At 42.7% G+C, this 89772-nt stretch carries 83 protein-coding genes; 26 read left to right on the top strand and 57 right to left on the bottom strand.

What is annotated here, in order from left to right:
• Positions 1 to 856: 856 nt before the first annotated feature.
• The 3 genes from DK846_RS00405 to DK846_RS00395 all read left to right on the top strand — a co-directional run bounded on the left by DK846_RS00405 (position 857) and on the right by DK846_RS00395 (position 8051).
• Positions 857 to 3298 (top strand): PKD domain-containing protein, encoded by a 2442-nt coding sequence (locus DK846_RS00405; protein WP_109966945.1) that lies wholly within the window; start codon positions 857 to 859, stop codon positions 3296 to 3298.
• Positions 3299 to 3747: 449 nt separating this feature from the next.
• Complete coding sequence (locus tag DK846_RS00400; protein ID WP_109966944.1) at positions 3748 to 6186, top strand: PKD domain-containing protein; 2439 nt, start codon at positions 3748 to 3750, stop codon at positions 6184 to 6186.
• Positions 6187 to 6809: 623 nt separating this feature from the next.
• The gene (locus DK846_RS00395) at positions 6810 to 8051 is read left to right on the top strand and encodes an ABC transporter substrate-binding protein (protein WP_181391551.1); all 1242 of its coding nucleotides are present in this window, start codon (positions 6810 to 6812) and stop codon (positions 8049 to 8051) included.
• 748 nt (positions 8052 to 8799) lie between these two features.
• Here DK846_RS00395 and DK846_RS00385 read toward each other — a convergent pair.
• From DK846_RS00385 to DK846_RS00360, 6 genes are all read right to left on the bottom strand, one after another.
• Positions 8800 to 9303: an archaellin/type IV pilin N-terminal domain-containing protein gene (locus DK846_RS00385; protein ID WP_109966941.1), complete on the bottom strand. Its 504-nt coding sequence runs from the start codon at positions 9301 to 9303 to the stop codon at positions 8800 to 8802.
• 485 nt (positions 9304 to 9788) lie between these two features.
• Entirely contained in the window at positions 9789 to 10067 is a 279-nt protein-coding gene (locus DK846_RS00380) for a hypothetical protein (protein WP_109966940.1), read from the bottom strand.
• Positions 10068 to 10417: 350 nt separating this feature from the next.
• The gene (locus tag DK846_RS00375) at positions 10418 to 10636 is read right to left on the bottom strand and encodes a helix-turn-helix transcriptional regulator (protein WP_109966939.1); all 219 of its coding nucleotides are present in this window, start codon (positions 10634 to 10636) and stop codon (positions 10418 to 10420) included.
• Positions 10637 to 10647: 11 nt separating this feature from the next.
• Positions 10648 to 11226 (bottom strand): DUF2178 domain-containing protein, encoded by a 579-nt coding sequence (locus tag DK846_RS00370; RefSeq protein WP_109966938.1) that lies wholly within the window; start codon positions 11224 to 11226, stop codon positions 10648 to 10650.
• The gene (locus tag DK846_RS00365) at positions 11223 to 11780 is read right to left on the bottom strand and encodes a hypothetical protein (RefSeq protein WP_109966937.1); all 558 of its coding nucleotides are present in this window, start codon (positions 11778 to 11780) and stop codon (positions 11223 to 11225) included. The genes DK846_RS00370 and DK846_RS00365 overlap by 4 nt, the downstream gene beginning before the upstream one ends.
• Positions 11781 to 11923: 143 nt before the next feature.
• Positions 11924 to 12730 carry a hypothetical protein gene (locus DK846_RS00360; protein ID WP_109966936.1) on the bottom strand — a complete coding sequence of 269 codons (807 nt, stop codon included), beginning with the start codon at positions 12728 to 12730 and terminating at the stop codon, positions 11924 to 11926.
• A 472-nt stretch (positions 12731 to 13202) separates the two neighbouring features.
• On the opposite strand from DK846_RS00360, the gene DK846_RS00355 reads away from it, so the two are divergent.
• The gene (locus DK846_RS00355) at positions 13203 to 13901 is read left to right on the top strand and encodes a class I SAM-dependent methyltransferase (protein ID WP_109966935.1); all 699 of its coding nucleotides are present in this window, start codon (positions 13203 to 13205) and stop codon (positions 13899 to 13901) included.
• Positions 13902 to 13944: 43 nt separating this feature from the next.
• Here DK846_RS00355 and DK846_RS00350 read toward each other — a convergent pair whose 3' ends face one another.
• From DK846_RS00350 to DK846_RS00335, 4 genes are all read right to left on the bottom strand, one after another.
• Positions 13945 to 14607, bottom strand: a complete 663-nt coding sequence (locus DK846_RS00350) for a 4Fe-4S binding protein (RefSeq protein WP_109966934.1) — start codon at positions 14605 to 14607, stop codon at positions 13945 to 13947.
• Between the two features lie 283 nt (positions 14608 to 14890).
• Complete coding sequence (locus tag DK846_RS00345) at positions 14891 to 15526, bottom strand: flavin reductase family protein (protein WP_219970590.1); 636 nt, start codon at positions 15524 to 15526, stop codon at positions 14891 to 14893.
• Between the two features lie 17 nt (positions 15527 to 15543).
• Positions 15544 to 16068, bottom strand: a complete 525-nt coding sequence (gene idi, locus DK846_RS00340) for an isopentenyl-diphosphate Delta-isomerase (protein ID WP_109966933.1) — start codon at positions 16066 to 16068, stop codon at positions 15544 to 15546.
• 529 nt (positions 16069 to 16597) lie between these two features.
• Positions 16598 to 17434: a nitroreductase family protein gene (locus DK846_RS00335; RefSeq protein ID WP_109966932.1), complete on the bottom strand. Its 837-nt coding sequence runs from the start codon at positions 17432 to 17434 to the stop codon at positions 16598 to 16600.
• A gap of 101 nt (positions 17435 to 17535) precedes the next feature.
• On the opposite strand from DK846_RS00335, the gene DK846_RS00330 reads away from it, so the two are divergent.
• The gene (locus DK846_RS00330; protein ID WP_109966931.1) at positions 17536 to 17877 is read left to right on the top strand and encodes a winged helix-turn-helix transcriptional regulator; all 342 of its coding nucleotides are present in this window, start codon (positions 17536 to 17538) and stop codon (positions 17875 to 17877) included.
• A 398-nt stretch (positions 17878 to 18275) separates the two neighbouring features.
• Positions 18276 to 19325: an ABC transporter substrate-binding protein gene (locus tag DK846_RS00325; protein ID WP_109966930.1), complete on the top strand. Its 1050-nt coding sequence runs from the start codon at positions 18276 to 18278 to the stop codon at positions 19323 to 19325.
• Positions 19326 to 19484: 159 nt separating this feature from the next.
• Here the strand turns inward: DK846_RS00325 and DK846_RS17930 are convergent, their stop codons facing one another.
• From DK846_RS17930 to DK846_RS18235, 3 genes are all read right to left on the bottom strand, one after another.
• Positions 19485 to 20027 carry a 4Fe-4S dicluster domain-containing protein gene (locus DK846_RS17930; protein ID WP_245926414.1) on the bottom strand — a complete coding sequence of 181 codons (543 nt, stop codon included), beginning with the start codon at positions 20025 to 20027 and terminating at the stop codon, positions 19485 to 19487.
• A gap of 29 nt (positions 20028 to 20056) precedes the next feature.
• Entirely contained in the window at positions 20057 to 20476 is a 420-nt protein-coding gene (locus DK846_RS17925) for an aldo/keto reductase (protein ID WP_245926413.1), read from the bottom strand.
• A 241-nt stretch (positions 20477 to 20717) separates the two neighbouring features.
• Positions 20718 to 20831, bottom strand: coding sequence for a hypothetical protein (locus tag DK846_RS18235; protein ID WP_394339590.1), 114 nt, complete (start codon positions 20829 to 20831; stop codon positions 20718 to 20720).
• A 285-nt stretch (positions 20832 to 21116) separates the two neighbouring features.
• Here DK846_RS18235 and DK846_RS00310 point away from each other — a divergent pair, with 285 nt between their 5' ends.
• Both DK846_RS00310 and DK846_RS00305 read left to right on the top strand, forming a co-directional pair.
• On the top strand, positions 21117 to 21551 hold the full coding sequence (locus DK846_RS00310; RefSeq protein ID WP_109966929.1) for a MarR family winged helix-turn-helix transcriptional regulator: 435 nt from the start codon (positions 21117 to 21119) through the stop codon (positions 21549 to 21551).
• A gap of 136 nt (positions 21552 to 21687) precedes the next feature.
• Entirely contained in the window at positions 21688 to 22242 is a 555-nt protein-coding gene (locus DK846_RS00305) for a flavodoxin family protein (protein ID WP_109966928.1), read from the top strand.
• 384 nt (positions 22243 to 22626) lie between these two features.
• On the opposite strand, the gene DK846_RS17490 is transcribed toward DK846_RS00305, so the two are convergent.
• Both DK846_RS17490 and DK846_RS00300 read right to left on the bottom strand, forming a co-directional pair.
• Positions 22627 to 22764: a hypothetical protein gene (locus DK846_RS17490; protein WP_181391550.1), complete on the bottom strand. Its 138-nt coding sequence runs from the start codon at positions 22762 to 22764 to the stop codon at positions 22627 to 22629.
• 48 nt (positions 22765 to 22812) lie between these two features.
• The gene (locus DK846_RS00300; protein ID WP_109966927.1) at positions 22813 to 24420 is read right to left on the bottom strand and encodes an amidohydrolase; all 1608 of its coding nucleotides are present in this window, start codon (positions 24418 to 24420) and stop codon (positions 22813 to 22815) included.
• A 158-nt stretch (positions 24421 to 24578) separates the two neighbouring features.
• Here DK846_RS00300 and DK846_RS00295 point away from each other — a divergent pair, with 158 nt between their 5' ends.
• A complete protein-coding gene (locus DK846_RS00295) occupies positions 24579 to 25244 on the top strand; it encodes a TetR/AcrR family transcriptional regulator (RefSeq protein ID WP_109966926.1) in 666 nt (221 codons plus the stop codon).
• A 373-nt stretch (positions 25245 to 25617) separates the two neighbouring features.
• On the opposite strand, the gene DK846_RS00290 is transcribed toward DK846_RS00295, so the two are convergent.
• On the bottom strand, positions 25618 to 27339 hold the full coding sequence (locus DK846_RS00290; protein WP_109966925.1) for a histidine kinase N-terminal 7TM domain-containing protein: 1722 nt from the start codon (positions 27337 to 27339) through the stop codon (positions 25618 to 25620).
• Positions 27340 to 27593: 254 nt separating this feature from the next.
• Positions 27594 to 28118, bottom strand: a complete 525-nt coding sequence (locus tag DK846_RS00285; protein ID WP_181391549.1) for a GrpB family protein — start codon at positions 28116 to 28118, stop codon at positions 27594 to 27596.
• A 244-nt stretch (positions 28119 to 28362) separates the two neighbouring features.
• On the opposite strand from DK846_RS00285, the gene DK846_RS00280 reads away from it, so the two are divergent.
• Positions 28363 to 28788 (top strand): hypothetical protein, encoded by a 426-nt coding sequence (locus tag DK846_RS00280; protein WP_109966923.1) that lies wholly within the window; start codon positions 28363 to 28365, stop codon positions 28786 to 28788.
• A gap of 305 nt (positions 28789 to 29093) precedes the next feature.
• The gene (locus DK846_RS00275; protein WP_146201081.1) at positions 29094 to 29438 is read left to right on the top strand and encodes a hypothetical protein; all 345 of its coding nucleotides are present in this window, start codon (positions 29094 to 29096) and stop codon (positions 29436 to 29438) included.
• A gap of 529 nt (positions 29439 to 29967) precedes the next feature.
• Here the strand turns inward: DK846_RS00275 and DK846_RS00270 are convergent.
• The 14 genes from DK846_RS00270 to DK846_RS00210 all read right to left on the bottom strand — a co-directional run bounded on the left by DK846_RS00270 (position 29968) and on the right by DK846_RS00210 (position 47056).
• Positions 29968 to 30501 (bottom strand): Hsp20/alpha crystallin family protein, encoded by a 534-nt coding sequence (locus tag DK846_RS00270; protein ID WP_109966921.1) that lies wholly within the window; start codon positions 30499 to 30501, stop codon positions 29968 to 29970.
• Between the two features lie 157 nt (positions 30502 to 30658).
• Complete coding sequence (locus DK846_RS18230; protein WP_181391548.1) at positions 30659 to 30910, bottom strand: winged helix-turn-helix transcriptional regulator; 252 nt, start codon at positions 30908 to 30910, stop codon at positions 30659 to 30661.
• Positions 30911 to 30921: 11 nt separating this feature from the next.
• Positions 30922 to 31113 (bottom strand): winged helix-turn-helix transcriptional regulator, encoded by a 192-nt coding sequence (locus DK846_RS18225; RefSeq protein ID WP_394339591.1) that lies wholly within the window; start codon positions 31111 to 31113, stop codon positions 30922 to 30924.
• A 480-nt stretch (positions 31114 to 31593) separates the two neighbouring features.
• Positions 31594 to 34359, bottom strand: a complete 2766-nt coding sequence (locus DK846_RS00255; RefSeq protein ID WP_109966919.1) for a methyl-accepting chemotaxis protein — start codon at positions 34357 to 34359, stop codon at positions 31594 to 31596.
• A gap of 468 nt (positions 34360 to 34827) precedes the next feature.
• On the bottom strand, positions 34828 to 35508 hold the full coding sequence (locus DK846_RS00250; RefSeq protein WP_181391547.1) for a HAMP domain-containing protein: 681 nt from the start codon (positions 35506 to 35508) through the stop codon (positions 34828 to 34830).
• Between the two features lie 68 nt (positions 35509 to 35576).
• Positions 35577 to 35747, bottom strand: a complete 171-nt coding sequence (locus DK846_RS17485) for a hypothetical protein (RefSeq protein WP_181391546.1) — start codon at positions 35745 to 35747, stop codon at positions 35577 to 35579.
• A 196-nt stretch (positions 35748 to 35943) separates the two neighbouring features.
• On the bottom strand, positions 35944 to 36744 hold the full coding sequence (locus DK846_RS00245; RefSeq protein WP_109966917.1) for a 4Fe-4S binding protein: 801 nt from the start codon (positions 36742 to 36744) through the stop codon (positions 35944 to 35946).
• Complete coding sequence (locus DK846_RS00240) at positions 36741 to 37241, bottom strand: FHA domain-containing protein (RefSeq protein ID WP_146201080.1); 501 nt, start codon at positions 37239 to 37241, stop codon at positions 36741 to 36743. Before DK846_RS00240 ends, DK846_RS00245 begins: the two co-directional genes overlap by 4 nt.
• 160 nt (positions 37242 to 37401) lie before the next feature.
• Complete coding sequence (locus tag DK846_RS00235; protein WP_109966915.1) at positions 37402 to 40821, bottom strand: serine/threonine-protein kinase; 3420 nt, start codon at positions 40819 to 40821, stop codon at positions 37402 to 37404.
• Positions 40818 to 41627 (bottom strand): PP2C family protein-serine/threonine phosphatase, encoded by an 810-nt coding sequence (locus DK846_RS00230; RefSeq protein ID WP_109966914.1) that lies wholly within the window; start codon positions 41625 to 41627, stop codon positions 40818 to 40820. The genes DK846_RS00235 and DK846_RS00230 overlap by 4 nt, the downstream gene beginning before the upstream one ends.
• A 153-nt stretch (positions 41628 to 41780) precedes the next feature.
• The gene (locus tag DK846_RS00225) at positions 41781 to 43595 is read right to left on the bottom strand and encodes a glycosyltransferase family 39 protein (RefSeq protein WP_109966913.1); all 1815 of its coding nucleotides are present in this window, start codon (positions 43593 to 43595) and stop codon (positions 41781 to 41783) included.
• Positions 43592 to 44476, bottom strand: a complete 885-nt coding sequence (locus DK846_RS00220) for a DUF1616 domain-containing protein (protein WP_109966912.1) — start codon at positions 44474 to 44476, stop codon at positions 43592 to 43594. The genes DK846_RS00225 and DK846_RS00220 overlap by 4 nt, the downstream gene beginning before the upstream one ends.
• A 101-nt stretch (positions 44477 to 44577) precedes the next feature.
• Positions 44578 to 46092: a phosphoenolpyruvate carboxylase gene (gene ppcA, locus DK846_RS00215; protein WP_342769636.1), complete on the bottom strand. Its 1515-nt coding sequence runs from the start codon at positions 46090 to 46092 to the stop codon at positions 44578 to 44580.
• Between the two features lie 118 nt (positions 46093 to 46210).
• The gene (locus DK846_RS00210) at positions 46211 to 47056 is read right to left on the bottom strand and encodes a V4R domain-containing protein (RefSeq protein ID WP_181391545.1); all 846 of its coding nucleotides are present in this window, start codon (positions 47054 to 47056) and stop codon (positions 46211 to 46213) included.
• A 40-nt stretch (positions 47057 to 47096) separates the two neighbouring features.
• Here DK846_RS00210 and DK846_RS00205 point away from each other — a divergent pair, with 40 nt between their 5' ends.
• The gene (locus DK846_RS00205; protein ID WP_109966910.1) at positions 47097 to 48314 is read left to right on the top strand and encodes an FprA family A-type flavoprotein; all 1218 of its coding nucleotides are present in this window, start codon (positions 47097 to 47099) and stop codon (positions 48312 to 48314) included.
• Between the two features lie 456 nt (positions 48315 to 48770).
• On the opposite strand, the gene DK846_RS00200 is transcribed toward DK846_RS00205, so the two are convergent.
• Together DK846_RS00200 and DK846_RS00195 are read right to left on the bottom strand one after the other, a co-directional pair.
• Complete coding sequence (locus DK846_RS00200; protein ID WP_109966909.1) at positions 48771 to 49292, bottom strand: zinc ribbon domain-containing protein; 522 nt, start codon at positions 49290 to 49292, stop codon at positions 48771 to 48773.
• Positions 49293 to 49345: 53 nt separating this feature from the next.
• On the bottom strand, positions 49346 to 49804 hold the full coding sequence (locus DK846_RS00195; RefSeq protein WP_281269798.1) for a VOC family protein: 459 nt from the start codon (positions 49802 to 49804) through the stop codon (positions 49346 to 49348).
• Positions 49805 to 50100: 296 nt separating this feature from the next.
• On the opposite strand from DK846_RS00195, the gene DK846_RS00190 reads away from it, so the two are divergent.
• A complete protein-coding gene (locus DK846_RS00190; RefSeq protein ID WP_109966907.1) occupies positions 50101 to 50664 on the top strand; it encodes a YqhA family protein in 564 nt (187 codons plus the stop codon).
• 55 nt (positions 50665 to 50719) lie between these two features.
• On the opposite strand, the gene uvsE is transcribed toward DK846_RS00190, so the two are convergent.
• On the bottom strand, positions 50720 to 51670 hold the full coding sequence (gene uvsE, locus DK846_RS00185; RefSeq protein WP_245926412.1) for a UV DNA damage repair endonuclease UvsE: 951 nt from the start codon (positions 51668 to 51670) through the stop codon (positions 50720 to 50722).
• 68 nt (positions 51671 to 51738) lie between these two features.
• Between uvsE and ftsA the strand changes: the two genes are divergently transcribed.
• Complete coding sequence (gene ftsA, locus DK846_RS00180) at positions 51739 to 53094, top strand: coenzyme F390 synthetase (RefSeq protein WP_109966905.1); 1356 nt, start codon at positions 51739 to 51741, stop codon at positions 53092 to 53094.
• A 42-nt stretch (positions 53095 to 53136) separates the two neighbouring features.
• Here the strand turns inward: ftsA and DK846_RS00175 are convergent, their stop codons facing one another.
• The 3 genes from DK846_RS00175 to DK846_RS00165 form a co-directional block, all read right to left on the bottom strand.
• On the bottom strand, positions 53137 to 54828 hold the full coding sequence (locus DK846_RS00175; protein WP_109966904.1) for a cache domain-containing protein: 1692 nt from the start codon (positions 54826 to 54828) through the stop codon (positions 53137 to 53139).
• A gap of 85 nt (positions 54829 to 54913) precedes the next feature.
• Positions 54914 to 55441: a chemotaxis protein CheW gene (locus DK846_RS00170; protein ID WP_109966903.1), complete on the bottom strand. Its 528-nt coding sequence runs from the start codon at positions 55439 to 55441 to the stop codon at positions 54914 to 54916.
• Positions 55442 to 55454: 13 nt separating this feature from the next.
• Positions 55455 to 57653 carry a methyl-accepting chemotaxis protein gene (locus DK846_RS00165; RefSeq protein WP_109966902.1) on the bottom strand — a complete coding sequence of 733 codons (2199 nt, stop codon included), beginning with the start codon at positions 57651 to 57653 and terminating at the stop codon, positions 55455 to 55457.
• A 197-nt stretch (positions 57654 to 57850) separates the two neighbouring features.
• Between DK846_RS00165 and DK846_RS00160 the strand changes: the two genes are divergently transcribed.
• On the top strand, positions 57851 to 61096 hold the full coding sequence (locus DK846_RS00160) for a tetratricopeptide repeat protein (RefSeq protein ID WP_109966901.1): 3246 nt from the start codon (positions 57851 to 57853) through the stop codon (positions 61094 to 61096).
• Positions 61097 to 61139: 43 nt separating this feature from the next.
• Here the strand turns inward: DK846_RS00160 and DK846_RS00155 are convergent, their stop codons facing one another.
• The 6 genes from DK846_RS00155 to DK846_RS00130 all read right to left on the bottom strand — a co-directional run bounded on the left by DK846_RS00155 (position 61140) and on the right by DK846_RS00130 (position 66963).
• Positions 61140 to 61517, bottom strand: a complete 378-nt coding sequence (locus DK846_RS00155) for a response regulator (RefSeq protein WP_109966900.1) — start codon at positions 61515 to 61517, stop codon at positions 61140 to 61142.
• 127 nt (positions 61518 to 61644) lie between these two features.
• Positions 61645 to 62148, bottom strand: a complete 504-nt coding sequence (gene ilvN / locus DK846_RS00150; protein ID WP_109966899.1) for an acetolactate synthase small subunit — start codon at positions 62146 to 62148, stop codon at positions 61645 to 61647.
• Positions 62149 to 63840 carry a biosynthetic-type acetolactate synthase large subunit gene (ilvB, locus tag DK846_RS00145; RefSeq protein WP_109966898.1) on the bottom strand — a complete coding sequence of 564 codons (1692 nt, stop codon included), beginning with the start codon at positions 63838 to 63840 and terminating at the stop codon, positions 62149 to 62151. It abuts the gene before it with no gap.
• Positions 63812 to 65326 (bottom strand): 2-isopropylmalate synthase, encoded by a 1515-nt coding sequence (locus DK846_RS00140; RefSeq protein ID WP_109966897.1) that lies wholly within the window; start codon positions 65324 to 65326, stop codon positions 63812 to 63814. Before DK846_RS00140 ends, ilvB begins: the two co-directional genes overlap by 29 nt.
• Positions 65327 to 65488: 162 nt before the next feature.
• Entirely contained in the window at positions 65489 to 66184 is a 696-nt protein-coding gene (locus tag DK846_RS00135) for a TIGR00266 family protein (RefSeq protein ID WP_109966896.1), read from the bottom strand.
• Between the two features lie 131 nt (positions 66185 to 66315).
• A complete protein-coding gene (locus tag DK846_RS00130; protein WP_109966895.1) occupies positions 66316 to 66963 on the bottom strand; it encodes a hypothetical protein in 648 nt (215 codons plus the stop codon).
• A 159-nt stretch (positions 66964 to 67122) separates the two neighbouring features.
• Between DK846_RS00130 and ilvC the strand changes: the two genes are divergently transcribed.
• Complete coding sequence (gene ilvC / locus DK846_RS00125) at positions 67123 to 68118, top strand: ketol-acid reductoisomerase (RefSeq protein WP_109966948.1); 996 nt, start codon at positions 67123 to 67125, stop codon at positions 68116 to 68118.
• Between the two features lie 40 nt (positions 68119 to 68158).
• On the opposite strand, the gene DK846_RS00120 is transcribed toward ilvC, so the two are convergent.
• Complete coding sequence (locus tag DK846_RS00120; RefSeq protein ID WP_181391544.1) at positions 68159 to 69379, bottom strand: TM1812 family CRISPR-associated protein; 1221 nt, start codon at positions 69377 to 69379, stop codon at positions 68159 to 68161.
• Positions 69380 to 69467: 88 nt separating this feature from the next.
• On the opposite strand from DK846_RS00120, the gene DK846_RS00115 reads away from it, so the two are divergent.
• Both DK846_RS00115 and DK846_RS00110 read left to right on the top strand, forming a co-directional pair.
• The gene (locus tag DK846_RS00115; RefSeq protein ID WP_109966893.1) at positions 69468 to 70661 is read left to right on the top strand and encodes a glycosyltransferase family 4 protein; all 1194 of its coding nucleotides are present in this window, start codon (positions 69468 to 69470) and stop codon (positions 70659 to 70661) included.
• A 2-nt stretch (positions 70662 to 70663) separates the two neighbouring features.
• Positions 70664 to 70966, top strand: a complete 303-nt coding sequence (locus tag DK846_RS00110; protein ID WP_109966892.1) for a YunC family protein — start codon at positions 70664 to 70666, stop codon at positions 70964 to 70966.
• 266 nt (positions 70967 to 71232) lie between these two features.
• On the opposite strand, the gene DK846_RS00105 is transcribed toward DK846_RS00110, so the two are convergent.
• Complete coding sequence (locus DK846_RS00105) at positions 71233 to 72042, bottom strand: hypothetical protein (RefSeq protein WP_109966891.1); 810 nt, start codon at positions 72040 to 72042, stop codon at positions 71233 to 71235.
• Between the two features lie 94 nt (positions 72043 to 72136).
• On the opposite strand from DK846_RS00105, the gene DK846_RS00100 reads away from it, so the two are divergent.
• Positions 72137 to 72589, top strand: coding sequence for a universal stress protein (locus DK846_RS00100; RefSeq protein WP_109966890.1), 453 nt, complete (start codon positions 72137 to 72139; stop codon positions 72587 to 72589).
• Positions 72590 to 72624: 35 nt separating this feature from the next.
• Here the strand turns inward: DK846_RS00100 and DK846_RS00095 are convergent, their stop codons facing one another.
• From DK846_RS00095 to cofG, 4 genes are all read right to left on the bottom strand, one after another.
• The gene (locus DK846_RS00095; protein WP_109966889.1) at positions 72625 to 73392 is read right to left on the bottom strand and encodes a DUF4013 domain-containing protein; all 768 of its coding nucleotides are present in this window, start codon (positions 73390 to 73392) and stop codon (positions 72625 to 72627) included.
• A gap of 43 nt (positions 73393 to 73435) precedes the next feature.
• Entirely contained in the window at positions 73436 to 73714 is a 279-nt protein-coding gene (locus DK846_RS00090) for a ferredoxin-thioredoxin reductase catalytic domain-containing protein (protein ID WP_109966888.1), read from the bottom strand.
• A gap of 151 nt (positions 73715 to 73865) precedes the next feature.
• Complete coding sequence (gene purC, locus DK846_RS00085) at positions 73866 to 74582, bottom strand: phosphoribosylaminoimidazolesuccinocarboxamide synthase (RefSeq protein ID WP_109966887.1); 717 nt, start codon at positions 74580 to 74582, stop codon at positions 73866 to 73868.
• Positions 74579 to 75616 (bottom strand): 7,8-didemethyl-8-hydroxy-5-deazariboflavin synthase CofG, encoded by a 1038-nt coding sequence (cofG, locus tag DK846_RS00080; RefSeq protein WP_109966886.1) that lies wholly within the window; start codon positions 75614 to 75616, stop codon positions 74579 to 74581. The genes purC and cofG overlap by 4 nt, the downstream gene beginning before the upstream one ends.
• Positions 75617 to 75730: 114 nt before the next feature.
• Between cofG and cofC the strand changes: the two genes are divergently transcribed.
• Complete coding sequence (gene cofC, locus DK846_RS00075; RefSeq protein WP_245926411.1) at positions 75731 to 76378, top strand: 2-phospho-L-lactate guanylyltransferase; 648 nt, start codon at positions 75731 to 75733, stop codon at positions 76376 to 76378.
• A 14-nt stretch (positions 76379 to 76392) separates the two neighbouring features.
• Here the strand turns inward: cofC and DK846_RS00070 are convergent, their stop codons facing one another.
• Both DK846_RS00070 and DK846_RS00065 read right to left on the bottom strand, forming a co-directional pair.
• A complete protein-coding gene (locus DK846_RS00070; protein WP_109966885.1) occupies positions 76393 to 76842 on the bottom strand; it encodes a PPC domain-containing DNA-binding protein in 450 nt (149 codons plus the stop codon).
• Positions 76843 to 76895: 53 nt separating this feature from the next.
• A complete protein-coding gene (locus DK846_RS00065; protein WP_109966884.1) occupies positions 76896 to 77714 on the bottom strand; it encodes a pyrroline-5-carboxylate reductase dimerization domain-containing protein in 819 nt (272 codons plus the stop codon).
• Between the two features lie 213 nt (positions 77715 to 77927).
• On the opposite strand from DK846_RS00065, the gene htpX reads away from it, so the two are divergent.
• Entirely contained in the window at positions 77928 to 78809 is an 882-nt protein-coding gene (gene htpX, locus DK846_RS00060; protein WP_109966946.1) for a zinc metalloprotease HtpX, read from the top strand.
• 41 nt (positions 78810 to 78850) lie between these two features.
• On the opposite strand, the gene DK846_RS00055 is transcribed toward htpX, so the two are convergent.
• Entirely contained in the window at positions 78851 to 79243 is a 393-nt protein-coding gene (locus DK846_RS00055; RefSeq protein WP_109966883.1) for a PaaI family thioesterase, read from the bottom strand.
• Positions 79244 to 79297: 54 nt separating this feature from the next.
• The gene (locus DK846_RS00050) at positions 79298 to 80710 is read right to left on the bottom strand and encodes a SpoIIE family protein phosphatase (RefSeq protein WP_109966882.1); all 1413 of its coding nucleotides are present in this window, start codon (positions 80708 to 80710) and stop codon (positions 79298 to 79300) included.
• A gap of 210 nt (positions 80711 to 80920) precedes the next feature.
• Between DK846_RS00050 and DK846_RS00045 the strand changes: the two genes are divergently transcribed.
• Positions 80921 to 81496 (top strand): YbhB/YbcL family Raf kinase inhibitor-like protein, encoded by a 576-nt coding sequence (locus DK846_RS00045; protein WP_109966881.1) that lies wholly within the window; start codon positions 80921 to 80923, stop codon positions 81494 to 81496.
• A gap of 60 nt (positions 81497 to 81556) precedes the next feature.
• Here the strand turns inward: DK846_RS00045 and DK846_RS00040 are convergent, their stop codons facing one another.
• From DK846_RS00040 to DK846_RS00030, 3 genes are read right to left on the bottom strand one after another with little or no spacing between them, the layout of a single operon-like run.
• Positions 81557 to 82669: a putative sulfate/molybdate transporter gene (locus DK846_RS00040; RefSeq protein ID WP_109966880.1), complete on the bottom strand. Its 1113-nt coding sequence runs from the start codon at positions 82667 to 82669 to the stop codon at positions 81557 to 81559.
• Positions 82650 to 82931, bottom strand: a complete 282-nt coding sequence (locus DK846_RS00035; protein ID WP_109966879.1) for a hypothetical protein — start codon at positions 82929 to 82931, stop codon at positions 82650 to 82652. The genes DK846_RS00040 and DK846_RS00035 overlap by 20 nt, the downstream gene beginning before the upstream one ends.
• Positions 82897 to 83280, bottom strand: coding sequence for a response regulator (locus tag DK846_RS00030; RefSeq protein WP_109966878.1), 384 nt, complete (start codon positions 83278 to 83280; stop codon positions 82897 to 82899). The genes DK846_RS00035 and DK846_RS00030 overlap by 35 nt, the downstream gene beginning before the upstream one ends.
• 123 nt (positions 83281 to 83403) lie before the next feature.
• Between DK846_RS00030 and DK846_RS00025 the strand changes: the two genes are divergently transcribed.
• Positions 83404 to 84522, top strand: a complete 1119-nt coding sequence (locus DK846_RS00025) for a TIGR04084 family radical SAM/SPASM domain-containing protein (RefSeq protein ID WP_109966877.1) — start codon at positions 83404 to 83406, stop codon at positions 84520 to 84522.
• An 80-nt stretch (positions 84523 to 84602) separates the two neighbouring features.
• Here the strand turns inward: DK846_RS00025 and DK846_RS00020 are convergent, their stop codons facing one another.
• Positions 84603 to 85103, bottom strand: coding sequence for a hypothetical protein (locus DK846_RS00020; RefSeq protein ID WP_109966876.1), 501 nt, complete (start codon positions 85101 to 85103; stop codon positions 84603 to 84605).
• Positions 85104 to 85306: 203 nt separating this feature from the next.
• Here DK846_RS00020 and DK846_RS00015 point away from each other — a divergent pair, with 203 nt between their 5' ends.
• The 3 genes from DK846_RS00015 to DK846_RS00005 form a co-directional block, all read left to right on the top strand.
• Entirely contained in the window at positions 85307 to 86164 is an 858-nt protein-coding gene (locus DK846_RS00015) for an MBL fold metallo-hydrolase (RefSeq protein WP_109966875.1), read from the top strand.
• Positions 86165 to 86175: 11 nt separating this feature from the next.
• Positions 86176 to 87816 (top strand): ATP-dependent DNA ligase, encoded by a 1641-nt coding sequence (locus DK846_RS00010; RefSeq protein WP_109966874.1) that lies wholly within the window; start codon positions 86176 to 86178, stop codon positions 87814 to 87816.
• Between the two features lie 222 nt (positions 87817 to 88038).
• On the top strand, positions 88039 to 89772 hold a 1734-nt coding region (locus DK846_RS00005; protein WP_181391543.1), incomplete at its 3' end, for a PKD domain-containing protein.

Raw genomic sequence — 89772 nt, 5'->3', positions numbered from 1 at the left:
CAAATTTGATCGTGTTAGTGGATGAGCTCATTGAGACTTGAAAGTCAAAGTGGCAAAGTCAGGTTTCATCTCTGGGATTAACACGTATCAGTGCAATCCCAATACCACGTATCAATAGACATAATCCCTATCAACCTGATGAATTCGATCATGAGTAATCTATCTGAATAGATTTTATTCGTCAGATAATCGAGATAACGATCCCCCAGAACCGGTATCCATCTAAGTCTGGAAAAGCATACATTTCCATGTTTTTTTGGGCAAAAAAACTGAAGAGTTAGAAAAACGGAAAAAATGAATTAATGTACATTTGGGATATCAGTTATTTGAATCTCCCATCCTTCCTCCCTTATTGATTATCAGGTTCATCGATACGAATGGTCATGGATATCACCCCATATCTGCATTTTTCCGCCTGATTCCAGATGATACGGTTTCTGGTGCGGTTACCAGAGCTGGAAAAGCAGACAAGCTGCTTTCTAATTAACCCTCCTACTCCTTTCTCACACGATAAATTACAAATCCGAAACTTTTGAGAGTTAAGTAAGATTCAAAAAATAGTGAAGCAAAAGGAATATAAAATCAAATTTTTGGTTGGTGTATTATGTCCTCCGAACATTATTTGGGCAACGTAAATTTTGTATTCTAATACACACTTTTAAATTATCATTTGAATGATGTACAACTAACATATCTCTCTTCGATTTTTCTGATGAGAGATGGGGGATACGATGGGTGCAATAAACAGTAAAAGAAGGTCGGAAATCAATAAGATTTCGCTGATGGAGAAAAATGGGAAGTTTTTCTTGCATAATTATTATATCCGGAATATCAGTCCATTGACCAAAGGTGTATAATGTCCGAAAATTCTGGATTAATTCCAAAATTTCTCGTTTGCCTGCTTATTCTTCTGACAGCCGTGACTATTGTGTGTACTGCTGAGACAAACATCAAATATTCTGTATTTAATGATAGTAAACTGAATACTTCTCTGACACATCTCCCTGATACTAAAAATTTTACACTTCCTGCACCACCGGTAAACATCAGCGAGATCAAGAAGACACATACTGTAGTAAAGGACACTAGTGGATTTGTTTCAAGTTTGGCATTTGTTGATACCGATATGAAAACGATGGGAAATGTTGTCCTGGTCCCCATCACACCGACACCTGAAGGAAGTGGATATTATTACTTCAATACAACCGGACATGATCAGAGTTATTACATCTATTCTTCCGGGACCTACACATTACAGGATGGGTTCTCAACAGGAAACAACTCGGCAATTTATATCGGTGCTTCTGATGTAGTGCTTGAGGGCAATGCCCAGACGATCACCGGTGACACTACAAATGTGGGTATCGCCATCAGTTCTGATGAGAGTAATGCAACAGTCAGGAACTTTGCCGGAATTGAAAAATTCTCTAACGGAATTGCTTCTAATGCTGATAATGTATCAATTGTAAATAATTCAATATATGATAATTATTTCAGCGGTGTTTATTCATTAGGTTCTCATTTCTCCATGCAACAAACTGTTTTAAAGAATTGTAGTTCTGTGGGAGTTTATGTATATGGCACTGATATAACACTGACAGACAATTTTTTGAATAACAATCAGGGTTATGGTGTCTATGGGTATGCAGATAACGTAACTCTTGAGAGAAATTCAATCAATAATAATGCCTATGGTGTAACCTGTATCAGAGATAATCTTGTATGTAAGGAAAATACTATTACAAATAATCGATTCTATGGTATCGGAATAGAAAGTGAAGGAGCTTTAATAATTGGCAATATCATAAGCCAGAACGGTGACAACCTTTTCACAGCCAGAGATAATGTCACAGTAAAAAGCAATACAATCTCCTCATCATCTGATGATTATGGTTATGGTATCCATGGATATGGTAGAAATACAACATATTCAGAAAATACTGTAAATAATAATGGATATGGTATTATATCATCTAATAGTGACTGTAAGGCAATTAACAACAGAGTTTATTCAAATAATATCTATGGTATCGCTCTAGAAGGAAATAACGAAACTATATCAGATAATATCATCAGGGATACTGTTCTCTATGGACTGGCATGTTATGGCGAAAATTCTACAGTCTATAATAATATAATCACGAATGCCACATTTGGAGTTGGAATCGTTGATCATTATAATTCATCCGTAATTGGAAATCAGATTAATAGTACAAGCCGGTTTGGTCTTTTAATCCTGGATTATTATGGTACCACTGAAGGATTAGGAGAAATTTACAATAACTACTTTGGAAGCGATATCAACATCGGAGGATACGGAAATTTCAGTAATTATTCATATACCTGGACAAATCCTGCTGGTCCACAACGTGGAACAAATGTTGTTGGAGGGCCGTTTATTGCAGGTAATTACTGGAGTAACCCATCTGGAACAGGGTGGTCAGACCAGAAGACGCCCAATGTATCTGGATATACAACAACCCCTTACGAAGTAGTCACTGGAATGAACGATACTGCACCCCTTGTGCCTCAAAAATCTGTAATCATCAATGCAACAGCAAATAACTGGGGTGTCATTGTCCCTGGAGGGAACAGTTCATACCGGTCCTACACGAATCAGACCTTTATTGCTCAGCCAAAACCTGGTGCAGAAATTACTGATGTGGTTGTTGATTCCACATCACAAGGAAATGTCACGAACTGGACCTTTACTCAGCTGACTGAAGATCATGAGATCCTGGCAATAGGGAATGCAACACCAGGACAGGTTCATGCAATCTTTAATGCTTCAAAACGGTATGGAAAGAGTCCGCTGACTGTCTTGTTCTCATCTGAGCAGTCACTCGGTTCACCAACCTCATGGTACTGGCAGTTTGGAGATGGAATAACGAATACAACACAGAATCCGGTCCATACATACGTAACTCCCGGAGTATACTCTGTAACTCTGCAGGCTCTGAATGGCCAGACCGGAGGCTATGCAGTCTGGAATAACTACATCACTGTTACTGACGGACCAGTTCCGGAGCCTACTCCAACTCCTGTTCCGGGAAAGATTATTGCACAGTTCTCAGCATATCCGACAACCGGAAATGCACCACTCACTGTAGATTTCAAGGATATGAGTTCAGGAAACCCGACTTCCTGGTTCTGGGACTTCGGAGATGGAGCACAGGTAACACTGCAGAACCCATCACATACGTACACAACAAAAGGTACCTATCCGGTCACATTGTCTCTAAAAAATGCGAATTATGGAGGTAGTTTGAGAATCTCTAATGCAATAACCGTAACATAAATATTATATTACTTTTTTTCTCTTTTTCCTAATGCGGAATGCCCTCATACCAGTACCTTTCAATTAATCTTCCTGATCCGTATGGTGTCCTTCATTTCTGCCATTATTATATGAGCACATATAAAAAAATTATCAATAAAAAGTGTAACCATCGCAATATGGAAGAACACCACAAATTAAATTTAAGAGGTTCGTAATTTTTATTACCTTATGTGAATATATTTCGCGATGTGAGGTTATAATGGCATACTTTTATATTATCATTTGAATGATATACAAATAACATATCTCTCGTCGATTTTTCTGATGAGGGATGAGGGATACGATGGGTTTAATAAACTGTGATAGACGGCAGGAAATCAGTCTGATTTCAATGATTGATCTTTGTGGTGAGTTCCTCTTGCATATTAGTAATCTTATGAAGATAAGACCATTGACCAAGGTGGATAATGTTTAACAATTCTGGCTTAATTCCGAAAACGTTCATATGTTTGCTTGTTCTTCTAGGAACTGTAACTATTTCGTGTTTAGCAGATTCAGGTAATAATTCACCATTAATCGATAATAAACTGAATAATTCTCTCCCAAATTTTCCTGAATTTGAGAATATTACGCTTCCTGCACCCCCGGAAAATATCAGTGATGTCAATAAGGCACACATTGCAGGAGATGAAACTCAAGGGCTTGTTTCAGGTTTGGTGTCCTCAGAAGGTGGAATTCAAACGATGGGAAATGTTGTCCTGGTCCCTATCACACCGACACCTGAAGGTAGTGGATATTATTACTTCAATGCAACCGGAAACGACCAGAGTTATTACATCTATTCTTCCGGGACCTACACATTACAGGATGGGTTCTCAACTGGAAACAGCACGGCAATTTATATTGGGGCCTCTGATGTAGTGCTTGAAGGCAATGCCCAGAAGATTACCGGAAACGCTACAAATACAGGTATCACAATAAGGTCTGAAGAGAACAATACGACAGTCAGGAATTTTGCCGGAGTTGAGAAATTCTATACCGGTATTAACTCCACAGGAAATCAGGTATCACTCATAAATAACTCAATGTGTGACAACTATTTCACTGGTGCCATCTTATCAGGCTCAAATATCTCAATTGAAAAGAACATCCTGAAGAATAATAGTCAGAGTGGTATATACCTCTCTGGTACGGATGCAATTCTTACTGATAATGTATTAAATAACAATCAGGAGTATGGTTGCTATGCTGTTGTTGATAACATAAGCATCAAGAAAAATTCATTTAACAATAATTATAATGGAGGTATATTTGAGGGAAATAATATCACCATAAATGAAAATACTGCAATAAATAATTTAGATTATGGTATTGGGATAGGGGGTTCTGGAATAGAGTGTATTGGCAATATAATAAGCCAGAATAACTATAACATTTTTTTAGTTGCAGATAATGCTACAATAAAAAGCAATACTCTCTCATCTTCAAATAACAATGGATTTGGAATCCTTGCGATGGGAGAAAATGGAACTTTTTCAGAAAATACCATAAATAATCATGCATATGGCATTTTAGCATATGAAGACAACTGTAATGTGAGAAACAATAGAGTATATTCTAATACCTTTTTTGGTATAGTCATACAAGGAGAGAATACAACTGTATCAGATAATATCATCCGTGATACTACTCTCAATGGATTAGTATGCCACGGGAATAACTCCAGTATTGATAATAACATAATAACGAATGCAACAGTTGGAGTTGGAATCCTGGATAATTATGTTACATCAATATGTGGAAACCAGATCAACAGTACAAGTCAATCCGGTGTTCAAATTGGTTCTTCTTATGGGAGGAGTAATGAGGGAATAAGAAAAATTTATAACAATTACTTTGGAAGTGACACCAATATCGGTGGGGGTGGAAACCTCAGTAAATACTCATTCTTATGGACGAATCCGGATGGTCCACAACTTGGAACAAATGTTATTGGAGGGCCGTTTATTGCAGGTAATTACTGGAGTAACCCTTCCGGAACCGGATGGTCAGATCAGCAGACTCCTAATGTATCAGGATATACAACAATCCCTTACAATTTACTCACTGGAATAAACGATACTGCACCCCTCGTACCTCAAAAAACTGTAACAATCAATGCAACTGCAAATAACTGGGGTATCATTGTCCCAGGAGGGAACAGTTCATACCGGTCCTATACGAACCAGACCTTTATTACTCAGGCAAAACCTGGCGCAGAAATCAGCGATGTGGTTGTTGATTCACAATCAAAAGGAAATGTTACCAACTGGACCTTTACTCAACTGACTGAAGATCACGAGATCCAGGCAATAGGGAATGCAACGCCCGGGCAGGTTCATGCAATCTTTAATGCTTCAACACGGTATGGACAGAGTCCTCTGACTGTCTCGTTCTCATCGGAACAGTCACTCGGTTCACCAACCTCGTGGTACTGGCAGTTTGGAGATGGAATTTCCAATACAACACAGAATCCAATCCATACGTACACAACTCCCGGAGTGTATTCTGTAACTCTCCGTGCCTTGAATAACCAGACCGGAGGCTATGCGGTATGGAATAACTATATTACTGTCACTGACGGACCAGTTCCGGAGCCTACCCCGACTCCTGTTCCGGGAAAGATTATTGCACAGTTTTCAGCCTATCCGACAACCGGAAATGCACCACTCACTGTTGATTTCAGGGATATGAGTTCAGGAAATCCGACATCATGGACCTGGGACTTTGGAGATGGGGCACAGTCATCAATACAGAACCCGTCACATGTGTATACTGTAGTAGGTACCTACTCGGTTACATTATCTCTTAAAAATGCAAACTATGGTGGTAGCCTGAGAATCTCGAATGCAATAACAGTAACATAAAAAATGTTTCCCTTTTTTTAGCATTTCTATTCACTCCTCTCTGGATATGAAGTAGTGGTACATCGATAAATTCACCAGAGGCTAGCTCACTATCAATGTCAGGCAGATATCCTGTTGAACACTATGTTACATTGTCTATCTCCCTAAACCCCCGTTGTAATAATGGAGAATCCCATCAAATCCGGAATTTATGACCCCTGATTTGAGGACTAATAACTATTGTTGATCTTTTTAGATCATCCGGGCCCACAATGGAGTGACTAACCCCGGGGATCTAAACCTTCAGGAAACAGCTCATCACCATCTACATTGTCAATGGATTCGTTTAAAGCCTGAAACCATAGAAATCCCGGATTATTAGAGATCTGATAAATCCATATACACACATGAATTATCTCACCTGATCTTAAAAATCAACTGGGCTTCTGGAATCACATATCATGTAGATTGCCTTTGATATGGTCTGAATCACTTGAAAATAACAAAATATCCCTGATAACTGGCGTTACTCCCGGCTCTATCTCGATATTTATTTCACCAACAATAAATAATACCAGGTCATACTCTCTCTTATCCCTGAGTCAATCCATAAACAGGGTAATTATAAGAAAATGGTGTTGATTATGAATCGATTAGTAGTACTCCTTCTTGCCGGGATAATGCTGGTCTCTGCAGTATCTGCAGAGAAACAGATAGTTATTGGGGCGATTATTGATGAAAGTGGTGATACTACTTCATACGCCCCAGGAATAGAAACGGCGATAAATCTTGCTGCATCAGACCTCAACGATTATTACAAAAAAGTAAACAAGACCACAACTGTTGTAATCAAGAAAGAATCTTCTGATGGTACCTCAGAAAGTGCAGCGAAAGCTGCTGAAAACCTTGTATCTGAAGGAGCTCAGATAATTGTTGGTCCTACCACCTCTGAAGAACTTTCAGGTTGCTTACCTATCCTTTCACGAGAGAAAATACTCTCAATTAATCCATCGTCTTCAATAAAACTGGCAATTCCCGGGGATCAGGTTATCAGATTATGTCCTGGAGACCTGTCACTCGTTAATGCGATTGCGAGTTATAATACTGTAATTACCGGGACAATTCCGCAAAAAACAGTTGTTGTATCACGGGGTGATTTATACGGACTTGATCTCTCTGAAAAAGTGAAAAGTATAACTCAAGTTTCTGATACGGTCATATATTCACCAAGAACACGGGATTTTACCAGTACACTTGAAAAATTGAACAGTTCAGTATCATCTCTTATTGACACATATGGTGAAAAGAATGTGTGTGTCTTTGCGATCTCTATAGATGAGATCAGTGATCTCCTGGCACAGGCATCCGCTTATCCGAATTTACGAAAAATCCAGTGGTCTGGAATGGATGGAGTTGCTCTCAACCCGACGATCCTAAAGAATGACACTGCAGCACAATTTGCATATGACACTCATTTAGCAACAATTTCCTTTAATGTGGCACAACCTGAGGATTCCAATTACTGGAAGGTATATGATAAAATACAGGCAACAACTGACGGTCATCAACCTTGTATTTACGAGATCCTTCCATATGATGAGGTTGTTATGGCAGCCCGCATTCTTGAGAATAACGCATCAACACTTGAAGACACTCTCAAAATTGTTGATATCCTTGGAAATAATATGTATGGAGCAACCGGCTGGTTGAAACTTGATAAAAATGGAGACCGGGAGCATGGAGATTATTATTTCTATCTGCCTCAAAAAGGAGCGGATGGAACAATAAAGTGGGTACCGTGCTTTGCATATCTGGATGGGTTGAACACCACCATACCTCTCATTAGAGTCAATAATACATTACTGGAAAAAACATTAGCGGCATGAACTATTGATATCCGGAAGCTCAAAGACAAGTTATCTCTGTAGTGAGAACCCGAATATATATCTGAAAGCATACCTCCTGTGTGAATTAAATGAATGTAGGGGGATGGATAATTATTCCCTTCCCTTCTTAAACGAACCGGGAATCAACCAGGTATTAACTGAATGTCTGCTCTTTGCATCCTGGAGATGTTCGAAACACTGCCACCTTGAAGACCTTTTCTTCCTCAACAATTCAAACACCAGGGAGGAGTTTGGTAATTATCTTTGGGTAAAGATATCCTTGGGGTTTATCCATCGGAAAAACTAAAGAAAATCACCTTTCAGGAAGTTCCATATTCGCTGATATCCAAAAAATGAACAGATACAAAGATTCAGAAATGTTATGGCAGTGTTTGGTTCCTTGTTATATCTTTTTCACACCCCTTACCCTGTCATTCCACATTTCTCAAGACTGATAAATATTGAATTAGGTCTTATTAGAGGGTCATTATATGGATTAATAGTAGGAGGTTCTTCTAATGATTAAAGATCGGTATGAATTACACCCTTTAAGAATCCGAACACCAGGATGCTAAGTACATCATTGTTATTAATGTCACAATCCTTTGATATTTTACATAAAAATTGTAACACTAACGAGGAGATCCATTAAATGCATAAAGATATATTCAACCTTGGGATGAGAGCACTGAGTTCCAAGATTACTAATATAAATTCAAAAAAAGAGAAAAAAATTAAAAAATTACTCTTAAATAATTACTCCACCAGCATATCCACTACCAAGGGTTTTGGATATAAGTGAGGAAGCTCCAACTTTTGGTTTTATTTCAAGAGTAAAACTCGATCCCGGACCCGGGCGGTTGGCTGCAGCGAGTGAAATAGTAATTTTTGCTCTGTCTCCTGCCTGAAGAAGCCCAACATTGTCGGCGTCAGTTCCGGTTACTACTGTTACTGCTCCACCATCAATTGTCCAGAGATAGTCAACGTCACTCAGTTTTTGTGGTTGTCCACCTTCTGGAATGGCAAGATAAATAGTAAGCACAGAAATATCACTAGAATCACCGTATAACTGCCCATCTAAGACAATGTTCGATGTGGACTGCTTAATTCCTGAATACGTTACTTCCTGTGATTTCTGGGTTGCAAAAAACCCTGCTCCTAACATTACGTAGGAAAACACTGCGGCCACGACAACAAATGCAATTAATACAATTGCTGCTTCAAGGCCTGAAAAAGCTAAATCTTTCCTCATTTTACACCTGTTCGGTCCCCCCGAACAAACTATTGTTAGCTAAAAATGATAATAACCGTTTCGGTTTTTTATATTTATGTGTTTAAATAAATAGATCATAATTTGCTATGAATTATCAAAAATAATCATTTGGTTTCGCAAAAAACCGAATATCATTTGAATATGATATATATGTCCTTATTTTTATATTCCGAAATATATATGCCATGCAATAGCTTTTTATTCACTTTAGCGCGTAATCCAAACCAAGACTGAAGATGAAGATCTTAAGTTAAAGTTAACCAAATTAAGTTAGTAACAATCTATCTAATTTATTCACTTTTATTCACAGGTTAAAGACAAAAAAATTTAGTTTTTCGGAAATTCCTAATCTTGTTATATATACTAAACAAAATAAAACTTACACAAAGAATCAAAAAAAGTTTAAGGTGCATAATTTCCTCGGTAAAAATCCCTTGATAAAATCCTGTATCCTCGTTATTCTTCTAACAAAGACTAATAACCGTTTGAATTCGTTGATCTGCCTGGTCTTCCGTTCCATCAGTCAGAATATTCATGAGGGTACCGTCTTTCACCATTGCAAATACAATATATAGTCTGTTGATCTTATTCCTGGGGATAGTGTCCTGAATATTCATGGTATTATTGTACCCATAATCAAAAATATAGAAGTATGAACCAATAATGGGATCCTTATCAGCAGTTACATGTGTCAGAGGAAGAAGAACCACTAGCAATACGATAATATGGATACGAGGAGTCATTATTCACGTTGTTATCCCGAGTAAATTATAATCTGAATGTATAATCATTGGTAAATTCCCTTATATTCTCGGAAAACGGTTTTACCCAATATAAGAATCCAATTTTTTTGGTAATGTATGAACGTTGTATTTTTTAATATAATCAAAACATTCTGGATCTATCCAGAATGTTTGTTTCATCCAATGAAGTGCTTTAGGAAAGAATGTTTAGAAATAATCTTTGTTTCACTTCGATGATTACAAAAAATATGCTTTACATAATAATACTGTAAGAATTTTTTTCCATTATTCCTGATGAACATGCGATTTATGGTTTATCCAGAAAACCAAGACAATTAATGAGCCATTGATTACTCTGACTGAAGATCGTCAATACCTTCTTCATAGGTAAAAATATCATTAATATCCACATCAAAAACTCGTGCCATTCGATATCCAATGAGTAAAGAGGGATAATATTTCCCTTTTTCTATAGAGATTATTGTATTGCGGGTAACACCGACTAACTGTGCAAGAGTCTCCTGGGTCATATCATACTCAGCCCGGAGGACTTTTATTCTGTTTTTCATATTGAATGTGACTAGTATTTTCGACGGTAGTATAAATAAAAAGAACCATAGACTAAAAGAAGAAATATTAAAAGAAATCCTCCGATTCTAGCCATCAGATCATAATCATAATGCGGTCGCAATCCTTCCTGCCAGAATGTTGCATAAGATCCAGCTTCCTGGTATGTCATAGCTTCGATATTCTTGATTAAAAATGATCTCAAAGATGAATGTGAGATATCCAACGGGTTCAGATATTGAATGGTCACTGACATTGATCGGGTACTATCATCATTGGTAACAATGTGTCCATTGATTTTTGGGGTATATGCTGAACTTACTGAGAGAGAAAACAGGATGGAAATAATAATAATGCCTGTAACAAATAGAACCTCAAGGGTCCTCATCGCAGCATCTCCCTGAATACGCTGGTTTAGTTCATCATCCAGGATTGGAGTCACTATCTTACGACCTGTATAACACACAATTACTGCCAGAGGAATAATAATTAACGGAATCCAGATAAGGCCTGATATAATTGACCATCCTACCATCATCGTTACCAGAATTGCAGTTCCAATAATCCACACCAAATAATGAATGTATTTCATACTGATCGTTGTGTCAGGGTAAACCTGGATGTTCCTGAAAAAACTACCCCTGGAATTTTATTTGAATTAGAAAAAGGACATATGAATGAAGCGGTAACCTCGTATAAGTTCGGAGAAAGATCTGAACTGTTGGCAACCCATAACCAATGGTGGACTTGTTCATTATCAGGAGAAACCCGGATTGATCCCATAAGACCTAAAAAGGATTTAAAGGTAGTTTTCGAATTAGAATCATCTGTTCTTTCTGCAAAAGCTGGTGTAATTTTAAGACTGATAATACTGCCCGGCTGTAAATTTGTAACTCCTGAAACCACGATCTGATCTCCAGTATGAATATTTTTCACTGGATCAAGACTGATGTATAGAGATGAAATGGAATCCGGGGTATTTGGGAGAGTATCTGATGATGTTTCATTATATGATAAAGAAATGTCACCTGTTCTGTCAGGAAGAGTTGTGGAAAAAAGGGTGGATAATACTATTATTGCACCAATTAAAACCAGAATAACGGTTGCTCCGATCGCAACAGATTTGTATACTCTTTTTACTGACATTCCTGGTGTTCTGTAAGGGATCCGGAAATTTCAGACAATGAATTCCTTAAGTTACATGAAATTCCTTTTGTCTATTTTCATCTATGAATACATAAAAGTAGTTAATATAGTATTTTAGGATTCATATCTGGTATATCAATTCATTATTCCAGGATAAATTGAGTGTTACCTTGAATATCTCCTTTTTTCCATTCACCTGTCAAAAGATTACCTATGTCTATGGAGCAGGTAACATTATACATACCTGGTTTAAATGAGATAGTATCTATGGCATGTGATACCCTGTTTAATGTGTCATCACCTTTTACAACCATGGAATTAGATGAAAGGTATGTATATTCGTTAGAATACTGAGGGGATACCTGAGTCTGATCGGGACCAATTTCCCAAAGAACATTAGTACCAACAGGCAGATTGGTTGAACCGCGAATAAGGAATTTATCTCCTGTTTTCTTTGGATCGATCGTATTCAGGGAGATATATCCATCGGTGATGTTTTGGTTTGGTTTATTTGTGGTGTTGTCAATAAGGACTTGTCCTTTCATGAAAATTGTTTGCGTTGCTGATGCATTACCAAATATAATACCTTGTGGTGTATAATTTAGAATTTGGGTTATATTTATTTGGTAATTACCATATCCAAAACTAGAGGTATCCATTGCTGCAGACCAGAAATTATATCCATTCTGTCCGGCAAAAACCATTGTATTTATTCCTGAACCTGTACAAAAATTTGAGCAATTATTATCAGGATTGAGACTGACTAAAAGGTGAGAATCCTTTGGCAACGTAGTATTTCCTGATAAATCAAGAAGATCTCCGATATTAATTGACTGAACAGCGTTAATGGTAATACTCGGATTATCTGCCTGTTCCGCACTCACAGATATGATAAATAGTGACATTATCAGTATTACCTGTCCCAGGATAATTCCAGTTTGTAGTTTCATGTAGGGCACCTATACTATGTTCTCATAGGCACTGTATGTATAAAAAATTTGGCATAATGCACAATTCTGTGTGCATGAGCATGTCTCACAGAAAAAAGGTCATTCTATTATTTTTTATACTCGATACATGAAGGATAGCCCAAATGGGAAAAAGATTCCTGGTTAGTCTTGATTGTATCTCAATGAGATCGTTATTATTAGACCATCGAACAGAAAAATTCCATACAACGTCTACTAATTATACTATAATCTAATAACAGATCATTTCATACAACCGGATGAATTGGTGTTCGTTTAAAACCTAATGCTCGGCATAGTAATACTGTTCGCATATGTTTGGTTCAAACGAAACCGGCAACCTCTTAAGATATATTCCAATTCAGTTTGTGGTTATTGTAAGATAGATCTGGCATTACTATAGGTCCTTTTTAAGAAAACACATCTTTCGGTTCTGAAACGGGTCAAGGAATTTATGCCTGTCTGTCTCATTATTACCCCTCATATGGCAACATGGAATGAACTATTTTCTGATGAGAGGTTCATTGAATCCTTACCCCAACCCGAAGTCTACAAATTCGTTAGAAAACTCGAAGGAATTTTTCCGGATAGACCCCTCATTCTATGGGACCTGTGCTGTGGTGCTGGAAGACATACCGTTCTACTCTCACAAATGCATCATTTGGTTTACGGAAGTGATATTGCACAAAACGGGATCAACCATACTCAAAAATGGCTTGACGGGAATGGCCTAAAGGCAGAGTTGAAAGTCGCTGATATGACTGTAAATCCGTATTATGGTATACACTTTCATGGGGTCCTCTGTTGGGATGCCTTACATCACAATACCAGGGAAAAAATAACAAAATCTGTTGCTCATGTTTACGATAATCTGGTACGTGGAGGTTTGTTCATGGTGACACTGCTCTCCATCAAAGGTGGAGCTTACGGCCAGGGATGCGAGATAGAACAGAATACATTCGTAAAAAACGACGGGTTTGAAGCAGGAGTTCCTCACCATTATTTTGATGAAAGGGATCTCCGGGATTTATTTAAAGCATGGAAATTCGTAATTCTGGCCGAACAGGTTTACTCGTACCTGGAGACAGAACCTGATTTTCACCTTACAAATCCGTTTCCGTATACGAAATGGAACGTGATTGTGCAAAAATGAATAATAGTGTTGATGATGTAAAATAATTAAAACCGTGATATGTTCAGATCATATCACATCGCGGATTCAATTCCATAGATGTCGCCTGTTCCGGGCATACCGAAACACAAAGACCACATCCTAGGCATAACGTGGGATCATACGTAAAATGACTATCCTGCATGGTCCGGGCTCTGAAAATACAACGTTCGACACAGATACCACATGATATACAACGATCTGTGTCGGTTTCTGCGATATAATCTGAACCTATTACTAGATCCGAACGATGGTACTGTAGCAGGAGCTGAAGATCGTGGCAACAACAGGGACAGCAACAGCATATTGCATTAATCCTTTTTCCTGGTAGATAATAGGTCATGAGAACGAGACCATGGACATTAGCCTGCCTTATAACCATCCTCGCCTCTTCCAGGGTAATTCGTAGGGCTTTTTTCTTTTCAAGCGCCCGGACTGCTGCATCATCGATGAGAAGACAGGTCTCCCTTGGTCGGTTACACCTGTCATACTGTACCCTGCAGTGACATTCGGCCAGAGCAAATTCCTGGGAGTCCTTGAAAACTTGTATTACCTGTTCCAAGGCAAGGATTCGCTGACTACCAAAAAAAGCCTCATTAACAGAGATAACCCGTGATGAGACGGAAAAATCCCTGTCATTTCGCCATTGTTCGTACTTTTTTACATATGATTGCAGAAATTCATCCATGGGCAATTATCAGCATCAGTATTCAATGTCCCTAACTTCCTGAATTCATATTGTCTGTTCGTGAAAGGTTTTTTTACTTCTACACTGTCAGTCAGGTCTCAAACTTAGTGCCATCCCCTGATTTTCAATTCCTTTCATCACATTTCAGTAATTTCAGACCGGTCCCAACCAGAGATTATGAGGAGTAATCTGTACAGTGATTACGCCTGCCTGGATATTTTAGAATGGAGATCCTATATTTACGGTATAATTACTGCAATGATTATTGAATGATAGTGGAGACTTATTTTTCTATCAATTCTTTACCGATATTCCATGCGGCACCTGCTGGTGTACCGGTAACCTCAATATACTGAGTACCTGTAATCATAAGAGGTTTAATCATATTCAGGTCGATGTTCCCGTCAATCATACATTCCTTTTTAATGTAAACCTCCTCAACCTCACCAATAAAGATCTCTGCATTCTCCTGAGTAGGCATGTAGACTGTCTGGATTACTTTACAGAGGATATTTACCGGGCATTCCTCGATCATCGGGGCATTTCCTGCAGAACTGAAAAACGGCGTAAACGCATCTGATTTATCTGTGTCGTAACCGGAAACAAGCCCAACGTAATCTGTTTTCCTGGCCTGGTCGGCAGAGGGAAGATTCACACTGAACCATCCAGATTCACGAATACCGACATTTGTATAATGTTGCTTCACGGATTTGATGTAAACGGTCGGGGGTGCCGGGGAAATAAGCCCATAACAGCCAAGTGTATTATAATTCGGTTTTCCATTTACCATACTGCCAACAACAATAATTGGAAATGCTCCTGCTGGCATTTTTCCTATCATTACTTTTTCCATGATTGTTTCCTCTTTCTCACAACGTTTTATTCTTGTACCACATGGAGATCCTGTACTTTTTTTCATTAGTTCTGATTTTGATTTCATAATTTTGTGGAGATTCTGTGATTTTTTAGTTTGTTCATCAAAATCACAAACCAGATCGTATAAACTTCAGGATTTAGAACGATCCCTTCGTAAATACGCGGTACAGAGATCCACTGGTAATCTTCTGCCTCATTAGGATCCGGATGAATACATCCATCATATCCTCCAATTAAGACATGATCGAATTCGTGTTCGATCATTTGATTATCCAGGTGGGCTACATAGAGAAAATTGAATAGCGGTTTCAATATGCATTCAAATCCCATCTCCTCATTCAACCTCCTGTGAGCCGAGGATAATAAATCCTCACCAGCCCTCGGATGACCACAGCATGCATTTGTCCATAATCCTCCTGAATGGTATTTCGATGACGCCCTTTTCTGAAGAAGCATCTCCCCTTGTGAATTGTAGATAATGATGGAAAATGCACGGTGAATTTTTCCTTCACGATGGATTTGCATCTTTTCCGCATACCCGATTTCTGTATCGTGTCTATCCACGAGAATAAGCATCTCTGTCATTAACTACCCTGGATTATCCTCCACGAATGTTCTGTTCTATTCTGACCAGTTATAATTTAATACAAAATGCTCTGGAACTATCCAGAGCATTTGCTCAATACTATGAAGTGATTTTAGATAACACGTTTAGAATTAATCTTTGTTTCACTTCCATTACATCAAATTATTATGTTTTGCATAACAGCATGTGCTCCATTTGGAATAATCTTCAGGGAACCAGAACCTACAGTTCTCCCTGGGTTCATTTGAAGGGGAACCTAGGTACCTTCCAGAGTCCTTGCTTATTGTTGATCTTTCGGGTACTTATTGAAAATACGAACTTCTATTACACTTAGGTACTTGGAGGTAACTGATGATATTATAGAAAATTAATAGAAAAATAAGAAATTACCATATTTGTGTAATTTCCTCAATGGAAATGAATTGATTAAAAAGACAATTGAATTAAGTAAAAATTGTATTATATTAATGTTTGCCATTCAATTTTTAAGACACTTCGGTTTTCACATGATAGAAGGAATTTAAAAAATTAAACGACTGATATCCTGGTCAGAGGTCTTTTTGGGATTTGATATATCTGATATCGTGGATTTCCGATAAGCAGAACATGATGTGGTGTGTGACCCTGGGGAAGCGGGATTAAACCCAGAACATCAGGCGAACCAGATAAAGCCATTTGCAATAGACCGGCCCAGCAGGTTCCAAGATCATAAACCTGGGCGATAAGATCCAGGTAACTGAGTGCAATGATGGCATCATATCCGGCACTGTGAATTGTCGTATCAGCATGGGCAATGATAAGGGCCGGAGCATGATAACAGACAGGATCTTCTCCAGACTCCCATACCGCAATAATTTTTGATATCACCGGTAGGAGTGGAGCGAATTCATCTGGTGTATTGACTTCCTGTAGAGACCTTAACCAATCGATCGTGGCTGATGACAACTTCTGGATCACAGCGGGGTCTTTCACGATCATCCACTCAACCGGATGCAGATTAAACCCGCTCGGTGCATATCTGATAATATCCAGGAGATTGATCAAGAGATCATGTGAGACAGGTTTATCCTGGAAATGTCGGATAGTTCTTCGGGATACAATCAAAGATTTTACTGTTTCAGGCGAAACCTTCCGGTCAATAGAGGAACCTTGGAACGGCTCGACTTCAGGGGTTTCAATTTTAATGGCTCCCTGTGGGCAAAAAGATTCACAATGTCCACATGTAGTACAGAACACCTTGTAATCTGATGCAACTGTTGGGATTTTGGTTATTGGATCTTGGATGAGAATTGAAGAGAGACATACATTGCTACATATACCACAACGGTTACATCGATCACTATCAATAGAAAAATTAACCTGCATGATTTCACCAATTCTGGATCACATTAAAATGGTCTGATAGGATGAAAAACATACCAGTACCCTCAATCCTATATAGTACTTTATTCAATACTAATTGCGAAATGGCAATAAAATCAAAAATAATTGATGATAACAACGTTGATTATCCAATACATACCTATCTCTCTATCATCGGGGGAAAATGGAAACCAGAGATCCTTTGGCATCTGCGCAAAAGTTCTCTTCGATTTCTTGAACTACAGAGGAGTATACCCCGTATTACCCAGTCAGTACTTACACAGAATTTGAGAGAGTTGGAAGCAGATGGATTGCTCACCAGAACTGCGTACCCTGAAATTCCCCCAAGGGTAGAGTATGAGTTAACCGATCTTGGAAAGACTGTTTTTCCTGTCCTTGATGCTATTAGTGCATGGGGACGGGGATATATGAAAATAAAAGAATAAAGCGATTTTCATGATGAAAACCCTCGGTTCTGAAAATCTATATTGGATGTAGATACAGAATCTCTGTCATGAGTCGCTTAATGGACGACTTTTGCTTATTCAAATATTCATCGATATAATCTGGACACAACTCATGGTCAAATGTATCAGTTTTAATGCTTCATTCACTTGGTGGAATATGGATTCCATCATATTTTATTAATAATTAATTAAATTTATATTTTTACATATACAATCTACTTGTGTAAATAGAATCCATATTTACATTATTGGTTGTAATCTTTTACATTTTGATTGAATTCAATTTGAAATTAAGTTGAATGTGTGAAGGACTATAATATCGAAAAAAGAGGTTTTAGAAATAAGAATTATTTCAAGCAACCTGAAGTGTTTGGCTTATGAAAGAAATAATAGTTCGTAGTAATCCCTACTATTTACTTGGAATTGTCATTTGTTTGTTTGCGGTGAGTATTTGCTCGGCAGAAAGCAGCAGTACCTCAATTCCCGGTAATGTGTCGTCAATAGGATGTCTCTTTAATCCATCATACGAAAAAGTTGTCATCCTTGGTGATGAGAATAAAATTACCATGACTGCTGACGTTGATAAGACCGCATGGCCATGGTCCAATGTTATTTATAAACATCTCAATGATGTTCTGATTATCATTTCCAATGCAAATAATCCGAATATAGAAGAATTGTTGAAAAACAAACCAGATCTGATCTTTTTCTGGAACAATTCTGCTGTTGTTCAGAAGATGACAGAAGCCGGAATTGCTGTTGTCTCTCTTCCCTCATCAAGTAAGTTCACCGATGACAAGACGCAACTGCAAATCTACGCAAAGGCACTTGGACCCGATGCGAAACTCAAAGCAGATGAATATGCTAAATATTTCGATGAAAAACTTGCAATGGTGAAGAGCAGAACTTCAGATATTGGAGAAGATAACAGACCATCGGTTTATTTTGCAATTCAAAAACCTCTTGAAACAGCAGGGATCAACTCAGACATCTCTGAAGAAATCCGGCTTGCCGGTGGAAAGAGTGTCACTGAAAACCTTTCAGCAGGGTTTGGATCAGATATTTCCATGGAACAGTTATCACAATGGAATCCTGATTACATTATTATTGATCACTGCAGGGCAAGTTCAACTTCAAAACCACCAGATGAAACGTTATCAAATATGATGAGTGATCCTGCGTTTTCAGAATTAACTGCAGTTAAAAAACAACAGGTTTTTATCAGTCCTACCGGCGTGATGTTTTGGGATGGAGGCCAACAACAGATATTACAATTGATCTGGCTCGCAAAGCTGCTTCATCCTGATAAATTTGAAGATATTAGTATGGAAACTGAATTAAAGGAGTTTTATAGTAAATTCTTTGGTTATGATTTAACAGATAACGAAACTGACCGGATTCTAAAATCCCTTCCGCCAACTTCGTAAAGATTATAGAGTAAAAAAGGAGAGACTCTCCTTTTACCTCCGAGAGCCGGATGAAACTACAATGGTGTTGATGATCTTCATTGAATCATCAACCCTCTAATTACTCATAATATTATATTTCATAAATTGAATTCTTAACAGATTGGAAAAACCGTACTATTATTTTCCGAAAAAATCCGAGACCTCCTCTAAATATTCTCGTATAGGAAGTCCCTGGGGACATTTATCCTCACACTCTCCACACTTGGCACAACATGAGGCATACCCGGGTATTCCCCCTGAAAAAGTACCATTTAGAGCCCAGAGGTATACGCCGGCTGCTTTTTCTTGTGCATCGAAGGCATATGCCTGATTATAATACTCGAAGCACTGGGGCATATCGACTCCTTTCTGACATGGCATGCAATAGCGGCAGCCAGTACATGGGATCTTCATCCGGGAGGCAAACGTATCACACAGTTTTTCAACAACAGCAAGTTCTCCGGGAGAGAGAGAACCCGGCAGGCCCTGTTCTGCACTGGCAAGGTTTTCCCTGACTTGTTCCATGTCTGACATACTTGAAAGTACAACCGTGACTTCCGGGTGATTCCAGACCCATTGGAGTCCCCATTCAGACGGGGTTCGGCTGACTAGGGCGTCACGGATATACTGGTGGATTATGGGAACGTCCCCAGAAAGGAGGCCACCCCGGAGCGGTTCCATGACGAGGATACCAAGACCCTGTTCAGATGCTACTTCAGACCCTGAGTGCCAGCCTGATTCTCCTCGTCCATGTAATTATACTGGATTTGGGCAAATGTCCACTCATAAGCATCGACTATCTCCTTATAGACCGGGAACAGGTCATGGAAAGAAAATGCAGGATATCGGATTCTCCCGTCTGCTCTGACACTGTCAAGCAATTCAAGAACGCCCAACTGGGAAAGTTTTTCCCATGTTTCGCCACTGAGCCCGTGGAGGAGATAGAAATCGATATGATCAGTAGCAAGCCGGGAAAGCTGTTCGTCCAGGAACCGGTCCATCTCCTCCCGTTTGGTGGCCAGAAAAACCCTGTCGACAACAAGTTCACTCTCACCGTTGTGGTAAGGGTAGGCTGTATCGATATAATTTACTCCGCCATCAATGGCGGTACGGATCATATCAGTTGCCATCTACTCATCGACTTTTCCTCCGGCCTGCTGATCCCCTTCGGTGGGTAATCTCATGCACCCGAAACCGAGGATCGAGATATCGTGCCTGCACCGTGGGAACTTCCTGTACAGCATCATTTCACCTTTCTCTATCTTGCGAGGACCTTGAGGAGGTAAATAGGGATCATGGACAAAAATGTCAGCAAGAGCGATTAACCGCCTTCATTGATCTGGTCTGCCAGTTCCTCGTTTGCCCAGTCTTTTAGTGACATGAGGTGCGGGATGATGGTCTGTCCTCGTGATGTGGCATCCCGGGAAACTCAGTACGAGAAACTAGGCGATCTTCTTCAAGAGCCCTGAGTTGACGGGTTAGCATTTTCTGGGAAATATTTGGCAGTTTTTCCTGAATTTCCCGAAACGGAGTGGTGCGTCTTTAATTTTCCCAGAGGATGAGTGGTTTCCATTTCCCACCGATTATGTCCATTTCCGCCTCAACTGAACAGACATACATCCGCTTTTTTATCATATCCTGGTATTCCTCCCTTTGATAGGTTAATAGTTACGTTTCTTCCAATCGGGATTTTTCAGGTTTTCGGGAGCCAGGAGGAAATGGCTGTGATCCGATACTTAAAAAAAGTTCAATGATTAACTAATTCTGACAATGAGTAAGGGCAATGCTATCGCGCTCATCAGCCGGGTACGGGAAAAAGCGAACCGGTTGATTGTCCATGAACTTGAAGAACACGGGATCACCGGTATAGTTCCCTCGCATGGCGATATTTTGCATTTTCTCTATCTAGAAAAATGCTGTACCATGAAGGATCTTGCTACAAAGATTCACAGATCCAAACCCAATGTAACGGTCCTTGTCAATAAACTGGTTGAGTTAGGATATGTGAAAAAAGAGAAAAGCACGGACGACAATCGGGTTACATATATTTCACTTACAGAAAAAGGAGAAAGCCTCAAGCCGGTATTTATTTATGTCTCCAAAAAACTCCAGAAAGCAGTTTATGGCGGTCTTTCTGATGAGGAATCTGAATTACTAGAGAGATTACTTCAGAAGGTTTACGATGAATTTCCGAAATTGGAGTGAACTCTCATGATCTACTTTGGTCATCGTCGGGACCTTATTCCGAATAATTAAATAATTAAATGTCTAACTATTTTACAATCAGGTAATTCCGGAAAATTCCCCAAAAGCCTGAATTATAATTATTATTGAGGTAACAATGAAGATCATTGGAATAGCATCCAGCCCCCGAAAGGGTGCAAACAGCCAGACACTGGTCGAACATATCCTCTCCGGTGCGGAAAAGGCCGGTGCAAAGACTGAGCTTGTACGGCTCTGCGATCTTAACATCGAGCCCTGCATTGGCTGTAACGATTGCAAGAAGAGTAATGGCTGTGTCCAGAAAGATGATTTTGCAGGACTCGTCAGCAAACTTGAAACTGCTGATGCCGTTGTTTTTGGTTCACCGGTGTACTGGGGACGTCTGAATGCCCAGGCATATCCAGTCATTGACCGGTTATATTCTCTCCTTAAATCAGACTTCTCCACAGATTTTCCAAAAGGGAAGAAATTCGTAGTGGCCCTGACGTGTGGTGGGATGGGTGCAGAGGCTGTCAACCCGGTTAATGAATATGCGAAACATATATTCTCATTCCTGGGATTTGCTGATGCCGGCTTTGTCTGGCAGAACCATTGCTTCGCACCTGATGATATCACGAAGTTCACTGAAACTATTCAGAAAGCTGAGTCGCTTGGTAAATCCCTGGCACAATAATCTTTCTTTTTGATTTGAGAGCCTGCCATAAGGAAGATAACTCTGAATGGGTCCAGCTGGAGGTCTGTTCTCTTTGTATTCTGCCCTGCAGGTCCTACCTGTGATCGGTATTCCCATAATCAGCCTCTCTTCGGGTCATCTCCCCGCATAACACTGGCCCGGATGATAAACCCCGGTGTATATCCACGTTTTTCTGTAACCTCTGTGGTTAATTTTTCTATGTTTTAAACAAATTGCATATTTTTTATAAAAATAGAGTTCTTCTTCAGTTCAGCTTCATACCATGGGTATGTTTTATTCAACATCTTCAGTACATGTAGTAAGTCGCATGTAATTTTGATATTTGGGAGATAGAGGCTGTGTGATATTACATGATGACCCTGATCATGCTAAATTCTTACAACCGCAGAGAAAAATCCTGGATATCTTCCAGCCTGGATCACCGGAAGATCCAACAAGCACAAGTGACATGATCAGTACCGGTATCAAACCGAGGAGCATTCCTCTCATCCTGATATTCATTTTTTCATCTCTGATACAATTCTTCCTGTCGTGTGGGATGTATTTCCATTACATCTCCAGGTTTTCGTTATCTCTAGAATAAACCCGGGTTCCTCTGATCCATGTTTCTGCAACTACCGGTGGAGATACAGGATCTAATGGTCCATCCAGAATAACAAAATCAGCAACCATCCCTTCAGCAAGCATTCCCCGCTCATGCTCCTGGTTTCCAACGTATGCACTACCGGCAGTATAAATCCAGAGCCATTCTTCAAATGGCATAATCTGGTCAGAAGAGACAACATTTCCCTTCCTGTCACTCATGGTTGCACCCATACTGATGCAGGCTATAACATCCCTTCCATCCATGAATCCTCCGGGATAATCACTACTGCCCCCAAGAGGTACTCCATTTTCCATCAGATCACGATATGCAAACCAGGTTCCCTGGGTTATTGGAAACTGGTTCAATTTTCCTGCCCGGGAGAGGAATTGTGGCTGAATCGAAACACAACAATTCATGGAAGCGAGACGGGAAATCTGCTCCTTATATAATAGATTGAGATGTTCAAACCTGGGACGCAGGATAAATCCGGGTTGGCTCTCTTTTTTCGCACATTCGAATGTATCAAGGACTGCATCTACTGTTCGGTTCCCTACACAGTGAACACATACCTGGAACCCGTGTCGTACAGCTTCAAGAAGAGTTGTCTGGAAATCATTCCGGTATTCTCCGCTTGAGATGGTATGGTCACCCATCTGAAATGAAAAGGCGGTTGTCTTCTGGGTTGCTCCGTCACCGAATACTTTCACAGGTCCTACCCGGAGTTGTTCATCTCCACAGCCAAATGGCTGGCCATCAAGGCGATCCCCGATACTGTTATCAAGCAGGGCTTTTCCGTGTGGCATCATCAGAACTGATACTGGAAGTCTCTGTTCTGCATGCAGGAGACGATATGCAGCTTCTGTATCAGGTGTCACTCCAGGATCATGTATTGCGGTAATCCCGAAGCGGTGAAGATCCCGGGCTGCACGTTCAATCAGGTCTGCATATCTCCGGGTAGAGATGGATAATGCCTGGGCGAGAACCGGGACACATGCTGCTTCAAGAAGTACTCCTGATACTTCACCATCTTCTCGTTTTTCAATTATCCCTGAATCAGGATCCTGAGATTCCTGATTGATTCCTACCTTGTTGCATGCTTTAGTATTTGCAAGCAGGGTATGAAACGAGGTATGAATCAGGATCGCAGGCTTTGAAGCGATTGCATCATCGAGTTCTTCTCTGGAAATATCGTATCCGCCATAATGGAGATCAAACCAGGGAAATCCCACTATCCATTCAGTTTGTGGGTGAGCATCAGCATACATCTTCATTTTTGAAAGGACTTCTTCCTTTGAAGAGCATCCATGAAGATCGACCCACTCTGGAAGGAATGCTCCAAATGAGAGGTGAATATGAGAATCGATGAATCCGGGAATGAGGGTTTTCCCTTTCAGATCGATGGTTGTTACATTCTCGTATGATTGAATAATCTCCCGTTGACCAGCAGCCAGAATTTTCCCATTTTGAAAAATGATAGCCTGAACTTCAGGTTCTGATCTGTTCATTGTCAGGATTCTGCCACCAGAAAAAGCCATACATGGGGTTTTTGATAAAAATTCTTGTGTCTTCATATGGAATCATATCCCTTAGCACGTTCTGTTCCTCATTACGGGAGAGGAATCAGTTGGGTACAGAATCTTGTTACTCGTACTAATAATAGTTACCTATTGGTAACTGAAGTGAATGATCGCAACATCTATTATCTTACCAACGAAACGCTTTGACTGGAATGGCTAAGATTATCACTCAATATCGGGATGAAGCAAAAAAAAGAATAATTCAGGCTGGTTTAGAGGTATTACTCGAAAAAGGATATTGTAATACCACCATGGAAGAGATTGCACGACGGCTTGAGGTCACGAAACCGGCGCTATATCGTTATTTTACAAGTAAAGATGAACTCATTATTGAAAGTGCGAAAGACGGGCAGACACAATATCGTAATAAAATTGCCGAGAACGGAGAGAATCACTGTCCGGTTAACTCCTGGATTGAACTGTTTGATCTTGTATTTGACCAGGATTTGGGATATCAATCGCTCTATCTTGACATCGTTTCCATGTCATTTCGAAGAAAAGATCTTCAGGTCTTCTCATGTGCCAGGATGAAAGAAGAGATTGAACATATTACCCGAAGGTATACTGCTCTTCGGGATGAGGGAGTAGTTCGTCCCGATATTGATCCCCATCATCTTGCACTTACCCTGATTGCCCTGTTCAACGGAATGAGACTTGAATCTCTCCTCGGTGTTGATAGGAAAGAACTCAGGGATACCTGGCTTAAAAATGTATACGAATTACTGTTTACAAAAGAACAGAAAGAAAAGATGAATTGTACAGAGTGCAGATGGAAAGAAGACTGTGAAAGGATTATACATACGATATCTCATGAATAGGTTACGCCATCAGAAGTAAACAAAGTCTGGAATAACTTTATGGAGATGTAATCCATCAAAGTGGGTGGAACCATAATTGGTACCAATGGTTCCAAGAAAAATCCTCTATGAAATGGATACGGTCTTCTTTTAGGAGATATTCTGTTTTATTCAGCAATTCAGTCTTCAGGCTAAGTTCAATACATTACAATCTATGTTTATGATGAGGATTTGTTCACATGTAATTATTTTTTTTTAGATATGAATTTATCGAGTTTTTACCCCCCGGAGATACTAATCTATTCGAAAACTCGAAGGATTTTTCCTGAACAGCTGCTTCATCTGTATGATCTGAACTGTCGCACAGGAAAATATACCGCTTTATTGTATCAGATTAACATTTTCTCCAGCGATTACTTGGAATGGTGATTTCAAATCGAACCCCAGACATGGGAATCCCGGTTTCAATAATTGAACAGTCATGCACCATTAAAATCTCCTTTGCAAGATATAATCCAAGGCCGGTATTTTTTCCAAATCCTGTTTTAAATATTTTTACTTTATCTTCATTTCTGATTCCAACCCCATTATCTTCATAATAAATAATCAGGTCATTCTCACGACGGCAATAAATCATAATCTCAGTCAACATCTGGCCGTGTCTCAAAGAATTTTCAATAAGAACATAGAATACTTTGGCAAATAATGGTTCAACAAGAATTTCGATATCAGCAGGAATGAAAGTAATCAGATTAATATTGTCATTATTAAAGAATCTAATTTGATCCTGAATTAATAATGCCAGATTCATCCAAGAAGGCTGAACTGCACCAATATCCTGATATTCCTGTGTAAATTTAATTAATCCCTGTATTTCCAGAGATGCATTATAAGACATGTGGACTGCATGAGCATATGATTCAACTGTCTTATCCTTCATTGCAATCTCCATATACCCTCGTTGAACAGAAATCATATTGAGAATATCATGCCTGGTAATACCTGTCATCAGTTGAAGTGACCGATTTGCATTAATCAGATCCTGTGTAAGGTTTTCAAGATGCAATGTCTGGGCATTTATTTTTTCGTTTGCCTCATACTGCTGAGTAATGTCCTTGATTATCAGGCACGAACCAATAGAACATTCTTCAATATCATTAATAGTAGAGATAGACCACAAAAGCCAAAATTTATTATTATTTTCTCCGGAAATAGAAAGTGTGCCTGATTCTCTCTTATCTACACTGTATCTGGCGTACCATTCCGGAAATATATCCTGGATGCTTGATCCAATTGCAGGCTTTGCTCTCTGAAGATATTTCCATGCAGATGGATTAGCATCAATAATTCTATTATCGTTATCAATTATCAGAACCCCTTCAGCCATACATTCGAGAACATGATCTCGTGCAATTGGAACTATATCTAAAAAAGAATATCTTATTATTCCAATCGCCATAAAGATTCCAGTTAATGAAAAGAGCAGGGGAGTAGGATCTATGCCCTCTAATTCAGAAAAGAATACTGCATATCCAAAACATCCAACAATTGGAATCAGTGAGGATAGTAGAATAATTCTGCTTTGCACTGTAAAAAAGTGAGAAGAACGAAAGGCAGTAAAAACGAGTACCACAATCCCTACCAGTAACAGACCGATGCTGTAGAGCCATTCGATCCAGTACCATGGACCATGCGTATAAATAACATATATCCCTGCAAATCCAGATTCGGTTAATGTAATTGATGACCACAAAAGGTGATGGAATCCATTTGTTGCAGCCATAAAAAATGAAATACACGGTATCACAAAAAGTAGATATCGAGATTTGATATTGAGATGCGAGTCAGTTTGAGTAAATTTTAAAACAAAAAGGAGATAGAGAACCGGAGAAAACTGACTTCCTAAATAACAGATTGTTGTAAAAAATAACTTGAGATATAGGGGCTGGACAAGTGTTTCCATCGCAGTAGTAGCGGACCACCAACTAACAGCTACAAGAAGGAGGACGAATTCACGACTAACCCGGCAGGTCCGATATTTCCATATAAAAACCGAAATAAGACTTGTCACTACAGCTGAAAAAACCAGCGATATTGTATAAACACTGATAGTCATTACTCACCAATATGTTAAAAAAACCTAGCAATTCATATTGTTATTATGTCAACGATTGGCATTAATATATATAATTAATTGATAATTTACGTTGTGAATATGAAAGGCTATGAAAAAGTAAATTTGTTTTCAATTCTTGGGATAGGTAAAAAATTAGATTTTATTGAGAAGAAACAAAGTAATCCAAACCTGTTGAATGACCTGCTTTTCGATTAATAAATAGTAAGAACTCATTTGTTTATCCAAAATACGATTTAAATGTCCTTCTCGTTTCCATACAACGCTTCCTTCAATATCTCCTTAATGAAATTATTCTTCCCACTCAGATACCTGTCGATATCATGCGGATATAACCTTGCCAACCCCTGTTTTATTCTTTCATATTCCCTGGAAGCATCAGGATGTGACCGGAGATAATCCCGAAAGGCGATATGCTCACGATATCCTTTGCTATCTGTTGGACAGACATACAAGTGATAGGGCATGAATCCATCGTCAAATCTTCGTTTGAATGCTTCCCGTCCTTCTATTCCAAGGTTTCCCTCATGATCAAATCCTGCATGATTAAGGCGTTCTATTATAGCCGGAAAACAGGTCATATCCTCAATAACCACATCAATATCGATAATGGGTTTTGCTCTCAAACCGGGAACTGAAGTACTCCCTACGTGCTCAATCCCGATGATAAGATCTCCGATATGCCCTGATATCATCGCTTTGATCTTTGAAAATTCCTCTTCCCACCTGGGATCTGCCTGGACTATTGTTATTGTTCTCATATCTGTGAAATGTACCAATAATTTCTCATTATGATATAATTAAGATATATATGAGGATTTAGCGGCCGAACATTCAACCGGGAAAGCCTGTTGATTGATTGGGATATCATGGTAAACCTGACATCGAGAGGGTATATCGATTGTTAAAGTCCTGATGAGGAAAAAGTTCACCGCTGTCTCTCGAGAAAACTCAATATTGTGTACCTGCATAAAGTTTTTCTGAACGAAGGTAAATCCCATTGATATGAAAGTGAACGTACTTCTTGTGCTGGGTGTATTTCTTGTACTGGGGATTGGGCCAGTCTGTGCTGATTCTCCCATGAATCTGACCGGAAAGTGGATTCAACAAACGATTGAAGGTTTCAGATATTCAGGAGAATCCTTGAACTCTTCAGCTACTGATGACTATTGGACTCTCACTCAGAATGGTAACCTTGTTTCAGGAACGAACTATTTTAATGACTCCACAAAACTGGTTCAGGAACCGGTGGCTGGTAGTATCAGTCCTGATGAAAAAATAGTATATATTGTTGATTCAAGTGGAGGAACCTATATCGCACATATCACAGATGAGGATACCCTTATGGTTAATTATATCAATACCGGGACTAAAAAAGCAGAATCAAACTATGCCTTTGCATTATACCAGGTTCTAAAACGGGAAAAGTAAGTACTTTCCTTTTAAATCACGATTTTTCCCGATAACAGTCTACAAAAAAAGAAATCCCTATTTTCTACGTGTGAGTATTCATATGTACGAATGGTATCCTTTGTTTATTTGGGGTAAACTTTGCGAATAAACGATTGGCAATATCATTACATAAAAGCTTCTCATCCCCGTCAGCTGCTGTCTATCATTTTCAAACCCGGTTTATTGTAGAGCGAGAATTCACATCAAATCAATACATTTCAGGTTTATGCCACTTAATGATCATGAACCAGCAAGTAGATAAAGTATTATCTGAATGTTCATGTATGAACCAGTATACATTTTTGATTCTGGGCATTCTTGCATTGATGATGACAGTATCAATTGTCTCTGCAAATCCTCCCAGTGATTTGAACCTGACATATGACAAATCTTCAGGAAATCTCTCTGCAACATTCACACACCCGGTTGCAGATTCTACGACACATTATGTAAAAAATGTAAAAGTTACTATGGATGGCAAAGAAGTACTCAATGAAAATTATACCTCACAGCCAACAGTGGACGTTTTCACGTACGTATATCCTATTAATGCATCAGCAGGTTCGGTCATTGATGTAATCGGACAGTGTAATATATTCGGATCTAAGGAAAGCTCCATAACAGTATAGATTTAGGTCATTATTCCAGGCCTTCTTTTTTCGGATGATCAGTCTTAATGTGTTTACTGTATTGTCAGATATAAAACGATGTATAACTGATTTTAAATAAAAATATTCGTATATCCTCCCGATTATACCCAAGAATGATTGGTTAAAGAATTGTCAGGAATGTAAATACATCATCTCCCATCATTTCATTGATACCTATGGATGACTTAATCCATCATATCATCCTATGGTTGCCAGGTTGATCACTAATGGCTGTCTATGAACCGATAACGAAGGTAAACCCTGAGCATATCACAAACGATGTATTTGGTATACTACTGATCTACCTTCAGTCTGGTATCCTACTTTTTTGATATCTGGGCAACAAATAACCCTAAAAAACCTTGAGAGATATGAGATACCGGTATAGATCACATCGATAACCGGAATAGGTGTAGAACTTATACTGTGAATATCAGAAATCAGTATTCTAAATAATAGATCCCGGAAATCCGGGATCAGGGTGAGGTAAAGGGGGAAAAATTGAGATTTAATTTATCTTAATGGAATATGATTGATCTTTGGTTTTTGGCTCCTTTTTTAGGATGTTTAACTCCAATACGCCATCTTTCATAGTTCCCTGACTTTTGTCCGGGCACACTTCCTCAGGGAAACTGACTTCTCGCCTCCACACAGAAGAATATCTTTCACGATGGAGGTAATTTGTATCTGAATTTTCTGTTGAAGATTCCTTTTGTGCTTGAATTTGAAGCCTGTTTGCAGTAATATTTACTTCAACATCTTCTTTAGACATTCCCGGAAGTTCAACCTGAACTCTATAATGGTCTCCTTCATCGACAAGATCTAATGGGGCAAATTTCACCGGATGGAAATCCATCATCTCACGGGGAAAGAACTCAACCGGGAAATATGGTTTCATTAAATTATCAAATGACTGACGAAAATCATTGAAGATAGAGTCAAAATCATCAACGAAGTCGATTCTTCGATCCCTCATGGATATCGCAGATCCAGGTCTTGAGGGAGTAATTTCTGTTCCTTTTTCTTTTTTGAATAGGCTCATAGGTAATCCCTCCTATGTATACTTTAAGTTAGTGTTTAATAATATATAAAATTTATTGGTGATGGGATAACGACTCCGTCTTATCGGGAGTCATTCGGAGTTCATCAATAATTGTCCCATAATTGAATGAAACATCTTCTTTTCAAAAAAAACTAGATTAATTGTCTTTAATTAAACAGGGATTATCTCTCCCCATGTTGCATTCACTATGTGAAAGGAAATGCGGTATACATTTTCTTTTCCTGACCAGAATGATAAAATTTTCTTTATATATATTTCGAACAGCCCGGGTTACAGTAGGACTTGTCACTCCGAGCTTGTCTGCAAGTTCTCTTCGTGTAATCCCGGGGCATTCACTGACCTGGTGAAAAATTCTCCCTGAAAGTCCTGACGAATAACGGGAGTACAATTCCTTATCTTCTATGGAATACGCATGGTGACTCTCAAAAAAATGATGTGATTTTCCCGATTCATATGCAGTAATGCATCGTTTTTTTCTATTCTGGCGATATGATATCGAAGAGTACTCTCATTGACTTTTAAATGTTGCCCAAGCTTTGAAAAACTTATCCCTGGATTATCACAGACAATCTGAAAAATTTTCTGCCTGATCTCATGCTCAAGAATATTATCTGAAGCAATTCTCCGGTAACCCCTGAACTGTTCTCTGATAACCCGATCTCACTGGTTTAGAGCATCAAAAAAAGAGATCCAGATCTCGTAATATGAGGTGATTTGATCATCAGGGAGTGTCGGTTCATCAGCATATGATTTTAATCAGTCTTGTGTTTCTCCCTCAACGCTTGTATTCAACACATGAGTATCTACCGGATGGCAGCAACCGTAGATGATATGACTATGATGAAAAATTAAAATGAATTAAGTACTTACCGGTGTCATCATCACACGACCGGCATATGGAAGAATTATCATGGCAATCCTCACAAAATAGTTTATAAATGGAACATGAGGCATTTCAAACATGTTTTTTAGATTACCTGATATCTTTGGTAACCATATTGTGAGAAATAATTACATGGATAATTATAGCATTTCAGGAAATGTATGTTGGGTCAGAGGATTATATCCTGTTTAACTCCTTATTGTAAATCTGCTCATATTATGAGTTATAGTAACTGAAACACGATTTATCTCTTCAATAACATGCTCAATCTGGGACACAATCGCAAGGGCCTCTTCACTCGTTGCTGACGAGTTTATCGCCTGCTTTGCAGTCTCGTTGACAAGTGTACTCATATCGCTTACACTGGCAGTAATCTCCTCAAATGATGCAGCCTGTTCCTCTGAAGCACTTGCCACGGTCTCCATATTCTCTTTGATCGTCTCCACAGATCCTGAAAGATTATGAAACGCCTGCAATGTCTCTTTCAGGGCTTTGTCTCCTGTATCAACAGCGGTTTGCGACTCAGCCATAGCCTTTGCCGCTTCTTCGCCCCTGCTCTGCAACTTTGCTATCATCTCGTTGATGTTTTCTGCAGATCTTCGTGAATCCTGGGCAAGTGACTTAACTTCTGAAGCAACCACAGCAAACCCTCTCCCTGCATCTCCGGCCCGTGCAGCCTCAATAGCGGCATTAAGAGCGAGCAGATTTGTCTGGCTGGCAATATTTGTGATCAGGTTCACAATCTTCCCGATTTCATGCATCTCTTTCTGAATCTCGGCAATCAGGGTGTTTGCAGTGTTACTGGTCCGTGTAATGTCTTTCATCCCTTTTTCTGCATTACTGGCGCTGAGAATACCACCCTGTGCCATTTCATCTGCTGATTTTGTCAGTTGTGCCACCCTTTCGGTGTTCACAGAGACCTCACTGATATTCCTGGTGAGATCCTCCATGGCCTGAAGCACCTGATCAATTCCCTGCTGGCTTCTCTCTGCATTTTCCTGCGTTCTTTCAGCAGTCTCTGCAATCAGGGACGCACCGCTACTGACATCAGCAACCCCTGATGATGCAGTCTTTGCATTTTCAGTCAGATCTTTCATCTGTAGCAGGACTACTTTCAGCAGATCTGAAATATCTGAACCAATTCTGTCAAGTGCATCCCGCAATGGTATGAGATCTCCTTTGATCCGGCATGAACTGTCGATCGTCGTACTGAAGTCACCTTTAGCATAGCTTCCTGCAATACGGTTTATCTCTGAAATGACATCCTGCATCTGGATTCCAATACCGTTTAGTGAATCCCTGAATGGTATAAATTCTCCAGATAGCCCTAGTTTTGAATTAACACGAGCAGAAAAGTCACACTCTGCGTAATGCTTGCATATGCGGGAAGTCTCCCTGATTGGCCAGGTAAAGTGATCAAGGGTGGTGTTAATCCCTGCCATTATCTCCCTAAAATCACCCTGGTGTTTATCCAGGTCACTCCTCGTATCGAGCATTCCATTCACCGCTGCGGCGGCCATAAGATTTGCATCTGATATTAACCGTTTAATCGATTCGATACATGTGTTCAGATTGTTTTTAATCTCGTTGAAGTCACCTTCATATGTATCGGTGATAAGTGGGGGCATATCACCTTTCGAGATACGATGTACATATTCTGCAGCAACCTCCAGGGGATTTATCACTGAATCAAGAGTATTGTTGATCCCTTCTACGATTGCCCTGAAATCTCCCTTATGTTGCGAGGCATCAGCACGAACAGAAAATTTTCCTTTCACCGCAGCCTCACTAAGTACAACAGTATCCCAGACCATAGCATTCACAGCTTCGATACATGTGTTCAGGTTATTTTTTATCTCATTGAAATCTCCCTCGTATGTCTCCTCTATCGTCGTTGGGATGTCACCAACTGCAATCCGGGCAAGATAGTCTGCAGTGATCTTAAATGGTCCAATGATAGAATCAAGGGTATTGTTTATTCCCTCTACAATAAGCCCAAAGTCTCCCCGGTGCTCTGTCGGATCCACACGAACTGATAAATTACCTTTCACTGCAGCTTCGCTCAGCAGTACTGTATCCCATACAAGAGAATTTATAGCCTCTATACACTGATTGAGACTTGTTTTCACAGTATTAAGATCCCCGGGATATTCATCCGATATTGGAGGTGGGATATCACCATTTGATATTCTGCCTACAAGATCAGTTGTTGTCTGCAGGGGAGTTACAACCGAATCAAGGGTTGAGTTGATATTTTCAATAACATAACGGAATTTCCCCTGATGCCTTGTTGTATCTACTCTGGCGCTGAGTTGACCCTCTGCCACTGATGTAGAAAGCTGTGTCGTATCATCAATCAGAGTTTTTATTGATTTTCGGGTTTTTTCTACCGACTCTACAACTCTGGTCAGATGAGTCATTGTCCCCTGTGTATCATTGTCTGCTTGAGGTATGGCTAGAGAAAAGTCTGTATCTCCTAAAGCAAGGGCATTAAGTCCCTCTGATACAGCCTGCAACGAGTGTTCAAGGAAAGTGTTTTTCTTTTCAAGTCCAGTCAGATCTTTTACCCATTCTTCTATTTCAGATTCGGTTGCAAGTAAACATCTCTTACCTCTAAACTGAATCTGATGAAGTGTGACTTCACATAAAATCTGACCTGATTGCAATGATATAAACGACCAGTCAAATGTGACTTTCTCACCAGAATGAGCCCTGCTCATAAATTGACTAAACTGTTCATGAGATGAACTGTTGTCAGGTTGTCTACTCGGAGAGATTATGGATACAGGTTTTTCCAGGATCATCTCCAGGTTTTCTCCACCAAAGAGGTCAAGTGTTGCCTTATTACAATAACTAAAAATTCCGTTGTCAATTACCTGGATGGCATAGGGGATCTCGTCAAGTAGGGTCAGAATATCTGAAATTTCTTCATTAGAGAACGGGTTTTCACTCATGATTCCTCTGATATAGTACAAGGCAGGCGTTTGATATCGTCTGAATTCTAGTTCAGGCACCGTGTATGGATTATTCTATACATCAGATCTTCATTAAAGAGGTAGTAGAAAGAGAATGGATAAGAATCGTTTTAATCTCTTTCAGAATCCTCCTTCGAATTTGATACATCTGGTTTTTTAAAAATCTCGATAAAATGAGGAAAAATTACTCCAGACCCCGAGTGTTCATACATGTAATACATCTGATTAATGGTAATTAATTAAAAAAAAAGGACGCGCGTTTATGTGATCATAAATTTAATGTTAAAGTTTTTTAATCGTATGTGGTTTAAATTTGAGTGATAAATAAGGACATTTATATGTGGGATATAATTAAGATGTCGATTGTCTGGATGATACAATAAGATTGGGATTTATTGAAAAAACCTCGCGGTTTTAATGTAATATTAATTCCCCAAAAAAAATTTGTTATTGTCCACGTTTGATCTTTAGCCCTACGATCAGCATCTCTATCGATGCAGTAAGTTCTCCAATCTCATCGTCAGACGCTTCTGGCAGACTTGCATCAAAATCACCTGATGTCACCCGGTCTGCAACATCCTTAAGTTGTTTGATGGGCTTAGTAATGGTGTTGGCAACAATAATCGTTGCAATAATGGCGATTATCAGCATCACAAGCAGGATGGCAAGCATATTTGTCGGAATCATCTGCTTCTGAATCGCAGTCATATCAAACTTTATACCAGCGGTAGCGATCGGCTTTCCATTTGCATCATGAAGCGGATATGTGACATCAATGATGGGTTTTCCGTCTTCAGTATTATAAATAACATTGTACTTATCGATCTTAATAGCATCAAGGTCCTCTGGATCAGACTCCTTGTGGACAATTGTTGGGTCGTTACTCGCAAGTCTCCAGTACCCGCTTTCCGTTATTCCTTCCGGAGCCCTTCCATGAATACTGAACTCGTAAACTCCCATATCTGCAGCTATTAATTTATTTACCAGATTCTGGGCCTCATTATCCAGTTGTTCTTCACTATCTACTGATGTATCAAGAGTCTTGGCAATACTTACTGCCCTCTCTTCATACAGGGTTATCATGTTTGACTTTTCCCGTTGTGCATCAAAAGATGCGGAAATGGTCATGATAACTCCAAAAATCAGTATTATTGAGACAAAGCATAAGAGCATTTTTGGTAATATCTTCATCTGTCTCACCCCGTGATAGTATCAAATTCTTTGGCTTTTTCTTCACCAAAGAATGCCGCAACCTTTTCCCTGCACTTCTTTACACAATCCTCTTCACCCATGTTTGACACGAGTTTAGCAGAAGCAGGACCGAATAAGCTGCCCATAAGCTCCTGACATTTCTCTTTCTTTGTCATACCCAGAACCTCACTCCCAAGGCTGCACGATGCCCGGACAGGGTATTTTTCATGGGTATCCCATCCAGCATTCAGGTGCCTAGCAGTATACTGTAATGAAGGGTATTATTTAAAAAGATTGGTACAGAGTAAGAAAGAAAAATCGTGGTTCTTTTATTTCGTTTTATGGGTAAAGGGCATGATTTCATACATATTCTCACTTCCCCCCGTACTTCCTGACATGCTCCCATCCATGGAAAAGATCTGTATCAGACCCCGGTTCATAGATCCCGGTATTCCCCCGGTGGAAGACTCTCCGGTCTTCTCCGATGGGACAGACTTTGATGCAGATTCCACATGGTGAAATATACCTCTTATTGAGAGATGCACTCTGTGTTGTGCAGGCCGGTTTGTCTGTGAGAACGAGGGGATAGTCTCCTTCTTTAAGTGCATTTGCCGGACATAAGCTAACACACTTGTTGCAATGTATGCAGAGTTCATCTTCAACAAGAGGATCAGATGGAATCAGTGCAGTTGTAAAGATTGATCCAAACCTGATTCTCGGTCCGAACTCCCTTGTGAGCACCATGTTGTTCACCCCGAATCTCCCAAGGCCGGCAAGAACTGCTGCATGACGGTGTGAGAAAAATGCGACCGGATTCTTCTGCAGCACTTCAATGCTCCCGTATCCGTCTCTAGGAACAAAAACTGATGGAAAACCTGCACGAGATAGAAGGGATGCCAGCTGAACTGTATATTGATCGAGTAGGGAGTTGACAGTCTTATAGAGTTCGTGATACCAGATTGAAGGGGAGGTCTCAAGCACCGGAAGGGCAACAGGCAGCCCGATTACAATGACACTTCGTGTTTCAGGAAGAATATGATGTGGGTAGAAATCAGCCGGAATCCAGGGTTCAAAGAGTGGCTGTTCCCATCTGTTGGATGCAGCATATCCGACGAGCGGGATATTTTTTTCTGTACAAAATGAAGAAACAATATCTTTAAGATCAACATTCATCCGAACTGGACCGTGAAGTTACAACCTGATGAGACCGAGAAGGTATCATTTACCATAATCTCATACCATTTTTCAGGGAGAAGTTTTGTTCCGTTGATATACGTCCCATTTGTGGAGTTTTCGTCTTTTACCAGCCACTTTCCATTTGTGTATTTAAACGATGCATGATTGCGGGAGACTGCACTGTACTGGTTTAATATTCTGCCCCCAATTGCTTCACGCCCTATTGTATCTCCATGATGGATGGTGATGATCTGACCTGGTGACATTACAAGCAAAAGAGGAGCAACCTCTCTGATTGTTTTATCCTGATCAAATTGAGGTTTACCCATGAATATGATGTGCGACTTTCGTCCTGTTGCCTGACTCATGGGCTTTGTAGGGGAATTTCCTGTAACTGGTCGTTTTTTGGTGAGATCAGTGAAGCATCTCTGGCATATTATCTCGGTAGGTGGGTTGGCCATCCCGCATACATCACAAATCTTCTTCAGTGTCATATCTGTGCCAAATAACGCGAAAATTTTATTTTTATGTACCTTTCTGGTGAGAGGAGCAGATAGTGCCACCAGACATATGTTTTGGTATGTAATACTTCATCTCATCAGTATTGAGCATTGTGTTGTCTTGGTTCAGGCTAATCCAGCACGAATGCTTCAATTATCCAGAATCAGAACCCGATAATCTGAACCAGGGATCGATTCGGCGAATCATCGTACTAACATTACCTGCTCGTTCTGTCTGATTCATCCTGGAGAGTGCCAGGTACTGATGATATAGGATATTAGGATCTCTTGTGGTATTCGCTTTTACTGCTTGAGAGCAGAGGTCGAGTGCGGTTTCATCATCTCCGATATAGTGAAAGTACATTCCTGCACACTGATCAAGGAACTGGGCAACCTTAGAGAATTTGCTCATCCCCTGAAGAAATATGCCGATTCCTTTTTCTATCTCACCCTTTAGGACATAGGCAACAGCCAGGTTTGTCCGGTATGCAGGTTGCATCTTCTGTGTATCGGCTGCTGTTCTGAAAGCTGTGATCGCCTCTTCATAATTCCCAAGCAGGGCAGCGATGATTCCCTTCCTGTTTCTGATAACCGACTCCTCTCCACCAAGGTTGTATGCCCGTTCATACCATTCTGCTGCCTCCATAAACCGTTCAATCTGACCGGGAACGACTCTTTCTATATCCCAGAGATCAAGGTAAAGAGAGCTGACTCTCCATTTCAGTAAATGTCCGGTGACCTCATGTACATCTTTCAGCGATCCATATCGATCATCACCTGCCCGTCTCAATGCATCGCCATACTGAATACAGAGTTCAATGGAATTTCGGCCTCCATTTACTGCACTTTTTAGTGATTCCAATGCAGGAGTAAAAAATCCGAGCGAGAGAAGAATCTTACCCTGCTTCTCTAGAAAAAGGAAGTTTTGGGGATCCGTTCCAAGAATTTTATTAATAGAGCGTAAGGCAGGACCAAACTCCTTTATTGCGAGATGTGCATCAGCCTTTATTTTTATTGTCCATTCATCTTCTGGTTCACTTTCAAGAGCCAGGTCAAGATACTTGATGGCATCTCTGACCTTTCCGGTTACAAGGAGTAAATATGCCTTCAGGCGATATACCTGTGGATCAGCGATTCCTGATTCTAATATGGGTTTTATAACCTCTTCTGCCTCACTGGTCTTTTTGAGTTTTATCTGGCAGCGTGCAAGAGATATCCTGGCTGCGTTATCTTTCGGACATATTCTGATGTACTGTTCATATGCAGTCATCGCTTCCCCGATATTACCGATTGAAAAGAGAGTATCAGCCATTTTTCGAAGTAGTTCCGGGTTATCAGGATCTCTGCCCAATGCCTCATCATAAGTCTCAAGTACCTGGGTCTGGGTCTTCTGCGAACCTGAAAGTTTCATCATGTCGTTGAGGAGTCCCTTGTGATCTTTTTTGAATGTCAGACCTTTCAAAAAAGCCTGTTTTGCATCTTCTGTCCTCCCTGTCCAGATATGACATTTGCCAAGGATCTGCCAGACATCCGGGTCATGAGATGACAGGAGATCTGGATGTGAAAAAAAGAACTCCGCCTCTTTTACCCGTCCTATTTGTGCTAAAGCGCACCCACGCATAACTAATCCCTGAATGCGAAACATATCAGTCTCAACTAGGCGTTCAGCTACTGATATTGCCAGAGGCAGGGCGTTATCTCCTCTTAAACTAAAAAACTGGCTCTGCCAGAATTCAGGTGTCTCTCTCCAGGGATCAGAAGAGATTGAATAGAGATTTTTCTCATACTCCATCCTCATCCGTTTGTAGAGTTTGAACCTGAACATCCCTTTCTTTTTACTGAAGAGAAGACTGATCACTCTGATATCTGTGGTTGCTGCCTTTTTCAGGCACGGAGAGACAAATTCAAAGAGTTCTGCTTCTTCTGCTGCTGATGCGAGGGCAACAAGGAGATCGGGTTCACATGAATCTGACTGGAGAGCATGTTTGCAGGCATTTTTTAGTTCATCACGGATCCTGACAGAATCAACATCGTATCCATTCTTTGAAAAGAGATTCCTGATCTCCGCAAGACGGAGTACAGCCTTTGTGTCCCACTCTTCAGGACTACCGAGTTCCTCACGTTCTTTGAGAATACTGAGGTAATCATAGAGTTGCTTTTTTTCATCTGTTCCCCTGGGATTTGATAAGAGCCATGCAAACATCTGCGAGATCTGCGATGTCCCATCATGAACTCCGGTGATTTCGGAAAAAGTCAGGTAAATCCTGTTAAGTTCACCTGAAAAGAGCATCGAGATGATTCTCTTCTCTCGTTCATCGTTCTGGTGTCTCATGTACCTGTCAAGGTAACTTGTAATGCTTGAAACATCGAGCGGCTTTCCGAGAAATGCAAACTGAACCGATGGGTTGTATCGTGCAGCAAGGAAGATGAGCCGTTCATCCTCGTCAGGATACTGCTCTCCAAGTTTTTCTATCTCAACAGCTTTGCCGTACTGCTCTGTCTTCTCAAGCCACCGGTTCAGATATCCTCTTCCGATATGCCGCTTTGCATCATCCCATGCTTCGGGATCCGAGATTAATGCATATGAGATATCCTGCAGGCTGCCATAATATTCTCCCCTGAATTCATACTGATTCTTTCTGTTACCTGAAGAGAATTCAACCTCATAGAAAACCGGTATATTCTGCCTGCCTGCAAGCCATGCTGAAACCTCTCTGTATCCCCACCGCCTGCGTGGGTTTCTTGTCAGAAGTCCTTTTAGCAGGTTTGCAGTTTTTGGATGAATGTCTGATGGGATCTGGATCCCCCGTGTTGAGAGGGTAGCAAGGATGACATTATGGTTCATCCCGTCAAAGGGGTGTTTGTGCGTGAAGATCTCAAGTGCTATCACGCCCAGAGCCCAGTAATCAGCCTCCTTTCCTACAATATTGCCCAGTTGTTCAGGTGCCCAGTACATCGGGGTTCCTTTCGTACTTGTTACCTGTCTGGAAAATTCATTCTGCAGAAGCGTTGATATCCCGAAGTCGATGAGGATCAGGTTCAGTGGTCGCAGACTTCGTATCAGGATGTTTGATGGTTTGAGATCAAGATGGAGAATTCCTGACTGGTGAAGGGATTCAAGACCCTCTGTTATCTCTCCGATAATGCTCCTGAACTGACTCATCCCGATGGTTTGGTTCCTGATAAGATCCTTGAGTGATCCATTTCCAGCGTACTCCTGGATCTCATACCAACGGTTTGTGGCTTCATCAAATCCATATGAGTGAATCCGTACCAGGTGACGGGGATTCTTATGTGATATTGCAGCAACTGTCTCAAGAACATCAGGTTTTGGCTCTATACCGAGCCGGTAATGTTTCAGAACTCCATAACCGGAATCCTTGTGGATAAGCCAGATATCAGCTTCTCCTCCTGCAGCAGGAAACTGCCTTATAAGGCGGTATCCCCTGAATTCACCACTGATAGGCTCTGGCTCGGCATATTCTGCAATATCCCTCGAGATGACCTTTTCTTTCCTGATATCAGGATTCAACCCTTCTCTGATGGTTGGTGGATCTTCTGGGGGTGATGTCATGTAACTGGTGATATCTGGATGAGAATTGCAGAGATATTATCTGATGCCTTTCTCGCTATTGCGGCGCCCAGGAGTTTTTCACAGAATTCGTACCCTTTAAACCGCTGGTAAATAAGTTCGAGTTCATCGTGTGAAAAACACCCCCATATCCCATCACAACAAATAAAAAAAACATCAGACATCCTTACCGGAATTTTCGTAAAAAAGAGTTTGACTGAGTTCGGGTTTCCATCACCCGATACCGACGAGGTGACTACGTTTCTTCTCGGATGGTACCTCATCTCATCCTCATTAATGATCCCTTCCTCGAAGAGAACCTGGACTACCGAGTGATCCTTGGTAATCTGTTCGAAATAGTTGCCATTGATCCGATACACCCTACAGTCTCCGGCGTTGAATACAATCGCTGAATCACCAAAGATGGAGATCCCGGCAAGAGTGCAGCCTAAATTTACTGCATCTGGGTTGTCAAGTGCATACTTTTCCAGTAATTCCTTTCCTTCAGCAATGGCAAATCCGAGTGATTCCTCATTATCAATCGCTTTTTCCTGGTTTCTGAGAGCAGAGAGAACAAGATTGCTGGCAACCTCTCCTTTTTCAGAACCACCAATCCCGTCTGCGACACAGCAGATGATATCTTTCCCTGTCATCTGATGAGAGAGTGGCTTGTCCATGGATCTGTCCGATATCACTAAATCATCAACTAGAAGGCTGTCCTCATTGTTTGCCCTTATCCCCCCGTTATGAGTAAAAAAGGAGAGATCGATATTGTGATACGATTCAGGTTTACTCCTTTGGTCCGTCATCAATATTCCCGGCTTTGGATCGGTGACATTCCCATATCTTTCAGTATGGAGTAGTCAGTTTTGTACTGATTGACGTATTGTATGGTAAGGGTTTAAAGGTATCAAAAGGGTTGATCTGAGTTGCAGCGAATTGCAACTGTCTGGCACCTTATATTACGCGTTTGCATTTCTGTATAATACAGCATCCCCGTTATCATACAACCGGACTGTATTCAGATCCAGACTTTCCCGCTCCCTGGTCGTTACAGGGTATGCCTCCTGGGTAATCCATTCAACAAAATTCGCGTAAATACTCATTCGTGAGGTAAGAAGCCAGTAATTATATGATGAATCAGGGGATGGTCGTTCAATAGGCTCTTTTACAGAACTCCCCTGGGTGTTCAGCCATCGTGCAGCAGAGAATGCATACCTGTCTGAAGTCAGGGTTCCATCTGTCTTCTCACCTTTAAACCACTCAATAGCCTGAATTTCTGTATCTGGATGTGATATTACAAAACTTCGGTTGTCATACCAGATCGTTCCCTTTTCAAATGGAGTTCCCATGAGAACAACTGAAGGGAAAGTTGTAGCAAGCAGGAAGAGAAACAGGATGACTGTTGCTATTTTCCATCTTTTTTCTGTTTTAAATATCCTGAGAATTCCAGCACCGGCTGCAAGAGCAAGTGGAGGCCAGAGGTATCCTAAAAATCTGAGTGGATCGATTTGGCTGTTCCATAAAAGTTCAATTCCAGGTAGGGCTCTGGTCAGACCAAGAGCAAGCAATACTAGTGGGACAGCAGCAAAGAGAAGAAGCGGGAATCGCTTGGGTGTAAGAAAATCAGGTAGACCTGTCAGAATAAGAAGCAGTATCAGAACTCCTGCACTGATCATGGGAGCCGGGTACCTGACTGCAATAAATGAATATCCGGCAAGTGATGAGACCAGTAGTATCAGTCCCCCGATAGCAAGGCAGAATCCTCCAATCTGGAGGATCCAGACTTTCCGGGATAACCAGTACATCAAACATCGGAGAGGTCTGGTTACTCCCTGATAGAAAGACGGAAGAAATGCAACACATACAAAGATCAGGAATATACCGATTACCTGGATTATTGCCGGTATAGTATGAAGTGGTGAAATTTTGTTGATATCATCAATAAAGGATATATAAATGAAAGTGAGTCTGAATTTCCACCAAATAAGCATAAGGGAGAGGGCAAATGCCATAATTAAGCAGATAATGCCTGCGTCCTTTCTGATTCTGGTGTCAGATTTGAAGAGATATATCTCTGCAAGCGTCATTACCGGAAATATTACACAGAACATAAATGCAGACTGATGGTGGGCAAGAACGAGCCCTGTTATTACGGTAATAGATAGGAAGATGTCTGATACTCTTCCGGTCCTCACAGCCCGGTGAGAGAAGTAGATTGAAAGAAGGAAGAAGGGTATTGCGAGTGTTTCCCTGACCCCCTGTGATGCCCAGTGAAGGTAGGGGATACTAGCGAGATATATTAGAGATGCGGTTAATGCAGTCTTTCGATCAGTGTATTCACGTCCCATAAAGTAAAGGATTGAAACCGAAAGTGATCCAATGAGGGGTATTATGATCTTTTGTACTGTCATCGGGGAGATTGATAAAAACCCTGATAATGCAGACACCACCACCGGAAAGACTGGCTGCTGGAGACGGTATCCCGCTGCTGCTGTTGATCCCTGGACTAGCACTTCCAGCACCGATTCATAATCCTGCCATGGATCTCCCCATGTGAGATAGGGGAACCTGAATGAAAGGATGAGGGCGGTAGTGGCAGCGATAATAACCAGGCTTGATCCCGGTCGCTGGCAGCTGATACAGGAGAGAACAGCAATCCCGAAACAGATCAGAGATAGTGGGGCGAGTGAGGGATAGATCCTTGATAAAAGAAGGATACATGCAGCTGCAGCACAACTTACAGAGCACAGATATAGGTATGTTCTGTCGTTCATAGTATTCTAATACTCTCTGATACACTCCGGAAGGGTGTCGTATTCAGGCCATCTTCGGTAAAGAGATTGTATGTGATCTTCACTTTATCACCTTGAGATCCAGTGAGATTATTGATGATGACCGGGAACTCTGTCATCTCTCCTTTATCAAGGATAACTGGTCTTGAACTTATTGTATCATTCTGAATTTTGGTTACAAGAAAAAACCTGGTGTTTTTCTCCTGGTTATGAATTCCAATAATACTGGTGAGACCTTCTCCTGCATGCACTGATGTTGGATAATCTGCTGCAGTATGATTCATATTAAGTAGCCAGAGTTCAGTTGTTTCTGCGGGTTGTGCGGCAGATAATATCCATAATGCAACACCAAGAAAAAGAAGTATTGTCAGGAGTCCTGCGGCAACGATAGGGACATATTTGTGTAATTCACTACCTGCCTCGCTGATGAAATCTGATATTGTGATCCTGTCTGATCGTGTATAAACCACGATAAGGGCTATCAAAACGAAAATTGTTGTGTATAACAGAATTATTGAAGTAAAGAATGGAGTAACACCGGGATCTGACAGATAAGAAAAAGCCCGGTTTCCAATAAATTCACAGACTAATGCACCAACAGTCAGAAATGTGATGCTGCAGAGCAGACTTCCAATAATTGTTACAATCCGCTCACCAGATGCTTTGAATGGGAAGAGTATTGTCATTACTGCATATCCTGAAAGCCAGAATCCACAGACGATTCCTGCAATTGAGGTAGCAGGGCCTAGATAAGGAATAAGAATTCCAAGTAGACCAAAGACACACAATATCAGGCCCGAGAGCAGGATGAGTTCAGGAATTCTCAAGAGTGAATCAGTTCTGAACATTCCCTTATTATTCATCTTCTCTATAATGTGTGCTTGAAAATGCTTTAAAATAAAGAGTTGTACCTGGTTGGAGGTTCTTTAAATGGATATCAAAAAAAGAGAACAAAAGATACGTCCTATCCGAGGAACTTTCTGATATGTCCTGCCTGTAAAATGAGATCTGTGAAACTTTCCATCTGACATGCAGAAAGCCCTTTCTCTATCCTGGATGAGATATCCTGATGTTCTGGATCAGGCTGTATCGGGACGATCTCGTTTACTGCCTGAATCACTCCATCTGGAATGAATTTTGATTCAGGGTTCAGGTACCTGACTGAATCAGTTAAATCTGCCTCAAAATTTACATATGTCTTCTTTAAAAATTCAATATCCTCTGGAGTAAGAGCATTCATTCCAAGGATCTCTGGTGGTATTCCGATCGAATACAGAGCAGCAGTTACGGTGATGGCACGAGGCAGTGATACCTCCCCCATACTCCGTGAATACCCAAAGAGCCCGATATGTAGTTTTCTCTTCCGTCTTCCCGGGATATGTCCCGCTATCCGGTTTATCATCGGGGCAAGTGTGATGATCTGTTTCTGATACTCGGCAGAGTATCGATCCAGAAGGTTGAGTGACTCTTCCTCATCAATGAACACAGCGGGCTTGATATCCCGCTCTTCAAGGAGCCTTATCCCTTCTGCAGCCTCATTGAGAGGATAATCATACTTGAATGCAGACTGAATGGTGAAGGTGTATGTTCCCGGGTACTCCTTAACAACGCGATCCACTGTATCAGGTCTCAAGTTTCCTCTGAACGGAGCTGATCCTGCACCGATGATCGGGCATATCGGAACTCCGGTCTCTTCAGAGAGTGCAGATAATTTCCAGAGTGCTATTTTGTTGAGCAGGATTGCTCCGATCTGCCCATAGTTGACGGCTGGATCTGAGCGTGCCAGAAAGACCCGCTGGTATGGCAGGTTTTTATCCTGCATATACCGTCTCACGATTGAGGCAGCATTGAGCATCCCGTCCCTGTCTTCAAAGAGCGGGATCACATTGATTCGATCTGGGTGAAAGGATCCGATCCAGTCTGCAATTGTGCTATCCCGTCCCCCGAGTCTTTGGTGTTGTTGCCCGACAACGAAATCACAGTAATACTGGTAGATGTTGTCGATGGATGAGTAGGATGTTGTCATCGGGAGGATGACCTCAAAGATCGGAGGTGTTTCATCTCCGTAAAAGAGAGAGGCGATGTCGTAGGATCGTGGAATTGATCCTAATGTCTCAAGCAGGATCTTTGCTTCAGCACGTTCGAACTCAGGGTTTGGAACCCTCAGTGTGAGCAACCTATCTTTTCCGAGCTGATTCTTTCTGAAGTACTCGGGGTAGCGTGAGAGAAGTTTCTTGACAACAAAGTTGTCAACTTCCTTACCTTCACAATCCCACATCTGTTCACGACAGCCAAGATGTGAAAAGATGTAAAACGCCTCTCTGACCTCGTCCTCGCCGCTCAGTTCAGGGTTAGCTGCAAAGAACGGGGTGGTGACATTATCTGGGTGCTGCGTACTCATCGTTCGCGGGATTGAATCAGTCAGATTAGTAGGATTATTACTGGTTGCACGAGTTGTAGATGTACGTTTGTTTTTCATCACAAGCCCCCAATAAACGATCAAAAGACAATGGCAGTCAGAAAAAAAGAAACAGAACTGAATCCGAATATTATTGTCTAATATTTTCCTTCACGAGTAATAACACTTCCCCATTATTCTAGGCAACCGTGTTGAATTCTGGATGATCTCCGCGGGTAATGATAAATGTGCAGTGGTCAAAACCGGTTGAATAACATTCGACTTCAACAACTTGTGGGTTTTGCATAAACTCTTCTGAAAACAAGGATGATAGGACACCTATATCAAATGCACAAGAACCATGTCCGGTAATTGGCAGGTCCTGGCATTCGAAGCATCCCTCCACCCGGAGAGTCAGCGGGTGTTCAGAAACTAGAGTGATCGTTCCAAGTCCGTATGACTGCCAGAAGGCACTCATTTTTGAAACCTTTCCGGCAACTGTCTCATCAGCAACCAGAGGGGCAAGAGCCCTGCCGATTCGAAGACCAGACCTCTTCAGGATTGGATCGATGTTCATTCCAAGGTTCATAGCCTCGGTTCTGAAAACGCGAAGTGTATAACTGAAAAAGGATGCGATGTCTCCTTCGGTGAAAGGAAGCGTACCTTCCTCTTCATGGATATGTTTCTGCGCAGTTTTCCTGTCTGCATTAGTTAGTTGTCCGATTGGTTCTGAGTTCATCGAAATGAGCCTTTTACGGTGGTCTACCGGATCAGGCCTGGAGGAGATAAGGCCTGCAGTTTCCAGGTCCCTAAGGTGAACTGATATTGTGGATTTCGCCTTACCGGTTAGCGAGACTATCTCGTCAAATGAGATCTCGCCATCAGCAATGATCTTTAAAATCCGGCGCTTGATCAGACTGTCTATTGCAATAACACTTGTTTTTGTTGAGAAGAGGGTGACCTCGCCATCCCTTTCATGATCTTCAATGGCTCCTGCCTGGTTCACATACACAGATTTGATCACAACCTTTATACTCGTTCGCATGCAATAGAATGTTCGCAGTAATACGAATGGAGAGAACAACATGAAAGCAGAAGCATACAAGATCGCTGATGGCGTATACTGGGTCGGAACTCTTGACTGGGATCTGAGAACCTATCACGGATACACACTGGACGGAACTTCTTACAACTGTTACCTCATCTTTGGTGAGAAGACTGTCCTTATTGATAATGTCTATCCCGGCCAGACTGCACAGATGTGGGGCCGTATCGCTGATGCCTGTGCTCGTGAAGGAAAAGATCTCAAGATTGACATCATCGTACAAAACCATGTCGAGAAGGATCACTCCGGTGGTGTTGTAGAGGTACACAAACGCTTCCCTGATGCACCGATATACTGTACCAAAGTCTGCGAGGAGGGATTGATCCGCCACTATCCTGCACTCAAGGATGCTACATACAAGAACGTTAAAACCGGTGAGACACTTGATATCGGAGGCAAAACCCTGGCGTTTGTTGAAGCACCCCTCCTTCACTGGCCAGATTCCATGTTCACGCTCTATGCCGAAAATGGAATTCTTTTCCCGAATGATGCCTTTGGTCAGCATCTCTGCTTTGCAGACAGGCTTGACACTGATATCCCTGAGTACATCCTGATGGATGCAGCCCAGAAATTTTATGCAAATCTCATCGTTCCACTAACTCCGCTCTTCCTCAAGAAAGCAACTGAACTGACGAATCTTGACCTGCTCAGTAAGGTGAAAATGATTGCCCCGTCACACGGCCAGATCTGGACAGACCCCTCAAAGATCATCAACGCTTATGTCGGATGGGCAACCGGCACCGGGATGAAGAACAAGGTAACCGTCATTTATGACACGATGCATGGATCAACCAAGATGCTTGGTCATGCACTTGCAGAGGGTGCCATGGCAGGCGGTTGCGATGTTAAGGTCTTCAACCTCCATGAAGATGAACGTTCAGAGATCGTCAAGCACATCCTTGAATCTAAAGCGATCATGGTTGGTATTCCAACGATCAATGATATGCCATATCCAAGTATCGGTGATCTCCTTTACTATCTCAAAGGTCTGCGGTTCAACCGGACCGGTGAGCGGCTTGCCCTTACTTTCGGTTCAATGGGAGGAACAGGTGGGGCTATTAAGATTGTCGCAGAAGAACTCAAGACCGCAGGGTTTACTGTTGTTGATGGTATGGAAGTTCTCTATGTGCCTGATGAGAACGAACTCGATAAAGCCTTTGCGGCAGGGAAGGAGATTGCACAGAAGGTTAAGGTCTAATTAATTAATTACTTAATTTCCTCCGATTCAAACACGGACTCCCATGTCCAATAACTCCCCATAAGCCACCTGATCGAACACTCAAGTTTCAGGCCTCCCGGACTTGCCGGGAGGTCACCCTTCTGGGCTCTTTTGTTGTTTATTTCATCTTTGTTAATTATTTGTTATACAAATCCCGGGCTGAATCCTGTTCATGAGGCATCTTAATAAAATGATGTAACTGATAGGAACCTTAAGAAAGTTGAATCCAAGATTTTGATGTTGTAAGACAGCAGGACTATCATATCTTTAATTCCCTAACAACTACAGACAGAATGAATGATAGAACTGAAAGAACCAGTCAGGTCAGAAATCTCTTAATAACCCCTGATGTCTGATTCGGTTATCTGGGATATTCCGGTTAAACAGAATTTTCAAAAGGTGATAACTGCTTATCTAAAAGATGGGATATTACATTTATCTCCATCTGGGGAGAGTGCTGGTGAACTGGCTCACCATCTGCTCTGCTTTGTTGACCGGCATGCCATACTCACTGGCAAACATTGTTGCATATTTTTTGATCATGGTCTCAAAAGTTAGGTCAGGTTCAGTGAATGCTCCATTCTGATAACAGTAGGTACAATACCTGGTGCTTGGGGTTCCATCCTTCTCAGTCCCGGCATCATGATCTGAAACAAGAGGCATTCCACAGCTCTCGCATGATGGGATTACTCTCCCGCTCCAGCGGACCAGATTCTGAATCTGCATTCTGCTAAGTTCTATTGCCTTATCAAGGGGCATTTCGTACATCTTTGAGATGATTTCCCCTGCTTTTTCAGACATTTGTTCTACTGTTGCGGTTGGATCAGTAAATTCTCCATTCTGGTAGCAGTAGGTACAATACTGTGTTGATGGTGTTCCATCTGATTCAGTGCCTAGATCTGAAGGTGACATAAGTGGCATTCCACAGCTCTGGCAGACTCCGGGTATAGTGCTCATGATATCGTCTTTGTTTTTAATGGTGAAATGTTCTTCTCTATGCTCTAGCGTGGTCAATTCTGCTTTAGAACTTCCCTAATTATCTCGACAGGCATAAATGTCAGGTCAGCAACCTCTTCAGGTGTGTGTCCTTCCCGTGCAATTCTTCTGATCACCTCTTCCATGGACTCTCCAACCTCGATCAGATGATCATCAGGATCAAAGAACCGCACAGTTCTCTGCTGCCAGGGAGTATTCTCGATCGGGTGGAGCAGTCTTACTCCTCTGCTTGTTATTTTATTGAAGAAGGCATCGATCTCATCGGTATCAAAGTAGATCTCCTGAGCCGGCCTCTCTGGTGGCTCTGAGATCCCTGCTCCTTTGTACAGGAGTCCTGATGCAAACGCCCGGTCCCAGAGTGATATTCCTCCAATGAAGGTTGTTAATCCCTCGATCTCGAGTTCTATAGTAAGATCAAAGAGTTCCTGGTAAAATGTGCGGCTAATATCCATGTCCTTACAGATTAAAACCACTGAATGATACTTGATCACAATTATTCCTCTCGATGAACCAGGCTTTAGATCCGGTTCTTACGGAGAGTTTCCCTGTATGGTATAAATAGATTTGATAAATCGTGCGAAAGTAATCAGTTTTTTTATTCGATTATACAGATATTTTCCGAGGGGTGTTATTTTATGGATTGTTCTAGAACAGTAGTTCTGTCTTTCATAATTGGCAATGGTTGCGGGTATCTGGGTGGATAATTGTCACTTGACATAAACAATCACAAACCTTAACTCCCATCTCTCCAAGAATTTTCAGGACAATCATGATTAAAAAGATAAACCAGCATATCGAGGAGGATTTTGAAGCCAAGGTTCTGAACCCAATCGAGTACTGGCTATGGAAGTTCCGATATATTGCTCTACTTGCTGTTTTTTTCTGTGCGTTTGCTTCCATTGCACTTTTTATTATGGGAACAATGGAAATTCTTACTCCGGTAAAAGAGATCATCATCACGACCCCGGGTATTCTCACAAATCATGAGCAGATAAGTAATGAGAATATTTTAAAGGATTTTATCGGGGCTCTTGATCTCTATCTGATTGCGGTCTTCTTCCTGATTTTTAGTTTTGGTCTGTATGAATTAATCATTTCAAAGATTGACATCGCTCATGACTCAACTGATGATGTAGATCATCCACTCCTGCAGATATCCTCGCTTGATGAACTCAAGAGCAAGATCATCAAGGTTATCATCATCATCCTCATTGTCGCATTCTTCAAGAACGTTATCTCAATGAAGATGCTTGCGGTATCAGATGCATTCATGCTTGCTCTGGCAATTCTTGCACTTTGTATCGGCTCATACTTCCTGACAAAAGCGCATTAATACAGGAGCCTCTTTTTTTGCCTGGTAAATTACTGATAATTTTACTTTGAGGCGATCATATAAACCGCGGATCTGATTCCGCTATCATTATCGCTTCAATAGCACTCTTCTCTTTATCTTTGATCTCAAGCATAATATCGATATCATGTGGACTTGAAAATGCAAGGAATCTTTTAAAATCATCTGGATCGATATGCTCTATATGACTCCCCACTCGTTTTTCCAGATGTTGTGAGCTATAATCTATCATTGGTATTCCATCGCTCTTCTTCCAGGTTTTGCCTGTTAATTTCAGCATCTCATCTGCTCTTTCACCGGTGTTGTGGCAGGTGTGGTGAAAGACATCAAAGAGGATCGGAATGCCGGTCTCTTCATGTATTTCGAGACAGTCTGTAGCAGTAAACCGTTGATCATCGTTCTCAACAACAAGACGTTTCTGTAAAGCTGGATCAAGCATCTCATAAACACCGATGAATCTTGAGATTCCTGCCTTCGCATCTCCATATACACCACCGACATGGAGTTGGATCTTGGCAGTACTATCCAGATTCATGATGTCAAGTAGAGCAGCATGATACATTAGTTCGTCAATGCTACGGGAAACCACCTTTTCATTAGGAGAATTTAGAACAATAAACTGGTCCGGATGCATTGATATTCGAATTCCAGTATTACTAATGAACTCTCCAATTTCTTTGAGTCTATCCTTAAAATGCTCTTTCCAGGGATATGTGCAGATTGGATGTGATGCAAATGGGATAATGTCTGATGTGATCCTGAAAAACCGGATCCTATGCTCCAGATTCCATGCAAGGATTCTCTCAAGACACATGAGGTTATCTGATACAGAAGAGATCATCCTCTCTTCAGAGTATGATTTAAGCCTGAATGTTCTTCCTGAACTGCAACCGATTCCTCTGTTGATACAGGGATATCCAATCTTCATATGGTATGTTCTACAGGATCTCTGCCTTTCCAGGTAATGAACAAGAGCCTGAGTACTCATGATATATATTGGAAGTACTATACACACAGCAACGGGATAAGGAAGCAAGAGAGGAGTGAACTGATTATATGGGAATAAATGGCTATTACCGCGAGTCTGTGGAGACGATGGACCGGGGGAGTCTTGATGAACTGATCGAAGAGAGGCTCCATTATACGGTTATGTATGCAAATGAACACTCTCCATTCTACCGGAAATGGTTCAAAACCCATCATATCGATCCGGATTCCATCAGGTGCCATGAAGATCTCCTCTCACTTCCTATAATATCTGGAGCAGACATAAGGACCCATCAGCCCCCCAATCAAAATGAGTTTGGATTTAAAAGTGTATCCTGGGATAGTGTCTTTACCGTTCATGAAACAAGTGGCACGAGCGGGGTACCAAAAAGTTACTTTCTTACATGGAATGACTGGCAACGATTTGCGGAAAAATATGCCCGGTCATTTGTATCCCAGGGAATAGGTCCCGGTGACAGGATCATTATCTGTGCATCATATGGGATGAATGTGGGTGCCAATACCATGACACTTGCAGCACGTGATATTGGTTTTACAATTATCCCGACAGGAAAGTGCACCTTCCCACTTAGGGTTATCACAAACTATCATCCAACAGGAATTGTCGGTAGTGTTTTCAAATTTTTACGGCTTGCAGACAAGATGAAAGCTGAAGGGATCAGACCTGAAGAGTCAGGAATTCAGAGACTGATCATCGGCGGCGAGGCGTATGCTGAAGAATCAAAGGCATATCTCCGGGATCTGTGGGGGTGTGATGTATACAACACCTATGGCAGCACAGAAGGCACGATGTGTGGTGAATGTACTGCCCGGCAGGGTCTGCATGTTCCAGAAGACCTGGTACACATGGACATATACGATGACAGGATGAAAAATTTTGTTAAAGATGGTGAATGTGGGCGGATTGTTCTGACAACCCTTATTCCTGAAGGCGAATTATGTGGGACGATCCTGTTGAACTATGATACTGAAGATACCACTGTTATAATATCCCGGGATACCTGTGCCTGTGGCAGAACTCACATGAGGATATATAGCCCGCAGCGTGAAGCTGAAACCTTCTGGATCCAGGGTGCCCCGTTGAACCGGGTTGATATTGAACGTGGAGTTTTTCAAAGGGAGAATATGGAGTATCTCACCGGAGAGTATGAATCGTTTATTTATTTTGATGAGGAGCATGATACGACTCTGCTACGGGTGAATGTGGAGAGTAAACATCCCGAAAAACCTGAGCACGATCTGATCTCTGAAAATTTTATCAAATCATTTTTCGCTGGAAAACCCGGGCTTATTAATCCGTATCAGGAAGGCCTGTTATCGATAGCATGCCACATCACCCCTCCGGGTGGGCTTGAGTCAGCTGCACTATCCGGGCGTCCTAAGCGGCTTGTAGACCGGAGATAAAAAAGGTAGGAACCTGAGATTTTATAAATCCCATGTCGGGTTTTACCCGTCCAGGTTCTGTCCTGTGTAAATCCCTGAGCCAACTAACCAATCATCTCCGGCAGGAGTGACATAGCAGAGTTTTAATTCGTTCTTTTTAGTGTCCGGGTTTCCATATACCACGTACACATATCCTCCGCCCCTCTTTGCTGCATCTATTTCCATTCTGATGATCTGACATCCAAACTGATCGGTGTAATCTGACCGGTTTGTTCCTATCAATTCTGGCTGGTGTGGAAGAGCAAGAGTTGTCCCGTCGTACCCATATGCAAATATATAGTCTCCTCCGTCAGCATATGTACCGTTAATATCATTGAAATCAGCAATTGCCTTCTCTTTTCCGATATCATCTGCATGCATTGCAGCTTTTTTTACCCGCGTATTGAGGTCACTAAGGTTTTGTGGTGATATTGAGGCCTGAATCTGGGGTATATAGATCCCTGATCCGATAAACCAGCTGTCATCAACGGGTTTCACCTGGAAAAGTTTCAGCATCGGGGTGTAATTTTCTGCAGGATTCGGATACACAAAGTAGAGATAACCGCCACCATCACTGGCACGATCAATCATTGCAGGAAGGATCGAAAATCCATTTACATCGGTGAGGTTCATCCGGTTCTTCCCGATAAATCCCTGCTGAAAAGGAAGAGCAAGGGCTGTACCATTCATGTCATATGCAAAGATGTACCGATCTCCTGTTACGAACGGCCCTGACTGGTTATTAAATACAGATAGAACTTCCTTCTTTCCATGATTTTTAGCATAATCTGTTGCATTTTCCATATATTCGGTGAGTGAGAGAATTGAACTGTTCAGGTCCTCGGTTTTTTCTGTCGTGATATTAATCTTAAGATTTTTGACAGGTTCAGAATCACCAATATCACTGATTACAACGATTCTCCATTGCTGTCCATCAAATTCAAGGGTATCCCAGATCGCTTCCCGTGGGACTTTTTTATTCCAGTTCTGGTTCCAGAACTGATATGAAGATGTGCCTGCTCTCTGTGATGTGATATTAATTGCAGCCTGGTGAAGAGTTGGTTCAGCGTACAGAGGATCAGAAATTGCATCACGCCCGATCTCTTCCTCATTGGTTTCGTATACAATGAGTCCGTTTGGCTGAAGGATCATGATATCATACCTGCTCTGCTCTACCGCAGGAATGATGTACTGCCTGAGAAATTCTTCAGGTCTGAATGTTAGATCAGTATATCCCAGGTAATTCTTCTCTGGTGAAAAGATTGGATAACTGAGTGATACTCCATAAAATCCCTCTGTGAGAAGGAATATGTCACTAAGTACCGGCCTCTTCTTTTTATTTGCTGTTATAACTGCAGTATCATTTAGAGACATACCCACAAGATTCTGGTACTCAGCCGGTGCTGCAGCTGTGACCAGTCCTGAAGGTAAAATCACGAGTGATGAATGGGCGAAAGGAATTGCAGACACCTTGTCATTCAGAACTGTTGAAACATACTCACCTTCAAGTGTGCCGTTTGAGAATGTTTTAGCGCTCTTCTCATTTGCACGTTCGACATCTTCAAGGCCGCTGGTTATCTCATCAGATATTTTTCCGATAAGATTCTTCATATCCTGATGCCTTGAATCATTAACTGCATTATTCTGCTCTGCTCCTGCCATAACCAACAGAAGGTAGACGATCAGCAGGCATAGGAGGATCTTAATCCCTCTCATACAAGTCACTGGGATGACATCGCTTTATAATCCATCGGATACGTCGTGGAAAAGAAAAATAGCATCGCTCTTAAAAAAAGGAAATTTAGGGGCTTATTCCGCCGGCCTGTTTGATCAAACCACAGATATCGATCCAGATCACCAGTTCCTTCTTACTCTCTCCCCTCTCTCCAACTTCTTTCTTGATGACACCAAGGATATATGACTCGTCACCTGCCCCATGTGAGTTCTGATCGATATCAGCAACAGAAACTGTGAGCACTGAAGTGACCTCATCAACGACAACCCCTGTTTTGCCATCTGTTACCGATTCGTCAAGAACGATAAACCTGAGATCTTCGCTATTATTGTCTCCGCCTTTTTTAATTTTGAGCAGGTGGCGGAGATCAACGATGGTTGTGATCTCACCACGCAGATCTATGATCCCCCTGATATACGAGGATGCGTGAGGAAGGGGAGTTATTTTGCTCGCTTCTACGATTTCCCTGACATCAAAGAGGTTTACTGCGAACTTATCTTCACCGATAAGAAATTCAACAACCTGTACTTCATCGTTACCGGCAGCTGTCCCTAAACTGCCTGAACCGTTTTGCTGACTTGCTGCAATTGCCATTTCTCCTCACTCATTAGACCTGAAACCGTGCTAGTTCTCTGGCTACCTGTTCGATATTGGATGACACTTCAGATATTACTTTTTCGATCTGTGCAATAGATGAAGATGCCTCCTCTGTTGCTGCTGCAGAGTCTACTGCCTGTCTGGTAGTCTCCTGAAGCAAGGAGGCAAGTTCGTTAATACTGGCTGTAATCTCTTCAACCGACGCAGCCTGTTCTTCAGATGTTGCAGCAACCCCTGTTACATTTGTTGAGATATCTGCAACCGATTCAGCGATCACCTTAAAGGCATTCAATGTCTCTGCAAGGGCTACATCTCCTTCTTTGACGATGGCTCCTGCTTCAGTTACCGCTTCTGCAGCCTTTACAGACTTATCTTGCAGGGATCTGATCATGTCTGCAATGTTCTCAGCAGATTTCCGCGAGTCCTGTGCTAGTGATTTGACCTCTGCTGCAACCACCGCAAATCCCCGGCCAGCTTCACCAGCACGTGCAGCTTCGATTGCTGCATTAAGAGCAAGGAGGTTTGTCTGGTTTGCAATATCTGTGATAACATTCACGATCTTGCCGATCTGATCCATCTGTGCCTTGATATCCTGAAAGATAAGTTCAACCTGACTTGAGTTTTTAGATATCCCAACCATCACCTCTTCAGCCTTTTTTGCGAGATCTACTCCAAGTTGGCTCTTCTCATCAGCATCGGTTGCGAGTCTGGCAACAGACTCACTTCGGACAGCAATGTCTGATACGGTCCGGTTTAGATCCTCCATGGCATTCAGGATCTGTTTCACCCCGTCTTCTCCCTGTTCTGCGTTGTGTCCGACGATATTCGAACTCTCGGCCAGGAGATTTGTTCCATTAGTTACTTCCTTTGCACTTGCTGTGAGTTCTTCTGTCGCAGCAGATATCTCCCCGACCTTCTTGCTAAAAACCTGGAACGGTGTTACAACAGTATCAAGTACCTGGTTTATGCCTCGTGCTATCTCGAAATAATCACCAGTATAATGATCCTGATGAGTTCTTGAGGTTAGATCTCCTTTTTCTGCTGCAAGGGCAACCTGAATAATCTCATCAATTGCATGTTTCTGATGTGTAATATCATTGTACACGGTCAGAACGTTGTATACTGTTCCCTCCTCATCAATAAGTGGAATATTATGCCTCTCAACAGTCTTCTCGCCAGAAGGAAATCTTATTGTGGCCTCTCCCTGACTGGGTTTTTTTGTCCTGAAGGTATCTGAAACACTGTCCCCTGATTGTTTCACATATTGGAAATCTTTGATGGTGATTGTCCCAATATCACGTTTATCAAAACCCATGAGTTTTAAAGCGGCCGGGTTCATCTCCACAACTTTCAGATCCGGATTCCACAGGATGAAGGGAAATGGATTGTCAAAAATAATAGTTTCTGAACGACGTTGCAGGATCTGGTTCTCACGTGTATGTTTACGCTCCTCGGTTACGTCAATGTAAACACCAAAGGCAGATGTTACATCCCCTTTTTGGTCGATGAGTGGAATCGTATTTCCAACAAGTTCTTTCCTGCCACTTGGAAAGTCAACGACTAACTCTGCCTTTCCCCTCTTCTTCTCCTGAATTGCTGATTTTGATCCAGTTCCGGATAAACTGATGACATTTATATCTGATATCTTCATCCTGAGTAACTGTTCTTTTGTAAAACCGGAGAGTTCGGTGAATGCAACATTTGCATGCTGTATCTCAAATGCTGAGTTGAACTGGAGGATCGGAAGCGGGTTCTGATCAATAATAGAATCTGCCTGCTGCTGTATTTTTTTTATCTCGGTAATATCGTTATACACAGCGAGTATCTTATCTATATTTCCTGAATTGTCCAGAATCGGTATTGTATGTCTGATCCAGGTGACAATTCCTGAAGGAAACTGAAAGGTTGCCTCTCCAATTTTCGCCTTCCTGTCTTTGAGGGTCTCTGCGAGTCCTTCCCCTTTCTTATCAAGGTAAATAAAATCGTGAAGAGTTGCAGAGATACTCTTCTCTCTACTCCACCCGGTAGCTTTGATAAATGCATCATTCACGTCAATGACTTTCAGTTCACTGTTCCAGATGAGTATGGGATTTGGATTTTGAGTGAAGATAAATTCTGACTCATCCTTATGAGATTTAAGTTCCTCTATCTCCTGTCTCATCCTCTCTATCTCACCTCTCTGACCTGTATCATCGTTCGATTCGTTCACTTCATACCCCCAATATTTGTTAGCTACTATCCTCACCTGATAGATGTAATATCTTGCGGTTATGTTCCAGTCTTAAAGGTTTTCCTTTCTTCCACCCGTAATGCTTTTCTTATCTGCTGGATTATTATCAATAATAGTAATCCAAAAAAATATTTACCTGGAAGAGTTGTTGCGATCACGTTTCCCGGGGTGCCTTAATGACAAACTATTCGGATCCACAGAACCAGACTCAAAAATGGCTTGTTATGGGGGCATCTTTTCTCAAGAAGGAACAACTGGACAAGGCTTTTTATGCATTCAAAGAAGGACTCCGCAGTGATCCCGAAAATGCAGAACTCTGGTATCAGATAGGTATTGTTCTTTCAAAACAGGAGCGTCATCGTGATGCCATTAAGATGTATCGCAATGCTCTCAAATATTCTCCTGGAAATAACAATGCTCATCTCCAGCTCGGAATTGCCTTTCATGAAGTCGGAATGTACAAGGAGGCGATTGCAGTTTTTTCCCGGCTGATTGAAAATCAGCCTTCAATGTGTCAGGCATGGATGTACCGGGGTTCATGTCTTGTTGCAAAGGAACAGTTTAAAGAAGCACTTGGTGATCTTGAAGAAGCAACCGACTGTGGGCTTAGTCAGGTTGAGATCTGGGTACTGAAAGGGTACTGTTATGAACAACTTGGTGATCACCAGGCGGCAATAGATGCGTATCAGATTGGGTGCGAGATCTCTCCTGATGATTCAATGCCATATTTCGGGCTTGCGAGTGCCCTAAGCCATATCGGTGAGAGTGAACAGGCAGTAGAAGCACTATTTGAAGCTGTCAAGCAGGATCCTGATTTTGCTGATGCCTGGAATCTACTTGGTGATCTTCATGCGGATATGGGAGATCTGGAGATGGCAACCACTGCGTATCAGCAGGTGCTCAAACTCCAGCCCTGGAATTTTGAGGTGCGGTACACTCACGCCCTGCTCAAAGCTGAACTGTCAGGAGATACCGATGGTGTAACAAATATCCTGAACCAGATTATTCATGAGGGACAGGAGACACCCGGGTATTATAACTCACATGGTCTGGCTCTTTTACATCTCAAAAAATATGAGGCAGCAATCCAGGCATTTGATCATGCCATTATGCTTGATCAGACCAATCCGTCATATTGGCACAATCATGGGGCTGCTCATTATAAGATGCGACATTACAACGATGCAATAAAATCGTTCCAGCATGCTCTCAAACTCAATCCCGGTAATGTCAATTCGTGGATTGGACTTGGAATGGTTGCATCCCGCCAGTATGATTACTCACGTGCAATCGGTGCTTTTACCCAGGCTACAAAGAGAAACTCTAAAAAACCTAATGTCTGGGTCCTCCTAGGTGATGCGCAGTATGAACGCGGTGATTGCCGCGAAGCAGTCATCTCATATGAAAAAGCCCTTGATCTGGACCCTGATAACTCTGCTGCCTGGAATCAACGGGGATTAGCACTTCGATCACTTGGCAGCCATGATGATGCACTCAAATCCTTTGAACATGCCACTGTACAGAAGACCGATAGTCCTGACACCTGGGTAAATCATGCAATAACCAACTTTGAACTGGGGGAGTTCTCGGGAACTATTACCTCGTTTGAAAAAGCCTGTAAGATTGGACCCATACCTGTTGACAGCTGGAAAGTGTATCTTAATGCTCTTGCATACCAGAACGAACATCAAAAACTTATTCGGGTTGCAGAACGGTTCCTCGAACGGTTTGGAGGAGATGATGAGGTATTCTTCCTGTTTGGTGTCTCCCTGTACAAATTAGGGCTTTACGAGGGAGCAATTGGAAAACTTAATCAGGCTATCTCCAGAGAGAAGAATAATATTGAGGCTTTGTACTGGTATGGCCTTACACTTCTTGCACTGAAACGATATTCTGAAGCTATCAATGCGTTTGAACAGGTTGAGGATAGTCAGCCTGATGATTATCAGGCATGGTATTCTCATGCAAAAGCACTGGTTGCAATGGAGCAGTTCCAAAAGGCTGAATTTATTCTCAAACATTCGATCCAGATCTCAAGTTCCGAGATTGATTCCTGGATGCTTCTTGCGAGTATACAGATCTCATTGAATCAATTGCCTGATGCGATCCAGTCACTGAATCATGCACTTGAACTGGATCCTAAAGATCAGGATGCTCTGATAAAGAAAGCCGATCTCCAGGTAAAGATCGGCTCATTCAAAGGGGCCTGCCAGACCTATGAGAAGATTGCTGATCCGGCGGCAGGCACGTATGAGGTGCTATATGGGTATGCGAATGCACTCCTGCAGATTGGTCAGGTAAAAGAAGCGTATGGAAAAGTCCAGCGACTACTTGAGAAGCATGGAAAGATTGCTGATATATGGCTTCTAAAGGCAGAAATTGAAAAGTCTCTCCATCTTTTTGAAGATGCATCCCTCTCTCTGATTGAAGCTTCCCGTTATGCTCCTGATGACAACACGATTCCCGGTACTCTGGGAGTGGCACTCTTTGAAGCAGGGAAGTATAAAGAGTCTCTCAAGTACCTGGAAAAGGCACTCTCCCGTGATAGTAAAAATGGTGAACTCTGGAAAAGAAAAGCAGCAGCCCTTGAAATCCTCCGCAATTATAATCTGGCTGCTGAGGCATACCAACAGGCTGCACTCTATCTCCCAGATGATCCTGGAATAATCAAAAAACAGGGAGTAACACTATATGCAGCGGGAAAATGTGAGAAGGCAATTGCCAGTTTTAATAAGTACCTGGATCTGGCTCCTGATGATTCAGAAATTTGGGCAATGAAAGGAAAAGCGCTCTACCGTCTTGGAGAATATGAACGTTCTGCTGAATCTTTCGGTCGTATTGGTGAAAAGAATCGTGATCCCTCTATCCTTCTCAGGTATGCACGTAGTCTGTGTGCAGCAGGAAAATTTGAAGAGTCACTCAGACCCCTTGAACTCGTACTTGAGCAACGTCCTGATGATCCGGAAGCATGGCGCCTTAAGGCTGATGCAGAGATAGCATGTGGAAGACAGGATGAGGCAGCACGAGCGGTAATTGAAGCACTTAAACAGTTTCCTGAAGATCCAACCCTGCTTCTTTCCCATGCAAAAACGCTGTATGAGAACGGGGCATATGATGAAGCTCTGCAGGCTGTTGAGAAGATCATTGAAATTGCCCCTGATATTCCTGAACCATGGGCGTTACATGCCGAACTTTTCTGGCTTACAGGGCAGCACGAAGCAGCTGTCACTGCTTATGAGAGGGTACTGGCAGAAGATGATGACAATGCCAGGGCCTGGTTTTTGAAAGGAGATGCCCTTCAAAATCTTGGACGTTTTGAAGAGGCTGCAGTTGCGCATGAGCGGGCGTTTTCACTCGGAGGAGATAATACAGTTGGTCTGATGATATCACGAAAGATGCGATATTTGCAACAGAAAAAGTAAATAAATAGATGAGAGACTGCGTACCAATCTGATTAAGATATTATTATCCTGCCAGGTTTTTTCCTGCTGCAATATGTCCCTTAAGATTTTTTAGAACGGTTTCACGGTCATAGGGTTTTACAATATATCCGGTTGCACCGACTCTGAGTGCGAGGGCTACTACCTGTTCAAGCCCTGCTGCTGAACACATGATGACTGGAATATCAGGGAATTCTTTTTTTAATTCACGGAGAGCCTCTATCCCGTTCATATCAGGCATGACCAGATCCATTGTGATGAGGTCAGGTTTATGCTCACGGCAGAGTTTGATTCCCTCCGGGCCCATCCCTGCGGCAACAGTATCATATCCTACGCTCTTCAGGATCTCCGCCATGTTGTTCTGGTCTTCCGGATTATCATCGATAATTAAAATGGTAGGCATTTATTCTCTCTTCCACCCGGCTGAGCATCAGCTATACCCTGGTATATACCAATTATGTCGATCTTGAATATCAATCTACGGGAAATAGATGACAGAAATCTGGTGAGAAAAAAAAGGGAATACCTGATTACCTACCTGAACAGGCGGTACCGGCTCCTCTCTGGAGTGCAATTTTTCCGGTTCTGACCATTTCAATGATTCCATATGGACTCATAAGATCTTCGATTGCTGCGATCTTACTTGAATCACCAGTAACCTCAATCATCAATGAATCAGTCCCGACATCGATGATCTTTGCCCTGAATATTCCTGCAACCTGCATGATCGCAGATCTGACTTCTCCGGGTTCTGCCTTGACCTTGATGAGGGCTAGTTCCCGTTCTACATGCTCCAGGTCTGTGATATCCAGAACCTTGATGACCTCTATTAGTTTATTGAGTTGCTTTTTTACCTGCTCGATCTGGACATCGTTACCTGAAACGACAATAGTAATCCTGCTGGTATCTGGTTGTTCGCAGGTCCCGACCGCAAGGCTTTCGATGTTGAAACCCCGTCGAGAGAAGAGTCCCGTCACTCTGGAGAGGACTCCCGGACTGTCTTCTACCAGGACACTGAAGATATGTCGGTTCATCTACTCCTCCTCATGTTCGGTGTGTTGCCCAACGATCATCTCGCTGATGGCTGCTCCTGCCGGAACCATAGGGAAAACATTCTCTTCACGCTCAACCCTGATATCAAGTAGATATGGACCATTACAGTTAAGGGCCCGTTTGAATGCAGAATCAATATCAGGTATTGATCTCACAGTTTCTGCCTCGATTCCATAGGCCTTTGCAATGTGTTCAAACTGCACCTCCGGAAGCTCGGTGTACGAGTACCGCCGCTCGTAAAAGAGCTCCTGCCACTGCCTGACCATTCCAAGGAACTGGTTGTTCAAGATTACTATCTTGACCGGGATTTGATACTGCGCGATGGTCCCGAGTTCCTGGATGTTCATTTGGAAACTTCCGTCTCCCGCTATGACAAATACCGGCTGGTCAGGAACGGCTACCTGGGCTCCCATAGCTGCCGGGAATCCGAAACCCATAGTACCAAGCCCTCCTGAAGTAATCCACTGCCTGGGATGGGAAAACGGGTAATATTGTGCTGTCCACATCTGGTTCTGCCCGACTTCGCTTACAATAACTCCCTTATCACCCAAAGTTTCTGCAAGTCTTCTGATCACGTACTGGGGACGAAGTTTTCCATCCTCTTTAAATCTGAGCGGATGATTCTTTTTCCAGTTCTGTACCTTCTCTGACCATTCAGGGTGAGAACAGGTAGCAGGGATTCTTTTCAGGAGATCTGTGAGGATGTTCTTTGCATCTCCGACGATAGGGATATCAACCGGTTTATTCTTTCCAATCTCTGCAGGATCGATATCCATGTGGATGATCTTTGCATTCGGTGCAAAGGTTGCCAGATTTCCTGTTACCCGATCATCAAACCTGACTCCGATAGAAAAGAGCAGATCTGATTCTGTAATAGCATAGTTGGCATACTCAGTGCCATGCATCCCGAGCATACCAAGGTTGAGCGGGTGATCAGCAGGAATACACCCGAGACCCATCAGGGTGGTTGTAACCGGCATACATGTTCGCTCGGCAAACTCAACGAGTTCTTTTGATGCTTCTGAGGAGATCACTCCACCTCCAGCATATATTATCGGCCGCTTTGCTGCCTCGATGAGTTCTACTGCTTTCTGAATCTGCTTGCCGTGGCCCTGATAGGTTGGTTTGTATCCCCTAAGCTTAATCTGCTGGTCAGGTCCGTCTTCATCAGGGATCTTAGTTGTGCTGACATCTTTTGGGATGTCTATAAGGACCGGTCCCTTTCTGCCTGTATTGGCAATATAGAATGCCTCCCTGATGATCCGTTTCAGATCCTTTACATCCTGTACAAGGAAGTTGTGTTTTGTCACCGGCATGGTGATGCCGGTAATGTCAGACTCCTGGAACGCATCGTTTCCTAGAAGTCCGGTTGGGACTTGTCCGGTAAGAGCAACAACCGGGATGGAATCCATGTATGCAGTAGCCAGGCCGGTTACGAGGTTACAGGCGCCAGGCCCGGATGTGGCGAGACAGACCCCCACTTTTCCAGTAGCACGGGCGTATCCGTCGGCTGCGTGAATGGCTGCCTGTTCATGTCGTACCAGGATGTGCCTGATATCTGCGTCATAGAGTTCATCGTATATCGGGAGAACCACGCCGCCCGGATAGCCGAAGATAACATCTACTCCCTGCTCTTTCAGCCCTTCAATCAGTATCTGTGCGCCGCTTTTCATCTAATTCCCTCAAAAGGCGGTTCATTCCCGTCACCACAGCTTCAACACTTGCCTGGATGATATCCGTCCTTGCGCCGCGTGAAGTGATGGTTCTTCCATCTTTTCTCAGTTTTACGGTTACATCAACCATTGCATCTGTGCCACCCGTGATGGCCTCCACATGATATTCATCGAGCCTGATGTCACCGGCACTGGCAACTGACTGCTGCAAAACCCTGAGAGCTGCATCCACTGGTCCGTCACCCGTTGCTGCTCCTGTGACCTCTTCTCCGTTTACTTCCATGGTGACCGAAGCAGTGGGAAGGATATTTGATCCACTTACAACCGTGAACTGCTTGACACTGATGATAGGCTTGCACTCAAGCAGCATGACTGCATCAGCGATGGCCATCACATCGGTATCACTCACCCGTCTGCCCTCATCTCCGAGTGCCTTGACCCGCTTAACAATCTCCTCAAGCTGCCGGGGATTCGGACTATACCCAAGCTCGGTCAGTGCCGCTTTCACCGAGGCAGAGCCTGAGTGTTTACCAAGAACTATACGACGCTGGCGTCCTACTGATTCCGGAGATATTGGTTCATACGTGCGTGAATCCCGGAAGAGTCCGTGGGCATGGATCCCACTCTCATGGGTAAATGCCATTGTCCCGACTATTGGTTTGTTTGTTGCAAACGGCACACCAGTCAGGCGGGATACAAGAGTTGAGAGTGGATAGATCTTTTTTGTGTCAATCCCTGTCTTGTACCCGTATAATGTCTCAAGAGACATTATCACTTCTTCAAATGGTGTGTTTCCTGCCCGCTCGCCAAGGCCGTTTACTGTCACATGTGAGCAACTTGCCCCTGCCTTGAATGCTGCCAGAGTTGTCGCGAGAGCCAGCCCGAGATCGTTATGACAATGGATGCTGAGCGGAGCCATACAAAGGGGTGGAATGATCTCTGTTGCCCTCTCGGGTGTGAGAACTCCCACGGTATCACAGAAACAGAGTCTGTCTGCTCCGCTTTCAATCCCGTCACGATAGAGCATTGCAAGAAATTCCTGATCAGCCCGTGAGGCATCTTCTCCAGAAAGTTCTACAATCAATCCGCGTTCCTTTGCATATGCCACGGCACTCATTGCCATTGCATGGACCTCTTCACGGGTCTTCTGCATCTTCTTTGATATATGAAGATCAGAGACCGGGACCACCAGATGGACTGAGTCGGCACCTGCTTCAGCTGCGCAATCGATGTCCTGGTTTAGTGCCCTGACATAAGTACAACACTCTGCTGCGAGGCCGGCATCTGCGATAAGCCGTATAGCCTCTCTTTCACCTTCTGATGCAACAGCTGATCCTGCTTCAATAACATCTACTCCGATGTCAGAAAGAGCAGCAGCAATCTCAAGTTTATTTACAGGGGTCAGCGATACTCCTGGTGTCTGTTCACCATCACGGAGCGTTGTGTCAAAAAAGCGAAACCGTCTATTGCCCAATAAAACACTCACTCATAGGATATTGCTCCCATGAGTAGGTGGGGTCCGATCTGCTAAAAAGGTTGTGCCATAAATGGTGCATTTATTTATATGGTGGTTCGATTCAAGCAACCATTTGGTGCCCTATTACTATGGCCCTGGGCAATGGCGCACCACAAAACAGGGAGTTTTTATTTACCTGGCTGTTGTCTGGATCCGTGGTTCAATAAGTTTCCAGATCCAGTCTGCAAGTTCTCTGATGTTTTTTGTCTGAATATAGACCTCTCCCGGGCCGGTAATATCAGTTACCAGAAATTCTCCAGACAGGAATGTTTCTTTCCATCCACCAAACTTTGTTACCTGGTACGAACAGGTATCACTGAATGCCACCAGATGGAAGTTATCAACAACAAGGTGCTCACCTGGAGCCAGAATGTGCTTGTCTATTGCTCCGAATGTATTAATGAAGAGCAAACCCTGACCCGATACTTTTATCATGAAGAGTCCCTGACCAAAGACTCCTTTTGTAAAACCCTGCCAATCAACATCCAGGTTGACTCCCTGTTCAGATGCGATGTATGCGGTCTTCTGGATGATAAAGCCCTTATTTACTCCGATCTCCATGACTTCTACATCTCCAAGAGGGGCTGCTGAAAATCCCGCCTCCCCTGGAGCTGATGTTGCAGTGAATTCGTTAACAAAGAAGGATTGGCCACCAAGAAAAGTCATACCAATAGTTGAAAGGAGGCCCTGTTTCCTCTTCCTGGTATGAACCTCAATGGATGGTTGCATGTAAGTCATCGCCCCTGCTTCAGCGACTATAGTCTCTCCCGGTTGGAGTTTTACCACAAGATATCCGTAACTTGGGCGATATTTGATCTCGTAATTCATAATAAATTCAGTGGTAGTGATAGAACCCGCGGAATAAAAGAGTTTTTGAGAAAGTCTACTGGATAAAAAAATGAAGGTATTGTCAGTCTTTCAAATGAGGTTTGATTTTAGATCTGATTTATCTGCGTGTTTCATGAACACGGATATACGACAGTGACTACCGAGTCATCATCGTGTGCCAGGGCAGAGTCATTTTGATCTGCATTCTTTGAAGTACCCTGACTTTTTACCTCCTCCTGAGTTGCATTTACCCCGGTTGTGTCATGAAAATTTGCCTGTTCTATTCGTTTCTGGTCATGGTATGCAGTGATAGCGTTCCAGTCTCCTGCCCTGATAAGATCTCCTAATGTTGGCTCGCTGTTATTTGTTGAGGAACTGGTGAAATTATCTGCAGCAATTGATGAATTGGTCTGATTCCCTTCTGTAGTTACGTTTGTTGATGTTTTATTCTGGTATGCCGGGGTTTGTGTTACTGTTGGTTTAGGAGTTGCGGTAGGCAATGGTGTCATCACTCTGGGGGTTGAACTTGTTGCAGAAATGTTACCGGCAATAAGGCCTGAGTAATGGGCGTTTGCACCCATTCGTGCCCCTTCTGAAACGCCAAAATCTCCATAATCTCCAAACCCGGCTCCTGCCCCTCCGGCAAAAACCGATGGTATCAATAGAAACATGAAAAAAAGACAAAGAACTGCTCTTGTGAGATTTGATGACCAGACAAACATAGTAACTGGTGATTTTTCTCCGGTGATTAACCCTGCTGAATAGTTATTGTCTGCCAACCTCTCTGCCCTGAATTATGATGTTATGCACCAGACGATGCGCGTAACTGCACCATGGTATGGTAATGGTATTGACTGTCCATCTGAAAACTATGAAAAGAAGGAAAAGTGATATCCCTTCCTTCCCAACAGGTTATCAGGAGAACACAGAGGTCATCTATGATCCAGAAGTACTACGATAATGATGTCGATCCGTCCGCAATCGCCAAGAAGACGATTGCAGTAATCGGATACGGCTCTCAGGGGAGAGGACAGGCACTGAATCTGAAAGACAGCGGCCTGAACGTAATCATCGGTCTGCGCCCGGGTAAGAGCTGGGACCTTGCCAAGAGCGAGGGTTTCCAGGTCTATGAGGTTGCAGAAGCAGCAAAGAAAGCTGATGTTATACAGATTCTTATCCCTGACGAAAACCAGGCAGCGGTCTACCGCTCCTTTATCGGACCCAACCTTACCAAGGGCAAGGTCCTCATGTTCTCCCATGGATTCAACATCCACTACGGGCAGATTGTTCCACCGGAAGATGTTGATGTTGTGATGGTCGCACCAAAAGGACCCGGTCACATGGTCAGGCGGACTTATACTGAGGGTATGGGTGTTCCGGCTCTGATCGCAATCCACCAGGATGTATCAGGCAATGCCAGAAAGGTTGCCCTTGCATACGCACAGGGTATCGGTGCCACAAGAGCAGTTGTTCTTGAAACCAACTTCCGTGAAGAAACCGAGACTGATCTCTTTGGAGAGCAGGCTGTTCTGTGTGGTGGTATCACTTCACTTATCAGGGCAGGGTTTGAAACGCTCGTTGAAGCAGGGTATGCTCCCGAGATGGCATACCTTGAGGTTTTGCATGAAACCAAACTGATCGTTGATCTCATCTATGAAGGTGGATTTACCAAGATGCGCAGTGCCATCTCCAACACTGCCCAGTATGGTGATCTGACCCGTGGCCCGCGTGTCATCGGCCAGGAGTCATATATGGCGATGCAGGAGGTTCTTGAAGAGATCCAGAACGGTACTTTTGCCAAGGAATGGATCCTCGAGAACATGGTTAACCGTCCTACTTTCACTGCCCTCACCCGTGCAGACGAGGAGCACCTTATTGAAGAGGTTGGCTCCGAGATAAGGGCGATGATGCCCCAGTTCAAGAATAAAAGATAATCAACCCTTCGGGTCTTTTTTTCCTGCCTGAATCTGCCCTTCATACATTAAGCGGGATACCTGCATGCTGTGCAAACTCTTTTAGTTCATCCGGTATTGATTGTGTCCGCTGAAGGAGTGATCGCAGGCTCTCATTTCTACGATTCATCCCGCAATGAGCAAGATCGTTTCTGAGATCTGAAACCCTTTCCCAAGTTCTGACCATCTCTTTCCAGTTTGTCTTTTCAAGAAGTATGTGAGTAAATGGTGTTGTTTCTGAAGGAATACCCTGGAGGGTGAGTGCCAGACCGGTCAGGGTTCGTGAGACTGTATGCCGGCTGTCGGCATCAAGCCAGGATTCATCAACTTCAAGAACCAGCATGGAGACCGAGATAAGCCACTCCCGTGAGAGGGCTATGGCTTGCATCTCAAGGCCATGATCGATCTGGTATCTGATCAGCCTGAGTTGCATGAAAAGGTACTCATTGTTGAGTTCTTCCGGGCTTGGAATGGCGGCCATCTCCCCGATCTCTGCGAGTTCTTCTACAACAGACAGGAGTGCAGGTGCAAATCTTTGGATTTCATCCCTGATAACTGGTAAATCCTGGGAGATTCCCCATGCTGCATACATAGCATCAACCGGCCTTGAGAGACGGACTGCTTTTGTGAAAGTTCCGAGTAGATGTGACCAGCCCGTTAAACGTTTTGGTGGCTCTGGTTCCTGTCCCGCTTTATAAATATTCCCCTGCAGTCCGGTGAACAGATGACTTATCTTTTCAGCATCTGTATGTGACAGAAGAGCACGAACACCAGCCATCCAGTCGATAACCTGGAGAACCGGCTGAAGGTTTACGATGTGCCGGAACCCGTGTTCGTCAGGCTGGGTTGCATACACAACTCCGATTATTTTTACTCCTCTCACCTCTTTCATCCAGGTTGCAGCAAGTGAGATAATGAATGGAAGACTCCGGTGTCCGTCTGTAACATCAAAGAGTATCTCCTCACCCTCCTCAGCCAGTTCTACAAGAAGAGTAAAGGTCTGCCATAACTCATCCTCATTGGTTCCTTCTGGAAGCCAGAGTTTTCTGACAGTTATTCCTCTGGATTCACATTCAGATGCGAGATGAGCACTTCTGGGATCCCTGATACAGAGGATAATTTCTTCAGGATGCCAGAAGGTCCAGATCGCTTCCTGGACCATATCTGTGACCTGGCAGAGATCATCGCGGCAAAACCGGGACGAATCTGACCTTTCATGATTTATACAGGAGATACATCTCATCAGGGCTCTTGATCTTGATATACCGGGAGGGATAAATCCTAATCGGAACTGATCCAGGAGAACCGCCATTGGTCTCCGGAGTCTTCTGATGAAGATAGGCTATATCTATGATGTAATCTACCCCGAGACCATCGGCGGGGTGGAGAAGCGGATTCATGAGTTAGGTGTCCGGCTTGCTGCCCGCGGTCACGAAGTCCATCTGTATGGAATGAAATACTGGAGCGGGCCAGATGTGATTGAACGCGAAGGCATGATCCTTCATGGTGTCTGTCCTGCCATGGGACTCTATACCGAGGGACGGCGTTCAATTCTCCAGGCAATTCGGTACACCTTCGGTCTGGCTACACATCTCGCAAGATCTGATATAGAGATCTTTGATTGTCAGAACTTTCCATATTTTCCCGCAATCCTTCTCTCGCTCTTCTGTCTGGTAAAGAAACGATGCCTGGTGATTACATGGCATGAGTTCTGGGGCAGGTACTGGTTTTTGTACATGGGATTTTGTGGCGTTGCCGGACTCCTTATCGAGCGTGCTGCTCTTCAGATGAGTCCCAGGATCATTTCAGTATCATCACTTACAGCTTCCCAGGTAAAGAAAACCGGATATGGTGGTGATGTGGTTTTGATTCCAAATGGGATTGATGTCGCAGCAATTACCGCTGTTCACCCGGCAGCAGAAAGATCAGATCTGATCTTTGTTGGAAGATTCATCCCCGAAAAACACCCGGAGCTTGTGGTTGAAGCAGTTCGACTGCTGATTTCTGATTTTCCTTCCATCCATGCAATTATCATCGGTGATGGTCCAGACTATGATATCATCCAAACCAAAATTCAGAAATATGGTCTTACTGCTCATATTACCTGCCCCGGATTTATTGCCGAGCATGAGCACGTTCTGTCTCTCATGAAATCATCACGGATTTTTGTTCTGCCAAGTGAACGAGAGGGTTTTGGAATAGCTGCTCTGGAAGCCATGGCATGTGGACTTTCACTGGTTACGGTGAATCATCCCCGCAACGCTGCATCAGCCCATGTCCTCCCGGATCTTGGATATCTCTCTGCTATGACTCCTGAAGACATCGCTTCAGGTATCAGGTATTGTCTTGAGAACCGCCCGGATTCTGTGGCTTCCAACCATTATGCTACTGCTCACGACTGGGATCAGATCACGCATGACCTTGAGCAATACTACCGGACAATCGTGACCGGAGTATGTCAGAAAAAAACGCCTGATCACAGGTGTTCTGCCATCTTTGATATATTTAAAAAGGCTGAGATATAGATATGGCATCTGAATCGTTCTCTGTGGGCAGTAAGACCTTTATGGGGCATGTTATACCTATTGGCCCGGTAAATCTTGTCTTTGCAATGGGGGAGAAGGGTCTTGTTGGTTGTGGAGCAGTTGATGTACTTGCCCTTGATAAATTTCATCTTCCGGCAGCCAAAGTCAGACCAGTCTCAACACCATCTGTCAGTACTATTAATGAACTTCTCTCTGGAGAGATCGTTGCAGTGAATCAGGCAGGAACAGCCCTTGGAATAACGATCGGAATGAGCGGGAAAGATGCCCTGCTCCGGCTGGCATAATACATTCATTTTTTTCAGTTTGTCTCTTTATATTTAAATTTTGGAACGAGTAAACAAAATCAATTCTCGCTTTTTCTTGGAGTATTTTTTTGTATCTCGAAAATTATCTTGGTTATATAAGAAAGATACTATTTTGGCGAAGAGTTGAGTTATGGGAACATACTCCAGAAAATGATAATCCCATGACAATGTCTAATATAATGGATAATTTTAGAAAAAAGGGAATATTTAATGATTATTTTCCCATCAGATGATCAAACTACTACTTACCTGATAGCCTGTGCAACAAGCACACGCCATTCTGCTCCATTCTGATAAATAGTGTCCCAGTATGCTTCTCTGCCCTTGGGTTCTGTTGGATCAGGTCGCCATAGTTCATATGAGATATGCCCTTCTTTCTCCTTAATCATGGCATTTTTTACATCTCTGAATGATGGATACTCGGTAACATAGTTGTCAGGAGGGATTTTGTCCATTTCAGATGAATCTGATATGTACAGGATGGTGCCATCAGGCTGCATCACCATCGCAATTGCATCAGTATCTTTTACCTGGGGATCAAAGACTGCTTTGCAGAAGGGAGCTGAAAGCAGAACTGCGATTGCCGCTCCGTTCTGTTCATCTACCACTGCCGGGCGGGTGACGAGGATCATATTGTCCCCGGCACGTGGATTTGCATTACCAGTCCGTGGTTTGAGGATTGCAATCGCATTCAATACTGATGGATCACTTTTTATGGTCTCTATCTGCTGAGGGTTGATATATGATTCATTCAGCGTATTGAGGGTAGTATTACCTGCCACCAGAACAATTCCAGCGCATCCAGGGATATTCATCTTGTTCCTGGCTACGATCTTCTCTGCAGATGCTGTCTTGAGTGTTTCACCACTGAACACCCCTGCAGTATCTGAAATATTACTATCTACTTCATCGAGTGCATTTGAAAGTGATGAACTGACCTTGCTCAGTAGGTCTGTTCCAGATAGGTTAACCTGATCTGCTAAAGCGGATCCCGGAAAGAGGCCGCAGAACAACAAAATGGCAATAAGAGGTATGAAAACCGGTGTACGGATCATGGCTTATTAGATAGCGCTTCATCCACCTATTTTTTTCGCCAGGTCACCGGGTCATTTCATCAACTTTTAATGCCCTGCAACAGATAGAAATTCTATGTACAAGCGGATTCTCATTGGTGTTGACGGTTCACCAGAAAGCATGAAAGCATTACGCGATGCTGTCAGGCTTGCAAAACTGCTGAACGCAACATTGGATCTTCTCTTTGTTATACCGCCGCGAATCTATGCACAGTGTGCTGAACAGGACATCGTTGTTCACGAGAAAAACGGCAGTGCAACCCATACAAGTCTTCTTCAAATGGAAGAAAATGAACTCTTTGATTCTATAAGAGCAGTTACAAAAGAAGAAGGCTATGAAGTTGCAATTCATACCCGTGTCGGGGATGCAGTTGAGGGCCTGATTGAGTTCTCCCAGTCACACGGAAATGACCTGATTGTAGTTGGATCAAGTGGCAAAGGTATGGCTGGAAGGTTAATCCTTGGTAGTGTAAGCACTGGTGTTGTCCATCAGAGCCAGGTTACTGTCCTGGTAGTCAAACCAGAATAATCTGGAAACTAGGAAAAAAAGAACCCTGATTTCAATCAGAGTTTGTTGTCATATACGTTGCGGGTTACTTTTGCAATGAAAACTGCCCAGAGTGGGGTGAGCACGATACCAACGGTAACACCGAGTGGTGGAATAACATTGAGCCCCATGATGATGACACAGAGAATCATTGAGATGATCCAGATGATTACCCACATAAATACATAGGAAGCCCAGCCGATTCCATCTCCTATCTTTTTTGTAATTTCACCAACACTGAATGCATCAATGATTTTGCCACTTCTTGAGAAATGGACAAAAGCCATGTACATGATCAAAGTGATGATCGCAAAGATTAGACCGGTAACAACCAGCCCGATGCTGCCTGCAACTAAACCCAGAATCTCGTCTATGCGACCTCTTCCAAGAACTGCTGCCATGATTGGAGCAATGCTTAAAAGACCAAGCACTACGCCGACGATAACTGCCGGAATCATGTAGAGGATGGTGACAATGTTCAATTTCCAGCCGTCAACAAAGAGACGCTTGTAGTCATCAATGTTGGGGGCATCATTACTGGTTGATCCATAGATCCTGACGAGGTATCCATTGAACAACGGAATGATACAGATTGTGAAGGCCTGGATGACGAGCAGCAGGATGAGGATCACCCATCGCTGCCACTTCTCAACAAGTCCTTCTCTTACGTACTCGGATCCATCCGAGAGAATTGCAGAGTATGATCCCATGTCTGCTTCCTGTGGTACATAATCAGGAGCATACAGCGTATCAAGATATCGAAATGAGTTGGCAGGTTTTTGCATCCTGTATTAATAAAAGATATAAAGAGCAGGAAAAATGAGGTGATTACTCATCTTTGTCATAAAAGAAATTACATGTACAGTGACCAGCCTGGTCCAGTTCATCCTGGTGAAACACGCATGGACAAATGATACGCTTGTCCTTTTCAAGATCTCCTGACCTGATCCTGCAAGGACAATATCTGAATCCGAACCGCTCAGTATTGCGAGCAAGTCCTTTGATTACTGCCTCGCGCTGTTTGTCATCAGGGTTAAGGATCCATCCATGTTCCTTTGCATATCCTTCTGCCCACGCCTTTACTGCGTCTTCCTGCTCTGTACTCATGTTATCACTCTATCCTTTCTGAACGAATTTTGCTGTGATGAACCATAAAATCAAGGATTTTTTTCTCCTGATCCAGGTATCCCATCTTTAATACCCGGAATACCCGGATTTGGTCACTGGGAGTAACATAACTGTGGGGAAATGAAGGGATTTATCCTCCAAAGCCCGGAATGATCCTCTCAAGGACACGGCGGTATGCGGTCATAACGTCTCCTTTCTCAAACCGGTACACATCCTTGTCAAACGACTCTCCAGTCCTCTTATCCCAGAGACGCATTGAATCCATGCTGATCTCATCGCCGAGGATAATGGCACCCTTTGCCTTTCCAAATTCCAGTTTGAAGTCAACCAGCCTGATCCCATATTCATCAAAGAATACTGAAAGGATTTCGTTTATGCGAAGGGCTGCTTTCTTTACTGCTCCAAGTTCTTCTGGATTCAGGATTCCTAATGCGAAAATGATCTCATCGTTGATCATCGGGTCCCCGCGTTCATCATCCTTGTAATCGATCGCAACAACCGGTGGATTAAGGACAGTGCCTTCCTGAATCGGGTACTTTTTCACCATTGAACCGGCAGCAACGTTCCTGACAATTACCTCGAGTGGGATCATCTGGAGTTTTTTGACGATCATGGTATCTGGGTCAGGCCTGTTGATAAAATGGGTAGAAACACCTTTTTCTTCAAGAAGGCGCATGAAAAACTCTGATGCAGTCGCATTGAACCGCCCTTTATTCTCAAACTGGTCGTGCTTGACACCATTGAAAGCGGTCATGTCATTGCGGAAGACAACCCTCAGTTCATCCGGATTTTGAGTCTGGTACACTGATTTGGCCTTCCCCTCATACAGGGGGGTCTCCATGCTCATTGCATTCCTCTCTCAGTGATTCTGTTCTCCAGCCTCATGATATAATCCTTCAGACCTGGTGGATACCACCCTTTTCTGATGTATTTCGGATAAATACAGAGACGCTCACGCAGGCTATATCCTCTGGTCAGGCCTTTGAGTTCCTCAATTCCCGGCCAGGGGTGTTCAGGGTTTACATAGTCTGGGGTTACGGGTGAGACCCCGCCGAGATCAGTCACCCCGAACCTGAGCAGTGTACGGGAATCGGCAAGATTAGGTGGTATCTGAATTGAGATGTCTTCTGGTAGTATCTCATCTGCCAGACTGATTGTATCCTTCATGATCTCAGTAGTTGCCCCCGGGTATGCAGCCATATCAGTGCCTGGTTTTGGGCAGAAGTTCTGGATGATGATCTCCTGGATATGATCGTGTCTGCGGTGCAGATCGCTGATTACCTGGAGTGATTCTTTCCGGTCTTCCCGGGTCTCACCGATTCCGATCAGGAGTCCTGTGGTAAACGGGATCTTCTGTCTTCCCGCCTCTTCTATCATTTCTATCCGTACCTCCGGAGCCTTTCCCGGTGATCCTCTGTGTGCAGGGATATCGGCTGTTGTCTCAAGCATCAGGCCCATGCTTGCGTTCAGGGGTTTAAGGCGTTCCATCTCCTCACTGGTAAGAACACCTGCATTGGTATGCGGCAGGATGCCGGCCTTTAAAGCACGCTTTGACATCTCCTCGCAGTATTCAAGGATCGTAGAGTAGCCGAGAGATTTCAGATAAGGTTGAAACCCGGCAACCAGTTCAGGTCTTTCACCAAAGGTGAAGAGTGCCTCTGTACATCCGAATATCTGACCTTTAGAAAGGATCTCTTGTACCTGGTGTGGTTCGGTCATGCATCCGGTGCCGGGAGGCTGCCTGAACGTACAGTATCCACAGTGGTTTTGGCAGACGAATGTAAGAGGAAGGAAGACATTGCGGGAAAAGGTGATGATCCCTTCTTCTCCGTGAATAATCTTAGAACGTTGTCCTAATGATGGGTTGATTTCAGGTGGCATATCTGGAAAGTTCAGGTTAACTTTAGTAGTACTGGGTAATCAATCGGTCTTTGATGAAGACATCTCAGGTTCCTTTAACCCGTACTCCGGCTAACCATGTAACAGCAGTCATTGATGGCCTGTGATACCATGCGAGTTCCGGTAGTAATCCCTTTTAAACCGAAAAATCCTAAGACACGTCTCTCATGCGTACTTAATGATGAGGAGCGTGAGATCTTTGCCCTGGCCATGCTCCGCGATGTTGTAGGTGCAATAAGGAGTGCCGGATGCGATCCACTGATTCTCTCAACTGCTTCGTTTACACTCCCTGAAGGTGAAGAGGTACGGGTTGAGATTCTGGATCAGGGTCTGAACGAGGCGATTGATATCTTTTGTATCGCAAACACCGGACCACTTGCCATCATCATGGCCGATCTGGCACTAGCAGATCGATCCTCAATATTAGCATTGATGACCTCTGGCTCTGACATGGCAATTGTTCCGGGACGGGGTGGTGGAACCAATGCTGTATACATCAGGTCTGCAGACAAATTCAGGGCCCAATATTACGGAACCAGTTATCTCAAGCATGTACGGTTTGCTTCAGATGCAGGTCTCACCTGTTCGGTTATTGACTCATTCAGGCTGTACTGTGACGTTGATGAGCAGGATGACTTGGTTGAAGTCCTCCTCCATACTTCAGGAAATGCAAAAAAATATCTTCAGTCGTTAGGGTTTCGTATTGAATCTCGAAAAAGCAGGATTGGGGTGTCCCGTAATTAATCTAATATCAGATTTTATTCCTGATTTTGGCGTGGCATAGGAAGATCAAGGCCGATTTTTTCATTTTTTTCAGTAAACACTGTAAATCCTGCAAACTCAGTAATTACTGCTTCTATTACGATGTATACTTTTGTTCCTGATCTGATACATCCGGTGAGAGATGAATCTCCCCGTCCTGTCGAACAATGAAAATGGATTGCAGGACCATCTGTTCCCTCCCTTATCATTGCAATACCCACCAGTTCCCGGGCATCATCAAATGAATGCCAATTCGGATCAGGGGGGAGAACGGTTTCTTTTGGTCCGGTGACAAGGGTTCCCTGCGAAAGGGCACCAATAAGATGGATCATTCCAGATCGAATATTATTCTCGCTGATGAAGGTCTGTAGTTCTGATAGAAGATTCTCTCCATGATCAAATCTGATATAAAAGATTCGTCCCTGGGTACCTGAAGCATATTCCATACTACCTGTTTATCTCCACATTTATTCGAACTATACTGATTTATTATGGTTTTTTAATTGAAGGTCTCTGATACCCTGGTTTTGACAAGATCATACTTTGATAATGTTGTTTCAAAGAGTCTGTCAAAGACAGCAGGGAGATCTCTCTCAAGTATTTTTACTCCTTCTTCTGTGATTCCTCCTGGTGTGGCTACCCTTCGTATCAGATCTTCCGGCTCCATTCCTTCCTGAAGCATAAGAGCTGTACCAAATGCAGTGGATACAACCATCTCAAGACATTCATTGAGTGTGAGTGTACTATGTCGTGAACCTGCCAGGGCGAACTCAAGAAAAAACCGTGAGAGAAAGGCAGGAGCACAACTCATCATGTCTCCTGCAGGTTCAAAGAGTTCCTCTTTTACTAATTTAACGGTGCTGATAGCAGTAAAGAGTTCCTCGACATATCTCGCACAGTCTGGAGTTACTCTGTGGTGGTGGTAGCAAAGTGAGATCCCTTCGCCAACAGTTGAACAGACTGAAGGGAGGATTCTTGTTATCTTTCCTGGATGAATCTGTGCTAGCAGATCAGTACTGACACATGCCGCAAGTGAGATGATATGAATCTCATTGTCTCTGACTCCACTGATCTCTTTGAGGATCCCGGTTACCTCAAGTGGTTTGACCCCGATAATTATCAGGTCTGCTACTTCTGCTACCTCACTGTTACATGTAGCAATCCTGATTTCAGGATATCTTTCAAGCAGTGGGTTTACCTTTTCCCTGGTTCTGGTACTGATGATGATATCTTCTGGATTAAGAGCAGAGGTCTGTAAAAACCCCTCCACAAGCATACAGTTCATCTGTCCGTATCCGATAAACCCGATGGACTTCATGGTACCAGGTTGATTTTGATGGTTTATCAGTTCTGATGCGGGATCACCGGTGTAATCAATCCGATAGAATGAGTTTTGGTTGATTATTCTTTTTCTCCTGATAAGGTTTCTCTTCAGGAAACTGCTCGTTCTGCAGAAGAAGGTGAAATTTCCGGGATAATCTGGAACTTTGCAGATAATGTTTATGATGACGTGCTCGCATACGTATATACTATGATCTGGAAACGTGACTGGGGTTTGACCTACCGGGTTTTTATCACCTGGTCCCTGCTCCTCCTGGTATATCTTGTATTTATCGGCATCCTCATGGCACTCAAACTGAGTATCGGATTTATTATTATCATCTCAGTTGTCATGGGTCTTGTCCAGTACTTCTTCTCTGACAAACTGGTTCTGATGTCCACCGGTGCCCGTATTGTCGAAGAGGATGAAGAACCCGGCCTTCACAGGATGATTGAAAAACTCTGTACTGAAGCAGGCCTTCCAAAACCAAAAGTTGCAGTAATGCAGTCACCTATCCCGAATGCATTTGCTACCGGGAGAAGCCCGACTCATGCAGTGGTCGCAGTGACTGATTCGATTATGAGGACCCTGAATCAGCAGGAACTTGAAGCGGTCTTAGCCCATGAGCTCTCACATATAAAGAATCGTGATATCCTCACTATGACACTAGCTTCATTCATTGCGATGATCGCATCAATGATCATGCAGAACTTCCTCTTTGCCTCAATCTTTGATCGGCGTGAAGGAGGAGCAGGTGCCTGGATCATTGCAGGTATTGTTGCCGCCGTTGTCTGGGTGGTTGCAACACTCCTGATGATGGCTCTTTCCCGGTATCGTGAGTTTGCAGCAGACAGAGGGAGTGCATATATAACCAATAATCCTGAAGCACTCATCTCTGCATTAACCAAGATTAGCGGCCGTATGGAATACATCCCTGCTGAGGCCAAGGTTGCTGCAGAAGGAGCAAACGCCTTCTACATCATTCCAGCAATATCTGGCAAGACTCTTGCAAGTCTCTTCTCCACTCATCCTCCACTTGAGAAGCGGATTGAGAACCTTCGCAAAGTTGAGTCAGAACTGCGTGGATATTAAAACAAATGTAAACAGCCATCTGGCTGTTTTTTTCTTTTGTATTATTTTCTTGGAGACTTCCGGTATGCAAGTCCCTGAAAAACAGCAATCTTCTCCCTATTTTGATCATACACCTCCACGACATATGATCCGAGTTTCGGGTTTGATGAAAACTCATTTGCCTCTGCAATCAGGGTACCTGATGAAGCGGCTTTCATATAGGTAATGCTGGTATTGATTGCAACAGCAGGGATTCCGCTTGTGTTGCTGGCAACGGCGAAGGCGACATCAGCGAGGGAGAAGATTACTCCTCCGTGGACTGTTCCATGACTGTTGAGATGGTTCTCTGAAATATCAAGATGGAGGGTTGACTTTCCTGGTGAAGAACTTATCAGCCTGATTCCAAGTTGTTTGGAAAAGGGATCTGCATTGAGGAATGTTGTTGCATCATCCATAGTAGAAGTCTGTATTTGTCCGGTATCGGTTTGTCGGAATGATTAGGAGAATCGTTAGGTTCCAGTACAGAAACTGCCGTGTTCCTCTCCTTTCATAACTATTATCGTGATATCGTCGAATTGATCCTGTCCATCAGTATATTCATTTACTGTTTTTATGATGACATCCCTGATCTCTTCAGCAGAAGAGCATCGATGCTCGTCAATGATTGATTCTAGTCGTTCTACACCAAATTCCTCATTGTTTCGGTTTACAGATTCGGTGACACCATCAGTATACATGACCATGATATCACCAGGATTGATGGTTGTAGTCTGTTCTGTATACCTGATATCGTCCATGATCCCGAGCGCGGGGCCGGTAGTGGTGAGTTCCTCTTTGGTGCCGTTATCCCTGAATATGAGTGGGTGGTTGTGCCCTGCATTAACATAGGTGAAAGTCCGTCTGTCTGGATTTAGCACGCCGAAGAAAAGAGTGACAAACATACCTGATCGTGCATCAGCGCAGATCATTGTGTTTGTCTCTGTGATCACGCTCACTGCAGATTTATGCCATGTTGCATTGGTACGGGTAATCGTCCGGGAGAGGGCCATGAACAAGGCTGCAGGCACTCCTTTTCCAGATACGTCTGCGATCAGGATCCCTATTTTATCCTGTGAAACCGGGATGATGACATCGTAAAAGTCTCCACCAACCTCCCGGGCTGGCAGGCTGACGGGTGAAATCTGGTATCCATTTATTGAGGGGATTGTGTCTGGGAGAAAGCTGAGTTGGATATCGCGTGCAATAGAGAGTTCTGCCTGTTTCCGTTGAAGATCTGTCCTAATCCGATCACGTTCATTGGCAGTTTCTCGTTCCTGAATCAGATTCATGTAGATGAAAGAGAATATTCCGATCCCAACCATGTTTGCAATAGTCATAGGGAGAACTACCTGTAAGACAAGTGCGAGTGCCTGATCAAAAGGCTTTCCAAGCAGAAGTACGAGCCCCATATGAATAAGTTCCATGCAGCCCGCGGTAATAATCGCACCTTTAACACCAATGAACTGCTTTTTGTTGAGGAGATAGACTGTTCCACCAATAAGGCCCGCAATGATGGCAGCTATGGTGCAGGCAAGTTGAGAGATACCCCCTGTAATGAAGTACCGGTATAGCCCGCCGATGATACCCGCTCCTAGCCCGACCAGCGGTCCACAGGTCAGACCCGCTGCCATAGGGCCGAGGTCCCTGATATTTATCTGAGCACCAAAAGCATAGATTCCACTTTCAGTCCCGTATATAGATACAAGACCAAAGAGCAGGATCATAAGGATCGAACTCTTCCAGGTGAGTGCCCTATTTTGAAAATCTATAAAAAAGCGTGATCTCATGATCAAATACGTGATGACGATGATCACGCAAACCATCTGCAGGAGAACGATACAGGTTCTGATGTTTCCTATGATGAGATCGAAAAATGTTGCCATGTACTCACTTTTGGTAAGGATTCTTGTCCATCATCCCTGGATGAAGTGATCCCCTGAATTGATAAGAAAAGTATACTCCGGGAGATTTATCCTGATCAGTTTCTATCCCCGTATGAGTAATCCAACTATCTGAGTTTATCATATCTCGCACACCCGATGAAGATGAGAATAATTCGAAAGTCTCAATAATCCTGGCGTAGATAGAATCGTATGAAAATATTTCATTATATATTCCTCTTGATTCTGGTATCAGGAGTCCTGGTCTCCGGTTGTATCCAGGCTTCAGAGAGTCAGAAAGGTCAGAGTGGTGCTGATAGCCTATCCAACAAATCATTTGTGGTGTCAGTCAGTTCTGCAATTAATGGGTCAACCCTTCCCACCAGATACACCTGTATGGGTCCTGGACAGGTTCCGTCAATATTTTGGAAAAATGCTCCTACAGAAACAAAATCAATAGTTCTTATTATGGATGATCCCGATGCTCGAGATAATGTGTTTACACACTGGATTGTGTATAATCTAAATCCTGGGGATGAAGCGATACCCCCCAATCAGGTCCCTGCTGCAGATCGTGCTGGATCCGGGTATCAGGGGGTAAATTCATTAGGGTCAAAGGGATATTACCCACCATGCCCCACGGGAGGGCAAACCCACCGGTATATTTTTACACTTTATGCCCTCGATTCAGTAATCAAACCTAATCCTGCAGACCGGTCACATGTAGATGCAGCAATGGAAGGACATGTTCTGGCAAAGGCCAGAAGTATTACTTTCTTTGGGCAGTGACATCTCTCATTCCCATCGAAAATTCCAGTTTCCTTTTTTTTCTGATATTTCTATCTTACATTATCGCCGAAAATAACTGGATAATTCTGCAAAAAGTAACCCGGCTATGAATGCAACAGCGATCCCAGCTGGAATAGCGATGAATGCCATCACCATGGAAACAAGAGGTTCTTCAGTCTTTAACCCATGTCCAATAAGTTCTAGAGCAACAGCAAAAAGCAAGGCTCCAAATACTCCTCCCGGAATTGCAGTTAGAGTTTCAGGGTTTGTAAGAAATACCGACCCACAGATAAGAATTATACCACCTATAATCATAGCACAACCAGAGCGTGCACCGAAACGGTAATGTGCAGCTACCCCCCCTGCCCCGTGACACATGGGAAATCCTCCAAGAATTGATGTGGAAAGACTCATTGCTCCAATAGTAAAACTCAATTTGTCTGGAGTGATTCTGCGATGAAATAGTTCGGTTGAAAGAAGTGCTGTCGCAAGAATTGAATTTGCCAGTGTAAGCGGGATCTGGGGGATGACAAGAACCCATGTCGCTGTCACATACTCCTGATAATTTGGTAATGATACGATAGGAAGAGTGGGAAGAGCCGCTGTTGGAATTCCAGTTGTACTTAAAAGTGCGATTATTCCGATACAGAGGATGACGAGAGCAGAAAGATCAGGCAGGTGAACCAGCCTTTTTCCAAGTAAAAACAAAGCCAGGATCACAAGACAGAAAATGAAGAAGGAAAGATCATGTATCCCGAATTCCATGATTGCACTCCTGAGAAGGATCAACCCGAGCGCGAGTTGAATCCCGCGTACAACCGAAGATGGAATTCTGGTTGCCAACCATTGCATCTTTCCGCTCAGGCCAACCAGACAGAAGAGAGTCCCGGTAATGATACCAGATGCAGCAATCTCTCCGGTGGTAACTCCTCCGGCTATAGCAACTGCGGCTACTGCTTTGAGCGGTTCTACTGATATTGGGATTTTGTACACGAAACCAGTGATGATATACCATATCCCACAGGAGAGGAGCATTAATGAAAGGGACATACCGGTTGCAAGTGATACGGCAAAGAAGAGAGGAATTATTGTCCCAAAGTTGCCCACTGATCCGGCAATATTTCCAAGTGTTATTCTGAAAAAGTCACCATCCTCAGGTTGTACAGTTAGCATACTCCTCACACGACATGACAGGGACTGAAAGTGCCCTGGACCAGGGTATACACCTCTGCCCTTTATTAAAAAAACTCATCCCGGTCTTGAATTCTCTATCTGATATTAATCCCTCGATCTGATCAACAAGTTGTTGCCCGGTGAGGTGGATGACCAATTCAAAAAAGGCTATATTGCCATAGAAGAGGAGTTCAGTGACATCTGAACAGGTGAAACTATTATCCTGATCACTCAGGGCTAATGACCTTTTTGATGGTTTCATCAAGAACAGCCTTTGTATATGGCTTCATGAGAACCCCGGTGAATCCAAAGTCCCTGAATCGTGAGACTGCAGGATCGTTTGCATCGCCACTTGATACAAGTGCTTTTACTTTTGGATCCATCTCCAGAAGGGCGGCTATGACCTCTTTACCTCCAGGTCCCCCGGGAACGGATAGATCAAGTATGACAACATCAAATCGTGCACCCTGATCAAGTGCCGCCCGATATGCTTCAATTGAATCTTCTCCTTTACTGGTAATAACAGCATCATACCCGAGTTTCTTCAGGAGTATTGAGGTGATCTCACAGATGGCTGGTTCGTCATCAAGGAGAAGAATTCGATGAGTCATGAAACGTGTGTAGGTATGTATGGTATACCCACATATTTTCTTTGTGAAATGAGTAACTGAGGTTTATCGCATGTTCGGCAGTGATCTTCATATCAGAGGTATGTCTAATTTTATGGGATTTGTGTGTATATTCATCTCTTTCTCACGGACTCCTGCAATCTCGCTTGTAATTACTGCCGGGGGAAAATATTTGATACCCCTGAACTGGAACGTGATGAGATCTCTTTCGATGCAGACATCCCAGTAGATGCCACTTACGATCTCACTGACCTGTACTCCTTTCTTTCCCGAGATCCCGGAGTAGTTGTCACATTTATCGGTGGTGAGCCGACGCTTCGCAGTGATCTCATCATCCGAATCATGGAAGATCTCCCTGACACCCGTTTCATGATCCAGACAAATGGCATTCTTCTTCACCGGCTCCCTTCAGAAATCGTAAACAGGTTTGAGACGATTCTGATCTCAATCGATGGTGATAAAGAGACAACTGATACTGGCAGGGGGTTAGGCACCTATCAACGGGTAATGGACAATATTCAGAACATTCTTGCTAATGGATATGTGGGTGAGATAATTGCCAGGATGACAGTTCATGAACCTGTTGATATCCAAAAATCAGTCCTTCATCTCTCTCACAATGCTGAATACTCATTTTCATCCATTCACTGGCAAATTGATGCTAACTTCTGGAATGATTTTCAGATTAGAAACTTTGAATCCTGGGTAAAAAAATCGTACCTTCCGGGCATTAAACATCTAGCAGAAGAATGGGTATCCCGGATGGAACAGACCGGGGTTGTCGAGAGATGGTATCCGTTTATCGATCCGGTTGAAGATTTGCTTCTCAAACGCTCTTCCCGGCTTAGATGCGGATCTGGATTTGCAAACTACACAGTTTTAACAAATGGTCAGATTTCGCCATGTCCGATTATGATAGGGATGGCCGATTATTATCTGGGAACGATCACCACTGCAGATATTCGGAATCTACCCGATGTCCCTGTTCCCGGAGCCTGTGCAGTATGTGATATTCGAGATCTCTGTGGTGGAAGATGTCTCTATTCTGCAGTTCTTGAGCCCTGGCCACAGGAGGGGCGTGAACTTGTGTGTACAACTGTCAGAGAATTATTTAAGGTATTGTCAGATTTACTTCCACGGATTCAATATCTTCTCAATACCGGTGTTATCACAATGACAGACTTTAATCACGAGAAGTACAATGGATGCGAGATTATCCCTTAATCCCGCACTATTGTTTTATCTAAAAAAAGTATTCATCCGGGGGCAGGTCTTGCCCGGGTTTGAATGCTAATTATAAACGATCAGAGTGTTGCAGTCTTATTTGATGCAGTTGCCGGGGACTTTGCCGCGGTTGCATTGGATGAGGTTGCGTTCTTTGACTCTGATGGAGTCTTGGTCTGGTTTCCACTGGTCTCTTTTACAGTTTCCTTGGATACAGATACTGTTGTGTTGACCTTTGTGGTATCATTAGTAACGGTTTTTTCTCTGGAAACTGTTACTGTAGATGTAGATGCAGATGCGTTAGATGATGTGTTGGATGCAGAGACATTGGCTGTCTTTGGTGCTTCCTTTGCTTCTACCGGAGCGGCTGCTGCTGCCTGGGTTGCTGGAACCTTTACTGTCTGTTCGACTGTTGGAACAGAGGTAGAGGCTGCGGTCTTGACCGGAGCGGTTGTTGGGGCGGTGGTGGTCTTTGCCTGAGTTGATGACTTGTCGGAGCTAGTACATCCGCTGAACATGGTTGCCATTAAAAGCAATCCTAGAACTGCTATCACATATATTACACTTGCATTATGCTTCATAAGTAAAACACCAGCCTTACAATAACGGGTGAAGTTACATTAAACATATTCTCTATATTCTCTATATTCTCAATACTTGCAGAATTATGATACAGATACCATCAGAAATGTGTTAGACAAATCAGAGGATTTTTTCTGATCAGTGGACATGTCTATGATATGATGCTCTGATTTTATGCATTATCTGAACAAATAATCAGGTAATGAAGATATCAGTCCTTGCGAGTGGAAGCAAGGGCAATTGCGTTTATCTTGAGGGTGATGGGAGCGCTCTTTTAGTTGATGCAGGCCGCTCAGCACGGGAACTCCTCGGGACTAAAACTAAGCAAGGTCGCCTTGCTGAATCAGGTGGCAGGTCCGATCTGATAGATGGAATTTTGGTCACACATGAGCATGGTGATCATATCAAGGGTCTTGCTGCGGTTGGGAATAATCTCCAAAAAACTGCCTATGGCACAGTGGGTACGATGGATGCTTTTATCAGGCAGCGAACAAGTCCGGTACGCTTCCCTGTGCAGACCATCAAATGTGGAACACAATATGAGATCGGTAATTTTATCGTCGAACCGTTTGCAATCTCGCATGATGCAACAGAGCCATGTGGATACCTGATCAGTGAAGGTTCAACAAGGCTTTGTTATTGCACTGATACTGGAATAGTAACCGAGAGCATGATGTCAGTAATATCCCGGGCAGATGGAGTTATCCTTGAATCAAATCATTGTCCTGAAATGCTCAGGACCGGGCCATACCCTGAGTTTCTCAAACGAAGAATTGCGGGAAATCGTGGTCATCTTTCAAACCCTGATGCCGCAGCGGTACTTCGTGAGATAGGTGATTCGATTCATCTGGCAATTCTTGCACATCTATCTGAAGAGAACAACGAACCTGCTCTGGCTCTTTCATCAGCCCAGGAAGGACTGTCCCTCCATGCTGAGTCTGTGGAACTATTTGCTGCTTCCACAGTAGAATTGGAAGGAAAAGCTCCGATGCGAAAAAAACAGGGTTCTTCCCGTGAATCCTGCTGTGATGAATGCTGGCAATACCAGTTCAGTCTGTGATGGTGATCTGACTGAATTTTTTGTTTTTTGCAGAACTTTGTAGAAAAATTGAGTCTATCAAAGGTAGGCTTGATACTATTGATCTTCTGAGTAATGCAATTCGTGAGGTGGAATGTCCGGATCTCCCAATCTTTGTTCGGCTGATTCTGGGCAAACCCTTTCCTGACTGGAGTCCACTCAAACTAGGTATAGGTCCTAATTTACTCTATGAATCTGTGGCATATGTTACCGGAAGAAACCGCGAGAAGGTTCTTTCAACGCTCAATTCGGTGGGAGATCTTGGCAGGGCAGTTGAAGAGATGCTTGAAAGTAAATCTCAAACCTCATTCTTTTCTGAAGAACTTACACTTGCAGAGGTGTATTCATCGTTTGAAGCGATTGCCCAGGCAGAAGGTGGTAAATCTCAAAAAGAGCGGCTTCGGATAATCCAGCGATTGTTTTCAGTAGCTACGCCCCTTGAAGGCCATTACATCACCGGCATTTTGCTTGACGACATGAGGATTGGGGTCGGCGAGGGGAACCTCCGCGATGCAATTGCAAAAGCCTTCGATGTTGACTCCGGTCTTGTCGAGCATGCCCAACAGATTCTCAATGATATGGGCGAAGTGGCATTGTTAGCCTCTCAAGGAAAAGAGGCTCTGTCTCATGTAAGACTTCACCTCTTTCATCCGGTGCGGATGATGTTGGCCCGACAAGGAACTATCTCTGAAGTTATAGCTGATGCCGGGACAATTGCAGTAGAGTATAAATACGATGGAGCACGGTTTCAGTTTCATAAACAGGGTTCAACAGGTAGGATGTACTCACGAAAACTTGAGGATGTGACCAATTCCCTGCCTGATGTTGTCTCTATGTTGCTGAATGCGACAGATCATAATCTCATTCTTGATGGTGAGGTTATTGCCATTAAGGATGGGAGACCGATGCCGTTTCAGACGGTTCTTAAGCGGTTTAGGCGAAAACATGGGGTAGCCGATGCCGTAGAGGCGATCAAGCTGGTTCCCAATGTTTTTGATATTCTCCTCCTTGATGGGGAAATTTTGCTTGATCAGTCTTTTTCAGAGAGGCGGAAGATCCTTACAGAGGTATTGAGAGACTATGCAACTCCCCAACTTGTAAGTAGTGATCTTATTGAAATAGAACAGTACTACCACCAGGCCCTGGATAACGGGCATGAGGGTGTGATGCTGAAATTACCGAACTCTCGTTACACTCCGGGAATGAGAGGAAAGGATTGGGTAAAGATCAAACCTGAAGTGGATACTCTTGATCTGGTTGCTATAGGTGCTGAATGGGGAGAAGGTAAGCGAGCTCATGTATATGGATCGTTTCTGCTTGCTGCACGCCAGGATGACCAACTTGTTCCGGTAAGCCGGGTAGCTACCGGTCTTTCAGATGAACAACTCACCTGGCTCTATAGTACTCTCAAAGATGAAGTCATCCATTCAGAAGGGAAGATGATATTCTTTGAGCCCAGGATTGTGTTTGAGATTGGGTACTCAGAGATTCAGCAAAGCCCGAATTATGAAGGCGGTTTTACACTCCGTTTTCCAAGGTTTGTTCGGGTCCGGGATGATAAGGACATCAGGGAAGCGAATACGATAGGGGATATTGAAGAGAGATACCTAACAATACATCCTGAATTGCGGTAATATTAATGTAAAGGGATGACATTATAATTTCGTAATTTTATTTTCATTTTATATAAAAAATAAAATCGGAATTATTATACACATTCCTGCTAACCTTAATTCATGGGTGGGTTTAAGCGATTTCATTTTATTCTTTTACTATTGGGGATATTTATTTTATTTACATATTTTCCGGTTACTGCAGAGAAATATGTCTCGGTTAATGCACTATCAGAAGAAGGGGTGGGTAGTTTTGATAGTCCCTGGAGTCTCTCCGATTCTCTTAATCAGTCTCTTCCGGTTGGTGAGCAGATCCTGGTAAATGGTTCTTCATCAACAGCGTATACGGGTCCATTTATTATCAAAAATGAAACCTCCCTCATTGGGTATAATGGAACTCCTCTGATTAATTCAAGTGGTTATGCTTTTGTTGTGAGTAATTCAACATCCATGGATAATTTTGAAGTTAAAAGTCAATCCGCTGGATTATTATTCTCTTCCGGGGTATCTGATATTCAACTTTCAAATATTTCCCTACACGGAATTTCTAGTTCTGCAATATCTGGCGGAACTGGTAATCATAATTATAATGTATCAATCCGTGATGTATCCTGTTTTCAGAATACAAATGGAGGGATTGTTCTGCCATCTATAGATGGCCTAACTATCGATAATAGTACTGTTTCTTCAAATATTGAAGGGGGGGTGTCATTAACTGGGGCTCACAATTTTTACATTACCAATGTTACATCGACAGCCAACACAATTTCAGCGTCCAACCGTCCGGGATTGCAACTAAAAGATTCTTCATTAGGGGTAATTCACAATCTGATATCAATAGAAAATTCAGGAGGTGGATTGAACCTTAATAATACGTCCAACCTCGTTATTTTTTCTTCTGTACTACAGAATCAGTCGGGTGGAAAAGATCTCTTTATTGATTCCCAATCGCGTAATCTATCCTTTTACAATTTACATATTGGTGGGAATGGCGGTGTAAATGTCTCTTCATCCAATATGAGTGGGCCATTATCTTTCAATACACCTTCAACACCAAGAGGTCCTGATGATTCATTCGTAAGTTTGAATAATTATGTAAATATTACCCGTACAGATACGGGTTCTTTTGACTCACTCACCTTAAACTATAATCCTTCAGATATACCAACTGGATATCCTGAAGAAAATATCCGAATAATGGCTACAGATAATGATGATTGGTCCATAATCCCTTCATCTCTTAACAAAGAACAACATTCAATTTCTTTCAATGGTTCTTCAGAACTTGTAGAGGGTACCAGACTTTACGGCCTGTTTGTTAACAAGACGAATCCATCAATCTTTTCCATATCTCCTTCTTCAGGTGTTCAGGGAGATAATAATGTTGCAATTTACGTTTCAGGTTCTGGCTTTTCATCAGGTTTACTCGTTAATCTGAGTAATAGCACATTCAATCTGACAAACTCCAGTGAGGTTACCTTTATCAATTCTTCTAATATTATTACATCATTTGATCTGACCTATCTGGTCTCTGGCAATTATACGGTTCAGGTAAAAAATCCCGATCAGACTCAAAGTACGGAGTCTGTAATTTTTACTGTATTCAATGAACCTTGTCCTGCGGTAGTAGCAAATTTTAGTTCAGATGTAAGTAGTGGTTATGCTCCGTTGACGGTGTCGTTTACGAATCGTTCAACCGGTGGGAACATAACCAGTTGGCAATGGGACTTTGGAGATAATAGTACTGGCTCAAATGTTGCTGATCCAGTTCATACGTTCAATCGAAGCGGTCTTTATTCAGTCAATCTGACTGCCGGTAATAGTTGTGATAATTATTCTAGTGTATTTCATACAATTTCTGTTGAAAATGAACCTTGTCCAACGGTTATAGCAAATTTCAGTTCAGATGTAAGCAGTGGTTATGCTCCGTTGACGGTGTCGTTTACGAATCGTTCAACCGGTGGGAACATAACCAGT

The organism is Methanospirillum lacunae, from assembly GCF_003173355.1.
GTDB classification, from domain to species: Archaea; Halobacteriota; Methanomicrobia; order Methanomicrobiales; family Methanospirillaceae; genus Methanospirillum; species Methanospirillum lacunae.
This window is presented reverse-complemented; position numbering and strand designations above follow the sequence as displayed.

Excerpts from the sequence above, each read along its gene's own strand:
- DK846_RS00405 (WP_109966945.1), top strand. The coding sequence starts at position 857 with ATGTCCGAAAATTCTGGATTAATTCCAAAATTTCTCGTTTGCCTGCTT.
- DK846_RS00375 (WP_109966939.1), bottom strand. The coding sequence starts at position 10,636 with ATGAAAAACAGAATAAAAGTCCTCCGGGCTGAGTATGATATGACCCAG.
- DK846_RS00055 (WP_109966883.1), bottom strand. The coding sequence starts at position 79,243 with ATGGATGATGCAACAACATTCCTCAATGCAGATCCCTTTTCCAAACAA.
- ilvC (WP_109966948.1), top strand. The coding sequence starts at position 67,123 with ATGATCCAGAAGTACTACGATAATGATGTCGATCCGTCCGCAATCGCC.
- DK846_RS00370 (WP_109966938.1), bottom strand. The coding sequence starts at position 11,226 with ATGAAATACATTCATTATTTGGTGTGGATTATTGGAACTGCAATTCTG.
- DK846_RS00355 (WP_109966935.1), top strand. The coding sequence starts at position 13,203 with ATGCCTGTCTGTCTCATTATTACCCCTCATATGGCAACATGGAATGAA.
- DK846_RS00120 (WP_181391544.1), bottom strand. The coding sequence starts at position 69,379 with ATGAGATGTATCTCCTGTATAAATCATGAAAGGTCAGATTCGTCCCGG.
- DK846_RS00385 (WP_109966941.1), bottom strand. The coding sequence starts at position 9,303 with ATGAGGAAAGATTTAGCTTTTTCAGGCCTTGAAGCAGCAATTGTATTA.
- DK846_RS17490 (WP_181391550.1), bottom strand. The coding sequence starts at position 22,764 with ATGAATATCAGGATGAGAGGAATGCTCCTCGGTTTGATACCGGTACTG.
- cofC (WP_245926411.1), top strand. The coding sequence starts at position 75,731 with ATGGCCTGTGATACCATGCGAGTTCCGGTAGTAATCCCTTTTAAACCG.
- DK846_RS00030 (WP_109966878.1), bottom strand. The coding sequence starts at position 83,280 with ATGACTCATCGAATTCTTCTCCTTGATGACGAACCAGCCATCTGTGAG.
- DK846_RS00300 (WP_109966927.1), bottom strand. The coding sequence starts at position 24,420 with ATGAAGACACAAGAATTTTTATCAAAAACCCCATGTATGGCTTTTTCT.
- DK846_RS00070 (WP_109966885.1), bottom strand. The coding sequence starts at position 76,842 with ATGGAATATGCTTCAGGTACCCAGGGACGAATCTTTTATATCAGATTT.
- DK846_RS00295 (WP_109966926.1), top strand. The coding sequence starts at position 24,579 with ATGGCTAAGATTATCACTCAATATCGGGATGAAGCAAAAAAAAGAATA.
- DK846_RS00175 (WP_109966904.1), bottom strand. The coding sequence starts at position 54,828 with ATGAGAGGGATTAAGATCCTCCTATGCCTGCTGATCGTCTACCTTCTG.
- DK846_RS00380 (WP_109966940.1), bottom strand. The coding sequence starts at position 10,067 with ATGACTCCTCGTATCCATATTATCGTATTGCTAGTGGTTCTTCTTCCT.
- DK846_RS00210 (WP_181391545.1), bottom strand. The coding sequence starts at position 47,056 with ATGCGAACGAGTATAAAGGTTGTGATCAAATCTGTGTATGTGAACCAG.
- DK846_RS00110 (WP_109966892.1), top strand. The coding sequence starts at position 70,664 with ATGGCATCTGAATCGTTCTCTGTGGGCAGTAAGACCTTTATGGGGCAT.
- DK846_RS00220 (WP_109966912.1), bottom strand. The coding sequence starts at position 44,476 with ATGAATAATAAGGGAATGTTCAGAACTGATTCACTCTTGAGAATTCCT.
- DK846_RS00100 (WP_109966890.1), top strand. The coding sequence starts at position 72,137 with ATGTACAAGCGGATTCTCATTGGTGTTGACGGTTCACCAGAAAGCATG.
- DK846_RS00135 (WP_109966896.1), bottom strand. The coding sequence starts at position 66,184 with ATGAATTACGAGATCAAATATCGCCCAAGTTACGGATATCTTGTGGTA.
- DK846_RS00045 (WP_109966881.1), top strand. The coding sequence starts at position 80,921 with ATGAAAATATTTCATTATATATTCCTCTTGATTCTGGTATCAGGAGTC.
- DK846_RS00245 (WP_109966917.1), bottom strand. The coding sequence starts at position 36,744 with ATGAATGTTGATCTTAAAGATATTGTTTCTTCATTTTGTACAGAAAAA.
- ppcA (WP_342769636.1), bottom strand. The coding sequence starts at position 46,092 with ATGAAAAACAAACGTACATCTACAACTCGTGCAACCAGTAATAATCCT.
- DK846_RS00040 (WP_109966880.1), bottom strand. The coding sequence starts at position 82,669 with ATGCTAACTGTACAACCTGAGGATGGTGACTTTTTCAGAATAACACTT.
- DK846_RS00325 (WP_109966930.1), top strand. The coding sequence starts at position 18,276 with ATGAAAGAAATAATAGTTCGTAGTAATCCCTACTATTTACTTGGAATT.
- DK846_RS00095 (WP_109966889.1), bottom strand. The coding sequence starts at position 73,392 with ATGCAAAAACCTGCCAACTCATTTCGATATCTTGATACGCTGTATGCT.
- DK846_RS00235 (WP_109966915.1), bottom strand. The coding sequence starts at position 40,821 with ATGACATCACCCCCAGAAGATCCACCAACCATCAGAGAAGGGTTGAAT.
- DK846_RS00240 (WP_146201080.1), bottom strand. The coding sequence starts at position 37,241 with ATGACACTGAAGAAGATTTGTGATGTATGCGGGATGGCCAACCCACCT.
- DK846_RS00225 (WP_109966913.1), bottom strand. The coding sequence starts at position 43,595 with ATGAACGACAGAACATACCTATATCTGTGCTCTGTAAGTTGTGCTGCA.
- DK846_RS00255 (WP_109966919.1), bottom strand. The coding sequence starts at position 34,359 with ATGAGTGAAAACCCGTTCTCTAATGAAGAAATTTCAGATATTCTGACC.
- DK846_RS00310 (WP_109966929.1), top strand. The coding sequence starts at position 21,117 with ATGAGTAAGGGCAATGCTATCGCGCTCATCAGCCGGGTACGGGAAAAA.
- DK846_RS00395 (WP_181391551.1), top strand. The coding sequence starts at position 6,810 with ATGAATCGATTAGTAGTACTCCTTCTTGCCGGGATAATGCTGGTCTCT.
- cofG (WP_109966886.1), bottom strand. The coding sequence starts at position 75,616 with ATGCCACCTGAAATCAACCCATCATTAGGACAACGTTCTAAGATTATT.
- DK846_RS17925 (WP_245926413.1), bottom strand. The coding sequence starts at position 20,476 with ATGGCAACTGATATGATCCGTACCGCCATTGATGGCGGAGTAAATTAT.
- DK846_RS00190 (WP_109966907.1), top strand. The coding sequence starts at position 50,101 with ATGATTAAAAAGATAAACCAGCATATCGAGGAGGATTTTGAAGCCAAG.
- DK846_RS00200 (WP_109966909.1), bottom strand. The coding sequence starts at position 49,292 with ATGAGCACTATACCCGGAGTCTGCCAGAGCTGTGGAATGCCACTTATG.
- DK846_RS00280 (WP_109966923.1), top strand. The coding sequence starts at position 28,363 with ATGAAAGTGAACGTACTTCTTGTGCTGGGTGTATTTCTTGTACTGGGG.
- DK846_RS00305 (WP_109966928.1), top strand. The coding sequence starts at position 21,688 with ATGAAGATCATTGGAATAGCATCCAGCCCCCGAAAGGGTGCAAACAGC.
- DK846_RS00105 (WP_109966891.1), bottom strand. The coding sequence starts at position 72,042 with ATGATCCGTACACCGGTTTTCATACCTCTTATTGCCATTTTGTTGTTC.
- DK846_RS00020 (WP_109966876.1), bottom strand. The coding sequence starts at position 85,103 with ATGAAGCATAATGCAAGTGTAATATATGTGATAGCAGTTCTAGGATTG.
- DK846_RS00170 (WP_109966903.1), bottom strand. The coding sequence starts at position 55,441 with ATGGCAATTGCAGCAAGTCAGCAAAACGGTTCAGGCAGTTTAGGGACA.
- DK846_RS00230 (WP_109966914.1), bottom strand. The coding sequence starts at position 41,627 with ATGACGGACCAAAGGAGTAAACCTGAATCGTATCACAATATCGATCTC.
- DK846_RS00290 (WP_109966925.1), bottom strand. The coding sequence starts at position 27,339 with ATGACTATCAGTGTTTATACAATATCGCTGGTTTTTTCAGCTGTAGTG.
- ilvB (WP_109966898.1), bottom strand. The coding sequence starts at position 63,840 with ATGAAAAGCGGCGCACAGATACTGATTGAAGGGCTGAAAGAGCAGGGA.
- DK846_RS00350 (WP_109966934.1), bottom strand. The coding sequence starts at position 14,607 with ATGGATGAATTTCTGCAATCATATGTAAAAAAGTACGAACAATGGCGA.
- DK846_RS00330 (WP_109966931.1), top strand. The coding sequence starts at position 17,536 with ATGGCAATAAAATCAAAAATAATTGATGATAACAACGTTGATTATCCA.
- DK846_RS17930 (WP_245926414.1), bottom strand. The coding sequence starts at position 20,027 with ATGGAACCGCTCCGGGGTGGCCTCCTTTCTGGGGACGTTCCCATAATC.
- DK846_RS00115 (WP_109966893.1), top strand. The coding sequence starts at position 69,468 with ATGAAGATAGGCTATATCTATGATGTAATCTACCCCGAGACCATCGGC.
- ftsA (WP_109966905.1), top strand. The coding sequence starts at position 51,739 with ATGGGAATAAATGGCTATTACCGCGAGTCTGTGGAGACGATGGACCGG.
- DK846_RS00015 (WP_109966875.1), top strand. The coding sequence starts at position 85,307 with ATGAAGATATCAGTCCTTGCGAGTGGAAGCAAGGGCAATTGCGTTTAT.
- DK846_RS00250 (WP_181391547.1), bottom strand. The coding sequence starts at position 35,508 with ATGACCATTTCCGCATCTTTTGATGCACAACGGGAAAAGTCAAACATG.
- DK846_RS00270 (WP_109966921.1), bottom strand. The coding sequence starts at position 30,501 with ATGAGCCTATTCAAAAAAGAAAAAGGAACAGAAATTACTCCCTCAAGA.
- DK846_RS00090 (WP_109966888.1), bottom strand. The coding sequence starts at position 73,714 with ATGAGTACAGAGCAGGAAGACGCAGTAAAGGCGTGGGCAGAAGGATAT.
- DK846_RS00285 (WP_181391549.1), bottom strand. The coding sequence starts at position 28,118 with ATGAGAACAATAACAATAGTCCAGGCAGATCCCAGGTGGGAAGAGGAA.
- DK846_RS18235 (WP_394339590.1), bottom strand. The coding sequence starts at position 20,831 with ATGCTAACCCGTCAACTCAGGGCTCTTGAAGAAGATCGCCTAGTTTCT.
- DK846_RS00335 (WP_109966932.1), bottom strand. The coding sequence starts at position 17,434 with ATGCAGGTTAATTTTTCTATTGATAGTGATCGATGTAACCGTTGTGGT.
- DK846_RS00160 (WP_109966901.1), top strand. The coding sequence starts at position 57,851 with ATGACAAACTATTCGGATCCACAGAACCAGACTCAAAAATGGCTTGTT.
- DK846_RS00065 (WP_109966884.1), bottom strand. The coding sequence starts at position 77,714 with ATGAAGTCCATCGGGTTTATCGGATACGGACAGATGAACTGTATGCTT.
- DK846_RS17485 (WP_181391546.1), bottom strand. The coding sequence starts at position 35,747 with ATGACAAAGAAAGAGAAATGTCAGGAGCTTATGGGCAGCTTATTCGGT.
- htpX (WP_109966946.1), top strand. The coding sequence starts at position 77,928 with ATGATCTGGAAACGTGACTGGGGTTTGACCTACCGGGTTTTTATCACC.
- ilvN (WP_109966899.1), bottom strand. The coding sequence starts at position 62,148 with ATGAACCGACATATCTTCAGTGTCCTGGTAGAAGACAGTCCGGGAGTC.
- DK846_RS00345 (WP_219970590.1), bottom strand. The coding sequence starts at position 15,526 with ATGAAAAAAAGTACAGGATCTCCATGTGGTACAAGAATAAAACGTTGT.
- DK846_RS00155 (WP_109966900.1), bottom strand. The coding sequence starts at position 61,517 with ATGCCTACCATTTTAATTATCGATGATAATCCGGAAGACCAGAACAAC.
- DK846_RS00365 (WP_109966937.1), bottom strand. The coding sequence starts at position 11,780 with ATGTCAGTAAAAAGAGTATACAAATCTGTTGCGATCGGAGCAACCGTT.
- DK846_RS00360 (WP_109966936.1), bottom strand. The coding sequence starts at position 12,730 with ATGAAACTACAAACTGGAATTATCCTGGGACAGGTAATACTGATAATG.
- idi (WP_109966933.1), bottom strand. The coding sequence starts at position 16,068 with ATGACAGAGATGCTTATTCTCGTGGATAGACACGATACAGAAATCGGG.
- DK846_RS00035 (WP_109966879.1), bottom strand. The coding sequence starts at position 82,931 with ATGAAACCATCAAAAAGGTCATTAGCCCTGAGTGATCAGGATAATAGT.
- DK846_RS00050 (WP_109966882.1), bottom strand. The coding sequence starts at position 80,710 with ATGGCAACATTTTTCGATCTCATCATAGGAAACATCAGAACCTGTATC.
- DK846_RS00400 (WP_109966944.1), top strand. The coding sequence starts at position 3,748 with ATGTTTAACAATTCTGGCTTAATTCCGAAAACGTTCATATGTTTGCTT.
- purC (WP_109966887.1), bottom strand. The coding sequence starts at position 74,582 with ATGAGCATGGAGACCCCCCTGTATGAGGGGAAGGCCAAATCAGTGTAC.
- uvsE (WP_245926412.1), bottom strand. The coding sequence starts at position 51,670 with ATGAGTACTCAGGCTCTTGTTCATTACCTGGAAAGGCAGAGATCCTGT.
- DK846_RS00205 (WP_109966910.1), top strand. The coding sequence starts at position 47,097 with ATGAAAGCAGAAGCATACAAGATCGCTGATGGCGTATACTGGGTCGGA.
- DK846_RS00275 (WP_146201081.1), top strand. The coding sequence starts at position 29,094 with ATGAACCAGTATACATTTTTGATTCTGGGCATTCTTGCATTGATGATG.